This window comes from Gracilimonas sp. (assembly GCF_031581265.1).
In the GTDB taxonomy this organism is placed as follows: domain Bacteria; phylum Bacteroidota; class Rhodothermia; order Balneolales; family Balneolaceae; genus Gracilimonas.
In genome coordinates this window covers 1-115,343 of sequence record NZ_JAVLBQ010000001.1, presented here as the reverse complement: position 1 = coordinate 115,343, position 115,343 = coordinate 1, and the positions used below count along the sequence as shown (strand labels likewise).

Below are 115,343 nucleotides of genomic sequence, written 5' to 3'. Positions count from 1 at the left end.
CCATGAAGGAACCAAATCCGGATATAAAATGGACAAGCTTTGGTCCGGTTGATTATAAGCATCGCACCAAGGTCAGCGGTTTTCATCCCGAAAATTGTATTAATCTCGGTTCAGCCAGTCATGATTATTTGCAGAAGGAGGTATCCAAAGAAAAATTGCAGCCCTATTATCCATTTGATGTTGTAAACCGGCAAACAGTATTAATAGCACCTACATGGCACTATGGGGAAGTATTCTCTCATTGGGGAGATGAAGACGAACTATTCAATAAACTATTGAAGGAGCTCCAGGAAGAGGGCGTAAATGTTATTCTTCGCTTGCACGACTCCTTTCGTTTTGAACACCATTATCTTGAATTTTTGCAAAACCTGGAAACCAAGTATGATAATGTGCTTTTAAAGTTTAAAGACCATCATCCTGATAACTTCCTTGATCTGCAAGTTTCCGATTTAATGGTAACTAATTTCAGTAGTATTGCTAACCTTTTTTATGCTACACATCGGCCTACCGTACATGTGTATCCTGTTAAAAGTAAGGATGAGTCTTTTATGTGGTTAAATAAAACCATGTTTGGCATTCGAAAAAAGAAAGTAGATTCCATCAAGTTTATCTGGAAATATTCACCCGAAGATAACGGGGGCTTTTTGGCCAGAGACTTTGATACGATGATGCAGCAAATTAAGGAGGGCTTACAGAATCCGGATTGTTGTAAACAAAAAGCACAGGAGTATCTCAATAAACATATGCTATCAGCGGATGGAAAAAATTGCGAACGAATTTGGAATACCCTCCAAAGTATGGCTCGTGATATTGAATAACCCAGAAAATAGTAGACCTCAATCCTAAATATTTGTCTATTTCAGTTACACAGCAAGATATCAATGAGACTGAGTCTAACCTGTTTTTTATAACCGGAGTGAGTCGGTCCGGTTCTACGTTATTACAAAGCATGTTGAATATGCACAGCGAGTTGGTTATCCCACCTGAAACTCATTTTTTCCATTACTATGATCGTTTGAAAGCCGGTTTTAGTGAGGCCGACAATAAAAGAATATATTCCACAAAATTGTTGAATCATTGGTATTCCAATAAAACCCGTATTCGGGATTTGGAGTTGGATTATGATGAAATAGGAGCCCTTTCTGATAAATTTAAAGCTTTTGATCCTCTTACATTATATAGTCTTCATCTTACTGCATACAGGAAAAAACGAGTTAAACCAATAATAGGGGAGAAGACCCCAAGACATATCCTGCATATTCCAAAGATTTTAGAGGCTTATCCGGATGCAAAATTTATCACTTTATTTAGAGATCCAAGGGCTGCTGCAAATTCCGAAATTAAGGCACAATTTGGATCTCCTTCTGTAATCGTGACTACAAAGCGTTGGAAAAAATATGTTGAAATGCATCAATGGTTGGCAAAAGAGTTATCTTCAGGTCAGTATATGATGTTGCGCTATAATGATTTTATTAATGCTGTAGAAGAAACCTTAAAGAAAACATGTGAATTTCTGGGAGTAAACTTTGAGGGGGAGATGTTAAACTACTATCAACGCGAGGAAACAGGTTTTGCGGAAGGAGAAGAATCTTGGAAAAAAGGCACTCTTAAGCCTATTCAGACAGATAAAAATGAGGAGTGGAAGCTCCAATTGACATCTTGGCAAAAAGCATTAATTGATAATAAAGCCGGATCTTCACTTACACTCATGGGTTATAAGAAAACAGAACAGCAACTCTCTTTTGCCCATAAATTATACTATCAATCCGTAGATTTGAGCCGGTCATTTTGGGCAGATGTCACAAATGCCAGAGATGAAGGCTACACAGATTTAGTTCCAAAAAATTAAAAAGCACATTAAAAGTATGTCAGTTTTACAAAAAATTGGTGATCAGATAACAGCAGTTTCAGATGCACTTGGGTTCGAACGTCGCGATATCAAAGCGGATGTTGGAATGCCTTGGCATTATGTAAAAAGCAAAATCTTAAATACACATTTTAAGTGGGATTATGAGCAGATCGAGCGCTACTGCATGTTTATTGGCTACCCGCGAAGTGGACATACGTTGGTTGGTTCTTTGTTGGATGCACATCCTGATGTAGTAATTTCTCACGAATTAGATGCTCTAAGATATCTGAGAGCCGGTTTCAGCAAGGAACAAATCTTTAGTTTGATTCTGCACAAGGATAAAGTATTTACTGGAAAAGGAAGAGAATGGACCGGCTACGATTATGCAATTGAGGGTCTATGGCAGGGAAGATACCGCAATCTAAGAGTGATAGGTGATAAAAAAGGTGGCGGTTCATCCAGGCACCTTCAGGCTAAACCTGATATCATCGAGAAACTGCGGGAAGAAGTACAGATGCCGATTAAGCTGATTCATATAGTTCGTCACCCGTTGGATAATATTGCTACACACAAACGCAAGTGGGAAGGCGGAAGGCATTCGCTACAAGAAGCCATTGACAGCTATTTTAAGCGGGTGGAAGCGAATGCGATATTAAAGACCCAGGTTGCTGACAATGAATGGTGTGAAATGACACATGAGCAGTTTATTGAAGACTCCAAAGGGACTCTAAAGACATTGGTCGAGTTTTTAGAAGTTGAGCCTTATGAAAATTATCTGAATGCCGCAGCTGAAAAAGTATTTGATTCTCCTTCAAAAAGTCGTAGTAAAATCGAATGGCCACAGGATAAAATTGACCAGGTTGCCGAACGAAGCCAAAAGTATGACTTCCTTAAAGACTACGAATTCACGGTAGACCAATAAGAAATTGCATGCAAAAAATTATCAGGCAACCTAAAAACACCTAACTTCGAATAGCACTAATAGCATCCTTCTCGCGAAACCAAATTACTGTGGCTGTTACACTAAAAACGAATATAGAAGCCAATATAACGGCCAGTATAGAGGTTTCGGGGAAAACTAAGGTAATTCCATATCTCACAGCATAGGCGAAGCCTGCGAGCGGAATGAGAGTTGTAAAAGCAGCTATACTTTTCAGTCCAAATTCCCACACCGGGGTTTCGGTGAGCTTGGCTCCAAAATAGATTAATACCAACGAGACTAACGGATAGACAGTCAGCCAAACCAACGCTACAGTCATCATACTAAATTGGGAAGCAATGAGGAAACCTGCCGGTAGTAAAATGGCATTAGAAGAAGTAAAGTAAAAGATGAACTTAGCTTCACCTTTCGCATTAATCAATTTGGGGAGCAAAGTAACCAGGCACTGGATGATTCCAACAGCAACAAAAATTCTCATATAAGGAACGGAGTCCATATACTTCTCGAATCCGACCAAGGGAAGAAACCAATCAATGTAGGTTCCGATGATAACCATAACGGTTCCAACCAACAGCATACTAGCCCGCGACATGGTAAAAAAGTAGTTTCTTAATCTTGGGATTTCATACTGAAGCTTTGCAAAAGCAGGATAGGCTACGCGATTGATCACATTTGATAATTCCTTTACCGTATCAAATACGAGTCGGTAGGCAAAAGAATAGATTCCCACCAATTCCATAGAAAAGAATTTACCAATTATCAGGTAGTCTGCATTCATATAAAATTTCTGGAAAAAATTTGATCCGGTAGTATAAAGCCCAAATTCTAAAAGGTGTTTAACTTGTTCGTAGTTAAAACGAAATCGCGGGAAATAAGGCTTAAACATTAAGCTAAAAGCCATTTGTCCAACTTTATTGGCCAGTTCTGCCAATATAATAGCCCAGGCGCCCCAACCGGTATAAGCCAGATAAATCATCAAACCAGCTGAGGCGGCCAATGCTACATTATCACTAATGGCCAGTTTCTTGAACTCAAGATCACGCATCATCAGTTTACTGGAAATCATATAGAAGCTGAAGGCGATTATGGCCAGCATATACACCCTGATCATAGGGGAGAGCACCGGCGTATCATAAAAGGAAGCTATAAACGGGGCCGCTAAAAAAAGGAGACCATACACAACAACGGAAAGCAGAAAGCTGGTCCAAAACAGAGAATCAATTTGAGTGCGACCAATTCGCTTTTCCTGAACGATGGCGGTTCCCAGTCCAAGTTCCGTTATCGCTTTTGTAGTACTGAAAAAAGCTAAGGCAAGCGCAGCAATACCAAATTGCTCTTCAGAGATAACTTTGAGCGTATAAAAGAGGGCAACTGCGTTTAATATTCGAGCGGTTACAGAACCGGCACCACTATATAAAACCGATGCAGCCACTCGCTTGGCAAAAGAAGACTCACTCATACTTTATGGGTTCTCATCGGTTTTTGGGTTCGGGAAAATTAAAGCGAGTCAAATATAGGGCGAACTCCAAGGAATTGAAATAAACCTTGTCCGGTTTACCAAATTGTTAAAGAATTACCAATTAAAAGCTAACATAACTTAGCCAAGTTATTTATCTTTGCGCTGCACAAAATTTCATCAATAAAATATTTCGAATGTCTACAAAAAACAAAAATGCCACAGATGATGGTAAACTTTTAGTACTCACACCCGGCATGGGGGCCGTTGCTACCACATTCATAGCCGGAGTTGAATCTGTGAGGAAGGGTTTATCGAAACCTATCGGGTCTTTAACTCAAATGCAGACCATACGGTTAGGGGCTCGTTCTGAGAACAAAAATCCATTGATTAAAGATTTTTTACCTCTGGCAAGTTTAGATAATATTGTTTTTGGCGGCTGGGATGTAAAATCTGACAACGTGTATGAAGCTTGTGAGCACGCACAGGTACTTAAACCTCAGGATATTGATCCTATTGCAGACTTCTTAAAAGAAATTAAACCTATGTCTGCTGCTTTTGAGCAGAAGTATGTTAAGAAGCTTGATGGTCCGAATGTAAAAGACTTCAAGAATAAAAAAGACTTAGCTGAGCAACTTCGAGAAGATATTCGAAATAAAATTGAGGAAACAGGTGCAAGCCGAGCCGTTATGGTATGGTGTGGTTCTACGGAAGTATATCAGTCTTCATCAGAGTGCCATATGTCGGTTGAGGCTTTTGAGAAGGGAATGGAAAATAATGATGAGTCTATTGCCCCGTCTCAGCTATATGCTTATGCAGCCATCATGGAGGGAGTTCCCTATGCAAATGGCGCTCCAAACCTTTCTGCCGATTTCCCGGCCCTTATTCAGCTTGCTGAAGAAAAGGGAGTGCCCATTGCCGGTAAAGATTTTAAAACCGGTCAAACCTTGATGAAAACAATTTTAGCTCCCGGCTTTAAAACACGGATGTTAGGAATTCGAGGCTGGTTCTCAACCAATATTCTCGGAAATCGTGACGGTGAGGTTTTGGATGATCCTGAGAGCTTTAAGTCTAAAGAAAAGACAAAATCAGGGGTATTGGATACCATTTTGCAGCCTGATACCTATCAAGACCTTTACAAAGACCTTTACCACAAGGTACGCATAAACTATTATCCACCCAGAGGTGATGAAAAAGAGGGTTGGGATAATATTGACATTTTTGGATGGATGGGGTACCCCATGCAAATTAAGGTAGATTTCTTATGTCGCGATTCTATCCTCGCAGCTCCTATTGTTCTTGATCTCGCACTTTTCCTTGATCTTGCCAAGCGCAAAGGTAAAGGCGGTATTCAGGAATGGCTGAGTTTTTACTTCAAGAGTCCACAGGTGGAAGACGGACACGTGCAAGAACATGATATCTTTATTCAGCACTTCCGCCTAAAAAATACCCTTCGTGTGATGGGAGGGGAGAAGCCGGTAACGCATCTTTCCGAAAATTACGATAGCTACAAGTAAGCAATGCCAAACCAAATTGATGGACGAACAGGTGTAATTTTAGCAGCCGGATTTGGATCTCGTTTAGCCGGAGTTGATGATGAAACCGATCTCAAACCGCTAACAACCGTACACGGAATTCCCCTGATATACCGAACGATTCGAAGTTTAAGCATAGCCGGATGTGAGAAAGTGGTAATTGTATTGGGTTACGGATATGAAGAAATAAAAGAAGATATCCTGGCGTCATACACCGGTGAGACTCCGATCACATTTGCTAAGAACGAACAATATGATCTCAGTAACGGGATTTCGGTTTTAGCTGCTTCCCCGCAAGTAGAAGGAGAGTTTGTATTAACTATGGCAGACCACATTTTGTCTGATGAAATGATGCTTTTGGCAAAGTCTCACAAGCCTCCAGTGGATGGAGCTACTCTCTTGGTGGACCATAAAGTTGATGAAATTTTTGATATGGATGATGCCACTAAAGTGCTTTCAAAAGACAATAAAATTAAAAAAATAGGTAAGCAGATTACTGAGTATAACTGCATTGATACCGGTGTTTTCATTTGCACACAAAAGCTGATGGAGGCTATTAAAATAGTGTATGAGAAAAAGGGAGATGCTTCACTATCCGACGGAATTCAAACATTAGCCGACCGGGGCAGGATGCACACACTTAATATCGGTGATGCTTTTTGGCAGGATGTAGATACTCCGGAAATGTTGGCACATGCAGAAAAATTACTTGAAGCTGAAGAAAGCTGATTGAATTTAGCTTCTTTCAGTCTGTAACCATATAGTAGAAATAACCGGGTTTAGTGTTATCAATATTTATGGTTCCGTTCATTTCAATAAGCTCGCCTCCAATCACCTGTTTTGCTAAGAATTTCTTGAATCGTCCTAATTCATCTAACATGGAATAGGTGTTGTAGTGTTTATTCACTTTTACGTTGAAGGCATCCATTTGATAGGGGTTAATCACAATCTCTTCATCAAGTTTTACAGTGGATTTAACCTGCTCGATTTCAGAGGGGGTTAACATGGTAGCCATGCCATTTTGATATCGCACTCCGTACCCAATTGGAGTTTTAGAGCCGGCCGCATTGATAGTTATAAAATGAAGGAATAATCCATTTTCATCATCACCGTATTTAATGCGATAACTGCGATCCATGATTTCAGTGGATAAATTATTCTGATACATACGATCCATATATGCGGTACCGATAGCTTCCACCTTTTCGCCGTTTATTGAAACCGATCCTTTCACTTTGGCATGGGGAATTAGCAGGTATAGGCCAAGTTCATTAGAGCCAAAATTATACACGCCATCACCTAATACCTTTCCGGTGGCGATATCGTACAAGCTAAGGTTAAGCTCATATTCAATGCCGTCTTTATTGCCATCAAATGAAAGCCGGTGTTCATTCTCAAAACGGCCTTTTGCCCAATAGGGTTTATCGGGATTTAAACGTATGTAATTACTGTCCGGTTCATTAATAAAATCTGCTGGACTATATTCTTTGTTAACTACGTATGTTTTCCCATCCTTCCATTGAATGATTAATTTTGCCCCTGTTACCCTTCCCTTAAACGAACCAAAATCGTTAATTGAGAAAGCATATATAACCTGCATGCCATTCTCCAATTGTATGTGGTATGTCCACAACTCATTAAAATATTTTGAGGATATATTTTCAGCCGCAAAATCCTGACTTGTAGCATCCCGGAAAGTACCCTCTGGAGTAGAAGTTCTGTTTTGTGCCGAGACAATTAAAGGAAGAAGTAGTAGGGAAAGAAATCCCGTCAGCTTGAAGTTCATTAAAATATTATTACTTGATTTGATAAATGATCGATGAATAATTAGGTAAATTATCGGCTGGTTTTTACATACTGAATAACAAATAAGAAAGAAGTTTGTTGTAAGCTAAGTGATAAAATTAAAAGATAATATCTGTATCGGATAGAAGTATTAATATAAAATTAAAGTTCCACAGCAGATGTTATATAAATCTAAAATAGCTTATTTTTGAACGATTTACTTTAGGACGAATAAATTGAATTTGGAATTATATGCGTTCTTTAGGGCTTTTAAATAATCAGTTTATAAACGAATTAAATACCAGAATTTCATTTATTAATGAAAAAACTTCTTAAGACTTTTAAACCCATCCTCGAATTCAATTATTCACATCCGTGGTGGGTAATTTTGACTTGCATCTTGCTTGCTTTTGTTGGTGGATATTATGCACTCCAGTTAAAAGTAGATACCGATATAGCTAATCTCCTGCCGGAAGATCATCCCAATGTAGTTGCCTTAGATACCCTGAATGCAACTGTAGGGGGTGAAACGGCAATGGAGGTTGCCATTAAATCTCCAAGTTTTGAAGCCAATAAAGCTTTTGCTGAAGACCTGATTGAGAAATCCCTGGAGTTGTACTATCCCCGAAATGAGGATTTCTTTTTCGAAAGAGCTGAGTTCAGACGAGAAACGGAGTTTACCCAAAATAATGCCCTGTATTTAGCCAGTAATTCTGAATTAAATGATATCATTGGGTGGCTTGAAGATGAAATAGAACAAGCCAAAGAGGAAGCCAATCCCTTTTATTTCGATCTGGGTGATGAAGAGGAGGAAGAAGAAGATACCCGCACCGAAAATTTCCAAGACAGCTACAACACATTAGTGCCTTCCGAATACCCCATCAGTCCGGATAGTACGGTAATGGTTATAAAACTGTTTCCTACCGGTTCTAAAAGTAATATTCAATACCTGGAAGATATGTTCCAGGAATATGATGAGCTACTGGCCTCTTTGAATCCGGCAAGCTATCACCCCGAAATGGAGGTTCGTTATGGAGGTCGGTTGAAGAGGCACCTCGAAGAATTGACTTCTATTATGGATGACGTAATGGGGAGTTTCGCTACAGGTATAAGTAGTGTCATTTTCCTTGTTATGTTCTACTTTTTTATCAAGAAATATCTTCACTACCGCAAGGGAACAAGGGGAGAGGGTAAATACTCGGTGTGGTCACACTTAATCAGGATGCCGGTTCCTGTTCTCATTATTGGGATACCACTGCTTATAAGTTTAGTGTGGACTTTCGGTATCACTTATTTTTATTTGGGGATGTTGAACACCATGACCTCCGTCCTTTTTGTGATCTTGTTTGGCTTGGGGATTGATTACGGAATCCATTTCTATGCACGATATATAGAGTTACGATCATCAGGTATGACGGTGAGAGAGGCCATTTTTGAGACCAATGAGAAAACGGGAGAGGCTATTTTGGTTTCGGCTTTCACCACTGCAACAGCTTTATATATTTTGATGTTTGCCGATTTCAGAGGATTCTCAGAATTTGGTTTTATATCCGGAACAGGAATCCTGTTGGCACTTTTTGGGATGCTTTACATTTTACCTGCATTATTGGTGATTTTAGACGAACGGCTGAACTGGATTTTGATAAGCGCCAAAAAGAAAGAGGATCAAAACGGCCCCCATCGATATCCGTTTTCACGCGCTATAGTTATAGTAGGAGTAGTAATATCGGCATTTGTAGTGGGATTTAGCGGGAATTTAAGCTTTCAGTATAATTTCAGCGAACTGGAACCCACCTTCCCAGAGTATGAGGAGTTTAAAGAATTTTCGAAAAATGTAGACGATTCAAGCAAAAGGAATCCGGCCTACATTGTAGCTGAAAACAATGAGCAAGTAGAAGAAATAGCGGCAATACTCAAAGAACGAGCACGCACCGATACCACTTCTCCAACCATTGAAAGTGTAGAAACCCTGCAAGAGCGATTTCCAACCTCTGAACAAGAAGTAGAGCAAAAACTCGATAAAATAGCACAGGTCCGAGAGCTGCTGCAAGATCCTTTTTTGGTAGATCGTGAGGATGAAGAATTAGACAAACTGCGACAAGCTTCCAAAACAACAGAGCGCGTTTCATTAGAACAAATTCCTGATTACCTCAAATCACGGTTTATAACCAAAGACGGGGACGTAGGGCGTTTCGTGATTGTTTATCCCTCGGTGGGTTTATCCGATGGACGACAATCTATCGCTTTTAAGGATGATGTGGGTGTGGTGACATTAGACGACGGATCAGAGTTTTATGCAGCAAGTACCTCTATAGTAGCGGCCTCTATGCTAGATTTGATGCGAACTGAAAGTCCCTATATGGTAGCAGCTACTTTTATCTTCATCTATTTCTTTATGCTGTTTTCCTTTCGCTCATTTCGGTGGTCGCTGATTGCGATGTTGCCGCTGCTGGTGGGATTACTTTTCTTGTTTGGCATCATGATGATTTTTGGATTGCAGTTCAATATCTACAACCTGGTGGTGCTTCCGGCAATTTTGGGAATTGGGGAAGACAGTGGGGTTCACCTGGCACATCGGTATAGGGAAGAAGGGAAAAACAGTATGTGGCAGGTGTTATCGAGCACCGGGCAGCACGTTACCATGGGGTCTTTTACGACCATGCTGGGTTTTGCCGGACTTTTATTTACCACGCATCCCGGTCTACAATCCATTGGCGTTATGGCGGTAATTGGGATAGGGATGACTTTACTGACTTCCGTTACTTTATTACCCGCCCTCATTCAGTGGTTGGAAGACAAAGACTGGATTCGTTTTTAGGGTTTTTTGGAAATATCGATAGACCGATTGTCCCGCTCGTTCCCTCCTCGTTACAAAGCTCCGGCTTTGTAATGCATTCAGGGAAGCTCCAGCTTCCAGTTAACTTCTTGTTCTTGGCAGTTTATCGTGAATGAGATTGAGTATTTCTGTACTTGAATTTAGTACATACTCTCTTTTAGTGTATCTCATCTTGTTTGTGGCCGGCTTCTTTGTTCATTTTTTCTTGATACAAAACGAACCAAAAAATCAAGGCGGGCGAAAAAATAGCTAAAGCTGACTTCACTCCGCTAAATGAAATCAATGCTCCATAGTTGGGCTTGCAGGAAATCTGAGTACCATGCGGTATGATTTCATTTTTAACGCTTCATTACGTCATCTTCTTAACGCTATTTTTTCTAAGGCCGAAGAAGTTGCAGTGGCCAATGGGCTATACGGTTCGTCGATCTGTCGTAACTCATCATGAACTCACTGATAGCATGTACTGCACTAACGGAACGGAATTGATTTTCCTTTCTCAGTAGAATTCTGCACATTCCTGAGCAGATATTATGCGAAATAGGAAGGGAAAAGATCGAGTAAAAGCAGCAAGAATTTTTCCGCCCAGAAAATTTCCTCGTTCGTACTGTAGTATGTTAGTCAGCTTATAAATAAAATAAATTGGAGTGTTTACAATCATGGAAGACAAGAAGAATAATAAATCGAATCAAGGTGTTTCGGGCGGTATCTATGGACTGGGCTTTATCGGAGCATTGGTGTACTACATAGGTAATGCTACCGGATTTGTGGGAGGCGTAATAGGATTTTTAAAGTCTTTGGTTTGGCCTGCTTTTTTGGTTTACGAGCTTCTTAAATATCTTGGCGCATAATATTCTATTTGCCTTTAGCCGCCTTCTCCCTCCTCGTTACAAAGCTCCGGCTTTGTAACGCCCTCCCGGAAGCTCCATCTTCCAGTTTTAAAAACCTAAATCACAAATCGGTCATTCGGTCTATCGATCTGTCACAAATCATCGTGAATTAGATCTGATCATATAACTGTGTACTGCCTTGCGTTTAATAAATGTTGTCCTTGTTTTATCCACTTGCATTTAGCCGGCTTCTTTGTTCATTTTTTCTTGATCCTCCGGTAGTCGGACACATACAAAACGAACCAAAAAATCAAGAAAACACAAGATATTTGAGGTCCCAAGCATTTAGAACTTGATTGCTTACCATCCTTGGTTCCGTTGATAGATGCTTTCCCGGTGTTTTCGGTACACTATCATGCCCTCGTTACAAAGTTCCGGCTTTGTCACGCCATCTCGGAAGCTCCTGCTTCCAATTCTGGAAATCTAATTCACAAATCGGTCATTACCCTGGTTTTGCTTGTTCCGAAAGGCTCTTTCGGAATATCTGTTCGGATCGCCGGTCCAAAGTAGTTTATCAAAAGCTGCGTTGTTAATTTGCTTTGGATCGCTACTAGACTTTTATTAGAGCTCATTTCAATTCTTAAATTAATCTTCTGAATAAGACCTCCGGATGAAACCAGATATTCAAGTAGGTGCCATAAATTTTTGGTCGATAATTATTGTGGGGATACTTCTTTGGGGCAGCTGTGATACGGATGAACCAACTCATACGGATACAATCGAAGTTTCCGGTGGTAAGAATATGTTCGAAACGAGTGGATCTGAATTATCAGGGATAAATCGCGTTTGGTACTATCGGCCTTCCACCGTTGGTGATTCCCTGCGATTGGTTATGGTACTCCACGGCATGGGACGCAATGGGGAAGATTATTTGGATTCGTGGATACCTTTTGCCGATGAGAACCGGTTTCTTGTGGTAGCTCCTGAATTTTCTGATGAGCAAATAATTGGATTTGTAGGATCACTATCTACAGGTGGCTTTGAATATCGATATGCTACAGGTAATGTTGTATCGTGGTTTTCATGGAACCTCCCTGAGAAAGATTGGTATTTCAGTTCTGTGGAACAACTCTTTGACACGTTTCGTCGCTCTGATTCCCGGGTGATGGATCGTTATGTCCTCTTCGGACATTCAGCCGGCGGTCAGTTCGTCCATCGAATGGTTCTTTTTAATCCTGATGCCCGCTTCGATTTGGCTATTGCCGCCAATTCCGGATGGTACACGCTGCCCGATAGTGAACAGAACTATCCATACGGACTTTCGGGTGCTCCCAATTCGCAAGACCGACTCAACCGCTCGCTTCAACGCCCACTTGTAATTTTTCTTGGGACGGAAGATACGCCGGACCAAGGTGGTTTTCGCACGCGCCCTGAGGCAATGAAGCAAGGGGAGTCACGGCCACAAAGGGGTAAGCATTTTTTCGACTTTGCCCAGAGAGTTGCCTCAGAAAGGGGACTTCCCTTGAGCTGGCAACTTAAATATGCAGAAGGTATAGGTCACAGTTACAGGGATATGGCTGAAGCATCGATTCTGCTCATTCAAGAAAGGGGATTGATACCAAATGAATAGCTATTCTTCATTTTAAAACAGATGTTTAAGGGCTAATTTCATTGCCTTTAGCCGACTTCCTTGTTCATTTTTTCTTGATAAAAAACGAACCAAAAAATCAAGAAAACACAAGATGGTTGAGCTCTCAAACATTTAGGACTTGATTGCTTACCATCCTTGGTTCCGTTGATAGATTCTTTCCCGGTGTTTTCAGTACACCACCCCCTCGTTACAAAGCTCCGGCTTTGTAATGCCATCTCGGAAGCTCCAGCTTCCAGTTTTAAAAACCTAAATCACAAGTCGGTCATTCGGTCAAACGGTCTATCGCAAATCATCGTGAACTCACCGGCTACATTTGTTGCACCTAAATAATTGATTTTTCTTCAAAAGAATTCTGCACATTCCCAAGTAGATGTTAGGCGAACGACGATGTGGATAACATCCCTAAAATCACATTATGCGAATAGGAAGGGGATAGAAATCGGCTGAAAGCGGTTTTTTTTCGTTCGCACTAACAATGCCCTCGTTTGCATAATATTATGTTATACTCACAAAACAATGATGTCATGAGGAAATTAAGCTTTTCATATTACGTACTTTTATCTGTCTTAGTAACAATTACTGGTTGTGATATTTTTTCTTCCAATAGTGAGCTTTCTCAAACCGAAAGAATGCTGATTGGAGATCCTTGGGAACTTTCTTCATATGAAGTACAAAATGGCCCTACTGGTGATGGTTTCGGAGTTACTCAAGAATTCCACTTCTTGGAGGATAACAAAATGAAAAGCCTAGTTAGTGGAAATGAACGTACAAGCAAATGGGTTTTCCAGGAAGATGAACGTCTAATTATTATTTACCAAAAGTTTCCTTGGGAGGAAAAAGTGATTGAAATAAAAGTCGACAAAGTCACAAATATTCAGCTGACACTTAGTTTCCGCAATTTTGGTTATGACGTCATAGCACAATTTTCAAGAGAATAAGAAAACTCAGTATCACCCGCGCATTAACGCGGAAGAACCTCGCCCTCTCTTGCTCGTTTTGTTTTCTTTGCATCATATAGTAAACTGAAAATTAAATTTACGTTTGTCCGTGCGCCAGTTCGTCATACCCACACCACACTTCAAAACAGCACCCCCATTTCCCTTTAGTTAAAACCGACCAATTCCGTATTTTTGGGATATGCAGAAAGAACTACAGATACGCGTATTACCGGAAGTGGCAGGAGAGGCTCAAAAACTTCATCAATACCTCATTCAGAAAGAAGGGCTGGCTGAAGATGACCTACGTCATGTCGAGGTGTTAAGACGATCCATTGATGCCCGGGCGCGACAGGCCTATTACAATCTCAAAGTCAGACTCTATATCGGGGAAGATTATGAGCCGGAGGAAATCACCCTGCCGTATTACCCAAACGTAAGCAATGCGGAAGAAGTGATTATAATTGGTGCGGGTCCGGCCGGGTTATTTGCAGCCCTGGAGCTCCTTGAGCAAGGACTAAAGCCCGTGATTATTGAACGTGGGAAGAATGCCAAAGATCGTATTCAGGATTTGAAGGGGATCAATGTAAAGCATGAAGTCAACGAAGACTCCAACTATTGTTTTGGGGAAGGCGGAGCAGGAACCTATTCCGATGGAAAATTATACACCCGTTCCAAGAAAAGAGGGGATGTGCAAAAAGTGTTGGAGCTGTTGGTTGGTTTCGGAGCGGTTAAAAACATACTGGTGGAAGCCCATCCGCATATAGGGACCAATAAGCTGCCCAAAATTATCGCCAACATGCGTGAATGTATTCTGCAGCACGGCGGTGAAATTCATTTCAATACCCGGGTCACAGATCTTATAACCGATTCATCTTCTATCAAAGGCGTTGTTGCACAAGATAGCACCACCTTTAAAGCTTCAAGCGTTATTTTAGCCACCGGTCATTCTGCACGTGATATCTTTGAATTGCTTCACCGCAAAGGCATTGAGATAGAACTTAAGCCGCTGGCCGTTGGGGTAAGGGTAGAACATCCCCAGGCACTCATCGACTCTATACAATACAACTGTGAAACCCGTGGCGACTACCTGCCACCGGCCGCCTACACCATCGCCAAGCAAGCCGGAGATCGTGGAGTGTATTCATTTTGTATGTGTCCCGGAGGCGTGATTGCCCCTTGTGCCACTTCACCCGGAGAGATTGTGACGAATGGGTGGTCATCCTCAAGACGAGCGAGAGGAACAGCCAATTCAGGCATCGTGGTAGAACTCAAACCCGAAGATTTCAAACCTTTCGAAAAATACGGTTCGCTGGCCGCTATGGAGTTTCAAAAATCCATTGAACAAAAAGCCTGGGCAGAAGGAGGGAAAACCCAAACCGCGCCCGCTCAGCGACTCAAAGATTTTGTGGAAGGTAAAGTATCAGCCGATTTGCCCAATACTTCGTATGCCCCGGGTATTACTTCGGTTGAATTGGGATCAGTGTTGCCGGATTTCATTCATAAAAGCCTCAAAAGGGGATTCATAGAATTCAACAAAAGCATGAGGGGGTATTTAACAAATGACGCTGTCGTCCATGCCCCGGAAACCCGAACTTCCAGTCCGGTTAAAATTCCAAGAGACCCGGAGACTTTAGAGCATGTACAAATCAAGGGATTATACCCCTGTGGCGAAGGAGCCGGATATGCAGGCGGTATCGTATCAGCGGCGATGGATGGGATGAAGTGTGCAAAGCGAATACGTTTGAAGACAAAACCACCATACAAGGAGTGACAATTTAAAAATACATTATCTACCCAAGTTGTCCCCCGGAGCAGGAAATGAGTCTCGATCTTGTTCAAGCGTCTCTCTTGGACCAACTTGTTTGCTAATTCAACCACGCGGATTAAGAATGAAAAAATTTAATCGGTCACATTTTCTTTGTGTTTCTATCAAGAAATTTAGAAAGTTCATCTTTGCTAAGTTTGCCATTCGCTAAATCCATGATTACTGCATATAATTTTTTCTTGTCAGCTTTTAACCGATACCCATTCACAAAAAGAAAAGTATAAATTGCTACCAAGGCAGTTCTTTTATTACCGTCAAAAAAGGGATGGTTACTGCAAATGTGAAAACCATAGGCGGCAGCCATTTTATAAATTGAGTCGTGGACATACTCTCCTCCAAAGCTAGCTTGAGGTTGTGCTAAAGCTGATTCTAATAGATCATGATCCCTAACACCAAGTTTTCCACCATACGTTTTTATTTGATCTTCATGAAATAGTAAGATGGTTTTCTTATCCAGAAATTTTATCATTTCGCGAGTTCTTTAAAGACCTCTTTATAATCCTTATTGGATTCACGGTAAGCTTCAGCCCATTCTTCGAATTCTGGATCTACAGGTTCTAATTCAATATTTGAACCACTTTTAGTGATTGTGATTTTATCTCCCTGTTTGAGATGGAGTTCATCAATAAGTTGCTTTGGGAGGGTAACTCCAAGGCTATTTCCAATTTTTCTGATTTTTGTTTCCATAACAGTATTGTTTAAAGGAATGTTATAATTTAAATCTCAAATGTGCAATGATAAAGTTGTCAGGTGATTTAAGAGAGACTCCATTGAGAAGAATTTCTACCGCTGACTTGGCAGGTAGTATTAGTCATTGAAATCCCTCGTGTTCGACAGGCATTCCCTCCACGGCCCGGCATTCACTCGGCATTGTAGATGTTAGATAATTCGTTAACAAATGTTGGTAAAAAATGAAGTCTCCCCTTGAGGGGAGATAAATCAGTCAGTTGTTCCTGACTGATTTTGAGGGGTGTTGGCGCCAAAGATAGTTCAGCCTAATACAACTCAGATTTAGAGCTATTAGGGAAAATGAGACTGTAAAGGTAATGTTGCCCTTGGCACCAACACCCTCCGCCAGACTTCGCATTCGCTCAGTCCAGCACCTCCCTCAAAGGAGGACTTTACCGTATAACTCGAAAAAAAACTATTTTGTATCCAAATTATCTGACATTTACAGGGATGACAATTTAAAAATACATTATCCCCCCCCAAGTTGTCACCAGGAGTAGGAAATGAGTCTCGATCTAGTTCAAGCGTCTCGGTTGGACCAACTTGTTTGCCAATTCAACCACCGCTCAGGCGCGACGCCTGCGCTAGTGCTCTTCGTTGTTTTTGTCCTCAAATTATTTAACAACTACAGGGAAGGCGACTTCTTGATGTTTATAATCGAACTCAGGTTATAACAGTTCTATAATTTGATGTTCAAATGTGCAAAAATAAAGTTATCAACTGATTTAGGAGAGACCTTGACGAGAAGAATTTCTACTGTTTCCAGAAAGCCGGTGAGAAAATGATCATCACGGTGAAGATTTCGAGTCGGCCAATCATCATGAGCATAATGAGTACCCATTTCCCCAGAAAGGGCAGGTGAGCGAAGGTGTCGGTGGGACCAAAATCTCCCCAACCCGGACCAATATTACCAATCGATGCAATACTAGCTCCCACCGAAGACATAAAATCATATCCAAACAAACTGATGATGAAAGCTCCCAGTCCGAACATGAAAATGTAGAGCACGAAAAAGCTCAGCACGGTACGCTGAATATTTTGGGTAATAGCCTGATCGCCAATTCGTACCGGAAGGATGGCTTTGGGGTGAATGATCTGTTTGATCTCACGACCGGTATTTCGAATAAGAATCACCCAGCGCATCATCTTGATACCGCCACCCGTTGAGCCTGCACAACCTCCCGTGAAGAAGAGAAGGAATAAGAAAAATGCACCCGCAGTGTTCCAGACTTCGTAATTATCGGTTCCAAACCCGGTGGTAGTTACGATAGCTAACACCTGGAAGGACCCATAGCGAATGGCTTCAAAAAGCTCATATTTATCCATGATCCACAAAGTGGATGAGATGACAAGAATGCTGACCATAATAACGAGGCCATAGAATCGAATTTCCCGATTGTCGAAAAAGGATTTAAAATCGCCCCGCAGTAAACGGAAATGCATCGCAAAGTTAATTCCTGCAATAAACATGAATACAATGATCACCCAATCGATGTAGACGGAGTTAAAGGCTTCGATACTGGCATTCTTCGTCGAAAACCCACCGGTGGCCATGGTCGAAAAAGCGTGGTTGATTGCTTCGAACCAATCCATGGAAGGATGAACCCAAAGCAAAATGAATTCAGCTGTTGTAAAGGCTACATATACGCCCCACAACAGTTTGGCGGTTTCCTGAATGCGAGGAGTAAGCTTGTCGGTAGTAGGTCCCGGAGATTCCGCCTGAAACAGCTGCATTCCCCCAATTCCCAATAATGGTAAGATGGCCAATGATAAAACGATAATGCCCATACCGCCCAGCCAATGTGCCAGAGAGCGCCAGAAAAGAAAACTTTTTGGGATTTCTTCGATTTGGGGATTTTGAAATCCGCTGCTGGTTTCGCCCCCTAAAATAGTAGAACCGGTGGTGGTGAGGGCGCTCATGGTTTCGAAAACGGCATCGGTGAAGGAGGGAAGAATACCTGATATTACAAACGGCAAGGCACCAACAATAGAAAGGGTCAGCCAGGTTAAACTTACAATCAAAAACCCTTCCCTTATTCTTAACTCTTCTTTAGGCCTGAACAGATACCACAATAATCCTCCGGAACCGAAAGCAATAGCTGCCGAAATGAGGAACGCCTGCCAGGTGCCTTCATTATAAACAAGGTCGATCAAAGCAGGCATGAGTAGGGCGAAGCCTAAAAAGAATATAAAAGCCCCAAGTATTCCTAATACAACGGTAAAATTTATATGTGCCCGTATGGATGTTTTTCCGGATATCAGTGCCATTATTGAAAGAGCTTAGTTACTTTATCAATGTCACTAGGTACACAAAATACAATCACACGATCACCGCCGTTTATTTGCGTATTACCGGTGGCAATTTCAACTTTGTCATCACTTACAATACCACCGATCAAACTGCCGGAAGGAAGGGATAATTTTTTAACCGGTTTTTTAGTGACTTTGGAATTTGGAGTAGCCTCAAGTTCAATAACTTCTGCTTTAATCCCTCTTAGTTCAGTTACGGACAACACGCGTCCCTGGTGTACGTACCGATGAATTTCATTAGATGCGGCAATTTTTTTATTGACAACCGCATCCAGCCCAATAGTTTGAGCCAATGGGATGAAGTCAGGCTTAGATACTAATGCCACGGTCTTTTTCACTTCAAGATGTTTTCCCATCAGGCAGGATATAATATTTGATTCCTCATCATCGGTGACAGCTATAAAGGCATCCATATCGCTGATTCCTTCTGTTGCAAGAAGATCCGGATCAGTCGGATTACCATGCAGAACCATGACATCTTTCATTTCTATAGCTAAATTTTCAGCTTTCTCGTAATCGGGTTCTATTAATTTTATGGACCATTCTTTGGTTTTATCAGCACAGAGAATACGGGCTAACATGGCACCCATATCGGAGCCGCCGGCAATCATAATGGAATTTAATTCGGTTTCTTTTTTCCCTGTAGTCTTGACGATGCTATTGATGTCCTCGGTTGTGGCGAGTACAAAAATCTGATCATAATTTTGAAGTTTGATGGATCCGTCGGGGATAATGGTTCTCCCACGCCGGACAATTGCTACCACCCGAAACGTTAAATCAGGGTAGTCTTCAGAATATTGAATTAGGGATTTTCCTATGAGGGGAGAATTTTTCTCTAACCGAATGCCAATAAGCTGCATCCTTCCATCGGCCAGGTTAATAACATCACTGGCAGAAGATCTTTTAAGAAGTTGTGAAATCTCCTGAGCAGCGGATAACTCAGGGTGAATCATTACGTCGATGCCTAAATCGGTGGGGGTAATAGGAGAATCTTTATCTGTAAAATCGTCACTGCGAATACGGGCAATGACCATTTTGGCTCCCAATCTTTTCCCGATCATCCCCGATATCATGTTTACTTCATCAATACTGGTAACGGAAATGAGGATATCACAATCACCGACCTGAGCTTTAACCAAGTCTTTTACCGAAGTAGCATTTCCTTCGATAGGAAGTACATCCAGGGAAGAGGAAACCCTTGACAGACACTCTTTGTCATGATCCATTACAATGACATCATGCTTTTCAGTAGATAATACGTTGGCAAGATCAAACCCGATCTCACCGGCACCAATTATTACAATCTTCAATTATATAGAAATTTAATTTAAAAGCAATTTATGGTAAGGTGTTCTGGCTTTAAATGAAAGTATAAACGATTGCTTTAAGGCTGACTAATCAGCATAGTGAGTAACGCGAAAATGATATCATTGATTTTCCAGCAAAGCAGATTTTATATGTAATTAAGATACTGATGTTAATAATAGCTTAACAATAGCGTAACGTTTTGTTTAGGTGAAATGGGCATTCTTTGGCAAGCTTTCATCAACCCAATATATGCTAATAGGCGGAGACTTTAACAAACGAGCAAAAGAGCTGCTTTCACTTCTTGCAGAGAAAAGTGAAAGTAATCCGGAGGTCAAAGTTGCTGTAGAAAGTTTAGTGGAAGAGCTTGAATTAGACCGCACGGAACTCAAAAATTTACTCGAATATTTGGAAGGAAAAGGACTTATTGAAGTGGCTTCTATTGGAGGGCCATTTCTTTACGGTCATGTTAAAATTACGGAGAAAGGTATATATAAGGCTGCAAAGCTGAAGTAAAAAGCACCAATTTATTTTAGTAAGAATTTAGATGAGATGATATCAGTTTTCAATTGATTCTATAGCCCATTCAGTAATAAATTTTTGATTTCCTTGTTCATAGAAAGAATATAAAAACCCATTTCCTGAAAATTTCATGAAGTTCTGCTGATAATATAATTGCGATTTTGGCGGAACCGTAATTTCATCTAAAAGAGTATGATCTTTGTTGAATACAAAAAGTTTTGAATATCGATCTTCTTCTACAGTTCCGTGCTCAGTTTGTGCGATGAGATAATTACTTAGAGGAAATAATCCGGATACCCGGCTGTTTGACGAAATATAATCGACAACCTTATTCCAGTCACTGTCTTGGGTAAGGTTGGTTTTTTTTACCTCAAACTCGGGATCAGTAAATTCAACAGAATCAACACTTTCATCTTGCAGGTAATAGAGCTTGGTATCGGAGGGGCGAGCAAAATAGATTCGGTCAAAATGCTTTGTTAAGCCACCTGAGCCGTTGTATATACCGAGTAAAGGATCAATGTTATTAGTAAACCCAAAAGATTTGATTTGCTCTTCACTATCTATATCAAAAATTTTGAGATAATCTTTATGCAACTGAGGTACAAAATGAATAAGAACTAACGAATTATCATCAATAATGAACTTTCCTGGTGCAATAGGAAATGCAATTTTTTCCCATAATCCATTTCCATTACTATCGAAACTTAAATATTTGGATGAGACCCCCTCCCGAAAATAAATAGCATCTACATCGCAAAATAATTTTACTGGCCGTTCATATTCAAATGGTCCCCGTCCTTTTTTACCAATTATTTGCATTTGCAAGCCATCAGGCGAATACTTGATTACACTTGAAGTTTGTTGATCTGTAATTAAAACAAAATTATTTGAATTAGGTAAACTACAGATATCGTATGCTCTGCCAAATGGCATTAAATTTTCATCCAATTCAATTGTTTTATTTTTTACAAGTTTGAGATTATTACTAATCCCTTTAAATATAATGGAGGGTTGGGCATTACAGATGCCCAACCCCATAGTTATTAGAAAAGCTAAAATTAGTTTCATAATAACCTTATTCAATTATTGGTGGAGTACATGATGGACATTGTAAAGCTATAAGTAAAGCTTGACATATAGAGCCCCCACCCTGTACGCAAGTAGCACTGTCCGGGCCATCATACATTGGCGTCCAAGTTGGTGTGCAAGCAAAAGCACATAATAATGGATCAGATTTCTTTTTCTGTAAACTTGCAGCTAAGCATGGACTAACAATTGGTGCTTTTAATTCTATAATTTAATCTGAAATATTTATTACTTCGGTATTGATTAGATCAGAATTTTCAGTAAGTGTAGAGTTAGTATTCAAAAACCCCACTAACATTATTATCATAAGATATTTCACAACTAAAAGATTTTAGTGATTGGTAAGTAGTATATATTTATAAACATACCTTTACTATAATACTTATATATATATCAAATTTATTTTCAGGAAAAGAAAATCACAAAATGGAAATTTTATAAGCCTAGGTTGAAATTAAAAAACCCCTGATTTTACACAGGGGTTTGGTCTCAAAAATATGTAGCGGGAAGTTAATTATCAGGGTTCAATATCTCATCAATCCTGTGCAGAGCATCTTCAATATGTGCCCTGGAAAGCGAATCTGAAATTCGAGTTTGTGCTCTTTCCAAATCATTTTGCAACTGGTTAAGCTCTACCCGGATAAAAGGTCGGATGTCAGAGTTTTTGACATCAACACCTCTTTGGGAATCGTTGGTAAACAGACTTTCCATATTATCCAGATACTCGCGCTGCAGATTTCTTCGATATGGATCTATGGGACGCATCTCATAAACCTCACTCCATACACCGGTTCTTAAATCTTCCAGCATCTCAAGTGGTGCATAAGCTTCATCGCCATCAAAGGCGTAAGCTTCATTTAGACGCATCATCACATCTGCGGCCATTACGTCATTGAGCATTCTTGTTTGTAATCCCTGCACTCTGTCAAGGGCACCTGCATGCTCAATCCGGCGAAGGATCTCTTTATCCAACAGCCAATCGGGAGTCGTAAATACATGTTCGTTTAGGAAGCCCATGGCCTCAACCTGGTAATCTTTTGGGACTGGGTTGTAGAGCACTCCTTCCTGATCCGAACTTTTTCTGCTTTGGTAAACACCACCAATGTTCGTAGAAACATGACCAGCATAACGCGCCCACTGGCCTACTAATTCTCCATAAATTTCTTCCAGATCATCGTAGCCTTCGCCCGGGGTTGAAGTCCACTCAATCAAATTCGGGACTACCCGCTTCAGGTTCATCAATCCATAGGTACTGGCTTGAACCGGATCATCAGACAGATCTTCGGTTTGTGAAGATGGATCATACCCGGTAGAAGAAGCAAAGCGATATACAGGATCATCGGCTTTTTCAAGAATCCATTCATCAAGGATAGGTTTTTCGTCTTCCGGAGTTTCAGCATCAGGTATTACACGGTAGCCCCAGTTCACTGCATACTTGTCATATGGACCAATTTTTCGGATGAACCGGATGTTTTCATCGCCCGGTTGAGCAATATAATTCTGTCGAGCATATTCCATGATGGTGGTTGCTATCCCGTATTTTTGGGTGAAGTTTCCGGAACGTAGCGAATCCACAGGGTAAGCCGAACTTGACTGCATGTTGTGTGGAAGTCCGATGGCGTGACCAATTTCATGAGAAATAACACGGCGCATGGTTTCGCCAATGAGGTCGTCATCCAGCTTTAGTTGGCGAGCGGCGGGATTTGCCGCCCCCGTTTCAATCATCAGTCGATTCCGATAAGAACGCATATGATTGTGATACCAAACGATATCACTTTCAATAATTTCCCCGGTACGCGGATCACTTACACTGGGTCCCACAGCATTGCGGATGGTACTTGCAACCCAACGAACGGTTGAATATCTAATATCTTCTGGACTCCAGTCAGGATCTTCTTCCGGAGAAGGAGCTTCTTTGGCAATCACCGCATTTTTGAAACCGGCTTCTTCAAAAGCTACGTTCCAATCTTCAACGCCCTGCTTGATGTAGGGTACATATTTTTCGGGAGTCGCAGGATCGAGGTAATACACAATAGGTTTAACCGGTTCCACCAATTCTCCGCGGGCATAAGCTTCGGGATCTTTGGGTTCCAGTCTCCATCGGCGGATGTAACTTTTTTCTTCTGCTTTTTGGGCATCAGAGCCATAATCAATTTGGTTTACGGTAAACCAGCCTACCCGGTAATCTTCGTAACGGGGACGCATTGGTTCCTTAGGTAACAATACCATCGACTGATTCATCATCATAGATAAAGTAGCAGTTTGCTGGTCGGAAGGAGGATTACCGGCATTGTAGGTTAGCACATGGCGTACTTCAATATTCTGGGGAAAACTTTTGGCTGACTCGATGTAGGTCCGGTCTCCGTCAAGTCGGCGAACCTGATATTGCTGGCGTAAAAAGCCAATAGCTCCGCTGATTGCTTCAATATCTGAAGTAAAGAAATCAGTCATTTCAATAACATATGATGTGGAATCTTCGCCCATGGTTTCAATATCAAAAGCGGCAATGATAGGAGCGAAGTTGTTTGCCTTTACAGACTGATAGATCGGTAGGGTATCCGAAGCGACTGCATTGTACGACTGCTTACGTAACAAAATTTTATCATCCTGTTTTTCAAAAGTGATAACTTGCTCAGCCGTTTTTGATCCTGCCGAGAAGAATCCAAAGAAATCGGAAGGAACTTGGGCGAGTCGGCTTACAAGTAACATCTCGCGTTTAAGTAATGAGTCGGGGATTTCATAATAGAGTTTATCATCCACCCAGTGGACATCAAAAAGTCCTTCATCTGTTTCAGCTTCGTCGGTAATTACGGAAGAGTAACCGTCTGAAGGTGCTGAAAATTTTTGGGGTGAGGATTGGTCGGAGGAAGTTTTCTTGGTTGCTGAACATCCAACTATCAGCATTAGAGACAGTAAGGAGGCGCTTAAAGTGAGTATATATTTGTTAGTCATAATTGAAAATGATTGGTTCCGAAAAAAATTAGTGCAACAAAAGTAGTGCAAATAGATCAAACATTTATTGTTTTAACAGGAAATAACATAAGGGAAATGGTATCTCATTAACAAATATTGATTACCAAGTTTTCCTGAAAAATACCTACCTTTGCGTCCCCTAAAATAACAGCTAAACTAAACTTTTATATCATGATTATTGGAGTCCCTAAAGAGATTAAAACCCACGAGAACAGGGTAGCTATTCAACCGGGTGGTGTTGTGCAGCTAACGCGGAACGGTCACGAGGTGCTAATTGAAAATAATGCCGGTGTGGGCAGTGGTTTTAGCAATCAGCAGTATGTTGATGCCGGAGCCACTATTATTGATGATGTAGAAGAAGTTTGGCAGAAAGCCGAAATGATCATGAAAGTGAAAGAACCTATCGCAGTGGAATATCCACGGATGCAGGAAGGACAGGTTATTTTCACCTATTTTCATTTTGCAGCCGAAGAAGCGCTTACAAAAGCGGTAGTAGAGTCTAAATGTATTGCCATTGCGTACGAAACAGTTGAAAAATCCGACCGATCTCTTCCGCTATTAATTCCTATGAGTGAAGTAGCCGGACGTATGGCTGCCCAGGAAGGAGCCGTTTATCTTGAAAAACCCAAAGGTGGATTGGGTAAATTGATGGGTGGAATTCCCGGTGTACCTCCCGCCAAAGTGTTAGTGCTTGGCGGTGGTGTTGTGGGTGTGAATGCAGCTAAAATTGCCGCCGGTATGGGCGCAGATACAACCATCATGGATATCAACATGCCGCGCCTTCGTTACCTCGATGATGTGATGGATAAAAATGTGAATACCATATTTTCATCTGAAGCGAACATTCGAAAAATGCTATCTGATGTTGACTTGATTATCGGGGCTGTATTGAAGCCGGGTGCAAAAGCTCCGCATCTCATTACTCGCGATATGCTAAAGGAAATGAAGCCCGGAACAGTATTGGTAGATGTAGCCATTGATCAGGGTGGATGTTTTGAAACTTCAAAGCCAACTACCCACAAAGATCCTGTGTATATGGTGGATGATGTGGTTCATTATTGTGTGGCCAATATGCCAGGGGCTGTGCCTTATACTTCAACGATGGGGCTGACGAATGTAACCTTGCCTTATGCAGTTGACTTAGCCAATAAAGGCTGGAAGCAAGCCCTTAATGATGACCCTGAATTGTTGAAAGGATTAAATATTGCCAACGGAATTATTGTCTATAAAGATGTAGCCGAAGCTTTTGATATGGACTGGGAAGAAGTAGATACTGTGCTAAACTGATATCGGTCTCAAATTCATTAGTCTATGATATTACCAGTAGGGCGGATAGTTTATCCGCCCTTTTTTATGGGTTAAAATTTATTCTTAGGGAATAGGAGCTTCCAAACTAATAGTACTACAACCCCAAAAGCTGTCATCCCGAGTGCCCAAAATTAGCCAAAGAAAACCCGACCTTACACGAGGGATCTCACTCGCCAACACTACCTGCCAGATCAACCATTGAGACCCTTCGCGTTATACCACCAGCCCCCCCAAATTCTTTTACCGCTCTGGGTGACAACTATTGAGGGTATTCAAGAAAACCAGTCCTTAGCAATTTCTTCCCAGTTAGTGTTCAAATTTTCAATAAGCTCAATTTTCTTTTTCGACTCCATCCTTAATTCTGCTTTCCCCTTTGTGATTCTTGGTGGCTTTGTGCCTTCGTGGCCTTCCTTTTTACCACAAAGGCACAAGGACACTAAGCTTCACGAAGTTTTATCCTGACTTATTTATTTTTGAAGAGGACTTTTTGAGATGTGGAGTTCTAATATAGGTTTTGTTTGCTTCCAAAGTTGTTTGCCGGTTAAACCATTTCGGCTCAGCGAGCCGAGGTACGGTATTATCGGCCGAAGGAAATAACCTTGACGGGATCGGTATTGGCAGCGATTCGGGCAGGGAACCAAGAGGCTAATCCGGATAGGAATACTGTGACCACAGAAACAATCAGGAAATCCAGCAGATGAGGTTCCACCGGAACATAGGCCATATAATAATTTTCCTGGGAGAGCGGAATAATTTGATAATTAAGCTGCAAATAATAGAAGATAAGAGAGATAATAATCCCTATCCCAAGACCAATGGCCGCAACCATCATCCCTTCAAGCATAAAAGTCTTTCGGATGGCTTTCGATTTACTCCCAATGGTTTTCAATATCCCTATATCGCGGGTACGCTCCAGTACCATCATTAGGATAGCGCCAATCAGGTTGAAGGCAGCCACGATGATCATACCGCTGATAACCAAAGGAATCATATTTTCTTGTAATTCAACCCAGGCAAAGATATTACCGAAAACAGAATAAATGGGTTCATTGAAGTAAGGAAAAATAAGCTGCTTATTTAATTCAGCAGTAAAAGAATTAATCTTCTCGTCATCTTTTAATCGTATTTCTACAGCACTGGCCTGAGTTTCACTGAAATTGAAAAGTTGTCGGGTATGCTTTCGTTCAACCATAGCAAAGACATCATCAAAAAGATCGATACCAGTCTCGTAGATTCCAGTTAGCCTGAATTGTTTTATTTCCGGGGAATTGAGGAGGGTAGGGTCTCCTTCAATAGTGTACACGGTAATGATCGACCCGACATCAGCTTGAAGTTGTTGAGCTAATTGTGCCCCAAGAATAATGCCTGGGAATCCATCAGGATCAACTTTTAAATCAAAGGTACCGCTGGCAAGATAGTTTCCAACTCCAAAATCAGGTTGTTCCGCATCCACACCTTTTATGGTGGTGCCGGTGACGTTATCCCGGGTCTGAATCATAACCTGTCCCTGCACAATAGCCTGTTTGCTTTCAATTTGAGGATATTGGTCCAGATGTGTCAACAAGGTATCAGCACGATCCATAGGCCGATCGGTGAAGGTACTGATGGTTACATGAGGGGCAAAGTCCATGATCTTGCCATTGATGGTAGACTTAAATCCATGAACAATAGAAAGAGCGATTAGCAGTCCGGCTGCACCAATGGCGATACCGGCAATCGACATATATTTGATAAAGGAAAGAAATCCCGAACTTTTTCGGGATCCCTTGAAATATCGCTTTGCCAGATACCATTCAAATTTCATGCTTTAGTTATTGGTTATTCGTTAATTGTTAAGCGGTTTCTGTATGATCCTGATAAACCTTCAGTTATATTTTTGGAATAGACTTAAAGACAGCCTGTTAACGAATATACCATTAACAAATAACCTACTCAGGTTTCATTTGAGGGAAGAACAGTACATCCCGGATAGAATCAGAATTCGTCATGATCATCGCCAATCTATCAATACCAATACCGATTCCGGCCGTTGGAGGCATTCCATATTCCAGGGCACGGATGAAATCTTCGTCGATGGTCATCGCTTCTTCATCGCCACCGGCGCGTAGTTTGGCTTGTTCTTCGAGTCGTTCCCGTTGATCGATTGGGTCATTAAGCTCGGTATATGCATTGGCAATTTCCTTCCCGTTGCAAATCGCTTCAAATCGCTCCACCAATCCTTCTTTGGAACGGTGCTTTTTGGTAAGGGGACTCATTTCAATCGGGTAATCCGTAATGAAAGTCGGTTGAATAAGTTTGCCTTCCACAAATTCCCCAAAAATCTCATCGATGATTTTACCGGCACCGAAAGACTCATCCATTTCGATATGCAATTCTTTGGCAATGGCTTTTAGTTCATCCAGATCTTTGCCGTAGAGATCATGACCGGTTTCCTTTTCAATGGCTTCAAATAATGGGATGCGTGGCCAGGGAGTTTTAAAATCAATTTCATTCTCACCAACCTGAACCTTAGTAGAACCATGCAGTTTCAGGGCCACTTGCTTCAGCATGTTTTCGGTGAACTCCATCATCCAGTTGTAATCTTTGTAAGCCACATATAGCTCAACCTGGGTGAATTCAGGATTATGGAAACGGGAAAGCCCTTCATTCCGGAAATCTTTTGAAAATTCATACACGCCGTCATATCCGCCTACAATCAAACGCTTCAGGTAAAGCTCATTGGCAATTCGTAGGTACAGATCCATATCCAACGCATTGTGGTGGGTTACAAAAGGTTTAGCAGCTGCACCACCATAAACAGGTTGCAGGATAGGCGTCTCCACTTCAAGATACCCTTTCTCATTCATGATGTTACGCATGGTTTGAACCATATCCGTTCGCTGCTGAAAGGTTTTGCGAACTTCTGGATTCACAATTAAATCCACATAACGCATGCGATAGCGCTGTTCTTTATCGGTGAAGGCATCGTGGATGATGGTTTCCCCATCTTCCGTCGTTTCCTCTTTGGGAGTGGGGATAGGACGGATTGTCTTGCCTAAGAAGGTAAATTCTTCCGCATGAACCGTCGTTTCATTAGTGCCCGTCTTAAAAACAAATCCTTTGATGCCTACAAAATCCCCAATATCCACGAGCTTTTTGAAGACCTTATTGTAGTTGTCAGTTCCGAGTTCTTCTGTGGCTACATCATCCCGGCGTATATACACCTGAATGGTCCCTTCCGAATCCTGTAAATTGAAGAAGGCCGCTTTCCCCATCACTCGTTTGGTCATAACACGACCGGCTACAACAACGGTATCCGTATCAGGATTATCCTCATCCCGAATGAGTTCAGTTTCATTATCTAAGATCTGTTTGGAGGTATGGGTGGCGTCAAAAGAATAAGGGTAGGGATTCACTCCTAACTCTTGTAATTGCTGCAATTTTTCCCGGCGAATTTCTTCTTGTTCTGAAAGGGATAATTCTTGGTCTGACATTAAATAAGATTATTAATTTTGGTAATTCTGAGAAGCTTCAAAAATACTGAATATGTAAGAGAATTGATATTTCAGTTTAGCTCATCATAATGTTACGTGAAAATACATAAGTACTACTACCTAATATGTTTTGGGCATTACTGCCTATGGTGCGTATCACTTTAAATATGTACTATCAATAGGCGGATAAATGTACATCGTTTTCCGAAGAGTAAGTGTAAAAACGGATACGGTTACCAAAACATAAATTAATGTTTGATTTGAAATAAAGGGTGCATTTTTAAAATATTAACAGTAAAATTGAATTGTTAAAAAAACATAGGTTAATTGCCCGTAAAATAGAAATATAGAATAAGATTAAATGTAGAAGGGATGGTTGATTGGTATTATTACTGCTCCAATTCAACTCTTTATCAAAAATATAATAGATAAAGACCGTTTCATCGGAACGACCTTTTTCAACTATAAAATAATAAACATCCAGGTACACATATGAATAAGACATTTACAACTCGAATTTTAATAATTGTAGGGGTATTCTTTCTCACGACCGAGTTTGCAAATGCCCAGATGGCAGTAGGAATAAAAGCCGGTTCTGCAGGAATTGGTGGAGATTTCACCTACTCCGTAAACGACAAACTTAACGCTCGCGTCTCGGGAACTTTTTTCTCTTACGATATGGACGGGGTGTATGATGATGATCCGGATATTGCCTACGATATGACCAGTGATGTAACCTCGGTCGGAGCCATTGTGGACTTTTATCCATTCAGCAAAGGACTTAAACTCTCCGGCGGGATTTTCTACCATGATTTTATCATTGATGGCGGGGCCACACCCAACGAGCCCTACGAGTTCAGTGACACCAAGACGTTTGAGCCGGATCGACTCGGATCGCTGAGAGCTAAAGTGGATTACGAATCCAAGATTGTCCCGTATGCCGGACTTGGATTCGGTAATCCAGTAGCCAAAGGCAACAAGCTTAAGCTCAATGTTGAATTGGGTGCCATGTACACCAACTCTCCGAATGTGACGATGGAAGGGACCGGTATGATTGCCCCGACAGCTAACCAGGATCAGGATTTTGAAGACGGACTTAAAGATTTCAAATTCTATCCGGTATTGAACCTGGGTTTAACATACCGCTTCTAATTACCAAGAATATCAAAAGAGTATTAACAAAAAAGACTATACCTATGAAACTAATAAAGAAAATATACTCATTAGCGTTGCTTGGAGTTTTAGCTGTGAGTTTGAACAGCTGTGATTTTTCAGGACTCACCGATGCCGCCGATGACTTTGGTGTGTTGGTGGAACTTGAACCCATAAATACATCGGTAACGGTACAATTGATTGATGCCGCTACCGGGGAGTTCATCAGCAATAATGTGACAGCAAATTTTGGGGGAGAAAATAGCTCTGATATCATTGACATTTACAGCGATCCTATCAGTCAGCGAGAGGTAGGAGATGGAATCCTAAATTTTGGAATTGACAACAGCGTTGCTCCAAGTGAATCAAATCCTGCTCAAATTCAGTTAAGACTTCAAGCTAATGGATACTTATCAGCTGTTAAGACTATCTCTGTTGCAGATGAAGGGGCAAATAATTTTACGATCAATATGATTAAGAAAAGTGCGCCACCCTCAGGAGTTGAAATTGAAGAAGGGGTTGCCGGGTCTGCTGACGAAAGTGGTGTTACTAATGAAGATATTAATATAGAGCTGAGCAATACTACTGATAACTCAGGAGAAGAAACCGGTAGTTCTGTTGAAGTAGCTAAGGGAAGTATGTTTACAGATCAAAACGGTGTAGCATTAACCGGCTCACTCGAATCCAGTGCAATTTACTACAGTCCAAATGAAGCGTTAGCGGTTGAGGCTGTTCCTGATGAATTAGTGGAGAATGTAGGAGACTCTGCAGTGACCTTGTTGGGAGCTATGGATTTAACCATTACAGATGCTTCAGGAAAAATTGCAACTAATGTACAGGGCGGAAGCGGTAAAATAGCAGCCAATGGGAATCAGTTAAACGATGGTTCTTACATTTTGAATTTTGTTCTGAATGGTTCTACCTATAGGGAACTCCAGCAGCTATTACGATTGGCCTTCATTAGTCCAACCACAGCTGAACGTGTTATTCTTTATTCAAATCCTCAGATTACAAATTTACCGGATGGTCGTGTAAGTCTGAGGTACGCTTTGAATTCAGAAATATTCAGATCTGCCGCCTTAGTTTATTTTTCTGAACAGCCCTGCAACTCATCTCTGACTTTTAATCGCAATGGAAATGAAGGTATTATTCCTGTACGAATTACCGAACGTGGATTTTTTCGGAGTGCAGACTTACAAGCTGGCAGAAATGTGCTTCAGCTAAGAAATATCACAAGAGGAAGTAAGACAATAAGAGCTACCTTAGCAAATGACATTTATGAAGAGTCCATTGATGTATGTGGAACTTCAAATCCAACGGTTGATCTACCTGCGCCTCCTGCTGAAACAATAGATTCTGCTATAATTGAAGTGGGTTTAACTTGCCCGAGCGGGCAAAAAATTACGGTTACAGATGTACCCTCTGCTTCTATCCTTTATAGGAGAGCAGGAACGGAAGGACAAGGAAAGTCTTGGAGAACGGCAAGGAATATCCAGTGGAATCAAAATGAAGACGATAACGGCCGGGTTGAAGGTGGCAGTTTTGAGATCTCGAATGTCATAAACGGCGTGAATTATGACTTTATCATAAAGATTGATAATGAAAATCGGAAACGAACAGTGACTATTAACGGATCAACTACTTCCTATACCGAACAAGTTGCGGATATTTGTGAGTAGGAGGTAGTACTTAATTAAAGCAGAATGCTTAGAAGCTCGAATCAACTGATTCGGGCTTTTTTTATGGGCATGTGTTCCTGAATAACCAATAAAAGGCCGTCTTTGTTAGGCGCCCACCAAGCATAATGTAAGGCTGTGATGCCTAACAACCTGACGTTGGCAATGGAGTTGCTACAATTAAACAGATCGCCACGTCGGCAAGCGATAAAGCTCGAATAGCAGCAAACAGCCTCCTCGCGATGACGGGTTGTGGGGAGTAATTTGAATACGAAGATTAAACAAATAAAAGACCGTCATTGCGAGGAGGAAACCATGTAAAAGGTAGGTTTGGGATAGTGAAAGACGCGGCAATCTCCCTAATACCGTTTGGGAGTTTCATCAACGAAGAAATGGAAGGTACATTTCTCATGGCAGGAGATCCCGCATCTCCGTATGCACTTCGTGCGGGATGACGGGCCTTGGGTCGATTTGTTAAAAACTACCACCCAAAAACTAAAAGCCCGTCATCCCGGACAAATCGGAATGGAGTGAAGATGCAGATCCGGGATCTCCCTAATACAGCCCGCATGGTTAACAACGAGGCGTTAGTGAAGGCGTTTCTTATTGAAAACAGATTGCCCCCGACAAAATTGTGCGGGACAGGCGCAGGATTTGCTCCCGTTCGGTCGCCGAATCCTTCGCAATGACGTGCATTGGGTAGATTTTTTAAAAACCATCACTCAAAGATCAAACCCTCTCGACTGATACCATCGGTGGAAGGGAGGCTCCTTCCATTATATATTCGGCGAGCAGTCCCCCGAGATAATCACTATACAGCAACCCTTTGGAACCTAATCCTGCAAATACATAGATATTTTCAAATTCAGGGTGCTGTCCCACAAAAGGTTTTCGGTTTGGAGTAGAGGCTCTCACACCGGCCCACTGATCAACTAATTTCGCATCTTTAAAAAGAGCGGGATAAACCTTGCCTAATCGTTTCTTCAAATAATTAAGACCTTCCTCGTCTGGTTCCAGGTCGTCATAGTGATGTTCATAGGTACTTCCGGCAATAAATCGTGTTTTGGAGATGGAGGCGATGTATCCCAATGCTGATATGGAATAATCGAAGTCGCCGGCTTTGGGTGTTTCAAAGATGGCCAACTGTCCTTTGATGGGGTGAAGGGGTAGGAAATCCCAAAATTGGGTTTTATCGGTTTCACTTCCGGCCGTAAAGATGAGATTTTTGCTAACGATTCGCTCACCGCTAATATTTACAGTATAATTATCATCTTGATCAATCAGATAGCTGGCATTTTCAAAAAGAGTTAATCCCTTTTCTGTCAGGTATTGGACTTTAGTTTGCAGATATTTAGCAACGTTCACCGTCAATCCTTTTGGCAGCCACATTCCTCCTTTCACACAATGTAAGTCAGGGTTAATCTCAGCGACTTCTTTAGCATCTAACCATTTACACCAACCTTGAGGCCAGTCTTTTTCCAGCGCATTACTTTTCATCCGTTCCGCCATATTCTCATCCTGGGCCGGACGGAGAATACCTGTGTTTTTATAAAAGGAATCATTGGTTTGAGTTTGAATGAACTCAATATCTGCAGTAACCGATTCCAGGCATTTCTTAGCCCGCCATGCTTTGGTGCCGCCTCTTCCTGTAGCCGGATTTACCATCCCCAAAGGAGTACCGGAAGCACCTGATGCCACTTCAGCAATATCAAAAAGACAAACTGTAGCTCCGGCATCTAATAACTTCTGTGATACCGCTACACCTGCGAGGCCGGCTCCAAATACACAAAAATCAAAAATCTTTTTAGCAGCCAATTTAATCGGAAATCTCCCCGGAGTTTTTAAATTCAACCCCGGCTTCTCGCATTTCATCAAAAGCTGCATCCACAGAGCTTTCTATATCAATCCCTCGGACGGCATTTTCAACCAAGGTAACTTTATACCCTAATTTTCGTGCATCCAGGGCAGTCCATTTAACACAAAAGTCAGTGGCCAGCCCGGCAATGACCAACTCATCGATATTTCTGGCTTGCAGATAACCATGGAGTCCGGTCACCGTCTCATGGTCGTTTTCGAAAAAGGCAGAATAGGAATCGATGTCTTTTCTAAATCCCTTTCGAACAATCAGTTGGGAGGGTTTGTTTTTAAGGTCGGGGTGAAATTCAGCACCCTCCGTTCCCTGTACGCAGTGATCCGGCCATAACACCTGTTCTCCATATTCCATCTCAATAGTGTCATATGGATCTTTATTGCCATGGTTTGAAGCAAAGGAAAGATGATCGGAGGGATGCCAGTCTTGGGTTTGTACCACACAATCAAGAGAGTCCATCAGCTTATTGATAGGCTTTACTACCGTGTCACCTTCAGGAACTTCAAGGGCGCCACCGGGACAAAAATCATTTTGAACGTCAACAATTATTAATGCTTTCATATCAGGCATTTTTGATAAGTTCGACTTTTAGTTCACGTAACCTTCTGCTTAAGCCCACTTTATACACATGGGGATTATCAAAGCGTTTATGCTCGTCATTTAGTTTCGAAAGTCTTTCCTGAGCATAGGATGCGCTTTCTTCAACTGAGGGAGAATCAATAATTATCTTCCCCTCATCTACGATTCTATGCAACAGTTCTTCACTTTCAAAATAGGATACATGGGTTGAACGGTGAGCGATGTAGGGGTGATAAATGGTCTCCGGAGTGTCTTCATCAATCAAAGCAATTCCGTCACTATAGAAGGAACCATCATCATTAAAATACCGAATGACTTTCTTAGAATCGGGAAGAGTTACTTTTTCTTCATTTTCCGAAATTTTTAGGGAGGGCTTGCCATTTATTTTGCTAAGCTTGTATACACCATCCAGTGCCGGGTCATCATAGGCTGTTACCAACTTAGTTCCCACTCCAAAAAGATCAATTGGGGCTCCTTGATCCAATAAGCTTTTAATCAGGTATTCGTCAAGTTGGTTGGATGCTGCAATCTTGACGTATTCAAGTCCGGCGTCATCTAACATTTTTCGGCTTTCCCTGGCAAAATAGGCAAGGTCACCGCTATCCAATCGAATACCTACCAGCTTATGTCCTTTTTCTTCCAACTCCTTCGCAACTTTTATAGCATTAGGGACACCCTGCTTTAAGGTACTATAAGTGTCTACAAGCAGGATGGAGGCATCGGGATAGTGCTCTGCATAGGTCCTAAAAGCGGTTAATTCATCCTCAAACGACTGCACCCAGGAATGGGCCATAGTACCATTGATAGGAATATCATTCAGTTTTCCGGCCAATACGTTAGAGGTTCCCTGAAACCCACCAATCATGCAGGATTTGGATGCCTGCAAACCACCGAGGCCTTGCGCTCTTCTTAGCCCGAAATCTACCACAGCATGATCACCGGCAGCCTGCTTAATACGGGAGGCTTTAGTGGCAATTAAAGAAGCAAAATTAAGGGTGTTCAGCAGAACCGTCTCCAGTATTTGTGCCTCAAGAACATTTCCCTCAACACGAACAACAGGCTCATTTGGAAATACGATTTCACCTTCTTTGGCAGCATATATGGTGCCTTTGAACTCAAAATCTTGGAGATATTCAAGAAATTTTTCCTTGAATCCCTGTTTCCTGAGATACTCAATTTCATCAGGATGAAAACGAAAGTTTTGTATGATGTCCAAAAAGTCGCTTAGCCCGGCAAAAACAACATATCCACCATCAAAGGGGAGCTTCCTGAAAAAGTAATCGAAATTAGCAGTTTGTTTATGCCGTCCGTATAAAAAATATCCCTGGGCCATGGTTAATTCGTAAAGGTCAGTGTAAAGTGCAGGTTTTTGTAGAATCATATTTTTAAAATATAAAGGCTTTTGCAAAAACAGAATGACTCGGCTTTGGTTTTAAAGTAATTCATCGTTTCATTCTGTGAACTCTAAGGTATATCTTTGTGAAAGGAGTTTCATAAAAATAAAAACAAGGTTTTTTATGATTATCTTTGAAAGCTTTAACACAAAATGTAGTTCGTTCATTTGATACACAGACGATTAAAAATCAGTTTTTCCATATGCGTTGTCCTTGCAGTAGCCATTTCTTGTGCAACGCCTATTGCCCCAACCGGAGGACCTTCTGACAGTCAGGGTCCTGCTATTGAAAAGACGATCCCAGAAACCGGCACTACTAACTTTGCAGGCAGAGAGTTTGAATTTCAGTTTGATGAATTTGTGCGAAGAGCTTCAGCAAGAGAAGCCATTACGGTGGAACCTGATTTAGGGATCGCGTATGATATTTCGTGGGGACGAAAGTCCATGAAACTCGAATTTGAACAAGATTTTCCAGACTCTACAACGGTTATTATTCGGCTTGAAACGGATTTGGCTGATACGAGAGGAAACAATTTAGAAGTGCCTTACACGCTGGCAATTTCTACCGGAGATGATATTGACGGAGGCGAGATAACCGGAAAAATTTTATTAGCTCATGATGGAAGTCCTGCCGAAGAAAAGCGGGTTCTTCTGTATCGACAACCTATTGACTTAAGTAGCAGGGCGAATTACCAAGCTCAAACTGATACCGGTGGCGTGTTTACGTTCTCTTATTTAGCTGAAGGAGATTATAAAGCACTGTTGGTTGACGACCGCAACAGAAATAAAATTTGGGAAGAAGAAAATGAAAGCGCGTATCCTTTTTATGAAGATATCATCAGCCTTGAAAAGGATGGAACAGATACTCTTGATGTTCTGTATACCACTCAAGTGGATTCAATTACTCCAACTCTTCAGGGAGTTGGTTTATTCTCACAAAATAGATTGAGGCTGCGGTTTAGTGAGGATATTAAAGTTAAAGATAATACGGAGTTTGAAATCGTTGATTCCCTTGAAAATCAATATACTTTAGCCTATCCGTTATATGTATCCCCTGAAGAGGGTTTTGTACTTTTTGCTCAAAGTGAAAATGTATTGGAAGAAGGCGTTAATTATCGGCTCAATCCTGAGGGTGTGACAGATTTAGCAGGAAATAAAGTGGTCTCAGAGTATCTTGACTTTACCGGCACTGCACAGGAAGACACTACTACACAGAGAATTATCTCAGCAAATGGCAAAAACGGACTGGCACCGGATGAAGAATTCAGGATTACCTATGCAACTCCAATTTCAGAAAGTGAGGTTATTGATTCTCTGGTAGTTATAGAAGGCGATGTTGATTTTAATGACTGGCCCGAAGTTTCAGTGGATGGCAATGAATTGGTCATTCGGCCACAGGGAATATGGATTGATGGGGTAGAGTATCAGTTTTTAGCATGGAACCCACTGACGCAACGAAGAAAGTTATTTGAACCCAACAATTGGGATGTTTCTGACTACGGGGAGATTGAAGTCAATCTACAGGATGCGGACTCCACAGATAATTATTACGCCAGATTATTGGGACCTTCCGGTGAGCAGCTGAAGAACTCAAATTTTAATCAGTTGTTAACTTTAAGTAATTTGGCTCCAATAAGATACACACTAATTATATATAGGGATGAAAATAGAAATGAGCAATGGGACCGTGGTTCTGTGATTCCGTATGAAGCACCGGAAAAGTATTTTGTACGACAAAATGTAAATGTTCAGGAAGGGTTCACTTCCGAAATAAATATTTCATTTAACTAATTTATTATGAGCGATTTGTTAAGCCAATATATTGACAGTACCTGGCATCTGCCTATCCTTATAGGACTAATATTGGTTACAACCATTATTGTAGGATCTGTGACAACTCGGATTATCAATGTAATGATCCGAAAATCCAAAGAAGTAGAAGATGGTGAGGATGTAACCAACTTAGTCTTTTTCAAAAGGTCGGTTATTGTATTGATCTATCTTACCGGTATCAGTTTTGCTATATACATGATTCCGCAGCTCAGGGTAATTGCTGCTTCATTACTTGCCGGTGCGGGATTGTTTGCAATCGCCATCGGTTTTGCCTCTCAGGCTGCGTTATCAAATATTGTCGGAGGTTTATTTATTGTGATGTTCAAACCTTATAAGATCGGCGATCGCATTCAGGTTAGAACTGACCTTAGTGGGGTAGTGGAAGACATTAACCTGCGCCATACGGTGATTCGTAATTTTGAGAACAGGCGAATTATTATCCCGAATTCTGTAATCAGCAACGAGGTTGTTATAAATTCCAATTACGAGGATAATAAAATTTGCAAGTGGATTGATATGGGTATCAGCTATGATTCGGATATAGATCTTGCTAAAGAGATTATGAAAGATGAAATCTTGGCTCACCCGTTTTTTATAGACACCCGTACTGACGAGCAAAAAGAGGCCGGAGATGATATTGTGCCAATTAAGGTCATATTGTTGGGTGAATCTTCGGTGAATCTGCGTGCGTGGAGCTGGGTAAATACCCCACAGGATGCTTTTATTATGGGTTGTGACCTGATGGAAAGTATCAAAAAACGGTTTGATAAAGAAGGTATTGAAATTCCATTTCCACACCGAACGTTGGTTTATAAAAATCCTAAACCAAACGACGAGAAAAAACAGCCTTAATTTGGAATTCAAGGCTGTTTAAAATCAACTTAAACCAACATCGAAAATCCCTTCATAAATCGTTATCTTCTGGAACCGCTTCCAAACATCAAGAAATAAAATTATGTCGGTAGAAACGAAATCAACATCCGCAACTAAGAAAGCTGTTCAGTCAGAAAATAAAAGCAATATTCAAAAGCCATATAAAAGTGAGCATAAAGTTCGCTTTGTAACAGCTGCAAGCCTGTTTGACGGCCATGATGCCAGCATCAACATTATGCGGCGCATTTTGCAAAGCAGTGGCGCTGAAGTTATCCACCTGGGGCATAATCGTTCTGTCCATGAAATCGTGAACTGTGCTATTCAGGAAGATGCACAAGGTATTGCTATCAGTTCGTATCAGGGCGGACACGTGGAGTATTTCAAGTATATGATTGAGCTGTTGGAAGAGAATGGAGCCGGGCATATCAAAGTATTTGGTGGCGGTGGCGGTGTAATTGTAGAGGATGAGATCAAAGAACTTCATGAAGCCGGTGTAAAACGGATATTTTCGGTGGAAGACGGCAGTAAAATGGGGTTACAGGGTATGATCAATTTCATGCTTAAAGAATGTGATTTCGATCCTATTGAAGTAGCTAAACCGGACCTTAAGAAAGTAGCCAAAAGAGAAAATGGTCAGCTTGCCCGGGCACTAACTGCTATTGAGAACGAACAAAGTGAGGTACTTTCTTATCAGGAAGGTAAACTCCTTGATGGCGATCAAAATGAAATAGAAATCGGTAAAAAGACTATTCCTTTAGTTGGTATAACGGGGACTGGCGGAGCCGGGAAAAGTTCTTTAACGGATGAATTAGTCCGTCGGTTTTTGACGGAATTTGAAGACCTCACCATTGGAATTATTTCTGTTGATCCCTCAAAAATCAAAACAGGAGGGGCGTTACTCGGTGACCGAATCCGCATGAACAGTATTGATACGGAACGCGTTTTTATGCGCAGTATGGCCACTCGTGCTTCCAACCGTGCCACCAGTAAAGGATTGCTTGGAGCTATAGAATTGTACAAGGCTGCCGGGTTTGATTTGATTATTGTGGAAACATCCGGGATTGGTCAAAGTGGAACGGAGATCGTGGAATACACCGATATCCCGATGTATGTAATGACCAGCGAGTATGGAGCAGCCACGCAGCTTGAGAAGATCAATATGCTAGATCTTGCAGAGCTTGTCGTGTTGAATAAATTTGAGAAAAAAGGATCTTTAGATGCGCTGAGAGATATTCGGAAGCAAATGATCCGAAATACGGGCCAATGGCATGCGAAGCAAGAAGATATGCCTGTATATCCAACCATTGCTGCACAATTCAATGATGAAGGCGTGAATCGGCTGTTTAAAGCATTGGTAGATAGTATCAATGACAGATATGAAATTGGTTGGGAAACTAAATTATATACCAATCCCAACCCGGCTGAGGATATTCAGGCGCAGGCCATCATTCCCGGAAAACGAGTTCGTTATCTATCCGAAATTTCAGAAACCGTTCGTGATTATCATGAGTGGGTGGAAGAGCAGGTAGATGTAGCTTCGAAACTGGATCAGGTTTCAGGTACTATCGATCAGCTCGAAAGCTGGGACCCCGATGAAAAAGCCGTAATGCAGGATAATCTTTCCAAAATGCGTGAGCACTGGATTTCTAAACTGGATGCCCTTCCCAAAAAAATTCTGGAAGGCTGGAATGAGTTGTTTGAGAAATATCAGCAAGAGTACTTTGAAGTGCAGATCCGGGATAAGAAATTTAAGAATCAGTTGTACCGGGAGTCGCTGAGTGGGCTCCAAATTCCACGGGTAGCCCTTCCAAAAACAAAGAATAAAGGGGAACAGCTGAAATTCGCCCTCAAAGAAAATCTACCTGGTTATTTCCCATACACAGCAGGCGTATTTCCTTTCAAGCGAGAAGGAGAAGATCCAACCCGAATGTTTGCAGGAGAAGGAACACCTGAGCGGACCAACAAGCGGTTTCACTATGTAAGTGAGGGAATGCCGGCTGCCCGACTTTCCACAGCTTTCGATTCCGTAACACTCTACGGCGAAGATCCCGGCTACCGTCCCGATATTTATGGTAAAATTGGGAATTCCGGTGTAAGTATTTGTACGCTTGATGATATGAAAAAATTGTATTCCGGCTTTGAACTTACTTCCCAAAAAACGTCGGTATCTATGACCATTAACGGTCCGGCCCCCATGATCTTAGCGATGTTTATGAATACAGCTATTGATCAGGAGGTAGAACGATACTTGAAAGAAAATGGTAAGTGGGATGAGGCCAAGAAAAAGATTAAATCGTACTTCAAAGAACGAGGTGTTAATCCCCCTGAGTACAGTAATGACATCCCGGAAGGAAACGATGGGTTTGGTCTTGGGTTGCTGGGTATTTCAGGAGATCATTTGATTGAAGAAGATACCTATGAACAAATCAAGGAAGATACCCTAAATGTAGTTCGTGGAACCGTTCAGGCTGACATCTTAAAAGAAGATCAGGCTCAGAATACCTGTATTTTCTCCACTGAATTTGCCCTGAAGATGATGGGCGATATTCAAACCTACTTTACCGAGCATAAGGTTCGGAATTACTACTCAGTTTCTATTTCAGGTTATCACATTGCTGAGGCTGGAGCCAACCCAATTACCCAAGCTGCTTTCACACTGGCAAATGGATTTACCTTCGTGGAATATTACCTTGCCCGCGGACTCGATGTAGATGATTTTGCTCACAACCTTTCCTTCTTTTTTAGCAATGGTCTTGATCCTGAATATGCAGTAATCGGCCGGGTAGCCCGAAGAATTTGGGCCGTAGCTATGAAGGATAAATACGAAGCCAACGATCGATCTCAAAAACTGAAATATCATATCCAAACGAGTGGTCGTTCGCTGCACGCACAAGAGATTCAGTTCAACGATATCCGTACCACTTTACAGGCTTTATTAGCGATATATGATAATTGCAATTCCTTGCACACCAATGCTTACGACGAAGCAATTACCACACCGACTGAGGAGTCTGTAAGACGGGCATTGGCCATACAAATGATCATAAATAAAGAGTTGGGAACGGCTAAAAATGAGAACATTAATCAAGGTTCCTATTTCATAGAAGAGCTCACAGATTTAGTAGAAGAAGCTATACTAACTGAGTTTGATCGCATCACTGAACGAGGTGGAGTTCTGGGCGCGATGGAGAATATGTATCAGCGTGGGAAAATTCAGGATGAATCCTTGTACTATGAATCCAAAAAACATTCAGGTGAGCTACCTATTGTTGGGGTAAACACCTTCCAAAAAGAAGAGGGCGGTGAAGAGGAAGAAAAAGAAATCGATCTTATCCGTTCTACTGAAGAAGAAAAACGCCAGCAGATTGAAAACCTGGAGCAGTTCTGGAAGCGAAATGAAGCAGAAGCTGAGGAAGCTATTGAACGGCTTAAGGAAATAGCCCGTAATAATGGAAATCTGTTTGAGGAACTCATGGAAACGGTGAAAGTGGCATCGCTGGGACAAATCTCTCATGCCTTATATGAAGTAGGCGGGCAGTATCGGCGTAACATGTGATCACAGATTAAGCTGATTTTGGGATTACACAGATTATCCGTTAGCGGCTAAGTAGAAAACCGTAGGTCGGGCTGGTAGCCCGACTGGTGTTTTAGCAGAATAAGGTTAGATACAAAAGGCTACCCGGGAGGATTACCAATCCGCCCTAAGTGATCTTATCACAACGACCTCGGAATTTTCTGTGAAATGGCTATATCCTCTTCATGAAAAATCTTGTTAGCCTATTCGTCTCACTCATTGTGTTTTCCACCTTCAGTTTTGCTCAATCGCCCAGAGAAGGACTTTGGAAAGGCGCTATCATTTACAGCAATGCAGAAATACCATTTCAGTTTGAGGTGGATTATCCGCAACCAGGTACTAAACCTGTGCTAACGTTTATCAATGGTGGTGATCGCGCTTCTCTGGAAGCTACGGTACGTAGCGACAGCCTCGTCATTCCTATGTTTGGCTTTGATATTACCCTGAAAATGAAGATGGGAGAGGAGTTTATGGAAGGGACGCTATTCAAGCACTACAACAATCGAAGCTATCCTTTCAGAGGGGAATTCGGATTACCAAGGTACGATATCTATAAGGAACAAAATCCTGTACAAGTGGGTGAGCGTTGGGATATGAGAGTGAATGTGGGCATGAACAGTGAATATCCTGCCGTGGGACTTTTTGAACAGAATGGCAATAAAGTGACCGGGACCCTGATGACCGAAGTCAGCGCTTATAGATTTTTTGAAGGGAAAGTAGAGGGCAATACGATTGAACTGTCAACTTTTGATGGTGTGCATTCTTTTGTGCTGAAGGGGAGCTACGATGAAAGAACTCAACAATGGAGTGGCGATCTGATACTCGATGATGGATATTCCCGCCCTTGGAAAGCAAAAAGGGATGAAGAAGTTGAACTCCCTGACCCTTTTGAATTTGTAGATTTATCTGGTAGAAATATCAAACCCGAATGGGAAAAACTAGCTGGTTTAGCAGATCAGAAAATCAATCCGGAAAATTATGAAGATAAAGTACTCATTGTACAGATAATGGGAATGTGGTGTTCTAACAGTCAGGATCAAACCCGGTATTTAAGGGATTGGGTTGCCAATAATCCCGCTAAAGAAGTTGAAATACTTGCTGTGAATTATGAGGCGAACTATTCTCCGGAATATGGATTACAGCGAATTCAAACCTATAAAGAAAGGCTGAATGTGCCTTACCGAATGATTCTTGGTGGTCCGCTTTCCAAGACTAAGGCAGCTGAAGCATTTCCATTTATGGATGAGATTATGGCCTTCCCAACACTTGTATTTATAGATAAAGAAGGCTATGCCCGCTATGTGCATAGATATTTTACCGGTCCGGCAACAGGTGAATATTATCGTGAATTTGACAGAAAATTTAATGCGATTGTGGATGAGTTATCTTCCGAAAACTGAACTTGACTTAAAGGAAAATCAGGTACACCATTTCTTTTCCAATTGGTAGAGTATCACAAGTCGTTTCCTAAGTTTTACATATGTGAAATGTTGTAAGTCTTATTTCCAGCCATCTTTCCCACCTTTATTAAGTATATACAGAGAAAAATAATTTCGAATCTTCTCCAGATTTGATTTCTGAATAAAAAAGCATTTCAAGTAACTGGAAGGGCTTTTTTAGCTCAAAAAAGCCCTTCCAAAGTACACTGTATATACATTGTAAATATTGATATTTCTGCTCGCCTATTATAATGTCTGGTGCGTTAAGGCATTTCCAGGCAAAATTGCCTTCACCTTTATGAATGAAAATGACTAAACAAATTAGATATGAAAAAGCCCGTTTTTCTACTCATTCTATTACTGAGCATATCCACTGCAGTAATGGCACAATCAGAACAAGTATCTGTAGAAAAAACACAGGAGGGGTGGCAACTGCTTGTTGACGGTGAACCCCAAATGATTAATGGTATGAACTGGGATTATTTTCCAAGGGGCACTAACTACGCTTACAGTTTATGGAATCAGTCTCCGGAGTTCATACAAAAAGCCCTTGATTATGAAATGGCTCTGCTAAAAAACATGGGAGTAAATGCTATTCGAGTTTATACCGGTATTCCCAAACGGTGGATCACCTATATATACGAGAACTATGGAATTTATACGATGCTCAACCATTCATTTGGTCGGTATGGATTGACCATAGACGGAGCCTGGATGGCTAATACAGAATATGCTGATCCCAGAGTTCAGGAATTATTGTTAAGTGAAGTCACTGAGCTGGTTGAAGAATATAAAGACACACCGGGTTTACTTTTATTTTTACTGGGGAATGAAAATAACTATGGTTTATTCTGGGGAGGGGCTGAAACGGAGGATATTCCAATTGAAGACCGAAAGTCGACAATTAGAGCACGTGCTATGTACAAGCTTTTTAATGAAGCTGCTGTACAAATGAAGCAAGTTGATGACAGCCGACCTATTGCCATAGCCAATGGTGATCTGTTGTTCATGGACTTAATCGCAGAATTAGCCCCGGATATTGACATCTTCGGCACCAACACCTATCGCGGAATGACCTTCACTGATCTATATGAACGGGTAGATAATGAATATGATAAGCCGGTTTTGCTTACTGAGTTTGGTTCAGATGCATTTAATGCTCAAACCTTACAAGAAGCGCAAGGGGCTCAAGCCAATTATTTATTTAGTAATTGGAAAGAGATCTACAATAACGCAGCCGGGTTGGGAGGCAGTGATAATTCCATAGGAGGTTTTACTTTTCAGTTCAGCGATGGATGGTGGAAATTCGGACAAACTGAAGGTTTGAATACGCATGATACTAACGCGTCATGGGAAAACGGGGGATATACATTCGACCATGTACCGGGCGAGAATAACATGAATGAAGAATGGTTTGGTATAATGGCTAAAGGGCCAACTAGCCTGGATGGGTTTTATGAGCTTTATCCAAGAGCCGCCTATTATATGCTAAAAGAAGTACACCAATTTGACCCATATGCAGAAGGAGTTGAAGAAAACGATTTGGAAAGCTACTTCTCCAACATCTCATTAATCGATGCAGAACTACGCGCCCAATCAGGTGGAGGACAATCCGAGGGTGGTTCTGATCTCATTTCTCTAAGTAGATTTTCCGCAACATTCGAAACGTTTAACACCGGAGGAGATATTATAACAACTCCCGATAATGCCAATCCGAATGAAGTACAATATCCGGATGAATTAGGTTTCGACCACATGCAATCCTATTTCATTGGTGTAGAGGCCAATCCGGCTCCAAATATGAGGGCCGAGGTTGTTACCAATATTTTAGGTAATGTAGCTGAAAATCCGATCGATGAGATTTTTTATGAGAACCGGGGCAGGGCTGTAGAGCTACTTGGGCAAAATGGTAATGTAACAGCTGAATCATTAAACAGGGTTGAGGTTTACAGCGCAAGTTATTCATGGAACCAAGAGTACTTTAATCTCGATGGCTTTTATCGTACCGGTCACTATCACTGGGGATATGAAGGAGATTTCTTCGGATTATACCCTGAAGCTAACTATGGTGATCAAATTGATATCTACAATGGCATCGCGCCCTTTGGTTTTGAAGCAGAGGGTAAAAAAATGTTTGACGGTTTTAAGCTTGCTTTTGGTCCACAGTTGTGGTGGGGAGCTAACCCGGCGGTATTGCTGAAATATTCCACAAATGTAGGACAGACTAACTTAACCGGAATCTTCCATGAAGACATAGAACGACAGGGTTTAACGGGGAGTTCTTTTGCTATTCCACAGCCTAAAACAAGACGATTTACGGTTCATGCCGACCGACAGTTTGGAAACATTGGGGTAGAACTTGGTGGTATATGGGCAGGTCAGCCTTTGAATGGTCGTGACTTCCAACTGGCCCGTGAACAAGGCAACGGTAATTATGATGTGTATGTTGACCAAATTAAACCAGAAGACAACTGGGGTGGAAAAATAAAATTAACCTACGAAAGCGGAGTATTCAATTGGTATGCACAATCAGCACTAATGGGCTTAGTGGCCAACGGTGGTGCAGATCAAACAATGACTTTTACGGGATGGAGACTCAAAGACAGCGGAAGCGGGAATCAATATAATTTCTTATCAGGATTTACATACAACATTGGCAACTTACAGATTGCTCCTAACTTTTTATGGCAAAAGCCCATTGAGGGGCCAATTCCATCTGATGTAAATGCTCCCGGAAGGCCGCGTAATATTCTTGATGATCCTTTTGTAGTTGGAGGTAACCGTGAGCAAATATCAGGTGAATTATTACTTACATACGATCCTACCCCGGGCACTTACATGTATGAATGGAACAACGATATTGCCGAAGATGCTCGTTTTGCAATGAGTTTAGGTTTTGTCTACCGGCACTTGCCAACCACTCGTGATGCCGCAATAGGGATTCTGCCTGATGGACGTACATTTTTCCCATTCCCCGGTGCTCCACCTGCGGAAGACCTTTGGGAAGTACACACCAGGATAGTTTCGAAAGTAAACAGAGACTTAGGGATCATTGCTAACCTATACGGTGGAGATGCTCAGGCTAACGGCAGCGACCCAAGGCTGATCACTCGATATGGCGGCGATGTTAGAATGATTTATAAAAAGGTGAAACTCAATAGTTTCGTGAAAGTGAACGATTGGGGACCCTACGATTATCACCGTGACTTCAACCTGACGTTCCCCTTACAGCTGATGTTAGACTTTTCTACGGACTTAGGAAAACCCGATTGGTTTGATCTGCCTTCCACCCGAATTGGGGTACGAGGTACATGGAGATCATTGAATGAGTATTCACCGCGATATGCTCCAACATATATGATGGATGTCAGTGGTGAACTCGTACCTGACCCAACAGCCCCCGGATTTGATAATGGCAGTGAGTGGGAGTTTAGGACATACATACAAATTGATATAACGAATTAATAACAGGTGAGAAACATGAAGAATATGTTCACAAAAAATACCAAACGCACCATATTGGCAAGCTTACTGCTCATGTTTACTGTAGCAGGTTGCGAACGTTCTGTTGATGGTTTAGAAGAACCTGACTTTCCTTCTAACCCCAATGTATTCATTGAGGGATTTAGTTCTGGTTTGGAATATTTTCCCTATCAAGGCTCCAGGGAAGATGCATTCAGCGTAGAAGAAGGGGATGATACCTATAACAACAGTGCTGCAGCTATGCGCTTCGATGTACCAAATGTGGGGGATCCTCGAGGAGCCTACGCAGGTGCCATATTCAGAGATGAAAATGGAGGAAGGAATTTAACATCCTACAATGCTCTTACCTTTTATGCCAAAGGGACTAAAGCCGGAACCATAAATGATATAGGATTCGGGCAAGATTTTCTTGGGAATGAATATGAGGTGGCATTGAGTGGCTTGAAACTGACCACAAATTGGGAGAAATACGTTATTCCAATTCCGGACCCGTCTGTTCTAACTTCATCACAAGGGTTGTTTTGGTACTCAGAAGGACCTGAAGATGGCGATGGATATTCATTCTGGGTTGACGAACTAAAATATGAAAACATATCCGGGTTGGCGCAACCAAGGCCAGCTATCGTTAATGGAAACGAGCAGACCGAAACCAGTTTTGTAGGGTCAAATATCCAGGTTTCAGGGCTTAGCTATACCATTAATCAGGCCAATGGTGTAGATATTACCGTGGGCGCAGCACCGTCATATTTTGAATTTGAATCATCAGACCCAAGCGTAGCCACGGTCAATGAAGATGGTACAGTTTCTGTGATCGGTGAAGGTACAACAGAGATTACTGCATCGTTAAGTGGAATTTCGGCTAATGGCTCTCTCACCGTTGAGTCAATTGGGGAATTTACTCCGGCTCCGACTCCAACAATAGCTCCCGAAAATGTGATATCTATTTTCAGTGATGCCTATGAAAATGAACCCGTTGATTTCTACAACGGCTTTTATGAACCATTTCAAACAACCACTTCCAGTGACTTTACAGTTAATGGAAACAGTGTACTTGGATACGAGAATTTCAACTTTGTGGGCATTGAGTTCAATCAAAATGTACCCACCATAGATGGAAGTACTATGACAAACCTCAGTGTGGATATCTACCTGCCCAATAATGTTCCTTCCGGTTCCGCTTTTGCTGTGAACCTTAGAGATTTCGGTGCTGATGATGCCTTTGGAGGTGGAGATGATACAACATCACGCATTAATATAACTACAGGCACCAACCCTGCATTGGTGTCAGGGCAGTGGATTACTATTGATCTTGATATCTCCGGAATGTCCAACAGATCAAATCTTGGCCAGATTGTATTTGATACTGATTCAGGTCCTGCCTTGCAAGGGGCTACGATCTATGTAGATAATATTTATCTGTATCGATAGGATTGAACCAAAAACCGAACCCTATAGAAATTATTTAAGTACATGAAAATTTCGCTCAGAATTCCATTAGCACTATTCATGGTCACTCTTCTGTTTGTGAATTGTGACAGCAATAATGAACCTGAGGATACTTATACAAATATAGTTTGGCAGGATGAATTTGAAGATGAAGGAAACCCTGATCCCGAAAAATGGTCATTTGACATCGGAACAGGAGAGGAGATCTTCGGGCAACCCGGCTGGGGTAATAATGAGCTTCAGTACTACACGGACCGTCCTGAAAACATCTCTGTGGAAGACGGAATGCTTAATATAACTGCGAAGAGCGAATCCTTTGACGGATCCAATTATACCTCTGCAAAGATCCTAACGAGAGATAAATTTGAAAGTATCTACGGCCGATACGAAGCCCGAATAATGCTGCCTTGGGGACAGGGTATATGGCCAGCCTTTTGGTTGTTGGGAGACGACTCCGGTGGCACTGTGAGTTGGCCGCAGATTGGGGAAATCGACATCATGGAGTACAGAGGGCAACAGCCAACCATCATTCACGGTAGCGTCCACGGACCGGGATATTCTGCAGGTAACGCGGTGACAGACAGTTATCAATTGATGAATGGAAGATTCGACACAGACTTCCATGTTTTTGCAATTGAGTGGGAACCTGATGTGATCCGATATTATGTAGATGATGTGCTTTACAATGAAATTACTCCCGGGGATGTAAGTGGAGAATGGGTTTTTAATGACAATTCGTTTTACATCATTTTGAATGTAGCGGTTGGAGGTACGTTTGTAGGTCCTCCTAATAGTTCAACCCGTTTTCCACAGACGATGAAAGTAGATTATGTAAGGGTTTATGAAGATTAAACTTATTTGATAATTCTGAGGCGAAAAATTAACAATAAAATTTAAGTACAGAAATAACACGTGTCCATAACAGTACAAAATATTAATGATGAAGAATGGTTTAAGATCTCCGATTTTGACGAAATGAGGCCTTTTTTCATGAGTATAGTAAGTGACTCTAACCACTGGATGTTCATATCAAGTAATGGCGGACTCACTGCCGGACGAAAGAATGCTGAACATGCACTTTTCCCATACTATACTGATGATAAAATCACGGAATTAGCACATACTACCGGTAGCAAAACTATTTTTCAGGTTAAAGTGAATGGTGAAACTCAGGTTTGGGAACCATTTTCCAATCGGGATGAATTTCGCTATGAAACCTCCCGAAATGTGTTCAAGAGCTGGCACGGGAATAAGATCTTGTTTGAAGAGATCAACCATGATATCGGGCTTACCTTTCGATACCAATGGAATTCCAGCAATCTATACGGTTTTGTCAGGAAGTCAGAATTAATCAACAATTCCGATGATGACCTAAAAATCCGAGTGCTGGATGGTATGCAGAATATCATGCCGTATGGTGTGAGCAGTGATCTCCAAAACCGATCGAGCAATTTGGTAGATGCGTACAAGCGCAGCGAATTGGTTTCGGAAACCGGGCTGGGTATTTACGCTTTAAGCGCCATCATCGTGGATAAGGCAGAACCGAGTGAGGCTTTGAAAGCGAATGTGGCTTGGTCAAAAGGACTTCAAAACCCAACCTATCTTTTGTCTTCACTTCAACTGAATCGATTCAGGAAGAAAGAATCGGTTCAGCAAGAAGAAGACATCAAAGCGGAGAAGGGGGCGTATTTCGTTTTATCTGATCTGGAGCTTTCATCCGGTTCAACCCAAGAATGGATGATGGTTGCCAATGTGAACCAGAATCATGCTCAGGTGGTAGCACTGAATGAAGCACTGAAGGGAGACCGTGAACTTGAAGAAAAAGTACTTGCTGATGTTGAACGCGGCACTCAAAAACTCAAGCAATTGGTAGCCGGGGCAGATGGAATTCAGCACAGTTCAGATCAGCTCAAAAATGCCCGGCACTTTTCGAATACGCTGTTCAATATCATGCGGGGTGGGACTTTCGATCACAACTACCGAATCGAGAAAAAGGATTTTGTTGCGTACCTGAACAATGCCAGCAAAGAGGTAGTCAAAAACAACGCAACGTTCCTCGAAGGACTGGATGACACGTTTGACAAATTCACGCTGGATCAAAAACTCTCGAATGCAGATGATCCCGATCTTACGCGACTTGGAAAAGAATATCTGCCCCTAAAATTCAGTCGCCGGCACGGAGATCCGAGTCGACCGTGGAACAAGTTTTCCATCAACACCCACAACGAAGTGGACGGCTCCAAGATCCTGGATTATGAGGGCAATTGGCGAGATATTTTCCAGAATTGGGAAGCGCTGGCACATTCCTATCCCAAGTTTATTGAGGGGATGATCTTCAAATTTCTGAACGCATCTACCTTTGATGGCTACAATCCATATCGCGTTACGAAGGATGGCTTCGACTGGGAAATTGCCGATCCGGATGATCCTTGGTCATTTATCGGGTATTGGGGTGATCATCAGATCATTTACCTGCTCAAGTTCTTGGAATTTTATCAGTCACACGAGCCGGAAGCACTTGAGCAACTCTTTGACAAAGAGGTGTTTGTGTATGCCAACGTTCCGTATCGAATAAAGGGCTACGACGACATTGCCAAAGATCCCAAAGATACCATTGAATTTGATAATGTTGCCGATGCCGAAATTCGCGCCAAAGTAGAAAAGCTGGGAGCTGATGGCGCATTGCGAGGCAGTGAAAAGGATGACATTCATCGTGTTAATTTCATGGAGAAGTTGCTGGCAACGGTGTTGGCCAAAGTCTCCAATTTTATCCCAGAAGCCGGAATATGGATGAACACGCAGCGGCCGGAATGGAACGATGCCAACAATGCGCTGGTCGGAAATGGCGTGTCGATGGTGACGCTGTACTACCTGCGCCGATTTTTGAAGTTCTTTGAGCCAATCATGGATCAGGCCGAGCTAGATGAAGTTTCGGTTTCTGAAGAAATGAAGGAGTTTTTTAAGGGAATTCACGGCGTCTTGAGCGATCATGTAGATCTTTTAGATGGAAGCATTAGTGTCAAAGACCGCAAAGCGATCACCGAAGCCCTTGGAAAAGCCGGAAGCAAGTTTAGAAATGCAATCTATGAAAACGGATTTTCCGGTGAGCGAACCACTATTGCAACCGCTGAGATCGCAGCATTTATTCAGATGGCGCTCGATCATCTGGAGCATTCTATTGAAGTGAATAAGCGAAAAGATGATCTCTATCACGCCTACAACATTATGAGTTTAGAGGAAGATGGGATCTCGATTTCCTACCTCGAAGAAATGCTTGAAGGACAAGTTGCCGTTTTAAGTTCAGGATATTTAACACCGGAAGAATCGGTGAAGCTGTTGGATGCGCTACGAAACAGTTCGCTCTATCGGAAAGATCAGCAGAGTTACATTTTGTATCCCAACAAAGAATTATCGGGGTTTTTGGAGCGTAATAACATTCCCGAAAAATCCGTAGAACGCTCAGAGCTATTGAAGCAACTGTTGGAAGACGGGCATAGTCAGATCATTCAGAAAGATATAAACGGCGGTTATCATTTCAGCGGAAATTTCAAAAATGCCCGGGACTTAAAGGATGCGTTGGATGAACTTAGTTCAACCCAATATGCCAGTCTTGCCAAAAAACAAGAAAAACTGATTCTTCAGATTTTTGAAGAAGTCTTTAATCACAAAGCATTTACGGGGCGTTCGGGGACATTCTTTGCTTATGAAGGTTTGGGTTCTATTTACTGGCACATGGTTTCGAAACTGTACCTGGCGGTGTATGAGGTTTGTGAGGCCGCAAATCACGGAGATGCCGATCAAGCCGTTCAGCAAAAATTAGCCCGACATTTCGAAGAGATCGGTGAAGGCATTGGAGTTCATAAATCGCCGGAAGTGTACGGCGCTTTCCCTACCGATCCATATTCTCACACGCCGGAATTTCGCGGAGCGCAGCAACCCGGAATGACCGGTCAGGTGAAGGAAGACATTCTTGCCAGAATTGGAGAACTGGGCATTCGCGTTGAAGACGGTCAGATCGAATTCAACCCATTTTTGCTTAAGAAAAATGAGTTCACGAAAGAAAGCAGGGAAGTAGCATTGATCTCATTAGATCAGGAAAACTATCAGATAGAAGTTCCTTCACAGGTACTTGCCTTCACGTATTGCCAGGTTCCGGTGACGTATCACATTTCGGATGCCGATGGCCTGAAAGTTGAAATGAGTGATGGTTCAATCGGAACCTTTCGAAACACAAAACTCGATAAAGAAATCTCACAGCAAATTTTTAAACGCAGCGGAGACATTAAAAAAATAACAGTGTCGCTGAAACCGGAATACCTCCTATAACCCTAAACCTTGATCACCATGCACAAACCACTGATATATAACATCCTGATAGCCTCCGTGCTATTTATGAGCTGCGGTGATCAAGCCGAAAATCCTATGAATGAGCAGACGATCACGGCTGAAGAAATCCTGGCTGATCCCATAAACTATCCCGCAATATCATATAGCGGTTACCGCGAAATTACCCGCGACAGCGTGCCAACTATTCCTGAACTAAAAGAAGACATGCGAATTTTGTCTGCTATAGGAATAAAGATCATAAGGACCTACAATGTATATCTTGAGGCCGTACCCCGGTTGTTAAAGGCAATTAGTGAGATGAAGGAGGAAGATCCTGACTTCGAAATGTACGTGATGATGGGGGCCTGGATCGATGCTAAAAATGCCTGGACCGATGAACCGGAACGTATACGTGATGAAGACAGTCCTCGTAATTCCAAAGAAATTGAAAGGGCGGCTAATCTTGCCAAAGAATATCCCGATGTCGTGAAAGTGATCGCCGTGGGTAACGAAGCTATGGTTCACTGGCAAACCGAATATTGGGTGGAGCCTGGTATCATTTTGCGATGGGTGAATCACCTTCAAAATTTGAAAGATGAAGGAGAATTACCTGAATCGCTTTGGATCACCAGTTCCGACAATTTTGCTTCTTGGGGCGGGGGAGGAAGTGAGTATCACAAAGAAGATCTCAACAAACTCATCAAAGCTGTGGATTACATTTCCATGCACACCTACCCGATGCACGACACGCATTACAATCCCGATTTCTGGGGCGTTCGCGAGGACGAAACAGAACTCAGCGATATGGAGAAAATTGAAGCTGCCATGCAGCGGTCACTGGAATATTCAGTCTCTCAATACCAAGGGGTGGTGGATTACATGAAAAGTCAGGGCGTGGATAAGCAGGTTCATATTGGCGAAACCGGTTGGGCAACCGTTTCCAATGGGTATTACGGAGATGAAGGTTCTCGGGCTACGGATGAGTTTAAATCTGCCCGGTATTATGAATTGATTCGGGAGTGGTCAGAAGAAAATGGTGTTTCAGTTTTCTATTTCGAGGCTTTTGATGAGAAGTGGAAAGATGCCACAAATCAGTTGGGATCAGAAAATCATTTTGGGTTGATCAACCTCCAATCGGAAGCCAAATATATGCTTTGGGATGAAGTAGAATCGGGTGTTTTTGACGGACTAACACGGGATGGAAAACCCATCACCAAAACATTTAACGGGGACCTGGATGCGCTGATGGAAACGGTGAAAGTACCGCCCACGGATGCTGAGATCCAGGCAAAACAAGAACAGGAGTAAACTATGCTACCACAGTTTGAACTACTTACCATTTTACCAATAATCGTTTTGATGGCCAGCTGTACAAATTCAGATTCGCTGGATGTAGAGATCTACGAAACTTCCGAATCCGGTAATAAACTCACAAAATTAGAAGCGCTTTCGGAAGCTGACAATCCAATTAAGGTGACCATCAACCCAGAAAAAACCTTCCAGGAAATTACTGGAATCGGAGGTTCCTTCACCGAGGCTAGTGCTTACCTGTTGAATGAACTAAGTGAAGAAAATAGAAACGATATCCTTGAAGCCTATTTTGGGGAATCCGGTGCGAAATACTCACTCACTCGTACGCATATGAACTCCAGTGACTTTTCGCTGGGGAACTATTCATATGCTCCTGTACCGGGTGATCGCAACCTTGAAAACTTCTCCATTGAAGAAGACCGGGATGATCTCATTCCGATGATCAAAGATGCAATGAAAATTTCCCAAGATGGCTTCAAGATTATTTCCTCACCGTGGACTGCTCCGCCCTGGATGAAAGACAACAACGATTGGAAAGGCGGTAAACTGCTTCCGGAATATTATGATACCTGGGCGCTGTTTTTCTCTAAATATTTGACGGCCTACAAAGAAGAAGGCATCGACATTTGGGGAATCACGGTAGAAAACGAACCGCTGGGCAACGACAGCAACTGGGAAAGCATGCACTTCACCCCGGAAGAACAGAACGAGTTTGTGAAGAATCATCTGGGTCCACAGTTGGAAAATGACGGTTATGCAGATATCAAATTGTTAGGCTATGACCAAAACCGTCACGAGGAACTTATTGAGTGGGTGGACGCGATGTATGATGACGAAGAAGCTGCCCAGTATTATGACGGAACGGCCGTGCACTGGTATGCAAGTACGTATAAGATCTTTGCCGAAGAGCTTCAGTATGCGCATCAAAAAGCGCCGAATAAGCATCTCATTCAAACAGAAGCCACAGTGGATGCAGATATCCCGGCCTGGAAAGATGATGCCTGGTATTGGTCAAAAGAGGCCACAGACTGGGGATGGGATTGGGCTCCGGAAGATCGTAAGCACCTGCATCCCAAATATGTACCGGTATTTCGTTATGCGCGAGATATGATAGGTACCTTGAATAACTGGGTAGATGGCTGGGTGGACTGGAATATGGTTCTTAATCGTCAAGGCGGTCCGAATTGGGCTGAAAATTGGTGTGTGGCTCCGGTCATTGTAGATCCTGATGCAGACGAGGTTTATTACACGCCACTGTATTACACTATGAGTCACTTCAGCCGATATATCCGTCCGGGTGCCGTAAGAATTGGGCATGAGATTAGCGACGATGAGTTAATGCTTACAGCCGCTCAGAATCCGGATGGTTCTATTGCGGTAGTTTTGTTGAATCAGGGTGAAGCCCAAAAGGGGATCGAATTAGATCTGAATGGACAAAAGGCATCGTTCGAAATACAAGGTAAAGCCATTCAAACCGTGGTGATCCCTGCGAGTGAATGATCAGATACGAAATCATAAATAGATAAAACATGTCACAGGCTAAAGCTACTAAAAAGAAGGTTCCATACCGTCACAAAATTGCATTTGGGATGGGGATGTTGGCCAATCAGATGTTTCCGGCTACACTGGGAATTTTTATGGTAGTGCTGGTGCAGAACCTTGGTTTTCCGGGCTGGATGTGGGGCATTGTTTATTTTCTGCCCAGGGTTCTTGACGCGGTAACCGATCCTATCATGGGATTTATATCAGACAATACCAGATCAAGGTGGGGAAGAAGACGACAGTATGTGATCACCGGGGCCGTCATCATGGGCGTTGCCTTCACGATCATGTGGCAACTATATGCTGAAAATTCGGTCAATTACAATTTCGGGTATTTCTTGTTTTGGTCTTTTGCCTTCTATATTGGCTTAACCATCTTCAGTGTTCCTTACGTGGCTATTGGTTATGAAATGAGTGACGATTTCCACGAACGAACCGATATCATGGCTATTGCTCAATGGATTGGGCAATGGGCTTGGGTGATTGCTCCGTGGTTCTGGGTGATAATGTACGATCCGGCTTGGTTCCCAACAGCTGAAGAAGCTACTCGAGAACTTGCTATTTGGGTAGGAGTTATATTTGCCATATGTGCAATGATTCCCGGAATTTTTATCCCAAGTCGATCTACTGTTAATGAGGATTATGAGCCGCTTACACTGAAAAATGTTGGGCGGAGCCTGAAAGAAATTCTCAGAGGCTTCAAAGAAGCCTTTTCATCCGTTCCATTTCGAAAGCTCTGTATTTCCACCTTTTTCATTTTCAACGCTTTCAACACCGTTGCAGGATTTTCATTTTTCATTATCGTCTGGTACTTATTTGGTGGAGATGCCGGTGAAGCGGGTATTTGGACACCACTGTTTGGCAGTGCCGGTGCATTGGTAACCACGTTTTTGGTAATTCCGGTTGTCTCGCACATGTCTAAAAAGATTGGCAAGAAAAATGCCTTTATGGTATCCCAAACGATTGCATTATTCGGGTATGCAAGTCTGTGGTTTTTATTTGTCCCCGGTGAACCCTGGTTGTTCTTGCTGGCCTTACCTTTTCACTCATTTGGGATCGGAAGTTTGTTTGTATTGATGATGTCGATGACCGCCGATGTTATCGACCTGGATGAACTCAAATACGGAAAGCGAAGAGAGGGAATATTTGGAGCCATTTACTGGTATATGGTGAAGTTTGGTTTTGCGATTGCCGGCGGATTAAGTGGAGTCATTTTATCCGTAGTAGGTTTTGATGGGAATCTTGATACCCAACCTGAAGGAGCGATCACGGGATTGCGATTATTCTTTTCAGGCCTGCCAATGTTTGGAACAATGGTGGCACTTTGGGTGATGCGCGATTATGACGTAACGGAAGAAAAAGCGAATGAAGTTCGGGAAATATTAGATGCCCGTAAAGCAGAAAAAGAAGCCGCTCCGGCCCCGTATTATTATCAAAAAGATCGCTTGCTTTCTTTGACCTCTGTTGATCCTGAAATAGAAGCAATTGCTTCTGAGATCAATAATCTTAGCATGAAGAAGTTAAGAAATAGCTTCAAGGATTCATTGAATAGTGGTATTCATGGATTCTGTTTCAGTCCATACCTGGAAGGGCAAAATCTGGGCGATCAGCTATCAAGGGAGCAAATAGAAAAAAGAATGAAGGTTTTGGCCCAACATACAAAATGGGTCCGTTCATTTTCTTGTACTGATGGTAACGAACTCATCCCCGAAGTGGCAAAAACAATGGGACTAAAAACTGTTGTTGGTGCCTGGATCGATGATAATCGTGAAGTCAATGAAACAGAGATAGCGAACTTGATCAAGGTTGCCAAAGCTGGTTATGCAGATATAGTGATCGTAGGTAACGAGTGCTTGCTGAGAGAAGAACTGAGTGAAGATGAGATCGTGGCGTATATCAAACAGGTCAAAGAGGCGCTTCCCGGAGTGAAGGTGAGTTATGTGGATACGTACTATCAGCTTCATAAAAGCCCGAAAGTAATTGAAGCCTGTGATGTGGTACTGGCCAACTGTTATCCATTCTGGGAGGGCTATGATGCCGATTATTCACCACTGTATTTGACAAAGATGTACGAATTAATAAAAGAGGTTGCCGGTAATAAGAAAGTGATCATTGCAGAAACAGGCTGGCCGACTTACGGAAAGAGCGTTGATCAGGCAGAACCATCCATCGAGAACATGATGAAATACTTCATCCGCTTAAAGAAATGGAGTGAAAAAGAGGAAGTGGAAGTGTTTTACTTCTCCTCATTTGACGAATCCTGGAAAGCCCGACACGAAGGAGATGTAGGCGCGAGATGGGGCCTCTGGAATAAAAATGAACAGTTAAAAGTAAACTAAAATGTCGTTTAGAAAAGAACAATATCTGAGTTATAAAGAGTCTGAAAAGGTTTCCAGGATCAATTATTTGGAAGAGTTGTCAGAGAAGGAAGTGGATTGCCTTTTCCGGGAAGTGCTGGAAAGTGGCATTCATGGGTTTTGCTTCAGTTTGTATGAAGAAGGTCAGGAGCCCGGCGATGTCATTTCGGAAGATCAGATTCGGCGACGTATGGAGATCATCAAGCCGCATACAAAGTGGGTTCGGTCATTCTCCTGTATTGAAGGAAATGAGCACGTCCCGAAAGTGGCCAAAGAACTTGGATTGAATACGCTGGTAGGTGCTTGGCTTGGAGATGACGAGGAAAAAAATAAAGAAGAGATTGACGGTCTTATTAAACTGGCTAACAAAGGCTTAGTGGATATCGCCGTAGTTGGAAACGAGGTGCTCTATCGCGAAGACCTGGAAGAAGAGGAGTTACTTAATTACATCAAAGATGTCAAAAAACGACTGCCTGAAAACATTCCGGTCGGCTATGTAGATGCTTACTATGAGTTCGTTCAACGGCCGGAGATCACCGAAGCCTGCGATGTGATTCTCTGCAACTGCTATCCATTTTGGGAGGGTACAAGTTTTGAAGATTCCTTCCAGCACATGCGCCAAATGTTCCATCAGGCAAAAGAAGCAGGGAAAGGAAAGAGAGTGATCATCACCGAAACAGGCTGGCCCAGCAAAGGCAAAAGTTTAGGCGGAGCCATTCCTTCAGAAGAAAATGCCATGAAGTATTTCATCAACACGAACCTTTGGTCTCAGGATGAAGATATCGAAGTATTCTATTTCGCCTCTTTTGATGAATCATGGAAAGTGGGTTCGGAAGGCGATGTAGGTGCTTTTTGGGGCATCTGGGATAAAGACGGAAACCTTAAATACTAAATATGAACACCTTCAGGGAAATAGGAATTGAGTCGGCTCGCGCCATTTGTTACTCCGGGTACCGGAAAGGACAGCGCCCCGGGCATAGTACACCCAGTTATGAAGAAGTGAAGGAAGATCTATTGCTTCTTGAAGGACATTGGAAATATCTCCGTCTCTACAATTGTGATGAACACGCCCAAACCGTCCTTGATGTGATCGAAACAGAAGGCCTGGATTTCAAAGTGATGCTTGGCGCTTACATCGAAGCGGAAATGAACAACTTTAATTGTCCCTGGGGCGGAGGTGTCTATTCCGAAAAAGAGCTTGAAGAAAATGCGGTTCAGAACAAAAATAAAATCCACAAACTTGCGGGATTTGCTTACAAATACTCCGATATAATTTTCTCATTATCAGTAGGAAATGAAGCTTGTGTGGACTGGACCGACCATTATGTGCACGAAGATAAAGTGTTGGAATATGTTAATATGGTGAAGGCAAAAACGGCTCAACCCGTTACGTTTTGCGAAAATTACATGCCGTGGCTCTTTAAGCTGGAGGAGCTTGCTGAAGCTTTGGATTTCATTTCCATACACACCTATCCCGTGTGGGAATATAAGCACATAAATGAAGCCATCGACTACACCAAAGAGAATTACTACGCCGTGGCTGAAAAATATCAGGATATCCCGGTGGTGATAGCAGAAGCAGGATGGGCAACAAAATCAAATGGGAATGGAATTAAACAGAATCATGTCAGTGAAGACTACCAAAAAAAGTATTTCGAGAATTTGATGAACTGGACTGAGCAAGAAGGCATCCTAACCTTCTTTTTTGAAGCCTTTGATGAAGACTGGAAAGGCTCATCCGATCCTTTAGAACCTGAAAAACACTGGGGACTTTTTACCATATACAGAACGCCTAAAAGGGCTGTTCAATCTTTCTCTGAACAGAAAATTAGAACTTAAACTTAACTAAATATTCAACTAAAAAAAGTAACTAATAATCAAAATTTAATAAAGAGTAAAAAGCTACAATCATAAACACAAAATTATAAGATCATGAAAACAACAACTTTAACAACACTATTAATATTTGCCCTGCTGGCGATGTCGAATTTGGCATTAGCACAGGACAATTTGGATCTATCCGTAGAGTCCTTTGATGCAGACACTTCGGTTCAGGACTGGACAACTGCAGGAGACGCAGCCGCCAAACCTGATGAAGTAACCCTTGAATGGGCTGAAACTGCGGGAGTTGAATCTTCCGGAGCTATGCGTTTTGGAGGGGTTAATGCGGATGGAGAAGGCGGTCGAGCCTATATCGTGGAAAAAGTATTCACCGACATCGACTTTGGTGGCGACACTGCCGTTACGGTATCGGTTGCAATTAAGTCTGAGTCACTCGTTGGTACCAATGTATTCGTTTTAACGGATATTGGAGGTTCAGTGGTGCAGCGTGATGATGGTATTATTTCGGAGCTCAGTGACTCAGAATACACCACTTTTACTTTTGATCATGAATCAATTTCGAGTTCAGCAAACTCCGTTAAACTTCAGTTTAATTTAGCAGCAGGAGCAGAACAGGATCAAGGCGGAACTATTTTAGTTGATGATATCATGGTAACTGCTGCCTCAGATAGTGGTGGTGAAGAACTTCTGACCAACGGTGATTTTGAAGCAGGAGATGACGGCTCATGGTTTGGTAATGCATTAAACATTAGAACTGAAGGAGGAAACAGTTATAATTTTGCTGATGTTACTTCTGCAGGTAATGCTTTTGATGTAAACTTAAGCCAGGGCGTAGAAATTGCTCAGGGTGAAAATTACATTTTGTCTTTTGACGCATCTACTGGTTCTGGTAACACACGTACTATGATTGCAGGAATTGGTTTGAATGAAGGAGCATTTACTTCTGCTACTGAGGAAGTTACTCTTACTGAGGAAACTCAAACATTTACTCTTTCTCTAAGATCTACAGGATTTGGTTCTGCTAATAGCCGTGTTTTATTTGATATGGGTGCCGATGTTGGTGTAGTTGTGATAGATAATGTTTCTTTAAAAGTAGATAACTCAGCCGGAGAAGATCCTGTTCCAGAAACAGCTGCTCCAACACCTCCATCACGTGATGCAGCCGATGTTATTTCATTATACAGCAATGCATACGATAACATTTCTATCAATCAGTGGTCTGCCCCCTGGGATGATTCAGATATCGAAGATATTGTAATAGAAGATAACGATACCAAAAAAATCATCTTCACAAATTTCTTAGGTGTTGATTTCGTGTCAAGTGCCTTTGATGCTTCAGAGATGACTCATTTCCACATGGACTTTTGGACGCCAGAGACGGATGTAACCGGTAAAGTATTCAACCCAAAATGGTCCAATCATGCAGGTGGCAACGGTGAGACCAATGCATTTGAATACACCTATGCATTATCAGGAGATGATTCTGGCACGTGGGTTTCAGTAGATGTGTCTATTGCTGATTTTAATGCAGTTAATGGATCAGATATGAGTGCTTTTGCACAATTCTTAATTACATCGAATCTCGATGTTGCTTACCTGGATAACCTCTATTTATATAGAGAAACATCAACCAGCATTGATGATGGAAATGAATTACCGGAAAAATTCACACTGAATCAGAATTATCCGAACCCTTTTAATCCAACTACCAATATTTCCTATAACATTCCAAATGGAAGCGAAGTAAATATAGAGGTGTTTAATATTCAAGGGCAAAAAGTAGCTACTTTAGTAAATAGCTACAAAACAGCCGGACAGCATACGGTAACCTTTGATGCATCTGCACTTGCTTCCGGAGTTTACACCTATAGACTTCAATACGGAAATGAAGTTCAGGTTAGAAAAATGATGCTGATCAAGTAAAAAATAAGGTTTTATTTTCTAAGCCGGTCTCCAAAAGGATCGGCTTTTTTAATGCCTGATAGTTTATAAAAATTTTCTGTAAATAAAATAACGTGGAATTTATGAGTCAATAAATTCATTTCAGCTGAACATAATTTCGGTCTTGGAAGTTGGAATATTTTTTAGATATTTAAATGTTCATAAATTGAGTGCTTATTTGAAAAGATTACTTACATATACATTTATCATTTCCATCATTGGAACTGTTTCCGCCATTTCCCAGTCATTCCCGGAAAAGGGGGTACCATTGATGCAAAACTATCCTCCGGCAAGTTACCATCACCAAGGGAAAATATGGGATATTGACACTGCCCCGAATGGCATTATTTATATGGCTGCTGATAAGGGGTTATTGGAGTATGATGGAAGAAATTGGACATCCTTTAAAGGCAGTGAGGGAATTGTCAGGTCTGTTTTAGTGGTTGATGACTCACTCATTTATACGGGATCTGACTTAGATTTTGGGGTTTGGAAAAAAAATAAATTTCAGAAGTTTGAATACACTTCATTATATCCGTTTAAAGAAGATTTGAATGAAATAAATGAAGAGTTTTGGGGAGTATATCTTGTTAATGGAAACATTTTCTTTGTTTCATCCAGCAATATCTATGTTTATGACGATGGTAATCTGACTAAAATTTCGGTTTCGGGTACTATTAAGAATAGTTTCGACACGAATAATGAACTTTATTTTATAAATAATGAAGGTCTCTATAAACTTGAGGCTTTAGCAGTATCAAAAGTTGTTGATTTTCCGACTGGGTATTCACCTGAAGTTATTGATATATATAAAGCTGATAACTCTGATGACCTTATTTTAGTTACAAAAGATAAGGGATTGATACAGTTTGCATCCGGTAATTTTAGGTCCCTGCATACAAATCTTTCAGAAAAGCTCATTTCTTCAAATGTATTTAGTTTTGCTACTATTGGAGATTCTCACTTGGCTTTTGGTACAGTTTTAAGCGGTCTTTTTATAACCGATTTAGAAGGCAATATTGTACACCACATCAATAAAAGTAAGGGATTGCAAAATAATACAGTCCTCAGTTTACATTATTCAAAAAACAGGAAGTTGTGGGTTGGGTTAGACTACGGAATTACCTCAGTAAGCCTTAATAGTGCTTATACTTTTTTCAATGACTATTTGGGAAATTTTGGGACAGGATATAGTGCTTTTTTAGAGAATGATGTATTTTATTTGGGGACTAACCAAGGGCTGTACAGTGTTCCTTGGGATGAATTGGATAACAGTTCTTCAAATGAAAATATTAGCCTGATACCGGGTACAGAAGGACAAGTATGGGACTTAAAAGTAATAGCCGGTCAAATATTAGTGGGGCACGACAAGGGCCTCTACTCACTTCAAGGTCAACAATTTGAAAGCTTGTACAACCGGCAGGGTGTTTGGACTGTAGAAGCTACTAACGACCATTTGTTTGCAGGCAATTACAATGGAATTTCAATTTTTGAGAAGCAAGATGGAGAATGGACTTTTCTAAAAAATATGGAGCTTATAGTAGGTGCTGTTACACAAATAGTGATTGAAAATGATGAAACTATCTGGGTCAATATTCCTAACTATGGGATTATAAAGATTAAGCTGAACGAGAGTATTGAACCAACTAATCGTGAGTTTTTTCCGGAGGCCAATTTTGAAGGTGATGACTTGATACTAAGTAAAAACGAAGGACAGATGGAGGTAATTACTGAGACTAATGTGTATGGCTTTGATGCTGCTGCAGGAGATTTTACCCTGCAGGACATTCGAAATACAGACAAGGTAATTCAGGAAGTTTTATTGCAAAACAAAAAGCCGGTACAACTAAATTCAAATTATGAGTTCATTCCCATCTACAATGGATTCGCTTTAAGAGATGTGCGAATCGGAGATTATCAAAACGTTAATAATTCCAATACGCTATTAATTAGAAAAATAGAAGCATTTACTAATGATCATCAAATGCAGGCATTCAACGGTGCAGAATTGCCTTATCAATTCAATAATCTAAGGGTAGAGGCTATAGTACCTAATGCTGACAACGTTAGATATCAATTTAAGAAAGGAACAGATGATGGCTGGGGCAATTGGTTGGATGAGGGTGTAGTAGAATTAATTGGGTTAGACTATGGGGCCAGATCAATTCAGGTAAGGGCCAAAGTCAAAGAGAGTATAACTGAGGCTCAAACTATACAGATTGATATAAAAGCTCCCTGGTATTTATCATGGTATGCCTACTTTTTTTATACGCTATTTGTTATCGGTTTAGCATACTTACTCTATCGATGGCAAAATAAATCGCTTAATCAGCAAAAAAAGAAATTGTTGTTAAATCAGCGAAATTCGTTGAGAGAACAAAAAGAAATACATCAGCAGCAGTTACAGATTGTAGAAGAAGAGAAAATGAAAGCTGAATATGAAAAAATGAAGGCTCAACTACGCAGTAAAACTGTAGAACTGGCGACAAAAACGAAGGAGAATGACGAAAAAAACAGGATCTTGAAAGCTTTGAAAAAGAAAATTAAGAACATTGAACAGAATCCTAAATCCTTTGAAAGGAAGTCAGCTGAAATTAAACAAATAATCGATTCACATATCGATGCAGAGGACGAGATCTTTGAAATTCAGATAGACGAGTTGCATCAAGAATTTTATGATAAACTAAGAAAAAAATTTCCAGACTTGACCAGGTATGATCTTAGACTTTGTGCTTACATTAAAATTGGGTTCGATTCCAAAGAGATTGCAGATTTATTAAATATCAAGCCATCCAGCGTGTATATCAGTCGTTCTCGTTTGAGAAAGAAACTGAATATTGAAACAGATGAAGACCTCCATAGCTACTTAAATTCCGTTTAGTCTATTACTACCAATAAAAAAGGCCTCAAATAGAGGCCTTAATTCATATATAGTATAAATAAGTTTAGTTTTTACTTAGCAGCAATCATTCCTTTCAAACGCTGCGAATCAGCAACTTTATTGCTTTGTGGATATTCATTGATAATTCTGTTTACCAACTCTTCAGCCTGTTCGTAGCTCTCAGCTTCGTAGTAAGCTTGAGCCGCTTCATATAGGTTAGAGGGAGTAGTAGTATTGTTTACACTCCATTCAGCCGCCTGAACAAATTTTTCGGCAGCGGCTTCATAGTTTTGATTGGCTAAATATAACTTTCCATGAAAGGAGAGTGCACCGACTCCCAAAATTCCTTCCGGTACATCAAATTCCTCAATATACACGAGTGCGTTTTCAATATCTCCAAGCTGGAAGCTTGAGACGGCAGCATAGTAGTTTGCTAAATTACCTGCATTGGTCCATGGAAATTCATCGGCTATCTGATCAAACCCATACGTAAGTTCAAAATCATTACCATAAAGAGCATTCTCATATTCGCTGCTGTTGTAATAATTTTCAGCAATTGAAAGGAGCTCCTGAGCTTTATTTTCTTGGGCAGCTGAATAAAAATTCCAGCCAAAAATACTGCCTATAACAATAATAAGAGCAGCAGTTATGGAAATAACCTGAGCTTTATTCTCTAAATAATAGCTTGCTAACCGATTATAATTATCGATTAACGGATCTGTTTCTAATTCTTCTTTTGAAAGCCTTTTCGACATAATTTCTGATTTAAAATATCTGTGATTTTTAAGGGTGTAAAAATAGGGTTGTTTTAGGATTTACCAAAACATTAAAGTGAATGTAAAGTACCGTTTTTAAGCTCTAAAATACGATCTGAACGACTTGCAATTTCTTTTTCGTGTGTTATGAGCAGGACGGAAACTCCGGTAAGTTCTCGAAGTTGGAAAAGTTGATCCAAGATGATATCAGTATTTGACTGATCTAAATTCCCGGTAGGCTCATCAGCGAGAATAATCCGGGGCTCATTCATGAGTGCCCTGGCCATTGACACTCGTTGTTGTTCACCACCTGAAAGCTGTGTAGGACGATGCTCTTTTCTATTCTCAATTCCAAATAATTTCAATAAATCATTAGCTCTCTCAAAAGCTTCCTTTGATGATTTACCGGCTATAAGGGAAGGCATGGCGATATTTTCCAACGCACTGAATTCGGGTAATAAATGATGAAACTGAAACACAAAACCAATATATGAATTTCGAAATTCAGCCATATCATCTGCACTATAGTCGGTTATATTTTCATTATCCCAATAGATGTCTCCGGAATCCGGTCGGTCTAATCCTCCCAAAATATGCAATAATGTACTTTTACCACTTCCGCTGGAGCCAATTATGGATGTCACAGATCCTTCAGAAATACTTAGATCCATCCCTTGCAATACATGTAATTCATCTCTGCCCTGGGCAGCAGGAAAACTTTTATGCAGATCTTTAGCTTCAAGAACAATTTTTTCAGCATCCATTATTCAATAGTATTAGTTAAGCCGGGATAAGTTACGGGCTCAATATGAATACATTTGCCGGTTTCAGCATCAATTTTAGCAAAAACTCCACACAATTTATTGTCACCGCTTGCAGCTCTATATTTTTGGTGAACACCGGTCATAAATCTTTTTATGGATACTTTCTTATCCATACCGATTACAGAATTGAAAGAACCGGTCATGCCTGCATCAGTGAGGTAGCCAAGTCCACCGGGAAAGATTCTTGCATCATTGGTTTGTACATGGGTATGAGTTCCGATGAGTACAGAAGCCTTACCATCAATATGCCAAGCGAGTGATTGTTTTTCTGCGGTAGCTTCAGCATGGAAATCAACTATAATAATGTTAGTCTCTTCTCTAATTTTTTCCAGTGCCCATTCAGCGGCAGAAAAGGGGTCATCAATAGCCTTCATAAAAGTTCTGCCTTGTAAATTTAAGACCCCAATCTTTACATTTTTATTAGGCACATTGAATAGACTAAAACCTAATCCGGGGTTGCCTTTAGGATAGTTTAGGGGGCGCAAAATGTGATCATGTTCTCGCATGTAGTCAAATACTTTCCATTTATCAAAAGAGTGATCGCCTCCGGTAACTACATGAACACCAAGATCTAATAGGTTTTTTATGATATGCCTGTTAGTGCCAAATCCTTCATGTGAATTTTCTGCATTAGCAATAACAAAATCCGCGTCATATTTATTAATGAGACTGGGCAGAAAGGTATTGGTCATTTCAATGCCGGGATCTCCGACAATATCACCTACAAAAAAAATGCTGATGGTATCAGCCAAAGTAAACTCCTATCGTTTGGTAGTAATTTTATTCTTTAATTTCGGTAAGTAAGCGTTCAAGACTGTGATTTACCCGTTCCATTAATGCTTCTTCATTGTCTTCGAGTTCACTGTTTGCCCGGCGTGCTTCAAAGAGTTCTTCTGCAATGCTTAAAGCAGCTAAAACCATAACCGTAGATTCCGGTTGTTTTACGAGCTGTTGCCTGTAGTTTTTGAAGCGCTCATCCACATAACTGCAGATTTTGATCATGGCTTCTTCTTCATGATCTTCAACTTTAAGGGGATATTGCTTACCGAGTATGGAAACTTTTATGGATTTCATGATTCAGCCCCCAAATGATGATCTATTTTTTCAATCAACCCTTGCACATGTTGACGAAATGCTAATCGTTCACTTTCACTTATTGCAGAGAAAATATCGGTTTGTTTTTCATGCTCTTCTTCAAGCTTTGTTTTCAACCTGCTATTTTCACGTTTAAGTTCACGAATTTCTTTTTTTAGACTGTCAACCTCTGCACCTACTTCATCCAGCAGTTGCCGAAATTTATCGGTTTGTTGTGCAAGTTTATTCATAAGAATTAAGGTTTATCTAACCTCTCAGTTTGGCTGAGAAATCTTTTTCAAGTGATTTAACAATACGCTGAATAATAGGTTCTACTTGTTTGATATTCAAGGTTTTGTTACGGTCAAGAAATTGAAGTCTGAATGCCAGGCTTTTATTTCCCTCTCCAATGGAATCACCTTCAAAAACATCAAATATATCAATGTCTTGCAGTTGGTCTCCTGCTTTGTCCTTAATAACATCCATAAGCTCACCTGCGGTAACTTCTTGGGGAACAATGACCGCAAAATCAAACTCAAATGCCGGAAACTTGGGCACGGACTGGAAGGTATTTCCAGGAATAACTTTCAATGCTTCCGCAATAGCAGACACGGATAGTTCGGCCACAAAAGTTTCTTGTTCAAAATCATAAGCCTTCTTCAATTCGTCTGAAGGAAGAAACAATGAGCCGACTTTAACATCACCCCAGAAATATTCTAAGGTAGTATCATCTGCTGCTTTAGATTTAATATGGTCTGCTAATTCAATTTTAGTGAAGAAAGCATTAACCAGAGATTTTAAGTCGAATACAGAATAAGGTTCAGCCTCTTTCGACCAACTTTCTTTATGTTTTAATCCCGCCAGTCCAAATAGCACATGCACTTCTTCTTTAATTCCTTCGTAATAGCTTCCTTTTTCATTTTTGTTAAAGACGTGACCAAGTTCAAAAAATCGAACTCCGGACGCTTTCCTGTTAAAATTATACGAGGCTGACTTCATAAATCCGTGAAGTAGGGAAGGCCGCAGCGTACTGTTGTCTTTATTCAAGGGGTTAAGAGCCGGAATCATTTCATCCAGATCTCCATACAACGCAGCATCTTTTTCAGAGATTAGTGAGTTGGAATATATTTCCCGAAGCCCAAGCTGCTGAGCAGTTTCACGGACTTTTTGATTTAACTTCTCCCATTCATTGATCGGTTCCGATGAAACAAAAATTCCGTGGCCGGGAGAGGGAATCTTGTTGTAATCAAATAATCGTCCCACTTCCTCGATCAGGTCAACTTCACGTTCCAGGTCAGGACGGAAAGTTGGAATTTCATAAGTGATCGTATCTTCGTTTTTAGAAACTTCTCTTAGTTCCAATCCATCCAGAATTTTACAAATAGTATCGATATCGAAATCGGTTCCCAGCAAACGGTTTACATAACTTTTTCGCAGTGAAAGCTCGTTGGTTTTTGTTTTAGTAGGATGGATATCGATGGTTTCACCGGATATAGTTCCTCCGGCAATTTCAGCTATTAACTGCGCCGCACGTTCAGCTGCAATTGCTTGCAAATTAGGATCAATGCCCCTCTCGAATCGATAAGAGGCATCGGTTTGCAGAGTTTGCTCTTTTGCTGTCTTTCGGATAGAGCCGGGGTCAAAATAGGCGCTTTCAATGAGGATATCCGTAGTGTCGTCGCTTACTTCTGAATCTACACCACCCATAACGCCGGCAATAGCAACAGGACCTTCACCATCACAAATAAATAAAGTGCCCGGCGAGCATTTTCGATTTACATGATCCAGCGTTTCAAAATCAATTTCTTTTTCAAAATACTTTACAATTATTTCTTTACCACGGATGGTGGAATAATCAAAAGCATGAAGGGGCTGACCCAATTCGTACATTACAAAATTGGTCACATCCACCACATTGTTGACGGGACGAACACCAATTGCTTTCAGTTTATTTTGCAGCCAACGGGGTGATTCTTTTATTTCAACACCCTTCACCATTTTGCCCACATATCGGTGGCATTTTTCGGCATTCTCTATTTTTATGGTGATGTCATCAGAATTATGAACCGTTTTTCCGGATGGAATTTTAGGCTTCTTGAGTTCCGAATTTAAAGCAGCTGCTAAATCCCGAGCTACTCCCAAATGACAAGTAGCATCCGGCCGGTTTGGGGTGATGGCAATGTCGATAATGGTATCTTGATATAGCTCAAAAATCTCAGAAATAGGAGCTCCAACTTTTGGATTTCCTTCCAACACCATGATTCCGGAATGGTCTGTTCCAAGGCCGAGTTCATCTTCTGCACAAATCATCCCTTCTGAAACTTCTCCCCTTAATTTGGCTTTTTTGATTTTAAGGTTTGAACCGTCATCCAGTTTAATGGGTAGGATAGAACCAACGGTTGCAACAGGGACTTTTTGTCCGGCTGCTACATTTTTGGCTCCACAAACAATCTGTGTTTGGGTAGCACCAAGGTTCACTTCACATACCTGAAGCCGATCGGCATTGGGGTGCTCACGCACTTCAAGGACTTCACCAACGATCACGCCGTCCAGGGAAGAACCGTACTCTTCAAGTTCTTCTACTTCAAGTCCGATGAGGGTTAATTTTTCAGCGGTTTCTTCCGGGTTGAGTGGAAGGTCAATAAATTCTTTAAGCCAGTTGTAGGATACTTTCATTAAAGTAAGAGAGGTGTTTAGTTAAACTGTTCTAAAAAGCGAATATCATTTTCGTAAAAGGTACGGATGTCATCAATGCCGTGGCGCAAGATGGCAATTCGTTCTACACCCATTCCCCAGGCAAAACCGGTATATTTTTCAGGATCAACGCCAGCATGCTTGAACACATTGGGATCTACCATTCCGGAGCCGAGAATTTCCAACCATTTGCCATCCTGATCTGATCCCCACCAAATATCCATTTCCAGACTCGGTTCGGTAAAAGGGAAAAAACCGGGGCGAAGCCGATACTTAACATCGGTTCCAAACATGAGCTTGGCAAAAGTAATCAGGGTTTCTTTAAGATCGGCTACGCTAACATTCTCATCAACATAAAGCGCCTCTACCTGATGGAACAGGAAATATGATTTTGGAGATACGGCTTCGTTTCGATACACACGTCCGGGCATAATAGCACGGATAGGAGGCTCAGTATTCTCCATTAACCGAATTTGAACAGGAGACGTGTGCGTACGAAGAACTAAATCCTGAATATTGGGATCATCACTTTTGCGAATGAAAAACGTATCCTGTTCGTCACGTGCCGGGTGATTTGGTGGGAAATTCAGAGCAGTAAAATTATGGAAATCATCTTCAATCTCAGGGCCATCCGCAATGGTAAACCCAAGCCGATAGAAAATGGATTTCATCTCCTCCAGCGTTTGAGTAAGTGGATGAAGCGAACCCATTGGATAGGATGGAGGTGTTAGCGTGATATCATCTTTGGCGCTAAGGGTTTTACTTTGATCTTGTTTCAATGCAATTTTAGCATCCTCAAACTTTGACTCAGCTAAATTTTTGACCTGATTCATAGCCTTCCCGACCTCAGCCCGGTCTTCTTTTGGAACTTGTCCCATGTTCTTGAACATAGATTGGACTTTTCCATTACGAGACAAAAATTCTAAACGAAAATCTTCAAGCTGATTTTCATCTTCAATCTCAAATTGCTGAATTTCTTGTTCTAAAATTTTTATGTCATCAAGCATGTGATGCTTAGTCTATTAATTAATATGGAAATTTCACTACGGCGCAGGGTGTGCGTAGCGAGACTGGTTCTGCACGCTCTGCGTCGGAACCAAAAAGAGTTGTGAAAGCAATGGAGCAAACACAATTCCTGAAAATAAAAAAACCGGTAGACCTTATGAAAAAGATCTACCGGTTTATATAATAAATTATGCAATTAAGCAGTGGCTTCCTTAACAATAGCAGCAAACGTGTCTGCATCGCGTACGGCTAAATCTGCAAGTACTTTACGGTTGATCCGCATATCCTTTTGCTTCATCCCGTGGATGAGCTTAGAATAGGTAGTACCGTTTAATCGAGCAGCCGCATTGATGCGGGTAATCCATAGACGACGGAAATTTCGTTTACGATTCTTTCGGTCGCGATATTGGTACAAAAGACCTTTTTCTACCGCATTTTTAGAAATCGTGTAAACGTTTTTACGCTTGCCCCAGTAACCTTTCGCTTGATCGATGATCTTTTTGCGACGGCGACGGGAAGCCACCAAATTTAATGAACGTGGCATTTTGTCGTGTTTTTAGTGTTTAAAATTTATAAGGAATTTGTCGCTTGATAGACTTCTCATTGGTTTTATCTACCAATGTATCTTTTCCAAGCTCCCTTTTTCTTTTACTACTTTTCTTGGTCAAAATGTGACGCTTGTAAGCTTTTTTACGCTTAATTTTACCGGAACCGGTAACTTTAAACCGCTTTTTAGCACCACTGTTACTTTTCATTTTTGGCATGGAAATCCACCACTTTTGTGAAAATTTAAAGACTTATAAAATAGGGAGAATTATAACCCTGTGCAATGAAGAATTAACTTTTGGAAGGGGTCAAGATCATAATCATTCTACGACCTTCCATATTTGGTTTAGATTCAATTTTACCGACGTCGGATAGGTCTTTAGCGAGTTGTAAAAGTAACAATTCCCCCTTTTCGGTGTACAGCATGTCACGGCCACGAAATTGTACCGTGGCTTTTACCTTGTCACCGCCCTCAAGAAATTCCCGGGCATGGCGGGTTTTAAATTCCAGATCATGATCATCTGTGTTCGGACGGAAGCGCAATTCTTTAACAGACATGGTGTGCTGTTTTTTCTTGGCTTCTTTTTCTTTCTTCTTTTTTTCGTACATGAATTTCCCAAAATCAATCACCTTGCAAACCGGTGGCTTAGCTTTGGGAGCTACTTCTACTAAATCAAGATTGTACGATTCTGCAATTTGAAGAGCACGTTCCACAGTTGTGACTTCATGTTCTTCATCTGGCTTTATGACCCGAACTTTATCGGCTCTTATTTCTTCGTTAATATTTGGGCGATCATCATTCTTAGGTGGTCGCCGTGAGTAACTTCTTCTTGCGATAGTAACCTCGTTGTTTAGTTAGTCTTTGTTTGGTAAAGCTTTTGTTTGAATTTCTTCATTGATGTCTGAAAGAAAATCAGAAAATTTGAAAGTTCCAATATCGCCTTTTGTATGTCGTCTTACTGAAACAGTTTCATTTTCTACTTCTTTGGCACCTACTATTAACATATATGGAACCTTACTCGTTTCAGCATCTCGGATTTTTCCGCCAATTTGTTCACTACGTGTGTCTAATTCCACTCGAACGTCTAGTTTTTTGAGTCTTTCATAGCAAAATTCGGCGTAAGCATTTTGGTCGTCCGAAATAGGGAGGATCCGCACTTGTTCCGGAGAAAGCCATACCGGGAAGTCTCCAGCAAAATGTTCAATTAAAATACTGGTGAAGCGTTCCATTGATCCAAATGGTGCACGATGTATGATAACCGGACGGTGTTTTTCATTATCAGAACCTACATAGGTAAGATCAAAACGCTCTGGCATCACGTAGTCAACTTGTACGGTTCCAAGTTGCCACTTTCGGCCAATAGCATCCCGAATAATGAAATCAATTTTTGGACCGTAAAAACTGGCTTCTCCGGGAGCTATTTTATAATCCAGCTCCATTTCATCTGCCACTTCTTTAATTTCTTTTTGAGCACGATCCCAATATTCGGTATTACCCCCATATTTCTTTTCATTTTCATCTCGATAGGAAAGGCGGATATCAACCGGCATCCCAAACGTATTGAACACAAACTGAGTGAGCTCAATGGTGTTCTTAATTTCTTGTTTGAGCTGATCGTGGGTGCAATAAATATGGGCATCATCCTGGGTAAAACCGCGAACGCGGGAAAGTCCACTTAACTCACCGGATTGTTCGTAACGATATACCGAGCCAAATTCGGCAAGTCTCAATGGCAAGTCTCTATAACTGCGTAAATCATTGGAATAAATTCGGTGATGATGCGGGCAGTTCATGGGTTTGAGCATGTACTCTTCGTCATCCACTTCCATCGGGTTGAACTGTGAATCCTTATAGTAAGGATAATGTCCGGAAGTTTTATACAACTCAATATTGGCAATGTGCGGAGTAATAACTTCTTTGTATCCTCGCTTTTTCTGTTCATCCCGAAGAAAAGCCTCTAATGTTCTGCGGAGGATGGTTCCATTTGGCAACCACATCGGCAAGCCACTGCCCACCATACTGTCGATCATATAAATACCGAGCTCTTTCCCAAGCTTACGGTGATCTCGCTTTTTGGCTTCTTCCACACGATTCAGGTGTTCTTCCAGCATTTTCTGCTTTGGAAAGCTGATTCCGTAGATACGGGTCAGTTGCTTGCTGTCATTATCACCGCGCCAATATGCTCCGGCTAAGCTGGTAAGCTTAACGGCTTTTACATCTCCGGAATTAGGAATGTGAGGCCCTCGGCACAAATCGGTGAAGTCGCCTTGGGTATAAAAAGTGATGGTACCGTCTTCAAGATCTTCAATCAGGTCAACTTTATACTCGTTGCCATTTTCTTTGTAAAAGCTCAGTGCTTCTTCTTTGGAAACATCTTTTCGTTCAAACTCAGACTTTTGTCTTGCCTTCTCAATAAATTTTTGTTCGATCTTAGGAAGGTCTTCCTGAGTGATTTGTTTATCACCAAAATCAATATCATAATAGAAGCCACTTTCAATAGGGGGGCCGATTCCAAATTTAGCTTCCGGATAGAGTTCCTGAATGGCTTCAGCGAGCAAGTGAGCAGAAGAGTGCCAGAAGGTATATTTACCGTCTTCACTATCCCAGGTATTAATAGCTATTTCTGCATCTTTTGTAATCGGACGATCAAGGTCGATGATATCACCGTCAACTGTAATACTAAGTGCTGCACGGGCTAAGCCGGCTGCGATAGATTGGGCTACTTCTAAACCGGTGGTTCCTGATGAATATTCACGTTGGGTTCCGTCGGGTAATGTAAGCGTAATTTTTTGGTCTGCCATTCAGTGTTTAGTTCTCAAAATTTCATAAGCGCTGTAAGATAAAAAAAATAGTATGTACACACAGGTATATTCCTGTCAATATTTTTTAATGGAATTGCTGGATTAGAAGTGTGATATTCGAACGGCAATGATAAAAACAGATCGGCACTTACTCAATGATTAAATCCTCTAAAGATGTGAGCTTTTTTGAAGTTCAACCTATGTTCATATGCGAGCAAACTTCGTTAACTATAATGGACATAAATGAAGTGACTTCTGAAGTGTTGGGGTATACCAGGGATAAAATTCTAAACAAAAAGATTTTTGATCTCGGAGAAAAAATATCATCAAAAGAACTGGGCTTAGAACTAAAAAACGAATCTCATCTTTCTTCAGATGATATTTGGTTGTTTAAGACGCAAGCCGATGAACACCTATATTTTCAGCTTTCGGGGCACCTGATAAATTATAAAGGGAATCCCGCAAAATTAATTATAGCTCATAATGTTACCAATATTGTTAGGAAAGGGACTTCAAAAAAAGTGCTTTCCAGTCAGCTTAATTTAAATAATTTTCCTTTAGCTGAGATAGAATGGGATCCACAGCTTAATATAATTAACTGGTCCGAAAAAGCTGAGGAGTTATTCGGATATACTTCAGACGAAGCAATTGAAAAGGACCAACTTTTAAAGAAATTTATTCACAAAGACGATTTAGACTTTGTTCGAAATAAAATTAAAGAGGCTCATAAAAAAGGAGAACAGGAAGTTTCAGTTATTAACAGAAATATCACTAAAGATGGTGATATAATTTATTGTGAGTGGTATAATTCGTTGTTGTATAATGCTGAAGGGGAAGTGGTTTCGATTTACTCCTTAACCCATGATGTAACGGATCGCGAAAAAGCACTTTCGGATACTAAAAGAAGCATGATGAGTTACCAGGACCTATTTAATGGAATCATTATAGAAGCCAACAAGGGATTGGAAAGCACATTTGGATATAAGCGGTCTGAAATAATTGGCGAGCATAATAAAATTCTATCAGCACCCGGTAAATATGATGAAGAACGAGTAGAAGAGATTATTCAAAAAGCTAAGGATGGAGAACCGGGTAAATATGAAGGTTGGGGTAAAAAGAAGAATGGCGAAGTTTTTCCGACAGAGTTCTTGGTAAATACCGGTAATTATTTTGGAGAAGATGTACTGATTGTAATTGAACGTGATATTACCGAACAAAAGCAATCTGAAGAAGCTTTAAAACAACGTGAAGGACTTTTAAGTAAACTTTTCAATTCTTCCCCAATAGGGATCGCTTTATTAAATGAGCATCATGATTAAATGAGCATCATGAAGTTGAAATGGTAAATGATGGATTTGAGCAATTATTTGGCTACCGGGAGAGTGAGATCAAAGGGTTAGAGTTAGATAAGCTCATAGTTCCGGAACAAGATCAGGAAGAAGCCATGCGGCTTACGGAAAGTGCCCATGTAAAGGAGACTACTGAAAAAAGAATAAGAAAAGACGGCACTATTATAGATGTCATTATATATGCCGTTCCGGTAGTTGTAGAGAAAAGTGTAGTGGGAATTTATGGACTCTATGTTGATATAACCGACCGAAAAGAGGCAGAGGAGAAGGTACGGAAGTCACTAAAGGAAAAAGAAATGCTCTTGGCAGAAATCCATCACAGAGTAAAAAATAACCTTGCTGTGATAACCGGTTTACTGGAACTTCAATCATATTCTGCTGAAAGTGAAAGTGCCAAAAAGATACTAAGAGACAGCCAAATGCGGGTACATTCCATTGCAATGGTGCACGAAAAATTATATAAAAGTGAAGATTTCTCAGAAATAGACATCAAACAATATTTCGAGGAGCTATCGCGTGTCATAGGCAGAACAATGGAAAAATCTGATGTAGAGGTATCTATTGATATTGATATAGCCCAGTTAAATTACCGATTACACAAGCAATACCCTGTGGACTTTTATTAAATGAAATTTTGAGTAATAGCTATAAACATGCATTTAAAGGTCGGAATAAGGGTGAAATTTGTGTGCATTTGTCGCAAAGTGAATCAGAAGAAGAAATTTGTTTAAAAATCAGTGACAATGGAGTGGGATTACCGGAATTTTCAGATCTTGATCTTAATAAATCATTGGGAATAACGCTCATTAAAACACTTGCTAATCAACTTGATGCAGAATTTGACTTTAGAAATGAGGAGGGAGCCGTTTTCGAATTCAGATTCGAGAAGAAAGATAAGGCCGGGGAATTAGATACAGCCTTGTTGGAAGCTTAAGATAAGAGTGCGTCCTACTGGATTCGAACCAGTGACCTCCGCAATGTCAATGCGACACTCTAACCAACTGAGCTAAGGACGCGAAATCAATAATTTGAAGACTTCAAATATAGCCACCTTTTAGGGAGTAACACAACAACGGACTTTTATTTCTTTTGATGTATTTGATTGACTGTGATGATACTAAATCGTCCATCGAAAATCGGTCTATTGGTCTTTCGAAAATCACTCCCAATGAATTGCGATTAACCGATGGATCGAATGATCAATTTGTGATTTATTATAGTGCACAATTGTTTTAGCAAACCCTTATCTTTGGCGCTCACTTAATTTGTTATTTGGCATGATTAATAGACGAAAAGTAAGAGAAACTGTATTAAAAGCGCTTTACGCCTACCGACTAAGCAAAGACTCCACCCAGCACATTGTAAGTAATCTCATTCAGAAAGAAGATTTTGTGAAGGAAAAAGATCTCGCCAGGTTTGCAGAAAGGTTATTTTTTCGGACTGTTGAACACGAAGAAGAGCTGGATGAAATTATAGTTAAACATATCAGGAATTGGGATATCGAACGCCTGGCTTTAATTGATCGGTTTATTCTTAGGATGGCACTATGTGAGTTCCTTTATTTTGAAGAAATACCTACCAAAGTGAGTTTAAATGAGGCTATTGAGCTTGCCAAACGATATTCAACAGCTAAATCCGGTAGATTTATAAATGGTATTTTAGATGCTGCTCTAACTGATCTTAATGAACAAGATCTCATCAAAAAAACCGGTCGCGGTCTAATTGAAAAAAGCTTAGGATCCTGATTTATATGTCTTCCAGTCAGCAAATTATTGCCATAGGAGATATTCACGGCTGCTACAAAACCTCCCAGGTATTACTAAAAAACCTTGATGAGAAATTCGGCACTGTTCCAACGTATGTTTTTTTGGGGGATTACACCGATCGAGGTTCCGATTCCAAACAAGCTGTTGAAGATCTCATACATTTTGATGAAGCACATGAATGTGTCTTCATAAGAGGAAATCATGACCAGATGTTATTGGATGCCTACGAAAATAATGATTGGGATTTATGGCTCGCCAATGGAGGCAATACAACCTTGAATGACTACAATTCAAACCCAGGCAGCTTTCATTTACCCGATCCTCATTACCACTTTTTTTCTAATACCAAATATTATTGGGAGACAGAAAATTATTTTTTCGTCCATGCCGGACTCAATCCAAACCTTACTATCAAAGAAAATTTAGAAAGGGAAGAGGAACGAGAAGAATTCATCTGGCAGCGTGGACATATTCACGCCCATAAAACAAAGTGGGAGAAAAGGGTAGTATTTGGTCATACTCCGGTTAAAGAGCCAATAGTTAGAGAAAGCATGATAGGAATTGATACAGGGTGTGTATATAATCGCTCCGGCTTGGCTAAACTAACGGCCGTGGTCCTTCCCGAACTAAAATTTATTCAACAACCAAGTTTAGACGCTTAAACAACTAATTATTTATACATGAGCTTAAGATGTGGAATTGTTGGCCTGCCCAACGTTGGAAAATCAACTTTATTTAATGCACTGAGTAACGCCGGTGCTGAATCAGCAAACTTTCCTTTTTGTACCATCGATCCCAATGTGGGTATGGTGCCGGTGCCCGATGACCGACTTTATAAGTTGGGTGAACTGGCCGAGTCCAAAGAAATAATCCCTGCAAGTATCGAGTTTGTTGATATTGCCGGATTGGTTAAAGGTGCTTCCGAAGGGAAAGGGAAGGGCAATGCTTTCTTATCTCACATTCGTGAAGTAGACCTGATTCTGCATGTGGTTCGCTGTTTTGATGACGATGATATTATTCACGTAGAGGGAAATGTAGATCCTGAGCGCGATGTAGCTATCATTGAAGAAGAACTTATCCTGAAAGATCTGGAAAGTGTAGAAAAGCGCGTTGAGAAATTGAAGAAGGAAGCAAAAGGCGGTGATAAAAAAATCGTTGCTCAATTAGAAATTGTTCAAAAACTTGAAGAGCACTTGGGAGAAGGAAACTCAGCTCGAACATTTGAAGTTTCAGAAGACCAAAAGCAAGCCTATAAAGACTTGTTCCTGCTATCATCAAAACCTGTGTTATACGCATGTAATGTAGGAGAATCAGATCTTGAAGACGGGAATGAATATGTAGATACGGTAAAAGAAATCGCTTCCCAACATGATGATGAAGTAGTGATGTTCTGTGCCAAGATTGAAGCCGAGATCGCTGAGCTGGATGAGGATGAAAAAGAGATGTTCCTCGATGAATTGGGGGTAGAAAGTGCCGGACTTGATCGTTTGATCAAAGGAGCATTCAAGGAATTAGGACTAATTACATACTTTACGGCAGGACCTAAGGAAGCCCGAGCATGGACCATCGAAAAGGGAACTAAAGCTCCACAAGCTGCAGGAGTCATTCACACCGATTTTGAGAAAGGATTCATCCGTGCAGAAACCATCGCTTATTCTGATTACGAAGAATTAGGATCAGAAAAAGCCGCCCGCGATGCCGGAAAAATGCGCCAGGAAGGGAAGGAATATGTGGTTAAAGATGGGGATGTGTTGTTATTCCGTTTCAATGTGTAATATTTCCGTAAGGTCATCCCTTGGGATGACCTACTACATGATTTCAAACCCGTTAATTAATTTTTGACGGATTTTCTCTTTCGTCCGCTCATCACAAAACGCCGCTTCAATGGCGAATTCATTAATCTTCTTGAATTGTTCTATCTGCCAATTGAAATGGCGGTTTAATTTCTGGTATTCCTCTTTGAGGGAAACATTTGAGATTGCACGACCATCAGTATTTACGCTCAGCGAGTTTCCATTTTGATAGATCTCATGGATACGGTGTTGAGCTACCGATTCATAAATTCCGGTTTGTACATTACTGCTGGGGCATACTTCCAGATGAATATTCTTTTCCTTTAGATCATCCAGTAGTTCAGGATCTTCGAAACTTCTTACTCCATGACCAATGCGAGATGGATGGAAATTCCCCATAATCTCCCGCACACTTTCCGGTCCGCGAGCTTCACCGCCATGAGCTGTGCAATGAATTCCATGCTCTCTGGCATATTCAAACGCTTTTATGTGATTGTTGATTGGGAGGGTTTCATCGGCTGCAATATCAAACCCAACCACATTTGTTCCTTTGAATTGCTCCACCAGTTTGACGGTCTTCATACTGTCTTCTTCCGAAAAATGACGAAGCGTGCACAAAATAATCCGGCCTTCTACGCCCGTTTCTTGAATTCCTTTAGAAGTTACTTTATTCACGATATTAACGACTTCCTCAGCGGATAATCCCCCATCCAAATGCTGTAACGGAGCAAAACGAATTTCCGCATAGATCACATTATCAGCTTTCAACTGCTGAAATAGATCCAGCGTTACAGCTTCCAGCTGATCTTTGGTTTGCATAATGGAGATCGGCTCCTGCGCACATTTCAAATACTCTTCAAGGCTGGCGCAATTTTCCGGTGCGATGAAATCTCGTTCGTACTCTTCTCTCGTAGTACCGGGGCGTAATTGTTTTACCACCTCAAAACTCAGCGAGCAATCGAGGTGCAGATGCAATTCAATTTTTGGGAGATCTGAGATGTTCATTAAAAGATCAAATTCTTGGATATTTGAATTCAAAAAGAAGTCTCTCCTCGAGGAGAGATCAACAAATCAGTTGTTCCTGATTTGTTGTGAGAGGTGTTGGGGTTAAGATCGTAATAGCATCTTCAAGCATTCTAAGCCTAAACTTACACCCTCCGCCTCACATACGCTCGGCACCTCCCTCGAGGGAGGACCTATTTTTCCTAAAAGTAAACGTACTATGCTAAAATCTTCATTCGTAATTACATTCAAAAAAAATTAGTTTCCATCAAATAATTAAGGTTTCAAATTTAACCAAATTCATGTCTAAAAAACTCCTTTATTTACTCGATGGAATGGCACTCGCTTATCGTGCTCATTTCGCATTTATCAATAGTCGATTAAAAAATTCTGAAGGCATTCCAACCGGACCGGTTCTCGGTTTTGCGAATACGCTGGAGAAAATGCTGGAGGAAAAAGAGCCAACCCATATCGCAGTAGCCTGGGACACGCATGCTCCCACATTTCGGCATGAGAAAGACGAAGAATATAAAGCCAATCGTCCACCACAGCCCGAGGAGTTGAAGATCGGCATTCCGTTGATCAAGGAGATGGTGGAAGCGTGGGGCATTCAGAATTTAGAGCAGGATGGGTATGAGGCCGATGACATCATTGGAACCATCGCAAACGGTGCCAATGCCGATGATGTGGACGTGATGATGGTGACTCCCGATAAAGATTTCATGCAGCTTGTACACGATCACATCCATATGATGAAACCCGATAATAACAATGGCGGATTTAATATCATTGACCGGGAAGGGGTGAAGGACTATTTCGGCGTGTATCCCGATCAGGTAATTGACGTGCTGGCGATGATTGGTGATACCTCTGATAACATTCCAGGCGTACCGGGTATTGGGAAAAAGGGTGCACCGAAGCTGATCAAAAAATACGGATCGCTGGAAGCGGCTATTAAGGATGCACCCAACATCAAAGGAAAGCGTGCGCGGGAAGGATTGACTGAATACGGTGAGCAGGCTCTTCACGCTAAAGATATGGTCACCATCAAAATTGATGTCCCTGAGACCACAGACTGGGAAGAATTAGAATGGAAAGGCGCGGATAAAAAAGAACTGGGATTATTCTTCAAGCGAATGGAATTTCGCACGCTTACCAAGAAGTATTTAGGTGAACAAGGTCCGGTAGCAAAAAAAGAAGGCGATCAGGTGGACCTGTTCGGTTCCTTCAAAGAAGAAGCTGAGAAGCAGGAGCTGGACGAGGAAAAAGTAAATTATGCACTACTCGATACCATCGATAAAGTGAAAGGACTGGTTGATGAGTACAAGGATGAAGAACATTTTTGTTTTGATACGGAAACCGACAGCCCTGATCCCGTAACGGCTTCTTTGGTGGGAATTTCACTTACAGCTACGGCCGGGACGGCATACTATATTCCCGTGAATGTAGAAGATGGCTTGGATGAAAAAGAAGTAATTGAAGCTATTCGTCCGCTGTTTGAAGATTCGCATATCCTGAAGATCGCCCATAACTACAAGTTTGATTTTATGATGCTTAAACGGGCAGGGCTCGAGGTTAAAGGCAATGCATTTGATACGATGATAGCGGCGTATTTGATCGATGCTAATCAGCGTTTGAAAATGGATGAACTTTCTAAAAGCCTGCTGAATTATAAACCGGTAGCTATTGAAGAGTTGATCGGGAAGGGGAAGAAGCAGAAGTCAATGGCTGATCTGGCAGTGGAGGATGTTTATCTGTATGCCTGTGAAGATGCGGACATCACGCTTCGTTTATATGAGATCTTAAACGATCGCCTAAAAGATGATGAGCTTTTGGAAATTGCCTACAAAGTGGATTTCCCACTGATGGAAGTGCTTGCCGATATGGAACTCAAGGGAATTAAGCTGGATGTTGAAATGCTTTCTGCTTTTTCGGAGGAATTGGATGAAGATCTAAAGAAACTGGAAGCTGAGATCTATGAGAAGGCCGGTGAAGAATTCAATATCAATTCACCCCAACAACTTGGGACGATCTTGTTTGATAAAATGGGATTACCGGCCGGCAAGAAAACCAAGACCGGACAATATTCCACGGCAGAGTCGGTGCTCACCAAGCTGGCTCCTAAATACGAGATGCCCAGCCTCATTCTGGATTATCGTCAGCTCACCAAGCTTAAATCTACGTATGTGGATGCACTGCCTGATCTTGTGGTGGAAGAAACCGGTCGCGTTCACACTGAATTCAACCAGAGTGTGGCGGCTACGGGTCGGCTCAGTTCTTCCAATCCAAACCTCCAAAACATTCCTATTCGAACCAAAAGAGGTCGGGAGATCCGGAAAGCGTTTGTGGCTGAAGAAGGATACGAGTTAATGTCTGCCGATTACTCCCAAGTTGAATTGCGAGTAATCGCTCACATCGCTAAAGACGAAGCGATGATGGAGGCTTTTAAAAACGACGAAGACATTCACGCCAGAACCGCAAAGGAGATCTTTAATTTGGATTCGCTGGATGAGGTAACAGCTGATCAGCGTAGAAAAGCCAAAGAGGTAAATTTTGGAATTCCCTATGGAGTAAGTGCGTATGGACTGGCATCACGACTGGGAATCAAAAATGAGGAAGGGAAGGAGATGATTGATCAGTATTTCGAACGATTTCCGAACATCCTGAACTATATCAACGATACCAAAGAATATGCCCGTGAACATGGCTATGTGAAAACGATGCTGGGTCGACGGCGCTACATTCCCGATATCAAGGCAAGCAATTGGAACGTGCGCGGGTTTGCCGAAAGAACGGCTATCAATATGCCGATTCAGGGAACGGCTGCTGATATTATTAAGCTGGCTATGATTGAAATTCACCATTGGTTGATTGACCAAGGCAAAAAAAGCCGCATGCTACTACAGGTGCATGATGAATTGATCTTCGAGATCCACGAGAGTGAAATGGAGGAAGTGCCGGATAAGATTATCGAGTTTATGCAAAGTGCCGTAGAACTGGATGTGCCACTGAAAGTAGAGGCAGGGATTGCAGGTAATTGGTTGGAAGCGCATTAGCAGTTTACAGTGAACAGGAAACAGTGATCAGTGTTTGATCTTGCTCATCCATCATTTGGTCTCGTTCCGCCGCTCTGCGGAATGCATGATGGAAGCTCAGCTTCCTACTCCCGGCAAGGTGAGGCAGAGCCTCAATAGGGCATTCCGGAGCGGAGCACCAGAACGAGTTGAAAACTTAACCCATTTTAAGAATACCATGTCGGATCACTCGGTCCAAGTATTGCTATAAACCTTCAACCTCCCAAATAACAAGAAACAGTTCACGGTTTTCGGAATAAGCATATCCGTAGAGGCGATTATTGCGCACTGCGCTTAAAGTAAAGCTTTGCAGTCCTTCAAACTGATCCTGAACTCTGAAACTTCCGGCAAGAGAGCCATCGAAATTTACGACGATCCAGTCGGGAGTGGTTTCATCCTGCCGGGGTATTTGTATCCAATAGCGTTTTTGATTGTCCATCACAAATTGCAGGATATAAGCTCGGTGTTCGAGGTACAGATCCTCAGCTCTGGAAACAGCTGCGTTATCGTAGGAGTCATTGCTTTTTAAATTTTCGAGATGCTCCTGTTTCCGCTCCTCATCAAACCGAACATTTTCAAACGGCAGTTGGATGCGGTCCTGTTCATTTCCATCTAAATCTAAGATCCTGATGGTAGCGTCTCTGTTATACGCCCGGTGTAGAAGTTCCAGCTCGGAGTCAAATTCTGCAAACGTCTTAAAACTATTGGGGTGCGAACTTGAAACCATCGAATATTCAGTCCGTGCCACAAGAGTTACTTCAGCTGGCCCAAGAAGTCTTTTCTCTTCAGTTAGTGGTTCAAGATCGGTATTCACCGGCGTCATCCACTCATGGTACATCGTGGTTGTATCTTTAATACCAATATTGTTTCGGTACAGAGCCCAATAACTGTCTTCGTCTCTTGGATATACCTTTTCAGGATAAAAGGAATGAAGTTCTTCGCTGAATTTCTGTTCAAGGGGATACTCTTGAACCTGTTTCCAGGAACCATCAACCTGTGCAAATATCTGGTGCCGTGCATTGTTGCGATCAAAGGTGTGGATGGTATCGCCCGGAGCAAGTAGAAGATCACGAAGGTCAGCAAACTCTCCGGGACCTCTTCCTTCCCGACCGATCTTTTCCAAAAAATTACCTTCACCATCAAAATATAAAAGTGCTTGTTGCCTCCAGTCATTTAGAATCACATGCCCATCCGATGTCAACATTATTTTTCTAAAAGCGGTGAAAAAGATCTCATCATTGATATTACTGACGCGTGCAATTTCAGTTAGCTCTAAAGAGGGTTCATTTGGCAATTCCTCGTCGGCAACCGGCGTTTCTGGTGAAGAAGAGCAGGAGATCAGTAGGGCACAAAAAATAAAAAGGAACAGGCATTTATATTTATTCATAAAAGGCTGGTATGATTCTAAGTAGGGAGTATACTTTAACCAAAAAGTAATTACAAATTTCCTAACGATTCCCCCATTCGAAAGTAATTAATGATGATGGAGGTTATCGGAGGTTGGCAATGTTGTTTTTAAAGGAAGTTAAGCCAAATTGTAAGGCAGAGCCTCGATAAGGCATTTCGGAGCGGAGCACCGGAACGAGTTCAAGCGGCAAAGTTCATAATCTCCGGTGTCGAATGTTTCTTTGGTGAAATCGATTCCGGTGTAGGTTTCTTCAAAAAAATACGCTTCGGTCATGCTGTGAAGTAGTTTAAAGGGTAGGAATATAAGCATCGATACTCAGGAAAAAATAGAATCCCGGTCATCAAGAAAATCCCACTAATAATAGTTGAATAATTAGAAGCCTGAGCTTGGGAATGAGTATTAAAGGACTGGATGACATGTGATAGGAAAGTTGAAGTTTATTCCTCCATCAACTAAGCTCTGTGATCATCCGCTTGATTCGCGTCATTTTTGTTCCAATTCATTGGAACATTTAGGGCTCCAATTCATGTTACATCCACATGAAAATAAATCAAGACTACGACGCTATTATTGTGGGTTCCGGTATGGGAGGGTTGAGTGCAGGTGCTATGCTTGCAAAGGATGGTTATAAGGTCCTCATTCTGGAAAAAGCGCACGCTCCGGGCGGATGTTCTTCGTCCTATTATAGAAAAGGGTATGTGTTTGAATCAGGAGCTACTACACTCATCGGTTTTGATGAAAATCAGCCTTTATGGAAATTGGAAAAGGAAACGGGTATCGATATTCCCCGGGAGGAGATCACTCCAAGTATGTCGGTTTGGCTGGATGGAGATCAGATCACTCGTTTTAAAGATCGAGACCAATGGATAGAAGAATGTATTCGTGTGTTTGGTAACCCAAAGGGACAAAAAGCTTTTTGGAATGAAGCGCTGAAAGTTTCGGATCTGGTTTGGAAGGTTTCGTTAGAGAATCCGTTTTTCCCTCCTAAAAATATTTCCGAATGGGGACAGCTTGCCGTTAATAATAATCCGCTTGATGTGTGGGTGCTTAAGTATGCGTTTCAATCTGTGAAACAGGTGATGCAAAAATATGCAGTAGATACTCCAAAATTTCGTCGATTTGTAGATGAGCAATTGATGATCACGGCTCAAGCCAAAGCAGATGAAACCCCGTTTTTGTTTGGAGCGGCCGGATTGACTTATACTAACTATTCCAATTTTTATGTGCCGGGTGGATTGCTTGAAATGGTAAATACCATACGCTCTTTTATCCAAAACAAAGGTGGAGCACTATACACCAAAGAAGGAGTAGAGATGATCTCAAAAGAAGGTGACCAATTTATGGTTCACACCAAGAATACCCGAAAAGAAAAATACACCTATAGTGCTCCTATTGTGATATCCAACGTACCGGTATGGAATATGAAAGAGCTGACGAGCGGGGAAATGAAAGCTTACTTCAAGAATGAAGCCAATGATTTTGACGAAGCCTGGGGAGCCATTACTCTCGGGATAGCAACTACAGATACATACCCTTCGGAATTACCCCTGCATAATCAAATTCATATTAATAATGGGCAGACCGTCCCTTATACAAATTCTGACTCTGTTTTTGTCTCTATGTCGAAACCCGGAGATACGGATCGGGCAAAAGAGGGTATGCGTACCTTAAATATATCAACACATGCCTCGCCTGAATTGTGGTATCGGTTAAATGGAACATATGATAACGCCAAACAACAGGTTGAAGATTTTATCGTTGAGTTACTGTGTGAGAAACTGCCCGGTTTTTATGAGGCTGAAATCGAAGTCATTCACACGGCAACACCGATTACTTGGGAAAACTGGGTGTACCGTAAAAAAGGCAGGGTAGGTGGAATCCCCAAAAGTATGGCACGAAGCTTGCTCAAATGGACTTCTCACGAAACTCCGTTTAAAGGTTTGTATCTTGTTGGCGATACCACGTATCCCGGACAAGGAATTCCGGGCGTAACTTTGAGCGGGATTAACGTATATTCACGTATCAAAAAGAATCATCACTAAAGCAGCTATTTTTTGAATAATTTTTCACCCAATACCCAATTCACTTTATTTCCACCGGTCATTAAAAACCTGTTGATTATCAATGGGTTGGCCTTTCTATTAACCAAGCAGATTTTCGGTTCAGGCTGGACTCCCATTGGTGCGGCCATTGCTCCTTACCTGGTTTTAAATCCGCTCGGCGAAGGCTTCATGCCCTGGCAGCTTGTTACCTATATGTTTCTCCACGCCGATTTATATCACATACTTTTTAACCTTTTTGCACTGTGGATATTCGGTCAGGCCATAGAAAATTTGTGGGGCTCTAAACGTTTCCTTGTCTATTATTTATTAACCGGAATTGGCGCGGCAATTATCCACATGTTTGTGGGTGGATATTTCACATATACCTTGGGAGCATCAGGTGCAGTATTTGGAATTTTGTTAGCGTTCGGGATGATGTTTCCAGATCGATATATCATGCTTTTGATACCGCCCATCCCGGTAAAGGCAAAATATTTTGTGACATTTTATGGGCTATTTGAATTGTTTAATGGCCTCTCGATGCCAAATAGTGGGGTAGCTCATTTTGCTCACTTGGGCGGACTTTTAGTCGGCTTCATTCTCATCAAATACTGGGGATTAAAGAAACCGGAATACTATGGATAGAGGAAGAGGATCATTTAATTTTCCGGGCGGAGGTGGTGGCGGAATGCGAAATTCCTTGCCTTTTGATTCCTTTTGGGGAGGAATAAAGTTCGCATATTTTCGGATGCCGGTAGCTATCCGAACCATTATGCTTGCTACTTTTGTGGTTTTTGTGATCCAGATGCTGGGCGGACAGACCTTAAATAATTGGGCAGTCACTTATTTAGGATTCGATCCTTCATTTCCGACCTTCTTAACCCAGCCATGGCGAATGATAACTTATTTGTTTCTGCATGGTGGGTTTCTGCATTTCTTATTCAATATGCTATGGTTATGGTGGATGGGAAGGGCTGTTGAGGAAACAGTTGGTCCCCGAACATTTACGGTACTTTATTTTGGAGCTGGTATTTTAGGCGCTTTACTTGATGCCGGACTTGCCATGATTTTTACCGATGCCATTGTCATTGGTGCTTCCGGTGCGGTTACCGGGATGTTAGTTGCTTTTGCAATGCTATTTCCCCGGGCTCCAATCATGTTGTTTTTATTCCCACCCACTGAAGCACGTTATTTTGTTGCCGGATGGATTGCCATCGATATTTTATTTATTGGAGCCGGTGATGGAGTAGCTCGTTTAGTCCACTTAGGTGGAGCTTTGGGAGGATATTTGATGATTAAAGCGTATAAACAAGGAAAAGATTTAAGTTTGGTTATCCGATATTTTGAATATTTATTTGGAAGAGTGAAGCCTTCTAAGTCCAAAAACAAATCTTCCCGAAATAAAAACATGCACATCGTCCAGGATGCTGAAATTGTAGAAGAGGTAGACCAAAATGAATTGGACGCTATTCTCGAAAAAATTTCTAAGAAAGGATATGATTCATTGTCCAAGGAAGAAAAACAAAAACTGTTTGAACTGAGCAAAGATAATTAGCTTTAGCACTTTAAAAGCATTAATCAGGTATGGCCGAAATAAAGCGTCGTAAAACAATTCAGGTAATGGTAGGGGATGTTCCTGTGGGTGGTGGAGCCCCAATCGTAGTACAGTCTATGACCAACACCGATACATCCGATATTGACGAAACAGCAGATCAAATTGAGCATTTATATCGAGCTGGATCAGAGTTAGTGCGCATAACGGTTAATAATGATGATGCGGCAAAAGCAGTCCCTTATATAAAAGAGAAATTAGTAAATCGGGGCGTTCCGGTTCCGGTGATCGGAGATTTTCATTACAATGGACATAAGCTACTGACGAAATACCCGGAGATGGCAAAATCTCTGGCTAAATTCAGAATCAATCCCGGAAATACCGGCACCAAAACCCGAGACGAAAACTTTGCCACAATTGTAGAACAAGCCATCAAGTATGACAAGCCCGTTAGAATAGGGGTAAATTGGGGATCATTAGATCAACAGCTGCTGGCTGATAAAATGGATGAGAATAATAGTTTGGCTAAGCCCAAGTCTGCAAAAGAAGTGATGCTTGATACTATGGTTGAAAGTGCTAAACGTTCGTCTAAATTAGCGGAAGATGTGGGACTCGCATCCAATAAAATTATTATAAGTTGCAAGATGTCGGGTGTGCAGGATGTAGTAACCGTATATGAACGCATTGCAGAGGAAGTCGATTATCCGCTACATGTAGGTTTAACCGAAGCCGGGATGGGAATGAAGGGGATGGTGGCAAGTGCGTCAGCTTTAGCTGTTATTTTGCAACAGGGAATAGGGGATACCATTCGGGTTTCCTTAACTCCAAAACCGGGAGCTGATCGTGCACTTGAAGTTCAGGTTGCCCAGCAAATACTTCAGTCTTTAAAAATTAGAAGTTTTATTCCACAGGTTACGGCCTGTCCGGGTTGTGGTAGGACCAAAAGCACATATTTCCAAGAGCTTGCACAGGATATTCAAGAATACATTGTAGAATCTATGCCGGTTTGGCGAAAAGTATATCCCGGAGTAGAAGAGATGGAAGTAGCTGTGATGGGCTGCGTGGTTAACGGTCCCGGAGAATCACGGAATGCAGATATAGGTATTTCCCTTCCGGGAACTTTCGAAGAACCCAAAGCTCCTGTTTATATTGACGGGGAACACTCAACTACATTGAGGGGAGATAATATTGGGGAAGAGTTTAGGGGAATTTTGAATAAGTACATTAAAGAGAATTACGGGAAGAATAAGGTCGAAATGCGCTCATGATCTTTCTTATTTGAGCATCAAATTGTAAGCCCTTTCATTTATATAAAGCTATTGTTAGCCTATTCAGACTACCTGTTTGAGACCTCAGGGGGGATATTGTCATTTCATATACAATTATTAAGTGTAAAATTTATAAATAAATGAAGGTAAATTAATTTAAAATAGTAATGCTCGATTCATTCCCAAGGACTCAATACACAGGTAATTTCTACTTGAAATTATGTAAGCGCTTACATACATTAAAAGAAGTTATAAACAACCAAGAAATCCAGTTAAACAAATATTGGAGACCTGATATGAATAAAACAGCTATACCGATTATAGGAGGCTGCTTAAAAGGAAAGAGTCAAAATGCATTAAAAACACTTGCATTTTTTCCGATAATTATGGCACTGCTATTTTCGGGAATATTACAAAATGAAGCTTATGCGCAGGATCAGAGGACCATTTCCGGTACTGTAACAGATAGCGAAACCGGTGACACCCTTCCTGGAGTAAATATTATTGTAGTAGGTACAACTGTTGGTACTTCTACTACATTAGACGGAACGTACGAGTTAAGAGTATCCAGTTTAGAGGATACTTTAGCGTTTTCGTATCTCGGTTTTGAAAGACGTTTAGTTCCTATAGAGGGGCGCACACAAATTGATGTGGCTTTAACTCCTCAAACACTTTCTGGTGAAGAAATAGTTGTAATTGGGTATGGTACACAGCAACAAGGTGATAATACGGGTTCAGTTAATTCCATAAGTACAGCTGATTTTAATCAGGGAAATATTACTTCTCCACAGGAATTATTTCAAGGTAAGGCTGCCGGTGTTAGTGTTACATCAGGTGATGGTGCGCCCGGTAGTGGAGCAACTATCCGTATTCGAGGTGGGTCTTCTTTATCAGCAAGCAACGACCCTCTTTTTGTAGTGGATGGAGTGCCTTTGGATGGTGGTGGAATCTCAGGTATGAGGAACCCTCTTAATACGATAAACCCGAATGATATTGAGTCCATAAATATTTTAAAAGATGCATCTGCAACGGCTATTTATGGGTCTCGAGCATCAAATGGTGTGATCATTATCAATACTAAAAAGGGACGTGTAGGGCAAGATTTGGATGTAAATTATAGCACAAGACTTTCATATCAGGCGAATCAAAAACGAGTTGATATGCTTGATGCGGATCAATTTCGTGATGTTGTAGAAGAACAATTTGGGGAAAATGGTCTTGACCGGTTGGGTAATACCAATACAGACTGGCAAGATCAAATCTATCGGAATGCTTTTGGACAAGATCATAATGTAAATCTAACCGGTGCTTATCAAAGCACTCCTTACAGAGTTTCTTTAGGATTCTCAGGGAATGAAGGAATCCTTAAAACAGATAGAAATCATCGTTTGACTGGATCGGTTACATTAAATCCAACACTGTTGGATGATGCATTAGAGGTTAACTTAAACCTGAAAGGAATGCGAGTTGATAACCAGTTTGGAAACAGAGCGGCCATTGGCTCTGCTGTTGTCTTCGACCCAACTCAACCTGTTAGAGTGGGTGATAAGGATGATGCCTACGGAGGCTATTATACCTGGGTTGATAATAATGATGACCCAAATACTTTGGCACCAGATAATCCTGTAGCATTACTAGAGCAACGCACTGATGAATCAACAGTTTATCGAACTATCGGTAATTTAGAACTGGATTATGAGTTGCCATTTGCATCTGGGTTAAACGCTATTCTAAATGTTGGTTTTGATTATTCTGATGTGGCTGCAGGTGATATTGCAGTACCAGAAAATGCAGCTTTTGAATATTCAGGTGATCCTGAGACTTCAGGAGTTCGAGTAGATTATGACCAGGTCAAAGAAAATGAATTGATCGATTTTTACCTAAACTACAAAAAAGATCTCTCAGAGTGGGAAAGCAGTTTCGATATACTTGCTGGTTATTCCTGGGAGCATCACTTTGAAGATGGTTCAAATTATACGACCAATTATGACCGAAGTGATCAAGCAAACCTGGATGTCAGGCAAGATTCTGACTATGCTACAGAAAATTATATTGTTTCATTCTTTGGGAGGCTGAATTACACCTTCAAAGACAAGTATCTTTTAACGGCTACACTCAGGCAGGATGGGACCTCAAGATTCTCTGAAGAAAATCGTTGGGGATTATTTCCATCAGCCGCATTAGCCTGGAAAATGCATGAGGAGTCATTATTAAGTGATGTAGAGAACATTACCGAGCTCAAACTTCGGTTGGGTTACGGTGTAACAGGTCAGCAAGAGATCGGTTTGGGAGATTATCCTTATTTAGCTCAATACACATACAGTCAGGCAACAGCCAGGTACCAGTTTGGTAATGAATTTGTAACAACTCTCCGTCCCGAAGGTTACAACGCCAACCTCAAGTGGGAGGAGACCACAACTTACAATATAGGTTTAGATTATAGTTTCTTTAATGACCGAGTTTTTGGAAAGGTTGAAGGATATTATAGAGAAACTACTGATCTGTTGAATGTTGTGCCTGTAGCAGCTGGATCCAACTTTACAAATCGAATTCTCTCTAATGTTGGTAACCTGGAAGTAAGAGGGTTTGAAGTTGAGGTCACAGGCCGGATGATATCTACACAAGACACTTACTGGGAACTTGGATTTAACATGGCCAAAAATAGTGATGAGATCACCAAACTTACCACTGTAGATGATCCTGACTATATAGGTGTTGAGACAGGTGGAATTTCAGGAGGTGTGGGAAACACTATCCAAGTCCACACAGTTGGTTATCCGAGAAACTCCTTTTACGTGTATGAGCAGGTTTATAATGCGGAAGGCGATCCCATTGAAGGGCTATATGTTGACAGAAATGGAGATGGTGTAATAAATGAATCTGACAAATATCGATATAAAAGCCCAAGTGCTGACTATGAATTTGGGTTTAACACAAGAGTGGAATACAAAAGCTGGGATGCTTCATTGGCAGGGCATGCAAGTTTGGGTAACTATGTGTACAACAACGTAAAATCGAGTAACTCCTATTACAGTGAGATGCTTTATGAAGGTTACTTGAGAAATGCTCCATCCTCTATTTTGGAAACCAATTTTGATAATGCTCAGTTTTTCTCTGACCATTTTGTTGAAAACGCGTCATTCTTGCGAGTTGATAATATTAACGTAGGATACACATTTAATAATGTACTTGATGCAATAAGCAGTCTCAGAGTCTCTGCGACTGTACAGAACGTATTTGTAATTACTGATTACAGTGGATTAGATCCTGAAGTATTCGGCGGAATTGATAATAATATTTACCCACGTCCCCGAACATTTGTTTTAGGATTAAATCTGAACTTCTAATTGAAACTTTTTAATAACCAAGATCATGTTTAATCAAACATATAGAACATTATTTATAGCACTTATTGTATTCTTGGGTTTCACTGTTACTTCATGTGTTAATGATTTGGATACTACTCCAATTGACAACGATGTTGTAACATCTGAAACAGTATATGAAACTCCGGAAGATTACCGACAGGTGTTGGCTAAACTGTATGCCGGATTTGCTACAACCGGACAGCAAGGCCCTGCTGGTGATGCTGATATTCAGGGTATTGATGAAGGCTTTTCAAGTTATCTTCGTCAATATTTTACTCATCAGGTAAATCCAACTGATCTGGCTGTTATCGGCTGGGGCGACGAAGGCCTTCCAAGTTTCAATACAATTTCCTGGACGGCTTCTAACAACTTTGTTATGGGAATGTACAGCAGGATCTACTATCAAATTGCTCTGGCTAACGAATTCATTCGAAATGCTGAGGGAAGAGAGGAAGCTGTAATCCAGGAATATGTTGCTGAAGCTCGATTTATTCGTGCTCTCAATTACTGGCATGCACTCGACTTATTTGGAGGAAATATTCCTTTTGTAACAGAAGAGAATGAAGTAGGGTCGCAACCGCCACAAGCTACCAATGCTAATGATTTATTCAATTTTATTGAAAGTGAATTGTTAGTTATTGAGGGTAATTTATCAGCTCCGGGGCAAAATGAATACGGTCGTGCTGATCGTGCTGCAGTCTGGATGTTGTTATCAAAACTCTATTTGAATGCTGAAGTTTATATAGGTCAGGATCGATATGATGATGTAATCACTTATACGGAACAGATCAACAATAGTGGTGCTTACACTCTTCACGATAATTATGAGGAATTATTCTTGGCTGATAACCATCTTTCTGACGGGATCATCTTCCCAATTACATTTGATGGGATCAATACTACCGGGTATGGTGGAACAACTTTCATCGCTCATGCTGCAGTAGGTGGCAACATGAATGCCTCTGATTTTGGTCTTGACGGTGGCTGGGGTGGGTACCGAGTTCCCCCTCAATTCGTGGATTTATTCATGGATGACTATACCGGATTTCAAACTCCAAATCCTGATGGCGATAAAATTTTGTATGTACCTGGTGGTTATCAGGGAGCCAGTGGTTACAGTGGTGACTGGAGTCCATTAGATGCAGGAACCTTAGTATCTGATGAGAATAACGGTGTTTATACCGGATATGTTTACTTCGCTGATGGAGCCGAATTTAAATTCACGGAAGGTGATTGGGGAAGTCAGGAGTACAGCAATAATGACGGGAGTATGGTTTCCGGAGGCGGAGGCAACTTCTCAGTAGAAGAAGGTGGATTCTATTACATGGTTATTGATACCAATAATCTTACTTATTCAATTGAGAAGCAGATCAACCCGAATGATTCTCGCGAAATGTTTTTTACTGACGGACAAACGAAAGAAGTTGCCGATATATCTGACTTTTCAAACGGATATACCGTTACAAAATGGAAGAATATCACAAGAAGTGGCGAAGCAGGAAGCGACTTAACCTTTGTGGATATTGATTTTCCAATGTTTCGTTTAGCGGATTCTTATCTGATGTATGCTGAAGCCACTGCAAGAGGTGCTTCAGGTGGAAATACGAGCACGGCTGTTACATTGATAAATGAGCTTCGAGAGCGTGCTTATGGCAACAGTTCAGCTAATATTTCAGGTAGTGATCTTACACCGGAATTAGTACTTCAGGAACGTGCAAGAGAATTATACTGGGAAGGTCACCGCAGAACTGACCTGATACGTTTCGGTCAGTTTACATCTTCCGAATATGTATGGGCCTGGAAAGGTGGTGTGCAGGAGGGCACTGGTGTAAGTGATATATATAGCATTTACCCAATACCTGCTTCTGATGTGAATTCGAATCCAAATCTGGAACAAAACCCAGGTTATTAATAACCAATAAAAATTATTCCACAGAATTATGAAGAAATTAAACTTATTAATTTTTGTATTGACCGGCCTGTTAGTTTTTGCTTCTTGCGAAGACTCTTTAGGGCCTAAGTTTAGCACCAATGTTGAGCCTACCAAAATAACCACGGGACCTTCCGGTGAAAGTATTGTCCTTACGGAAGAAAATGCAGATGAAACTGCATTTGAGATTGAATGGAGTAAACCCGGTGTTGGTTTTAGAACGGCTGCAGATTATAAGGTCGAGATGGCTCCTTCAGGTACCGACTTTGAAAGCCCAACAGATCTTGGGCAAACTTCTGAGACTTCATTTTCTATGACGGTGGGAGAATTCAATAACAGCTTGTTAGCTGCCGGATTGCCTGCAAATGTAGAATCTGAAATCGAGGTTCGGGTAATAACGGATATCAATGATGATATCGAACAAATGTTATCCGATCCGATCTCAATGTCTGTTACGCCATATTTCATAGATGTTAGTTATCCTCAAATCTTTGTACCGGGTAGCTATCAATCAGCCAGTGGTTATGGTAACGATTGGACACCGCAAGATGCCCCACCATTAACCTCAGTAGAGAGCAATGAGCAATATGAAGGCTATGTTTATATGGCTAACGGAGGTAATCAGTACAAGTTTACTCCTGAAAGAGACTGGGACGCAGATTATGGTGACAGTGGAGGCGATGGATCTCTTGAGGCCGGGGGTAATAATATAGAGTTGGCTGATCCGGGTTATTACAAAATCAATGTAAACCTGAATACACTAACCTATACTGTATTAAATACTCAATGGGGGGTTATCGGCAGTGCAACTCCGAATGGCTGGGATTCTGATCAAGACATGTCATACGATTTAGTTGATAAAGTTTGGACGATCACGCTAAATCTATCAGCCGGTGAAATGAAATTCAGAGCGAATGATGCCTGGGATTTAGATTACGGTGATAATGAAGGTGATGGTATTCTGGATCAGGGAGGTAGCAACATTCAAGTAGCTGAGTCTGGAAATTATACGGTTACGTTGGATTTGAGTGAAGCCCCTTATTCATACTCTTTAAGCCAAAATTAAATTCAATAAAGGCTAACAGTCTGGAATCCCCGGTTATGCCGGGGTAACCCGGCTCAGTTTTTCTACAATCTTAACTGTTTATTTCATAATAATGTACATAAAGTACATCCGTGAGCTAAATAATAGATAGTTTAATCCTGTTCCGGAGTTTAATTGACAGTAAGGTAATCACTAATTTAAGATTTTTGATTTGGCAGCAACGATTTACGATATCGCGAAAAAGGCCGGTGTAAGTATTGCCACAGTCTCACGTGTTTTCAATAACAGTGAGAATGTGTCAGATAAGTCACGCAAAAAAGTATTGGCTGTAGCAGATGAGGTTGGATATCACCCTCAGGTTTATGCACAGGGATTAGCAAGCCGCAAGAATAACACCTTGATGATTGTTGTACCGGTGATATCAAATTACTTTTTTATGGAGATTCTTGGAGGTGTTCAGGATAAGCTAAGTGATTTGAATTATGACCTTAGCATATTCAACATTTCACCGAATAAAGATCTTAAAAAACAAGTTGAACATGTCTTAAAACGAAGGTGGGCTGAAGGCTACTTATTTGTTTCTGTTCATTTGAAAGATGAAGATTGGGAAAGCTTTACAAAATACAATGTCCCGATAACGTTAGTGGATGAATATTTTGAAGGGTTTGATTCTGTTAGTGTTGATAATTCACAGGGAGCTTATCGAGCAGTAAAAGCACTTTACGACAGCGGCCATACTAAGATTGCAATGCTCTCCGCATATGAAGATTCTAAGCCAATAAAAGATAGATTGAGAGGGTATAAAAAAGCATTGAAAGAGTGTGGTATTCCTTTTAATGGAAAATTGATTGTGAAAGGAGATACCATGAATCGTGATGGATTTACGGAAAGAGCAGGTTACGAAGCAATGAAGAAAATTCTGGCCTTAAAACCCAGACCGGATGCCTGTTTCTGTGCTTCTGACATTCAAGCGGTAGGTGCATTAAAAGCCATGCAAGATACCAGAATATCTATTCCGATAATTGGTTATGATGATATTGAACTGGCCGAATATATGGGGCTATCAACCGTCCGTCAGCCGATGAGAGAAATGGGCTTTTTCGCTACTCAAAATTTGATAGACAGGATGAATAATCCTGATAAAACCGTTTCACAAACCATTTATACCCCCGAATTAGTTACCCGCACTTCCATATCAGTGAATGGAAGATCTAAGGATACCTAAAAGTTATTTAATATGAGAAGCTCAAAGTTTCTGCCATTGCTGTTTTTGTTGTTCCTCTCAAATTCTCTTTGGGCTCAAATTATTACTACAGAACCGTCTTTTCCAACTGAAAATTCTGAAGTTACCATTGTTTATGATGCCACTGAAGGAAATGGAGAGCTGGAAGGATTTTCGGGAGATGTATATTTACATACCGGACTCATAACCGACAATAGTTCAAATGGGGGAGTCTGGAAATACGTACCATATGGCTGGACGGTAAACGATGAATCCATGAAAGCAACTCCACTTGGAGATGATAAATGGGGATTTACATATTCACCATCTGTTAGGGATTTTTTTGGCGTCAGTAGCGGAGAAGAAGTAGAGCAGATTGCCATTGTTTTTAAAGGGGTTCAAAATGGTGAAATAGTTCGGGAAGGAAAGGACACCGGGGGTTCAGATATATTCATTGATCTTTTTACAGGGGAAACCAATGCGCAATTTTTATCGCCGGATAAAGAGTTTGTGATATTAAATGATAATGAATCGTTTGAATTAGAAGGAGCCGGTTCTACAAATGCAGGCACGTTAAGTCTGACCCTTTTTAAGAATGGGAATGAAGTATTGTCGGATACATCAGAAACACTCACCTATAATTTTACTCCCACAGAAAGTGATACCGATGTAACCTTCGATCTTGTTGCCGATAATGGTCAAAATGTAACTGATACGGCCTCTGTTTTTTTTACTGTTGTTGATGAAAACAAATCCGAAACACCTCGTCCTGAAGGCCTTGAAGATGGAATTACCAGAAATGCTGATGGTTCGGTAACGCTTTCACTCTTTGCGCCTTCTAAAGAGTATGTGCATGTGATTGGAAGCTTCAATGACTGGACTCCAAAATCAGACTACTTAATGAATATCGAACACCATGGAAGTGACAGCACCTGGTTCTGGATTGAATTAGATGACCTGGAAGCAGGAGATCATGCATTTCAATATTTGGTAGATGGTGAAGTACGAGTGTCAGATCCATATTCAGAATTGATTCTTGATCCTTTTAATGATCAATATATCACCGATAACACTTTTCCTGACCTGATGCCCTATCCTTCAGAGGAAACAGAAGGGTGGGTTACTTATTTAAGAGAAGAGCAGGATTATACGTGGGAGGCTTCTGACTACCAACGTCCAGATAAAGAAGAATTGGTTATATATGAGCTTCTATTGCGGGATTTCCTGAACGAAAATAATTTCCAAACACTGACTGACTCACTCAACTATCTTGAAAATCTTGGAGTAAATGCTATTGAACTAATGCCTGTCAGTGAATTTGATGGTAATTTAAGCTGGGGGTATAACCCGAATCACCACCTTGCACTCGATAAAGCATACGGCACCCCCGAGACTTTTAAACGTTTTGTGGATGAAGCCCATAAACGAGGTATGGCTGTTATTCTTGATGTGGTAATGAATCATGCATCAGACCCCAATCCATTTTTCCAGCTTTATGGAAATGATGATTCCTATTATTTCAATTCTCAGGCTCGTCATGCCTACAATGTTTTCAACGATTTTGACCATTCATATTCCGGTACTCAATATTATAACAAAAGAATGATTGAGCACTGGATTGATGAGTATAAAATAGATGGATTTCGCTGGGATTTAACGAAAGGATTTACCCAGAATTGTTCTGGTGACAGTGGTGGTTGTACCAATGCACCGCAAACGGATCGCATCAAAGTGCTTAAAAAGTACGCAGATTATCAGTGGGCTGCCGATGAGGATTTCATTGTCATATTTGAGCACTTGGGTCAGGAGAGTGAAGAAGCTCAGTGGGCAAATTACCGTGTAGATGAAGGCAAGGGTATCATGTTATGGGGAAATATGAATCACCCTTACAGCGAAGCTACGATGGGCTATCATGATGGTGGGAAATCGAATTTATATGGCGTGCTTTCAGAATCAAGATCAAGTTTTGAAAAACGGTACTTGGTTGGGTATATGGAAAGTCACGATGAGCAATGGCTGATGTTAAAGAACAGAAAATTTGGCAATTCATCCGGAGATTACGATATCACTGATCTTGAAACAGCACTCGGAAGACAGAAATTAGCGGGAGCTTTTTTCTTTACACTGCCGGGACCTAAAATGATTTGGCAGTTTGGAGAACTCGGCTATGGATACGGTGATAATGGGGAACAGTGTCTGAATGAATCTCCCGATTGTCCGTCTTTTGCGCCGGGAAGAACGGCTGAAAAACCAATTCGCTGGGAATATTTTCAAGATGAAGAAAGGCTGAAACTCTATAAAACATGGAAAGAATTGATTCGCCTTAGAAAAAGCTCCCCGGTTTTTACAGATCCTGTATCTGCAAGTTATAGTCTGAGTGGCTCCACTAAGACATTCACTTTAGAGCATGATGATGCAACAGTGGTGGCTGTTGGCAACTTTGGTGTTACAGAAACTACGGTAGATGTAAATTTCACAAATAGCGGAGAGTGGTTTGATTTCTTTAGCGGAACTTCAGTTAACGTTTCAGGGGCAGATTTTGATTTGAACCTTGATCCCGGAGAATTTAAAATCTATTCAACCAAAGATTTTGGAAGTCCTGATGAAGAATTGGTGACATCAAATGAAGAGTTTTCAAATGGAAATATACCAACCGAATTTCAGCTAAAACAAAACTATCCAAACCCTTTCAACCCGAGCACAGTGATCAGTTATCAGTTAGCAGGGGGCAGTGAAGTCTCCCTGAAAGTGTATGATATGCTGGGAAGGGAAGTGGCTACTTTAGTAAACGAAAGGAAGTCTGCCGGAAGCTACCAGGTACATTTTGATGCCTCAAACCTAAGTAGTAGTATGTATATATATCGATTGCAAGCAGGTGGAAAAGTATTCACTCAGAAGATGATGCTCATTAAGTAGGAAATTGGGAATGTTAAATGTTGATTTATGAAATAATTCAACATTTAACATTCAAAATTTAAAATTAAACACGTGTTAACAAAGACCATTAAATCCGTAATTACTGTACTGGTGCTGGTTCTCACCGGGTGTTCATCTTATATCGAGGCCCCGGAAGAATCACAAGTCATAGGGCTGGCAACACCTGTAACTCTTGAGTATGGGGAAACCGAAATAATAACGGCTGATTACTTTATTTCTCACTCACTCATCGATTCCGTTATTGCCCCTGAAGGGTTACAGGCTCAGCTTGCTGAAGACAAATCCACCATTACCCTAACCGGTAATTTAGAAGCTCCACTTGATTTGCTCCATATTTGGGCTGAAGGATTTTCATATGACCTCTTAGTAAAAAAATCGGTCAAAAAAGAAGTTACGATTTGTTATGAGCCGGATAGCGAAGTCTCATCAGTGAAGCTAAAAGGGGAAATGAACAACTGGAATCCCAATGCCGCAATCTTAGAGAAGAATGGAGACGTGTGGGAAACGACAATGTTGGTAAACGAAGGTGTTTATCAGTATGTGTTGGTTGTAGATGGAGTAGAAATACCCGATCCGGCTAACCCAAATACCGTTTCAAACGGCATGGGAGGAACAAATTCAGTTCTTACTGTGGGAGATATAGAAGCTGAAAAGCCAAGTTTAGTAACCTATGATTATTCCGGTCCATCGGTATATCTAAAAACGGATTTTCCTGAGAATACCATTGTGCTGTGGAATAATTTTGAACTGGAAACACAACATCAGGATAAATTTGTGAGTTTTGAATTACCTGCGAATGCGTCCTTTATGGAACGGTCTCATATTCGTGCCTGGACCTATGCCGAAAATGGTAAACTGTCAAACGATGTACTGATTCCCTTGCATAACGGGCAAATTCTGAGCAATCCTGATCGGCTTAACCGCCACGATTATCACACATGGAATATGTACTTCGTGCTTATTGATCGTTTTAAAGATGGGAATCCCTCCAACACAAAGAAAGTTGATGATCCCGACATTCATCCCAAATCTAATTACTACGGCGGAGATTTCGCCGGCATCACACAGAAAATACAAGATGGATATTTCGAAGAAATGGGAGTGAACACGCTGTGGCTTTCTCCAATCACTCTTAACCCGGAAGGAGCTTATGGTTTGTGGGATAAAGGAGGGGTGACTACCAAGTTTTCAGGGTATCATGGCTATTGGCCTATTTCATCTTCAAAGTTAGATTATAGGTTTGGTACGGAAGAAGAATTCCGGGAACTGCTGGATGTGGCACACCAAAATGAGATGAGTGTGATATTAGATTACGTAGCTAACCACGTGCATGAAGAGCATCTTGTTTATCAGAATAATCCGGATTGGGCAACAGATCTGTATCTGCCGGATGGCACCTTGAATACCGAAAAGTGGGATGAATATCGACTAACCACATGGTTCGATACTTTTATGCCAACACTCGATTTTTCCCGGCCTGAAGTTATTGAAACTATGACCGACTCGGCTCTTTATTGGGTCAAAGAATTTGATTTAGACGGTTTCCGTCACGACGCCACAAAACATATTCAGCTGGAATTCTGGAGAACGTTGACTCGTAAAATCAAAGATTCGGTGACGATTCCAACCGGTAAGCGCGTGTTCCAGATTGGGGAGACCTATGGAAGTCGCGAGCTGATTGCCAGCTACATAAACTCCGGCATGCTGGATTCACAGTTTGATTTCAATATGTATGATACGGGGCTTAACACCTTTGGGCAGGGTAATTCTTTTGAAGGATTTAAAACCCAACTGCAGGAAAGCTTCAATTATTACGGCTATCATAATTTGATGGGCTACATTTCCGGTAATCATGACAAAACCAGATTTATCACGTTAACGAGCGGGGAAGTAGCTTGGGATGAAGACGGCAAACTGGCCGGCTGGACCCGTGAAATTGAATATCCCCAGGCTTTTGCCTATGACCGGCTGAGCATGTTTCATGCCTTCAATCAGACCATTCCGGGAATTCCTGTTACCTACCAAGGAGATGAATACGGACAGCCCGGAGCCAACGATCCTGATAACCGTCGCTGGATGGAATTCGATGAATCAGAGCTGACGGAAAATGAAATTAGCAACCGGAATATCTACAAGAAATTAACCGACCTGAGAACTTCTGAACTTCCGCTTTTATACGGAGATTTTAAGTTTCACACTGTTACAGAAAACACACTGTCGTATTCTCGTGCATACTTTGAGAATCAGGTGATCACGGTTTTCAATAAATCGGCTCAAACCGAAGAAATTGAAGTAGAACTGCGCGAAGAATTCGATTACACCAATTTAGAAGCTCATTTTGGCAATGACTTCAGAGTTGAAAATGGAAGATTGTACGTCACACTTCCATCCAACAAATTTGAAATTTTGACTTTGTGAGCCTGACTTATATCCCTCTGGTTGACGCCTGAAGGTTCTCAACCGGGGAGTATAAGATGTTTCCTGAAGGGGCAAATGTTAGCAACCTCGCAGTGTTCTCCCGAGTAATTCGGGATGTGAGCGTTGCAGGTAGCGGCAATAGATACTTTTAACCGAACGCTGCGAGGTCTTGTGGACGCTCGCAGGTTCTGCACTATACTCGGAAAAATTTATCAACAAACATTTCATAAAACACTCATGAACCCATTTAAAAACCTGTTATTAGCTTTTGTAACCATTTCTGTATTGGTATTGTCCTCGTGTGCATCTCCAGAAGTGGAAAATACGGAGGATACTCCTGTCGGAAATGTTGAGCATCCGGAATGGAGTAAAAATGCGAATATCTATGAAGTAAATATCCGCCAGTATTCTGAAGAAGGAACCTTCAATGCGTTTAGAGAAGACCTCCCAAGATTAGAAGAAATGGGAGTTGAAATACTGTGGTTGATGCCAATTCATCCTATTGGAGAAGAAAACAGAAAAGGGCCTTTAGGCAGTTACTACTCAGTTCAAGATTATAAAAGAGTCAACCCAAATTTTGGTACCGAAGAAGATTTCCAGGCTTTGGTAGACGAAGCCCATGAAAGAGATATGAAAGTAATTATTGACTGGGTGGCCAATCATACGGCATGGGATAATCCGTGGACTCAAAACCCGGAGTGGTATGAACTGAATGAAGAAGGAAATTTTATGCCTCCTCGTGGAACAGATTGGACAGATGTAATTCAGTTAGACTATTCAAATAATGAAATGCGTGAGGCCATGCATGATGCGTTAGAATATTGGGTGCGGGAATTTGACATAGATGGCTATAGATGTGATGTGGCAGGAATGGTACCCATTGACTTTTGGAATGAAGCACGAGATCGTCTTGATACCATAAAACCGGTATTTATGCTGGCAGAGGATGAAGGTCCGGTAATGCATGAAGAAGCCTTTGATATGACTTATACCTGGACTTATGCTCATTTAATTAGAGAAATAGCAGCAGGAAACGAAGATTTTTCCGTATTGGATAGCCTGATGGAAGTTGAAGAGACCAAGTTTCCTGAAAATGCTTACCGAATGTATTTCACCACTAACCATGATGAAAATTCCTGGAATGGAACTGATCCGGGTATGTATGGTGATAACTTCGAAAACTTTGCTGTTTTGTCTGCAACTATAGATGGTATGCCGCTTATCTACAACGGACAGGAATCAAACTTGGACAAGCAGCTTGAGTTCTTTGAAAAAGATGAAATAGAATGGAAAGACTACGAATACCAGCCATTCTATACAATGCTGTTGGACCTCAAGAAAGAAAATGAAGCACTCTGGAACGGAGAATTTGGGGGTGATCTGAATATCTTTGAATCTTCTGAAAATACCTTTACATATAAGCGTGAAAAAGGTGAAGACTGGGTATTTGTGTATTTGAATAATGGAAGTGAATCAGTTAATGTAGCGTTGGATGAATATGGAATCACAGGTAACACATCCTATGAAATTTACTCCGATCAGCTTCCCGAAGAAGATATCAATACGGTAGAAGTAGCAGGAAATTCCTGGCTGCTGATTGCGAATAAATAATAGTTAAAAAGGACAAAATGATACAATATAGTTTTTGTCACTCTGAGCGCCCGTTGGCTTTAATGAGTATGTGTGCTTACCGCGAAGGATCCCAAAGTTTTTTACTGATAAATTTTTAAAGTTTGAGACCCTTCACATAAGCCCTAATGAGCTTTATGAAGGTTTAAAACGCTCAGGATGACAACTTCGGAGTGAATTTTCAAATTAATCTCGGAAAATATTTTTAAGAAAAACACCAATTTAAAACCACCGGCTTATGTCAGATGAATTATTAAACAAACGACCCCGACTCAGCTTCTGGGAAATCTGGAATATGAGTTTTGGCTTTCTGGGTATTCAATTTGGTTTTGCCCTTCAAAATGCCAATGTAAGCCGTATTTTTGAAACTTTGGGAGCCAGTGTTGATGATATTCCTATTCTCTGGATTGCTGCTCCGCTTACCGGTTTAGTAGTTCAACCTATTATTGGCTATTTCAGTGATCGCACCTGGACCCGGTTAGGTAGACGTCGGCCATATTTTCTATTTGGTGCAATTGCGGCTTCCATTGCCTTGGTGATTATGCCGAATTCCCCGGTACTTTGGGTGGCCGCAGGTATGCTGTGGATTATGGATGCTTCCATCAACGTATCTATGGAACCCTTTCGGGCATTTGTCGGAGATATGCTTCCCTCGGAACAGCGCACTAAAGGTTTTGCCATGCAGAGTTTCTTTATTGGAACCGGAGCCGTTGTAGCTTCAGCTTTACCCTGGATGTTGAACAATTGGTTTGGTGTTGCTAATACCGCGCCTGAGGGTGTCATTCCTCCGTCGGTAAAATGGTCTTTTTATTTGGGAGCGGTCGCATTTATTGGAGCTGTTGTTTGGACGGTAATAAAATCCAAAGAATACTCTCCCGAGCAACTTAAAAGATTTGATGAAAATGAAAAAGGATATAAAGCTGATACTGAAAATAATGAAGTTGTAGAAGTTAAATCAGGTTTGGTAAATGTTAGGCAGGAGACTAATGATTTAAGAGATATACCTATTGAAGCCGGGGAAGGACAAAGGAAAATTAGTTTAGGGTTTATATTTGCGGTTGTGGGAGCCATAACTACCTGGCTTACGTATGAATATGCCCTCGACAAAGAAGTGTACGTTGCAACCGGAGGGTTAACAGTTGTTGGGTTGATCATGATGTTATCCGGGTTTTTGCAAAAGACAGGCAAAACAGACCAAGGACTTGTTGTAGTTATGCATGATTTTATTCATATGCCCAAAACCATGAAACAGCTGGCTTTGGTTCAATTTTTCTCATGGTTTGCCTTGTTTGCCATGTGGATCTATACCACGGCCGGTGTAACGGCTCATATCTATGGAACAAGTGACACCACTTCAGCTCTTTATAACGAAGGAGCCGATTGGGTTGGAGTGATGTTTGGAGTTTATAATGGGGTGGCTGCAATTGTAGCTTTTGGGCTTGCACCAATGGCAAAACTCTTGAGCCGAAAATGGGTTCATGCTATTTCCCTAATACTCGGTGGTTTTGGTCTTATCTCAATTTATTTCTTCTCAGACCCCATGATGTTGATTATTTCCATGGTAGGAGTAGGAATTGCATGGGCTTCTATTTTAGCAATGCCTTATGCCATTCTCGCCGGTTCTATACCTGCTAAAAAAATGGGATTATACATGGGGATATTCAATTTCTTCATCGTGCTTCCACAGCTTATAGCAGCTACAGTTTTGGGATATGTAACTCGTTCATTTTTTGACGGAGAAGCAGTATATGCCCTAATTTTAGGCGGTATTGTATTATTCATAGCAGCTGCTACCATGTACTTTGTAGATGATGTGGATGAGAACGTTGAACAGGTTTAAAAGCCTTCAAAGGCGTATTTTAGGAAAAGTTGCAACAATTGATTAAATTTGTTGCAACGGTTAATTATTGTTAGAGTCATGAGCAAGAAAGACAAAAATAAAAAAGATATTGTATGGTTTGGGATGAAGCTCACTCCGGAAGAAAAAGCCAAGATAAAAATGCTGGCCGAACGAAAAGGAGTGTCTCAAAAAGAAGCCGTAATGAGTCTGGTGAATGAAGAGATAGTAGAGTATAGGGTTGAACCCACACCTGGCTCTTTGTTGGATAGGGCTAAACATCTGGTAGGCTCAGTCGAAGGTCCCGGAGATCTCTCTACTAATCCCAAATACATGGAAGATTTTGGCAAAGACAGTCTTAGCTGATACCGGTCCAATTGTTGCTTTAATTGACCGTCGTGACTCAAAACACGCATGGGCAAGTGCGATGATGGATTCCTTTGATGCACCAATGGTAACTTGTACTGCTGTTATAACTGAAGCAATTTTTCTACTCAAACATGCGAATAATGGAGTAGAGACCCTTTTTTCATTGATTGATGAGGGAATACTACTGGTTGAAAATCCTTACCCTAAGTACAAAACTGATATTCATAATTTCATTCTCAAATATCAGAACATATCCTCTTCTCTGGCTGATCTCTGTTTGATTGCTATGGTTGAAAATAAAAAGGGCTCTAAAGTTTTTACTATAGATTCTGACTTCCTTGTTTACCGGGATTCTAAAGGAAACACCATCGAATTGCTCTCTCCATATAAATCTTAAAATGAAAAAATTACTCAGCGTAGCTATTCCACTACTATTTTTTGTCAGTTTACTTTCTTGTACAGAAAAGCAATCTCCGGACAACCAAGACTATTATAGCGCACCTGAATGGTCCAAAGGTATCGTTTGGTACCAAATCTTTCCGGAGCGATTTCGGGATGGAGACCCAACAAATCAACCGGATAGGGAACGAGCACGAGGCCCGGAAGGCTGGCATCCCACAGAATGGACCCAAGACTGGTATAAAAGAGATCAATGGGAAATAAATCATACCGACGATTTCTATGCCATTGTTCGAGAGCGGAGATATGGCGGCGACTTACAAGGGGTAATTGATAAACTGGATTACCTAAAAGAGCTGGGAACTGGCGGAATCTATTTTAACCCGGTTTTTGATGCCCAGTCTATGCACAAATATGATGCTTCCTACTACCATCACATCGATCGAAATTTTGGTCCTGATCCCGTCGGAGATGTTGCGATGTTTAAAGCTGAAGATCCGGGGAATCCATCAACCTGGCAGTGGACTTCAGCTGATTCTCTGTTCCTGAATCTAATTCAGGAAGCTCATAAAAGAGATATCAAGGTAGTAATAGATGGGGTCTGGAATCACACCGGAACCGAATTTTGGGCCTTTCAGGACTTGGTCAAAAATCAGGAAGATTCACCGTATAAGGATTGGTATAACGTACTTTCATATGACGATCCTGCTACTCCTGATACCAATGAATTTGACTATGAAGGCTGGTGGGGATTTAAAGGCTTACCGGTTTTAAAAGAGGAAGATGGCACGCTAATTAAGCCCATAAGAGAACACATTTTTGCAGTCACAAAACGATGGATGGACCCAAATGGTGATGGCGATCCCTCAGACGGAGTGGACGGCTGGCGACTGGATGTAGCTGAAGAAGTTGGTAAAGAGTTCTGGAAAGAGTGGCACACTTTGGTTCGGGACATCAACCCTGAAGCCATTACTGTAGCCGAAATTTGGACGGAGAAAGCGAAGGAATTCATCAATGCAGAAATGTTTACATCCGTGATGAACTATCGTTTTGCCTATGCAGCAAAGGATTTTTTGATTGATGACAAAATTGATACTGAAGAGTTTGTCCGAAGGTTGGAACAAGTTCAGGAAGACTATCCCAATGAAGCGGGACACGTTCTTCAAAATCTTATGGATAGTCATGACACCGCAAGATTGGCATCATTCACAGTAAATCAGGGAATTGAATATGAAGGGGAAAGTCATCCAAGAGACGGCTTCAAAGTACGTAAACCCAACGAAGATGAACGCCAAATTCAGCGCTTAGTTGTGGCCTTTCAGTTTACCTGGCAAGGAGCGCCGATGATGTACTACGGAACCGAAAGTGGAATGTGGGGAGCCGATGATCCGGATGACAGAAAACCCATGGTTTGGGAAGATATGGAGTATGAACCGGAGACCCATCATCCATTTTGGGAAGAGCGTTCGGCCGATGATAATAACTTTGATAAAGAGCTTTTTGACTACTATCAATCCCTGACAGAATTGCGAAATTCCGAACCTGCTTTAGCTTTAGGATCCGCAACTATATTAGATCACAATACCGTCGAAAAGTGGGTGATTTTTGAAAGAGTCCATGAAAATGAAAAAGTTCTGGTTGTATTGAATAGATCTGATGAAGAACAAAATTTTGATCTTACTTCTTGGATTGAAAAAGAAACGTTGCTTAATTTGATGATCAATGAGGAAGTGGCAGCAAATAACGTTAATGTTGGTTCGGTATCTGCTCTCATTTTGAAGTAGAATCTTATCTATCTATCAGAAAAAATTATATGCGCTTAAAACAAGAACAGTTTGTACCCTTTATGATAGCTGTTGGTTTCCTGACTATGATTATAATCGTGTGGTCATCCTTCAGTTTTACCAACAAACAATACCGGGTGTTTGAAGAAAATTTAGTGGAAGCTGACTCACTTACCACTATGAATATGCGGATTGTTGGAGCGGGAGATTCAGTGGGAGTCGAAGACCTTAAAGGGCAAAAAACGATATTGGTATTTTGGGCGAGCTGGTCTGACAAATCCCGTTCTATGTTGGACGAAATTGAAATACTTCAAAATGAATACGATTCCTTGAAAGTGATAGCTGCGTTGGTGAAAGATGCAGAAGAATCCCTTGCCCAAAATAAAGAATACCCCAACTTTGTGTACACCGATGGCATTAAGCTTTTCAATTACCTGAAAGTACCCGGATTTCCCAGCTATATTTTATTTGATGAAAATTCGAATGTGCTCAAATCAAATATAGGCTATGAAAAAGGAATTGGGTACGATTCCTTAAAAGTGTTTATGCCATGAAATCAGGCCGATGTATGATTCTAAATGGGGAATTTGTTACTGAAGAAGAAGCTTCAGTTTCTCCATTAAATCGAGGCATGATGTACGGGGATGGTTGTTTTGAGACCATCCGGTTTTATTCGGGCAAATTTTTGGGTTGGCAAGAGCATTTTAATCGGCTTATCAATGGACTTTCTTATTTGGGAATGGAAGCCGACTTCAGTTCACATGAATTAAAAGAATCTGTTGTTCGACTTTCCGATAAGAACAAACTTTCTGATAAAGATGCCATGGTACGAATTCAGTGCTGGCGGAAAGGGGAACGAGGCTACAAATCCTCTTCATCCCAGGTAAACTGGATGGCGCAAATTGGAGAAATATCGCCTAAGAAAGCCCCTGTTAGATTAACTGTAGCAAACACCCGTTGCATCCCGGATAAGGCTTTGTCAAGGCAATACAAGCTTAGCAATGGGCTGAATTACATCAAGGCCGCACAGGAAGCAAAAGCAAAGAATAAAGATGACGCCCTGATGCTCACCATCAGTGACAAAATAAGTGAGACGACCTCAGCAAACGTATTTTGGATAAAAAATGAAACCGTATTTACTCCATCAAAAAATTGTGACTTGCTTCCGGGAATTACCCGTTCCATCATAGTTGAAGTTTGTGGAGAGCAAAACATTCCGGTTCATGAAGGAGCCTACGATCTATATGAAATACAAGATGCTGAGGCTGTGTTTTGTACCAACTCTCTTATAGAAATTTTGGATGTATCTGCGATAGAAGATCGGGAATTTCAAATACAGCACCCCGTTGTTAGAAAAATCAAAGAGAGTTTTGAATCCTATAAAATGGAGAACCTGAAGATTTGAGTCGCTTTAAAACCATAGATGATGTTTGGGATTTTTTAAATGCTATTCCCATGTTTCAGAAATCCGGAGCGGCTGCATCAAACTTTTCATTGGAGAACATTCGTGCATTTTGTGATCATCTGGGAAATCCACAGGATGAATTTTCCTCAATCCATATAGCTGGAACCAATGGAAAGGGAACAACAGCACACCTGCTTGAACAGGTATATGCTGAAGCCGGCTATAAAACCGGGCTATTTACCTCTCCTCATTTATTGCGCTATCATGAGCGATTCAGGTTAGAGAAGGAGGAGATTTCAGATAAAAAGATTCTCGAATTTTTTCAGAAAGCGGATGACTTATTACATGAGATACCTCTAAGCTATTTTGAGATTAGCACCGCTCTGACGTTTTGGTTTTTTGCAGATCAGCAAGTTGATGTCGGAATCATTGAAACGGGCTTGGGAGGGAGACTGGATTCAACGAATATTATAAAACCGGAGTTGTCCATCATTACAAGTATCGGGATGGATCATGAAGCTATTTTGGGAGACCGTATCGAAAAAATTGCTCTTGAAAAAGCCGGCATCATAAAACAAAATACACCGGTTATAGTTGGTGATCTTTCTGAGAAAGCAGAATCGGTTATTAAAGAGGTTAGTTTAAACCGGAATGCACAGCTTTATAAAGCAAATGATTTGAAACCTGAATGGAAATCAGGCACAGTTTTTTTGAATAATCGCTCGGTTCAGCTCAACACAAAGTTCAGAGAAGCAGTTAATAAATGGAATATAGCAATGGTTTGGCTGGCTATTGAAGTTCTAAAAAGTAAATGGAATGTCTCTCAGGAAAACTTGATAAGAGGGATAGAAACATTTGATGGCGTCCGGGCTCGATTCGAAAAAATTCACACTGACTACGATTGGTTTTTCAGTGGAGCTCATAACTCCCAGGCCCTGGAATCATCCTTGAATGCCATCAAAGAGATGAAACCCATAGCAGATACCGTTCTTGTTTTTTCTTTGATGGGCGATAAACTGAACGAGAATACCTTAGAATATTTCAAAGGGTTTAAGGAAGTTTATTTTATTGAACAGGAGGGGGAACGAGCCGCAAAATGGAGTGATGTAAAGGATAAAATCGACGCCACTTTGTTAACAGAAAGTGATAAAGAAAAAATTTTAAATGAATTGAAGACAGAGTTAGTAATTTTTATGGGAAGTTTTTACTTTTATCCCATCGTTAAGCGGTGGATCACAAACGTATCATAATCTTCCACCCATTTACCTTACCTGATTGAATGTCCATTTTAGTTGCCAAAAAAGGGTAACATGATATTCACCCCAAATTCAGTAAGAATCATTTATTCATAACCACATTTTTATGTCAGATAATGAAACCGCCGGACTTTCGGCCGGGGACTTAGAATCCTTAGAAGGAAAAAAACTTCACGAACTACAGACAATAGCCAAATCCATTGGCATTAAACGTGTTACAGGAATACGTAAAGTCAATTTGATAGAACAAATTCGCGAAGAAGCTAAGTCAAAGGACTCTTCAAAGGATGAAAAGGATAGTAAATCTAAAGATGAAAATGAGAATCAAGAGAACAGTTCTTCGGAGAAAGATACTGAACTGAAAAATTATGGCGGACAAAGCCATATTGTTTCCTATAAAAAAGAGGAAAAGAAGAAAGATCAGAATAAGGGCAACAACAGGAAACGTCCACACAGTAAGACGCGCAAAGGACACGAGCATAATAAGTTGCCGGAGTCTCAGGCGCCGACTTTACAGGAAAGAATTGAAGAACTTGAACCTGATTTAGGTCCTTATTTATTGAACGAAGGGACGCTCGAAATTTTACCGGACGGATATGGTTTCTTGAGGTCGGTTAATTATAATTATAAGGCCAGTCCTGATGATATTTATGTGTCACCATCGCAAATCAAAAGATTTAGATTAAAACAGGGGGATGTAGTAATTGGTGTAATTCGGCCTCCTAAAGTTGGTGAGCGTTATTTTGCCTTACTTAGAATTGAAGGGGTCAACGGACGTATTCCTCACGACATGGATAACCGACAGGATTTTGAGGACCTGTTACCTATTCACCCCGACCAGCGATACAGACTGGAATTTTCACCAACGGAACACTCAACTCGTTTAATAGATTTATTTGCTCCGGTTGGTAAAGGTCAGCGTGGATTGATTGTGGCCCAGCCCAAAACCGGTAAAACTACGATTCTCAGAAATATTGCCAACGCTGTTTCTGCAAATCATCCGGACACCAAAATTTTGATTGTTTTAGTAGATGAACGCCCTGAAGAAGTGACCGAGATGGAGCGCAGCGTTAAAAATGCAGAAGTAGTCGCTTCAACGTTTGATGAGAAACCGGAAAACCATATCGGACTTGCAGAGATTGTTTTCGAAAAAGCCAAAAGACTGGTGGAAAGTGGTCATGATGTATTGATGCTGATGGATTCCATCACGCGACTGGCACGTGCCTACAACATAGTAGCTTCCAATAAAGGGAGAACCATGTCGGGCGGTATTGACTCTGAAGCTCTTAAAGCTCCGCGTCAGTTATTCAGCTCTGCCCGTAATATCGAAAACGGTGGTTCGCTGACTATACTTGCTACTGCGTTGATCGACACTGGATCTCGTATGGATGATGTGATTTTTGAGGAATTCAAGGGAACCGGTAATATGGAAATTTACCTGGATCGCAGACTCTCAGACCGACGCCTGTATCCGGCTATTGACATCTTCCGAAGCGGAACCCGACGCGAAGAATTGTTGGTTTCTGATGCCGAACGAGAGAAAGTGGTACTGCTTCGCCGTTATCTTACCAATATGAGTGCTTACGAAGCCATGGACTTTCTGCTCGATAAAATCAAAGGCACGAAGAATAATGAAGAGTTTTTGATCTCTATGAATAAATAGGGTTTTTTTCAGTTAACAGTGAGCAGTAGGCAGTGTACAGTAAGCAGTTTTGGTATGAGTTAGCTTACCATGTTTTTGTAAAAGTACTTTTCCTGTAGCTCACAAAACCATTCATACTCGCTCCGGACGCTCAGCGTCGGAGCGTTTTTGTTATAAGAAACGAAATTGTATTGTACAAGTTTTCCAAATTTGATCACTGTTCACTGATCACTGAATAACATATTCATAAAAGTTTGCCTGACTTCCGGATTTGAATCCCGATAGGTACCAAAATCAACATGTTGGCCCGGACGGGTAGTATCAACTTCAATGCCCCAAAGCGGAGAGAGGGTAGTAGGCAGCATCGAATAGCGCCCATCTCCGATCACATTGTTATGATCGGGGTGTTTGATGAGTATTCCATCTGAGAGCTTTGAAAATCGTTCTATATCGCGGTATAAGGTGGTGCCTTGGTATTCGCTGAATTCCTCTTCCCATTGCAGCAATGGAGCACTTTCCCCTTTATAAATAATAGGCTCTGAAAAAGGACTCAATCTGATTCCCACTGCATACAATTGCCCTTCAGCCACATACCGCGCACTCCAAAGCAGTTGATTGGCAATGGTAGGTTTTACAATCAGTTGGCTGATTATGTGATTTCTTGACGAGGCGATTTCTTCGGCGATACTTGTCGCTTTTTGTTGTTGAGTGAATCCAAAGGACAGGTAAAGAATAATCCATGCGAGCCCCAGCCAAGCGAATAATTTCTTCCTTTTATAAAATGCCATACCGGCTAAAATGATAACTCCAAGCGTAAAAAGGGGATCAAAGACTGATATAATATCCAGCGAGTAACGCTGATCGGTAAAGGGCCAGAAAAGCTGCACGCCGTAGCTGGTGAAATAATCCATGATTCCTGCCGTAGCGTAACCGGCCAAACTAAATAGGTAGGTTTGTTTTAAGGTCAGATGCTTTTTCACGAACCAATAGATGACCAAGGTGGCGATTAATGCCCCAAACGGAATGAAGAAAAGGGAATGCGTAAACTGCCGGTGCATCTCCAGGTTTAGCAGGGGATCGGAAGGGCTGGCAATAAATACATCAAGGTCGGCAAGCAGGGCAGAGGTCAGACCTGTAAAAGCTGCTGCCCGAAATTGCTTCTTCTTTGCAAAGGATTGGGAAGCAGTGGCACCAATAAGTCCGTGGGTGACGGGGTCCATTAGTTAGTTTAGCTTGAATGAATAAGTTGAAGTAAGAACTAAGATAAGGAAATAGAAAAGCTACAACCATTCCTAAAAAGTCAATAAACTTTTATTCAGCCGATACATTTGAGTGGGTTTATTGATCATTCTACCAGTTAAATATCCACAACTCTAAAATATTAATGAATTTGTGCGTTGAATGATATACATTATCGGGTGGTGAAATGTTCATCATTAATATGTTATCCGACGAGGTTCTGCGACACTTTCTTCGCATAAAAACTAAAAAGATGTGGTTTGCCGGTTTGAAGGCGGAATGCGGAACATTATGCGACGTCTTATAAGATACCCCAAGTCGCATATTAATATGTTATACCATTTTGAAACCATTAATTACACAACTAAAATAGTAAGTCTATGAAACCTAAAAGTTTTATTCTTTCCCTTTTCTTAAGTCTAATATTAATTTCCTGTGACAGTACGCTATTTATTGAAGTTGACTTAAGTGGGGAGCTTTCAAATGAAGACTATTCCCTAATCGATTATGACTTTGTGTTGGCCAATTCTGATAATTCTGACAAACTATATTTTGAATTTGTTACCAATAAAGAATTACAGCCAACAACAACTATTACCTTTTTTGACGAATCCGGTAAAGTAATTGCAGCAAATAATGCAAATACTCCGAATGACCTAATTAATGATAATATTGAAATCTCAGAAGAGAGGTCTTTTGCATATAGTATCGTTCTTGAAAATTTACGTTCAGTATCTTTAATACATGAAGTAATAATTGGAAATCAATAAAATGGTATAACAAGCGCATTAACTGGGGACGCGGACGTGCTGTTGGCTTCCAGAGTTGCTTGTTTTGAAATTTTAATCGTTTATTAACTCCTAATCTCCGCGCCCGTTATGCGCTGGGCCGTTATGTGGCTTTTAAACCTTAATCAAAAATTGACTTTAAAATGTATCGTCCATCAAGCTTTATTCTGTTATTGATATTTGTTGTTGGTTGTGGAGAAACAGAACTCGAACTAAATACTCGACAAGAATATTCATCAATTATTCGAAGAGTCG

General features: G+C 41.2%; 83 protein-coding genes and 1 tRNA gene (1 of these 84 running past the window's edge). 56 read left to right on the top strand and 28 right to left on the bottom strand.

Annotated features, from left to right (window positions below; all coding sequences use genetic code 11):
• The 3 genes in view from RI561_RS00420 to RI561_RS00410 are tightly spaced (at most 32 nt apart) and all read left to right on the top strand, a layout consistent with a single transcriptional unit that may run on beyond the window.
• Nucleotides 1–818: the 3' portion of a CDP-glycerol glycerophosphotransferase family protein gene (locus RI561_RS00420; protein ID WP_395078233.1), read on the top strand. It extends 358 nt beyond the left edge of the window; only the last 818 of its 1,176 coding nucleotides appear in the window; the start codon falls outside the window, past its left edge; its stop codon occupies nt 816–818.
• Nucleotides 819–850: 32 nt separating this feature from the next.
• The gene (locus RI561_RS00415) at nt 851–1,849 is read left to right on the top strand and encodes a sulfotransferase family protein (RefSeq protein ID WP_395078232.1); all 999 of its coding nucleotides are present in this window, start codon (nt 851–853) and stop codon (nt 1,847–1,849) included.
• 16 nt (nt 1,850–1,865) lie between these two features.
• Entirely contained in the window at nt 1,866–2,771 is a 906-nt protein-coding gene (locus RI561_RS00410) for a sulfotransferase family protein (RefSeq protein WP_395078231.1), read from the top strand.
• Nucleotides 2,772–2,811: 40 nt separating this feature from the next.
• Here the strand turns inward: RI561_RS00410 and RI561_RS00405 are convergent, their stop codons facing one another.
• Entirely contained in the window at nt 2,812–4,248 is a 1,437-nt protein-coding gene (locus tag RI561_RS00405; RefSeq protein ID WP_395078230.1) for a lipopolysaccharide biosynthesis protein, read from the bottom strand.
• 194 nt (nt 4,249–4,442) lie between these two features.
• Here RI561_RS00405 and RI561_RS00400 point away from each other — a divergent pair, with 194 nt between their 5' ends.
• Both RI561_RS00400 and RI561_RS00395 read left to right on the top strand, forming a co-directional pair.
• Nucleotides 4,443–5,762: an inositol-3-phosphate synthase gene (locus RI561_RS00400; protein ID WP_395078229.1), complete on the top strand. Its 1,320-nt coding sequence runs from the start codon at nt 4,443–4,445 to the stop codon at nt 5,760–5,762.
• A gap of 3 nt (nt 5,763–5,765) precedes the next feature.
• Nucleotides 5,766–6,509 carry an NTP transferase domain-containing protein gene (locus tag RI561_RS00395; protein WP_395078228.1) on the top strand — a complete coding sequence of 248 codons (744 nt, stop codon included), beginning with the start codon at nt 5,766–5,768 and terminating at the stop codon, nt 6,507–6,509.
• 16 nt (nt 6,510–6,525) lie between these two features.
• Here RI561_RS00395 and RI561_RS00390 read toward each other — a convergent pair whose 3' ends face one another.
• A complete protein-coding gene (locus RI561_RS00390) occupies nt 6,526–7,566 on the bottom strand; it encodes a hypothetical protein (RefSeq protein WP_395078227.1) in 1,041 nt (346 codons plus the stop codon).
• 318 nt (nt 7,567–7,884) lie between these two features.
• Between RI561_RS00390 and RI561_RS00385 the strand changes: the two genes are divergently transcribed.
• The 5 genes from RI561_RS00385 (at nt 7,885) to RI561_RS00365 (ending at nt 15,588) form a co-directional block, all read left to right on the top strand.
• Nucleotides 7,885–10,383 carry an RND family transporter gene (locus RI561_RS00385; RefSeq protein WP_395078226.1) on the top strand — a complete coding sequence of 833 codons (2,499 nt, stop codon included), beginning with the start codon at nt 7,885–7,887 and terminating at the stop codon, nt 10,381–10,383.
• A 674-nt stretch (nt 10,384–11,057) separates the two neighbouring features.
• A complete protein-coding gene (locus RI561_RS00380) occupies nt 11,058–11,249 on the top strand; it encodes a hypothetical protein (RefSeq protein ID WP_395078225.1) in 192 nt (63 codons plus the stop codon).
• Nucleotides 11,250–11,898: 649 nt separating this feature from the next.
• Nucleotides 11,899–12,858, top strand: a complete 960-nt coding sequence (locus RI561_RS00375; RefSeq protein ID WP_395078224.1) for a hypothetical protein — start codon at nt 11,899–11,901, stop codon at nt 12,856–12,858.
• A gap of 545 nt (nt 12,859–13,403) precedes the next feature.
• On the top strand, nt 13,404–13,817 hold the full coding sequence (locus tag RI561_RS00370) for a hypothetical protein (protein ID WP_395078223.1): 414 nt from the start codon (nt 13,404–13,406) through the stop codon (nt 13,815–13,817).
• 199 nt (nt 13,818–14,016) lie between these two features.
• Complete coding sequence (locus RI561_RS00365; RefSeq protein WP_395078222.1) at nt 14,017–15,588, top strand: NAD(P)/FAD-dependent oxidoreductase; 1,572 nt, start codon at nt 14,017–14,019, stop codon at nt 15,586–15,588.
• A gap of 136 nt (nt 15,589–15,724) precedes the next feature.
• On the opposite strand, the gene RI561_RS00360 is transcribed toward RI561_RS00365, so the two are convergent.
• The 4 genes from RI561_RS00360 to trkA all read right to left on the bottom strand — a co-directional run bounded on the left by RI561_RS00360 (nt 15,725) and on the right by trkA (nt 19,991).
• A complete protein-coding gene (locus RI561_RS00360; protein ID WP_395078221.1) occupies nt 15,725–16,111 on the bottom strand; it encodes a type II toxin-antitoxin system death-on-curing family toxin in 387 nt (128 codons plus the stop codon).
• Nucleotides 16,108–16,329 (bottom strand): AbrB/MazE/SpoVT family DNA-binding domain-containing protein, encoded by a 222-nt coding sequence (locus tag RI561_RS00355; RefSeq protein WP_395078220.1) that lies wholly within the window; start codon nt 16,327–16,329, stop codon nt 16,108–16,110. The genes RI561_RS00360 and RI561_RS00355 overlap by 4 nt, the downstream gene beginning before the upstream one ends.
• A 795-nt stretch (nt 16,330–17,124) precedes the next feature.
• On the bottom strand, nt 17,125–18,639 hold the full coding sequence (locus tag RI561_RS00350) for a TrkH family potassium uptake protein (protein ID WP_395078219.1): 1,515 nt from the start codon (nt 18,637–18,639) through the stop codon (nt 17,125–17,127).
• A complete protein-coding gene (gene trkA, locus RI561_RS00345; RefSeq protein ID WP_395078218.1) occupies nt 18,639–19,991 on the bottom strand; it encodes a Trk system potassium transporter TrkA in 1,353 nt (450 codons plus the stop codon). Before trkA ends, RI561_RS00350 begins: the two co-directional genes overlap by 1 nt.
• Before the next feature lie 205 nt (nt 19,992–20,196).
• Here trkA and RI561_RS00340 point away from each other — a divergent pair, with 205 nt between their 5' ends.
• Nucleotides 20,197–20,502: a hypothetical protein gene (locus RI561_RS00340; RefSeq protein WP_395078217.1), complete on the top strand. Its 306-nt coding sequence runs from the start codon at nt 20,197–20,199 to the stop codon at nt 20,500–20,502.
• Nucleotides 20,503–20,544: 42 nt separating this feature from the next.
• Here RI561_RS00340 and RI561_RS00335 read toward each other — a convergent pair whose 3' ends face one another.
• Complete coding sequence (locus RI561_RS00335) at nt 20,545–21,576, bottom strand: 6-bladed beta-propeller (RefSeq protein WP_395078216.1); 1,032 nt, start codon at nt 21,574–21,576, stop codon at nt 20,545–20,547.
• Nucleotides 21,577–22,104: 528 nt separating this feature from the next.
• Entirely contained in the window at nt 22,105–24,546 is a 2,442-nt protein-coding gene (locus tag RI561_RS00330) for a zinc-dependent metalloprotease (RefSeq protein WP_395078215.1), read from the bottom strand.
• A gap of 192 nt (nt 24,547–24,738) precedes the next feature.
• Between RI561_RS00330 and ald the strand changes: the two genes are divergently transcribed.
• A complete protein-coding gene (ald, locus tag RI561_RS00325) occupies nt 24,739–25,854 on the top strand; it encodes an alanine dehydrogenase (RefSeq protein WP_395078214.1) in 1,116 nt (371 codons plus the stop codon).
• Nucleotides 25,855–26,452: 598 nt separating this feature from the next.
• Here the strand turns inward: ald and RI561_RS00320 are convergent.
• Nucleotides 26,453–27,679: an FtsX-like permease family protein gene (locus tag RI561_RS00320; RefSeq protein ID WP_395078213.1), complete on the bottom strand. Its 1,227-nt coding sequence runs from the start codon at nt 27,677–27,679 to the stop codon at nt 26,453–26,455.
• A gap of 124 nt (nt 27,680–27,803) precedes the next feature.
• Nucleotides 27,804–29,348 (bottom strand): lysine--tRNA ligase, encoded by a 1,545-nt coding sequence (gene lysS / locus RI561_RS00315; protein WP_395078212.1) that lies wholly within the window; start codon nt 29,346–29,348, stop codon nt 27,804–27,806.
• 492 nt (nt 29,349–29,840) lie between these two features.
• Between lysS and RI561_RS00310 the strand changes: the two genes are divergently transcribed.
• Nucleotides 29,841–30,500 carry a hypothetical protein gene (locus RI561_RS00310; RefSeq protein ID WP_395078211.1) on the top strand — a complete coding sequence of 220 codons (660 nt, stop codon included), beginning with the start codon at nt 29,841–29,843 and terminating at the stop codon, nt 30,498–30,500.
• Between the two features lie 44 nt (nt 30,501–30,544).
• Entirely contained in the window at nt 30,545–32,179 is a 1,635-nt protein-coding gene (locus RI561_RS00305) for a hypothetical protein (protein ID WP_395078210.1), read from the top strand.
• 726 nt (nt 32,180–32,905) lie between these two features.
• Here the strand turns inward: RI561_RS00305 and RI561_RS00300 are convergent.
• The 3 genes from RI561_RS00300 to RI561_RS00290 are packed head-to-tail and all read right to left on the bottom strand — an operon-like array spanning nt 32,906 to nt 36,006.
• Nucleotides 32,906–33,991, bottom strand: coding sequence for an NAD(P)/FAD-dependent oxidoreductase (locus RI561_RS00300; protein ID WP_395078209.1), 1,086 nt, complete (start codon nt 33,989–33,991; stop codon nt 32,906–32,908).
• 1 nt (nt 33,992) lies between these two features.
• On the bottom strand, nt 33,993–34,607 hold the full coding sequence (pncA, locus tag RI561_RS00295; RefSeq protein WP_395078208.1) for a bifunctional nicotinamidase/pyrazinamidase: 615 nt from the start codon (nt 34,605–34,607) through the stop codon (nt 33,993–33,995).
• 1 nt (nt 34,608) lies between these two features.
• Nucleotides 34,609–36,006, bottom strand: a complete 1,398-nt coding sequence (locus tag RI561_RS00290; protein ID WP_395078207.1) for a nicotinate phosphoribosyltransferase — start codon at nt 36,004–36,006, stop codon at nt 34,609–34,611.
• Between the two features lie 180 nt (nt 36,007–36,186).
• On the opposite strand from RI561_RS00290, the gene RI561_RS00285 reads away from it, so the two are divergent.
• From RI561_RS00285 to RI561_RS00215, 15 genes are all read left to right on the top strand, one after another.
• Nucleotides 36,187–37,809, top strand: a complete 1,623-nt coding sequence (locus RI561_RS00285; protein ID WP_395078206.1) for an Ig-like domain-containing protein — start codon at nt 36,187–36,189, stop codon at nt 37,807–37,809.
• A gap of 6 nt (nt 37,810–37,815) precedes the next feature.
• Nucleotides 37,816–38,703 carry a mechanosensitive ion channel family protein gene (locus RI561_RS00280; RefSeq protein WP_395078205.1) on the top strand — a complete coding sequence of 296 codons (888 nt, stop codon included), beginning with the start codon at nt 37,816–37,818 and terminating at the stop codon, nt 38,701–38,703.
• A gap of 103 nt (nt 38,704–38,806) precedes the next feature.
• Nucleotides 38,807–42,280, top strand: a complete 3,474-nt coding sequence (locus RI561_RS00275) for a methylmalonyl-CoA mutase family protein (RefSeq protein ID WP_395078204.1) — start codon at nt 38,807–38,809, stop codon at nt 42,278–42,280.
• Between the two features lie 203 nt (nt 42,281–42,483).
• Nucleotides 42,484–43,698 carry a peroxiredoxin family protein gene (locus RI561_RS00270; RefSeq protein WP_395078203.1) on the top strand — a complete coding sequence of 405 codons (1,215 nt, stop codon included), beginning with the start codon at nt 42,484–42,486 and terminating at the stop codon, nt 43,696–43,698.
• Between the two features lie 366 nt (nt 43,699–44,064).
• A complete protein-coding gene (locus RI561_RS00265; RefSeq protein ID WP_395078202.1) occupies nt 44,065–47,202 on the top strand; it encodes a glycoside hydrolase family 2 TIM barrel-domain containing protein in 3,138 nt (1,045 codons plus the stop codon).
• Nucleotides 47,203–47,226: 24 nt separating this feature from the next.
• Complete coding sequence (locus RI561_RS00260) at nt 47,227–48,648, top strand: Ig-like domain-containing protein (RefSeq protein WP_395078201.1); 1,422 nt, start codon at nt 47,227–47,229, stop codon at nt 48,646–48,648.
• A gap of 42 nt (nt 48,649–48,690) precedes the next feature.
• Nucleotides 48,691–49,518, top strand: a complete 828-nt coding sequence (locus RI561_RS00255; protein WP_395078200.1) for a family 16 glycosylhydrolase — start codon at nt 48,691–48,693, stop codon at nt 49,516–49,518.
• A 60-nt stretch (nt 49,519–49,578) separates the two neighbouring features.
• Nucleotides 49,579–52,992 carry a hypothetical protein gene (locus tag RI561_RS00250; RefSeq protein ID WP_395078199.1) on the top strand — a complete coding sequence of 1,138 codons (3,414 nt, stop codon included), beginning with the start codon at nt 49,579–49,581 and terminating at the stop codon, nt 52,990–52,992.
• 18 nt (nt 52,993–53,010) lie between these two features.
• A complete protein-coding gene (locus tag RI561_RS00245) occupies nt 53,011–54,300 on the top strand; it encodes a glycosyl hydrolase family 17 (protein WP_395078198.1) in 1,290 nt (429 codons plus the stop codon).
• A 3-nt stretch (nt 54,301–54,303) separates the two neighbouring features.
• Nucleotides 54,304–55,803, top strand: a complete 1,500-nt coding sequence (locus tag RI561_RS00240) for a glycoside hydrolase family 30 beta sandwich domain-containing protein (protein ID WP_395078197.1) — start codon at nt 54,304–54,306, stop codon at nt 55,801–55,803.
• A gap of 29 nt (nt 55,804–55,832) precedes the next feature.
• The gene (locus RI561_RS00235; protein ID WP_395078196.1) at nt 55,833–58,184 is read left to right on the top strand and encodes an MFS transporter; all 2,352 of its coding nucleotides are present in this window, start codon (nt 55,833–55,835) and stop codon (nt 58,182–58,184) included.
• Between the two features lies 1 nt (nt 58,185).
• The gene (locus RI561_RS00230) at nt 58,186–59,094 is read left to right on the top strand and encodes a glycosyl hydrolase family 17 protein (RefSeq protein ID WP_395078195.1); all 909 of its coding nucleotides are present in this window, start codon (nt 58,186–58,188) and stop codon (nt 59,092–59,094) included.
• Nucleotides 59,095–59,096: 2 nt separating this feature from the next.
• On the top strand, nt 59,097–60,041 hold the full coding sequence (locus tag RI561_RS00225) for a glycosyl hydrolase family 17 protein (RefSeq protein ID WP_395078194.1): 945 nt from the start codon (nt 59,097–59,099) through the stop codon (nt 60,039–60,041).
• A gap of 93 nt (nt 60,042–60,134) precedes the next feature.
• Entirely contained in the window at nt 60,135–61,967 is a 1,833-nt protein-coding gene (locus tag RI561_RS00220; protein WP_395078193.1) for a T9SS type A sorting domain-containing protein, read from the top strand.
• A gap of 196 nt (nt 61,968–62,163) precedes the next feature.
• Complete coding sequence (locus tag RI561_RS00215; protein WP_395078192.1) at nt 62,164–64,866, top strand: LuxR C-terminal-related transcriptional regulator; 2,703 nt, start codon at nt 62,164–62,166, stop codon at nt 64,864–64,866.
• Between the two features lie 71 nt (nt 64,867–64,937).
• Here the strand turns inward: RI561_RS00215 and RI561_RS00210 are convergent, their stop codons facing one another.
• From RI561_RS00210 to thrS, 11 genes are all read right to left on the bottom strand, one after another.
• Nucleotides 64,938–65,621 (bottom strand): tetratricopeptide repeat protein, encoded by a 684-nt coding sequence (locus RI561_RS00210; protein WP_395078191.1) that lies wholly within the window; start codon nt 65,619–65,621, stop codon nt 64,938–64,940.
• 71 nt (nt 65,622–65,692) lie between these two features.
• Nucleotides 65,693–66,385 carry an ABC transporter ATP-binding protein gene (locus RI561_RS00205; RefSeq protein WP_395078190.1) on the bottom strand — a complete coding sequence of 231 codons (693 nt, stop codon included), beginning with the start codon at nt 66,383–66,385 and terminating at the stop codon, nt 65,693–65,695.
• Nucleotides 66,385–67,197: a TIGR00282 family metallophosphoesterase gene (locus RI561_RS00200; RefSeq protein WP_395078189.1), complete on the bottom strand. Its 813-nt coding sequence runs from the start codon at nt 67,195–67,197 to the stop codon at nt 66,385–66,387. The genes RI561_RS00205 and RI561_RS00200 overlap by 1 nt, the downstream gene beginning before the upstream one ends.
• A gap of 28 nt (nt 67,198–67,225) precedes the next feature.
• On the bottom strand, nt 67,226–67,519 hold the full coding sequence (locus RI561_RS00195) for a cell division protein ZapA (RefSeq protein WP_395078188.1): 294 nt from the start codon (nt 67,517–67,519) through the stop codon (nt 67,226–67,228).
• Nucleotides 67,516–67,770 carry a hypothetical protein gene (locus RI561_RS00190; protein WP_395078187.1) on the bottom strand — a complete coding sequence of 85 codons (255 nt, stop codon included), beginning with the start codon at nt 67,768–67,770 and terminating at the stop codon, nt 67,516–67,518. The genes RI561_RS00195 and RI561_RS00190 overlap by 4 nt, the downstream gene beginning before the upstream one ends.
• Before the next feature lie 16 nt (nt 67,771–67,786).
• Nucleotides 67,787–70,195 (bottom strand): phenylalanine--tRNA ligase subunit beta, encoded by a 2,409-nt coding sequence (gene pheT, locus RI561_RS00185; RefSeq protein WP_395078186.1) that lies wholly within the window; start codon nt 70,193–70,195, stop codon nt 67,787–67,789.
• A 17-nt stretch (nt 70,196–70,212) separates the two neighbouring features.
• Nucleotides 70,213–71,220 (bottom strand): phenylalanine--tRNA ligase subunit alpha, encoded by a 1,008-nt coding sequence (pheS, locus tag RI561_RS00180; RefSeq protein WP_395078185.1) that lies wholly within the window; start codon nt 71,218–71,220, stop codon nt 70,213–70,215.
• A 194-nt stretch (nt 71,221–71,414) separates the two neighbouring features.
• On the bottom strand, nt 71,415–71,762 hold the full coding sequence (gene rplT / locus RI561_RS00175) for a 50S ribosomal protein L20 (RefSeq protein ID WP_395078184.1): 348 nt from the start codon (nt 71,760–71,762) through the stop codon (nt 71,415–71,417).
• A 19-nt stretch (nt 71,763–71,781) separates the two neighbouring features.
• Complete coding sequence (gene rpmI / locus RI561_RS00170) at nt 71,782–71,982, bottom strand: 50S ribosomal protein L35 (RefSeq protein WP_395078183.1); 201 nt, start codon at nt 71,980–71,982, stop codon at nt 71,782–71,784.
• Nucleotides 71,983–72,055: 73 nt separating this feature from the next.
• Nucleotides 72,056–72,601 carry a translation initiation factor IF-3 gene (gene infC / locus RI561_RS00165; protein WP_395078345.1) on the bottom strand — a complete coding sequence of 182 codons (546 nt, stop codon included), beginning with the start codon at nt 72,599–72,601 and terminating at the stop codon, nt 72,056–72,058.
• Between the two features lie 18 nt (nt 72,602–72,619).
• Complete coding sequence (thrS, locus tag RI561_RS00160; RefSeq protein ID WP_395078182.1) at nt 72,620–74,566, bottom strand: threonine--tRNA ligase; 1,947 nt, start codon at nt 74,564–74,566, stop codon at nt 72,620–72,622.
• 155 nt (nt 74,567–74,721) lie between these two features.
• Here thrS and RI561_RS00155 point away from each other — a divergent pair, with 155 nt between their 5' ends.
• From RI561_RS00155 to RI561_RS00145, 3 genes are read left to right on the top strand one after another with little or no spacing between them, the layout of a single operon-like run.
• Complete coding sequence (locus tag RI561_RS00155) at nt 74,722–75,885, top strand: PAS domain-containing protein (protein WP_395078181.1); 1,164 nt, start codon at nt 74,722–74,724, stop codon at nt 75,883–75,885.
• A 20-nt stretch (nt 75,886–75,905) separates the two neighbouring features.
• Nucleotides 75,906–76,541, top strand: a complete 636-nt coding sequence (locus RI561_RS00150) for a sensor histidine kinase (protein ID WP_395078180.1) — start codon at nt 75,906–75,908, stop codon at nt 76,539–76,541.
• A gap of 8 nt (nt 76,542–76,549) precedes the next feature.
• Nucleotides 76,550–76,849: an ATP-binding protein gene (locus tag RI561_RS00145; RefSeq protein WP_395078179.1), complete on the top strand. Its 300-nt coding sequence runs from the start codon at nt 76,550–76,552 to the stop codon at nt 76,847–76,849.
• An 8-nt stretch (nt 76,850–76,857) separates the two neighbouring features.
• On the opposite strand, the gene RI561_RS00140 is transcribed toward RI561_RS00145, so the two are convergent.
• A tRNA-Val gene (locus RI561_RS00140) sits at nt 76,858–76,931 on the bottom strand.
• Nucleotides 76,932–77,192: 261 nt separating this feature from the next.
• Here RI561_RS00140 and nusB point away from each other — a divergent pair.
• Genes nusB through ychF form a run of 3 tightly spaced genes read left to right on the top strand, consistent with a single transcriptional unit; the run spans nt 77,193 to nt 79,456 of the window.
• The gene (nusB, locus tag RI561_RS00135) at nt 77,193–77,660 is read left to right on the top strand and encodes a transcription antitermination factor NusB (RefSeq protein WP_395078178.1); all 468 of its coding nucleotides are present in this window, start codon (nt 77,193–77,195) and stop codon (nt 77,658–77,660) included.
• A gap of 5 nt (nt 77,661–77,665) precedes the next feature.
• Complete coding sequence (locus tag RI561_RS00130) at nt 77,666–78,343, top strand: metallophosphoesterase family protein (protein ID WP_395078177.1); 678 nt, start codon at nt 77,666–77,668, stop codon at nt 78,341–78,343.
• Between the two features lie 18 nt (nt 78,344–78,361).
• Nucleotides 78,362–79,456: a redox-regulated ATPase YchF gene (gene ychF / locus RI561_RS00125; protein WP_395078176.1), complete on the top strand. Its 1,095-nt coding sequence runs from the start codon at nt 78,362–78,364 to the stop codon at nt 79,454–79,456.
• 33 nt (nt 79,457–79,489) lie between these two features.
• On the opposite strand, the gene add is transcribed toward ychF, so the two are convergent.
• Entirely contained in the window at nt 79,490–80,479 is a 990-nt protein-coding gene (add, locus tag RI561_RS00120) for an adenosine deaminase (protein WP_395078175.1), read from the bottom strand.
• Between the two features lie 299 nt (nt 80,480–80,778).
• Between add and polA the strand changes: the two genes are divergently transcribed.
• A complete protein-coding gene (gene polA / locus RI561_RS00115) occupies nt 80,779–83,532 on the top strand; it encodes a DNA polymerase I (RefSeq protein ID WP_395078174.1) in 2,754 nt (917 codons plus the stop codon).
• 223 nt (nt 83,533–83,755) lie between these two features.
• On the opposite strand, the gene RI561_RS00110 is transcribed toward polA, so the two are convergent.
• A complete protein-coding gene (locus RI561_RS00110; RefSeq protein ID WP_395078173.1) occupies nt 83,756–84,937 on the bottom strand; it encodes a 6-bladed beta-propeller in 1,182 nt (393 codons plus the stop codon).
• A 560-nt stretch (nt 84,938–85,497) separates the two neighbouring features.
• Here RI561_RS00110 and RI561_RS00105 point away from each other — a divergent pair.
• The 19 genes from RI561_RS00105 to rho all read left to right on the top strand — a co-directional run bounded on the left by RI561_RS00105 (nt 85,498) and on the right by rho (nt 113,082).
• Nucleotides 85,498–87,000, top strand: coding sequence for a phytoene desaturase family protein (locus tag RI561_RS00105; protein WP_395078172.1), 1,503 nt, complete (start codon nt 85,498–85,500; stop codon nt 86,998–87,000).
• Nucleotides 87,001–87,012: 12 nt separating this feature from the next.
• Entirely contained in the window at nt 87,013–87,645 is a 633-nt protein-coding gene (locus RI561_RS00100; protein WP_395078171.1) for a rhomboid family intramembrane serine protease, read from the top strand.
• Nucleotides 87,638–88,555 (top strand): rhomboid family intramembrane serine protease, encoded by a 918-nt coding sequence (locus RI561_RS00095; protein ID WP_395078170.1) that lies wholly within the window; start codon nt 87,638–87,640, stop codon nt 88,553–88,555. Before RI561_RS00100 ends, RI561_RS00095 begins: the two co-directional genes overlap by 8 nt.
• Before the next feature lie 29 nt (nt 88,556–88,584).
• Entirely contained in the window at nt 88,585–89,820 is a 1,236-nt protein-coding gene (ispG, locus tag RI561_RS00090) for a flavodoxin-dependent (E)-4-hydroxy-3-methylbut-2-enyl-diphosphate synthase (protein ID WP_395078169.1), read from the top strand.
• 296 nt (nt 89,821–90,116) lie between these two features.
• A complete protein-coding gene (locus RI561_RS00085; RefSeq protein ID WP_395078168.1) occupies nt 90,117–93,167 on the top strand; it encodes a SusC/RagA family TonB-linked outer membrane protein in 3,051 nt (1,016 codons plus the stop codon).
• A 25-nt stretch (nt 93,168–93,192) separates the two neighbouring features.
• Nucleotides 93,193–95,100 (top strand): RagB/SusD family nutrient uptake outer membrane protein, encoded by a 1,908-nt coding sequence (locus RI561_RS00080; protein WP_395078167.1) that lies wholly within the window; start codon nt 93,193–93,195, stop codon nt 95,098–95,100.
• 28 nt (nt 95,101–95,128) lie between these two features.
• On the top strand, nt 95,129–96,184 hold the full coding sequence (locus RI561_RS00075) for a SusE domain-containing protein (RefSeq protein WP_395078166.1): 1,056 nt from the start codon (nt 95,129–95,131) through the stop codon (nt 96,182–96,184).
• Between the two features lie 190 nt (nt 96,185–96,374).
• Nucleotides 96,375–97,388 carry a LacI family DNA-binding transcriptional regulator gene (locus RI561_RS00070; protein WP_395078165.1) on the top strand — a complete coding sequence of 338 codons (1,014 nt, stop codon included), beginning with the start codon at nt 96,375–96,377 and terminating at the stop codon, nt 97,386–97,388.
• A 12-nt stretch (nt 97,389–97,400) separates the two neighbouring features.
• Entirely contained in the window at nt 97,401–100,301 is a 2,901-nt protein-coding gene (locus RI561_RS00065) for an alpha-amylase family glycosyl hydrolase (RefSeq protein ID WP_395078164.1), read from the top strand.
• 72 nt (nt 100,302–100,373) lie between these two features.
• Entirely contained in the window at nt 100,374–102,740 is a 2,367-nt protein-coding gene (locus RI561_RS00060; RefSeq protein WP_395078163.1) for an alpha-amylase family glycosyl hydrolase, read from the top strand.
• A 237-nt stretch (nt 102,741–102,977) separates the two neighbouring features.
• Nucleotides 102,978–104,351, top strand: a complete 1,374-nt coding sequence (locus tag RI561_RS00055) for an alpha-amylase family glycosyl hydrolase (protein ID WP_395078162.1) — start codon at nt 102,978–102,980, stop codon at nt 104,349–104,351.
• Nucleotides 104,352–104,607: 256 nt separating this feature from the next.
• On the top strand, nt 104,608–106,209 hold the full coding sequence (locus tag RI561_RS00050; RefSeq protein ID WP_395078161.1) for an MFS transporter: 1,602 nt from the start codon (nt 104,608–104,610) through the stop codon (nt 106,207–106,209).
• A gap of 78 nt (nt 106,210–106,287) precedes the next feature.
• Complete coding sequence (locus tag RI561_RS00045; protein ID WP_395078160.1) at nt 106,288–106,572, top strand: hypothetical protein; 285 nt, start codon at nt 106,288–106,290, stop codon at nt 106,570–106,572.
• Entirely contained in the window at nt 106,550–106,972 is a 423-nt protein-coding gene (locus tag RI561_RS00040) for a type II toxin-antitoxin system VapC family toxin (RefSeq protein ID WP_395078159.1), read from the top strand. Before RI561_RS00045 ends, RI561_RS00040 begins: the two co-directional genes overlap by 23 nt.
• A gap of 1 nt (nt 106,973) precedes the next feature.
• Entirely contained in the window at nt 106,974–108,758 is a 1,785-nt protein-coding gene (locus tag RI561_RS00035; protein WP_395078158.1) for a glycoside hydrolase family 13 protein, read from the top strand.
• A gap of 29 nt (nt 108,759–108,787) precedes the next feature.
• Nucleotides 108,788–109,312 (top strand): TlpA family protein disulfide reductase, encoded by a 525-nt coding sequence (locus RI561_RS00030; protein WP_395078157.1) that lies wholly within the window; start codon nt 108,788–108,790, stop codon nt 109,310–109,312.
• On the top strand, nt 109,309–110,163 hold the full coding sequence (locus RI561_RS00025) for an aminotransferase class IV (protein WP_395078156.1): 855 nt from the start codon (nt 109,309–109,311) through the stop codon (nt 110,161–110,163). Before RI561_RS00030 ends, RI561_RS00025 begins: the two co-directional genes overlap by 4 nt.
• Nucleotides 110,160–111,413, top strand: a complete 1,254-nt coding sequence (locus tag RI561_RS00020; protein WP_395078155.1) for a bifunctional folylpolyglutamate synthase/dihydrofolate synthase — start codon at nt 110,160–110,162, stop codon at nt 111,411–111,413. The genes RI561_RS00025 and RI561_RS00020 overlap by 4 nt, the downstream gene beginning before the upstream one ends.
• Nucleotides 111,414–111,525: 112 nt before the next feature.
• Nucleotides 111,526–113,082 carry a transcription termination factor Rho gene (gene rho, locus RI561_RS00015; RefSeq protein ID WP_395078154.1) on the top strand — a complete coding sequence of 519 codons (1,557 nt, stop codon included), beginning with the start codon at nt 111,526–111,528 and terminating at the stop codon, nt 113,080–113,082.
• Nucleotides 113,083–113,282: 200 nt separating this feature from the next.
• Here the strand turns inward: rho and RI561_RS00010 are convergent, their stop codons facing one another.
• Entirely contained in the window at nt 113,283–114,281 is a 999-nt protein-coding gene (locus RI561_RS00010; RefSeq protein ID WP_395078153.1) for a metal-dependent hydrolase, read from the bottom strand.
• A 399-nt stretch (nt 114,282–114,680) separates the two neighbouring features.
• On the opposite strand from RI561_RS00010, the gene RI561_RS00005 reads away from it, so the two are divergent.
• Nucleotides 114,681–115,070: a hypothetical protein gene (locus tag RI561_RS00005; protein WP_395078152.1), complete on the top strand. Its 390-nt coding sequence runs from the start codon at nt 114,681–114,683 to the stop codon at nt 115,068–115,070.
• Nucleotides 115,071–115,343: the final 273 nt, after the last annotated feature.

Bases quoted from the DNA above. Each gene is read 5' to 3' on its own strand.
- RI561_RS00410 (WP_395078231.1), top strand. From the start codon at position 1,866: ATGTCAGTTTTACAAAAAATTGGTGATCAGATAACAGCAGTTTCAGAT.
- RI561_RS00405 (WP_395078230.1), bottom strand. From the start codon at position 4,248: ATGAGTGAGTCTTCTTTTGCCAAGCGAGTGGCTGCATCGGTTTTATAT.
- RI561_RS00400 (WP_395078229.1), top strand. From the start codon at position 4,443: ATGTCTACAAAAAACAAAAATGCCACAGATGATGGTAAACTTTTAGTA.
- RI561_RS00395 (WP_395078228.1), top strand. From the start codon at position 5,766: ATGCCAAACCAAATTGATGGACGAACAGGTGTAATTTTAGCAGCCGGA.
- RI561_RS00390 (WP_395078227.1), bottom strand. From the start codon at position 7,566: ATGAACTTCAAGCTGACGGGATTTCTTTCCCTACTACTTCTTCCTTTA.
- RI561_RS00385 (WP_395078226.1), top strand. From the start codon at position 7,885: ATGAAAAAACTTCTTAAGACTTTTAAACCCATCCTCGAATTCAATTAT.
- RI561_RS00380 (WP_395078225.1), top strand. From the start codon at position 11,058: ATGGAAGACAAGAAGAATAATAAATCGAATCAAGGTGTTTCGGGCGGT.
- RI561_RS00375 (WP_395078224.1), top strand. From the start codon at position 11,899: ATGAAACCAGATATTCAAGTAGGTGCCATAAATTTTTGGTCGATAATT.
- RI561_RS00370 (WP_395078223.1), top strand. From the start codon at position 13,404: ATGAGGAAATTAAGCTTTTCATATTACGTACTTTTATCTGTCTTAGTA.
- RI561_RS00365 (WP_395078222.1), top strand. From the start codon at position 14,017: ATGCAGAAAGAACTACAGATACGCGTATTACCGGAAGTGGCAGGAGAG.
- RI561_RS00360 (WP_395078221.1), bottom strand. From the start codon at position 16,111: ATGATAAAATTTCTGGATAAGAAAACCATCTTACTATTTCATGAAGAT.
- RI561_RS00355 (WP_395078220.1), bottom strand. From the start codon at position 16,329: ATGGAAACAAAAATCAGAAAAATTGGAAATAGCCTTGGAGTTACCCTC.
- RI561_RS00350 (WP_395078219.1), bottom strand. From the start codon at position 18,639: ATGGCACTGATATCCGGAAAAACATCCATACGGGCACATATAAATTTT.
- RI561_RS00335 (WP_395078216.1), bottom strand. From the start codon at position 21,576: ATGAAACTAATTTTAGCTTTTCTAATAACTATGGGGTTGGGCATCTGT.
- RI561_RS00330 (WP_395078215.1), bottom strand. From the start codon at position 24,546: ATGACTAACAAATATATACTCACTTTAAGCGCCTCCTTACTGTCTCTA.
- ald (WP_395078214.1), top strand. From the start codon at position 24,739: ATGATTATTGGAGTCCCTAAAGAGATTAAAACCCACGAGAACAGGGTA.
- RI561_RS00320 (WP_395078213.1), bottom strand. From the start codon at position 27,679: ATGAAATTTGAATGGTATCTGGCAAAGCGATATTTCAAGGGATCCCGA.
- lysS (WP_395078212.1), bottom strand. From the start codon at position 29,348: ATGTCAGACCAAGAATTATCCCTTTCAGAACAAGAAGAAATTCGCCGG.
- RI561_RS00310 (WP_395078211.1), top strand. From the start codon at position 29,841: ATGAATAAGACATTTACAACTCGAATTTTAATAATTGTAGGGGTATTC.
- RI561_RS00305 (WP_395078210.1), top strand. From the start codon at position 30,545: ATGAAACTAATAAAGAAAATATACTCATTAGCGTTGCTTGGAGTTTTA.
- pncA (WP_395078208.1), bottom strand. From the start codon at position 34,607: ATGAAAGCATTAATAATTGTTGACGTTCAAAATGATTTTTGTCCCGGT.
- RI561_RS00290 (WP_395078207.1), bottom strand. From the start codon at position 36,006: ATGATTCTACAAAAACCTGCACTTTACACTGACCTTTACGAATTAACC.
- RI561_RS00280 (WP_395078205.1), top strand. From the start codon at position 37,816: ATGAGCGATTTGTTAAGCCAATATATTGACAGTACCTGGCATCTGCCT.
- RI561_RS00275 (WP_395078204.1), top strand. From the start codon at position 38,807: ATGTCGGTAGAAACGAAATCAACATCCGCAACTAAGAAAGCTGTTCAG.
- RI561_RS00270 (WP_395078203.1), top strand. From the start codon at position 42,484: ATGAAAAATCTTGTTAGCCTATTCGTCTCACTCATTGTGTTTTCCACC.
- RI561_RS00265 (WP_395078202.1), top strand. From the start codon at position 44,065: ATGAAAAAGCCCGTTTTTCTACTCATTCTATTACTGAGCATATCCACT.
- RI561_RS00260 (WP_395078201.1), top strand. From the start codon at position 47,227: ATGTTCACAAAAAATACCAAACGCACCATATTGGCAAGCTTACTGCTC.
- RI561_RS00255 (WP_395078200.1), top strand. From the start codon at position 48,691: ATGAAAATTTCGCTCAGAATTCCATTAGCACTATTCATGGTCACTCTT.
- RI561_RS00245 (WP_395078198.1), top strand. From the start codon at position 53,011: ATGCACAAACCACTGATATATAACATCCTGATAGCCTCCGTGCTATTT.
- RI561_RS00240 (WP_395078197.1), top strand. From the start codon at position 54,304: ATGCTACCACAGTTTGAACTACTTACCATTTTACCAATAATCGTTTTG.
- RI561_RS00235 (WP_395078196.1), top strand. From the start codon at position 55,833: ATGTCACAGGCTAAAGCTACTAAAAAGAAGGTTCCATACCGTCACAAA.
- RI561_RS00230 (WP_395078195.1), top strand. From the start codon at position 58,186: ATGTCGTTTAGAAAAGAACAATATCTGAGTTATAAAGAGTCTGAAAAG.
- RI561_RS00225 (WP_395078194.1), top strand. From the start codon at position 59,097: ATGAACACCTTCAGGGAAATAGGAATTGAGTCGGCTCGCGCCATTTGT.
- RI561_RS00220 (WP_395078193.1), top strand. From the start codon at position 60,135: ATGAAAACAACAACTTTAACAACACTATTAATATTTGCCCTGCTGGCG.
- RI561_RS00210 (WP_395078191.1), bottom strand. From the start codon at position 65,621: ATGTCGAAAAGGCTTTCAAAAGAAGAATTAGAAACAGATCCGTTAATC.
- RI561_RS00205 (WP_395078190.1), bottom strand. From the start codon at position 66,385: ATGGATGCTGAAAAAATTGTTCTTGAAGCTAAAGATCTGCATAAAAGT.
- RI561_RS00195 (WP_395078188.1), bottom strand. From the start codon at position 67,519: ATGAAATCCATAAAAGTTTCCATACTCGGTAAGCAATATCCCCTTAAA.
- RI561_RS00190 (WP_395078187.1), bottom strand. From the start codon at position 67,770: ATGAATAAACTTGCACAACAAACCGATAAATTTCGGCAACTGCTGGAT.
- pheT (WP_395078186.1), bottom strand. From the start codon at position 70,195: ATGAAAGTATCCTACAACTGGCTTAAAGAATTTATTGACCTTCCACTC.
- pheS (WP_395078185.1), bottom strand. From the start codon at position 71,220: ATGCTTGATGACATAAAAATTTTAGAACAAGAAATTCAGCAATTTGAG.
- rplT (WP_395078184.1), bottom strand. From the start codon at position 71,762: ATGCCACGTTCATTAAATTTGGTGGCTTCCCGTCGCCGTCGCAAAAAG.
- rpmI (WP_395078183.1), bottom strand. From the start codon at position 71,982: ATGCCAAAAATGAAAAGTAACAGTGGTGCTAAAAAGCGGTTTAAAGTT.
- thrS (WP_395078182.1), bottom strand. From the start codon at position 74,566: ATGGCAGACCAAAAAATTACGCTTACATTACCCGACGGAACCCAACGT.
- RI561_RS00155 (WP_395078181.1), top strand. From the start codon at position 74,722: ATGATTAAATCCTCTAAAGATGTGAGCTTTTTTGAAGTTCAACCTATG.
- RI561_RS00150 (WP_395078180.1), top strand. From the start codon at position 75,906: ATGGTAAATGATGGATTTGAGCAATTATTTGGCTACCGGGAGAGTGAG.
- nusB (WP_395078178.1), top strand. From the start codon at position 77,193: ATGATTAATAGACGAAAAGTAAGAGAAACTGTATTAAAAGCGCTTTAC.
- RI561_RS00130 (WP_395078177.1), top strand. From the start codon at position 77,666: ATGTCTTCCAGTCAGCAAATTATTGCCATAGGAGATATTCACGGCTGC.
- ychF (WP_395078176.1), top strand. From the start codon at position 78,362: ATGAGCTTAAGATGTGGAATTGTTGGCCTGCCCAACGTTGGAAAATCA.
- add (WP_395078175.1), bottom strand. From the start codon at position 80,479: ATGAACATCTCAGATCTCCCAAAAATTGAATTGCATCTGCACCTCGAT.
- polA (WP_395078174.1), top strand. From the start codon at position 80,779: ATGTCTAAAAAACTCCTTTATTTACTCGATGGAATGGCACTCGCTTAT.
- RI561_RS00110 (WP_395078173.1), bottom strand. From the start codon at position 84,937: ATGAATAAATATAAATGCCTGTTCCTTTTTATTTTTTGTGCCCTACTG.
- RI561_RS00105 (WP_395078172.1), top strand. From the start codon at position 85,498: ATGAAAATAAATCAAGACTACGACGCTATTATTGTGGGTTCCGGTATG.
- RI561_RS00095 (WP_395078170.1), top strand. From the start codon at position 87,638: ATGGATAGAGGAAGAGGATCATTTAATTTTCCGGGCGGAGGTGGTGGC.
- ispG (WP_395078169.1), top strand. From the start codon at position 88,585: ATGGCCGAAATAAAGCGTCGTAAAACAATTCAGGTAATGGTAGGGGAT.
- RI561_RS00085 (WP_395078168.1), top strand. From the start codon at position 90,117: ATGAATAAAACAGCTATACCGATTATAGGAGGCTGCTTAAAAGGAAAG.
- RI561_RS00080 (WP_395078167.1), top strand. From the start codon at position 93,193: ATGTTTAATCAAACATATAGAACATTATTTATAGCACTTATTGTATTC.
- RI561_RS00075 (WP_395078166.1), top strand. From the start codon at position 95,129: ATGAAGAAATTAAACTTATTAATTTTTGTATTGACCGGCCTGTTAGTT.
- RI561_RS00065 (WP_395078164.1), top strand. From the start codon at position 97,401: ATGAGAAGCTCAAAGTTTCTGCCATTGCTGTTTTTGTTGTTCCTCTCA.
- RI561_RS00055 (WP_395078162.1), top strand. From the start codon at position 102,978: ATGAACCCATTTAAAAACCTGTTATTAGCTTTTGTAACCATTTCTGTA.
- RI561_RS00050 (WP_395078161.1), top strand. From the start codon at position 104,608: ATGTCAGATGAATTATTAAACAAACGACCCCGACTCAGCTTCTGGGAA.
- RI561_RS00045 (WP_395078160.1), top strand. From the start codon at position 106,288: ATGAGCAAGAAAGACAAAAATAAAAAAGATATTGTATGGTTTGGGATG.
- RI561_RS00035 (WP_395078158.1), top strand. From the start codon at position 106,974: ATGAAAAAATTACTCAGCGTAGCTATTCCACTACTATTTTTTGTCAGT.
- RI561_RS00030 (WP_395078157.1), top strand. From the start codon at position 108,788: ATGCGCTTAAAACAAGAACAGTTTGTACCCTTTATGATAGCTGTTGGT.
- RI561_RS00025 (WP_395078156.1), top strand. From the start codon at position 109,309: ATGAAATCAGGCCGATGTATGATTCTAAATGGGGAATTTGTTACTGAA.
- rho (WP_395078154.1), top strand. From the start codon at position 111,526: ATGTCAGATAATGAAACCGCCGGACTTTCGGCCGGGGACTTAGAATCC.
- RI561_RS00010 (WP_395078153.1), bottom strand. From the start codon at position 114,281: ATGGACCCCGTCACCCACGGACTTATTGGTGCCACTGCTTCCCAATCC.
- RI561_RS00005 (WP_395078152.1), top strand. From the start codon at position 114,681: ATGAAACCTAAAAGTTTTATTCTTTCCCTTTTCTTAAGTCTAATATTA.